Genomic DNA, 114,465 nt, shown 5'->3' with positions numbered 1-114,465 from the left:
TAGGTCTGTACGGCGGTCGCAGCGTTCGCGCGAGTGCGCGGGCCGGACCGGTTGAAGAGTGACGGAGTTCGATACACGGTCGGCTCTGCGTCGCTTCAGGTAGCGGAAATCGGAAATTTTACTGGCAGGTTTAAAAGCGGGCTCGGGGAATTACCTGCGGGTCGGGTTATCCAAAACGAAGGAATGCGGGTGTCGGGAATGGATGAAGTGGCAATAGGCTAGTTAATATGAATCGACTCCTTTTTATTGGTCAGGGCCGAAGCGGTGTCATTCCACTGGGAGGTCTCCCGGGCCTTCTCAGCGTGCGCACTGGCAAGGTCGACAATTGGTCACACGTCCGGCTCCGAGCCGTCACGAATCGGCGGACGCCTCCGCACCGGCGGCCAGTTCGGTGAGCACGGCGGTGAGCAGGCGTGCCGCAGCCGCCTTGTCCAGCGGGTGGTTCCCGTTGCCGCACTTGGGTGATTGGACGCAGGATGGGCAGCCCGCCGCGCAGCCGCACGACTCGATCGCCGACAGGGTCGCCGTAAGCCACTGCCGCAGTTGGGCGAACCCGCGTTCGGCGAATCCCGCCCCGCCGGCGTGGCCGTCGTAGACGAAGACGGTGGGCAGTCCGGTGTCTGGATGCTCGGCGGTGGATACACCGCCGATGTCCCACCGATCGCAGGTCGCTACCAGGGGCAACAGGCCGATCGCCGCGTGCTCGGCCGCGTGCAGCGCTCCCGGGACGTCCTGGGGTTCGATCCCCGCCAGTGCCAACAACTCCGGTGTCACCGTGTACATGACCGCCTTGGTCGGCAAGGTCTGCGGCGGCAGGTCGAGCTCGACCAGGTCGAGCACCTCGCCGGTGATCAGCGTGCGCAGGTAACCGATCACCTGGCTGGTGACCCGCACCCGGGCAAGGCCGGCCGTCACGTGACCGTAGGCGCGATGCTCGGTCACCGTGTCGATGACGATCGAGGTCACCTGACGCGCGCTGGTGGTCCACCCGGGCTCGGCCGCGTGCACGAAGGCAACGCCGTCATCGAGATCCAGTTCGTCGACCACATAGGTCTCGCCTTGGTGCAGGTGCACGGCGCCGGGGTGCAACGTGGCCGGGGCCCGCCCCGCATCGGCGGTGCCGAGCAGCCTGCCGGTCTCGTCGTCCACGATGGCCACCGGTGCGCCGATCCCACCCCGGACGTCCACCGCGTCGTGCGGCTGTGTCTCCGCGGTCACGTACCAGCGGGCGCGATCTCCGGTTCCACGCCGCCTGATCAGCCCTTTCGCGGTCAGCTCGGCCAGCACCTCACGGGCGCCGAGTTCGTTCACCTCGGCGTCGGTGAGCGGCGACTCCAGCGCCGCGCACAACAGTTGCGGACCCAGCACGTAGGGATTGCGCGGATCGGTGATGGTGGCCTCGACTGGCTTGCCGAGCAGCGCATCCGGGTGATGGACCAGGTAGGTGTCCAACGGATCGTCGCGCGCGACGAGCAGCGCCAATGAACCCTGTGTGCGTCGTCCTGCCCGCCCGGCCTGCTGCCAGAACGACGCGACCGTTCCGGGAAAACCCGAGATGACCACGGCATCCAGTCCCGCGATGTCGACGCCGAGTTCCAGGGCGCTGGTCGTCGCGGCGCCCAGCAGAGATCCGTCCGACAGAGCCGCTTCCAGGTCACGCCGATCCTCCGCGAGATAACCCGCCCGGTAGGACGCCACGCGCGCGGCGAGATCCGGATCGACCTCGCCCAACAGTCTTTTCGCGTCCAGCGCGGTCAGCTCCGCGGCCCGGCGGGAGCGCACGAAGGTCAAGGTCCGCGCGCCTTCGGCGACCAGATCCGCCATGATCCGCGCCGCCTCGGCGGTGGCGGGCCTGCGCACCGGCGCGCCGTTCTCGCCGGTCACGGCGGTGAGCAACGGCGGCTCCCAGAGGGCGATAGTCCGCGGCCCCTGCGGCGATCCGTCCCGCGTAACCGCGGTGCACGGCGCACCGATCAGGCGTGCCGCGGCGGCCGCGGGCTCGGCGGAGGTCGCCGAGCAGAGCACGAACACGGGATCGGCGCCGTATCGTGCGGCGATCCGCCGCAGCCTGCGCAACACCAGTGCGACGTGCGAACCGAAAACACCGCGATAGGCGTGGCATTCGTCGACCACCACGTACCGCAGCTTGCGCAGCACCCGCGCCCAACGCTGGTGTGATCGCAGAATGCCCAGGTGGAGCATGTCCGGATTGGTGAAGACCCAGCGCGCGTTGGCGCGTACCCACTGCCGGATCTCGGCTGGCGTATCGCCGTCGTAAGTGGCCGGATGGATATCGCGCAACGGGCCTTCGTGGGTGAGCGCGCCGAGCGCGCGTAGCTGATCAGCGCCGAGCGCCTTCGTCGGCGACAGATACAACGCGGTGGCCGTCGAATCCGCCTGCAGCGTCGTGAGCACTGGAAGTTGATAGCCGAGCGATTTGCCCGAGGCGGTTCCGGTGCTGACGACGACGTGCCGTCCTCGGAAGGCCTCCTCCGCGGTCTCCACCTGATGGCGCCACGGCGCCGCGATGCCCGTCTCGCGCAAGGCCGCAATCACTTCCGGCGACGCCCACGCGGGCCAGGCCGAGTGCTGGGCGGCCCGCGCGGGCAACTCGGCCACATGCGTCAGCCGGGGGTCTCGGTCGGGCCCTCCGGCCAGGACACGATTCAGCAACGATGTCCCGTAGGCGAGTTCGGTTCCTGGCCGCCCGCGCCGCGCCGAATCCCGCGGATTCACGAGCCGAACCCCGCAACACGCTCGGGAAGTGTGAAACGTGTGTGTCCGGGAAGCTCGACCTGCCATTTCGATACCCAATAGCGACCTGGGTCACAGCTTCTTTGCTGAACGTCGACTCGGTTATCACTAGGCAAACGAACCGCAAGTCCGGATTCCGCCATTGTGTCCCTCACCTGCGCATTCGCAAGATCAACTTTTTTGCAAATTGTCGGTAACTCGACTGTTGAATTGCCCGAAGACATGGTTCACTGGTTCCTGGTCGCAAGCTTCTGTGTTCGAGGGACGGATCCAAAGTCCAAACCGTCAGCAGGATCGATGTTGCGAACGGTGTGCTTGGTGCTTTCCTTGCAGGGGGAACCAACAGTACAACGGTCGGAACGGACCCGGTGGACGAACCCAGTTGTCCGCCGTTCCGGTAAGAAAAGAGAAGGAACAGAATGGCACAGGGAACTGTGAAGTGGTTCAACGCGGAGAAGGGGTTCGGCTTCATCGCGCCGGAGGACGGCTCCGCTGACGTCTTCGTCCACTACTCCGAGATTCAGGGTTCGGGTTTCCGGACCCTCGAGGAGAACCAGAAGGTCGAGTTCGAGGTCGGCCAGGGCACCAAGGGCCCGCAGGCCACCGGAGTGCGTGCGCTCAGCTGAGCGGCGCGAGGATCCACAGCTCGTCCCTCACCACCGGAAACGGGGTGAGGGACGAGCTATATCTGGGGGTGTCACGGCCCGCGTGAGCCGGCGGAACGGTCCGCCGAGTATGCCGCGGCGCAGGTGTGGCGAAACGGCAGGGCATACTGATTCGAACTGACGGGCGTACGCTCGGTGGTTCGAGTCGCAAGCACTCGACCACACGCGGTGTCACGGTATAAACGTGTCTGGTGCGATGTTGAGCCGTCGCAGCCGCTCACCCCAGCCGCGCGCAGCTGGAAACGACGCAGCGCGGGTCGATCAGGAAAGGTGTATTCGCCGGTGGCAACACGAGACCTCGGTACCGCCGACCAGGGCCGTCCCCTGCGTCGTCTCGTGATCGTCGAGTCCCCGACCAAGGCCCGCAAGATCGCGCCGTACCTCGGTCGTAACTACACGGTCGAGGCGTCGGTCGGGCATATCCGGGATCTGCCGCGCGGTGCGGCCGATGTCCCGGCCAAGTACAAGGGCCAATCCTGGGCACGTCTCGGCGTGGATGTGGACAACGACTTCGAACCCATCTATGTCGTGAGCCCGGACAAGAAGGCCAAGGTCACCGAGCTCAAGAGTCTGCTGAAGGACGCCGACGAGCTCTACCTGGCCACCGACCCCGACCGCGAGGGCGAGGCGATCGCCTGGCACCTGCTGGAGACGCTCAAACCCAAGGTGCCGGTCCGGCGGATGGTGTTCCACGAGATCACCGAGCCCGCCATCCAGGCCGCCGCCGCGGATACCCGCGACCTCGACAACGATCTGGTGGACGCCCAGGAGACTCGCCGCATCCTGGACCGGCTCTACGGCTACGAGGTCAGTCCCGTGCTGTGGAAGAAGGTCATGCCGCGGCTGTCGGCCGGCCGTGTGCAGTCGGTGGCCACCCGGGTGATCGTGCAGCGCGAACGCGAGCGGATGTCGTTCCGTTCGGCCGAGTACTGGGACATCGCCGCCAAGCTCGACGCGGGCGACGGCGAGACGACCGATGCCACCAACCCGAGAACCTTCGGTGCGCGGCTGGTCACTGTCGACGGCGCGCGGGTCGCCACCGGACGCGATTTCGGATCGGATGGACGGCTGAAGTCCACCAACGGTGTCGTCGTGCTGGATGAAGGCTATGCGCGGCGACTGGCCGAGGCGCTGGACGGCGCGGATCTTGTGGTCTCCTCGGCGGAGGCCAAGCCGTACACCCGCAAGCCCTACCCGCCGTTCATGACCTCGACCTTGCAGCAGGAAGCGGGGCGCAAACTCCGTTTCACCTCCGAGCGGACCATGCGGGTCGCGCAGCGACTGTACGAGAACGGCTACATCACCTATATGCGCACCGACTCGACGACGCTGTCGGAGTCGGCCATCGCGGCGGCGCGTGCGCAGGCGACCCAGCTCTACGGCTCGCAGTACGTGCACCCGACCGCCCGGCAATACAACCGCAAGGTGAAGAACGCGCAGGAGGCACACGAGGCAATCCGTCCGGCGGGCGACACCTTCGCCACGCCCGGCCAACTGCACGCGCGGTTGGACAACGACGAATTCCGCCTCTACGAACTCATCTGGCAGCGCACCGTCGCCTCCCAGATGGCCGACGCCAGGGGCACCACGCTGACACTGCGTATCACCGGCGTCGCGGGCACCGGCGAGGAATGCGTGTTCTCCGCGTCCGGCCGCACCATCACGTTCCCCGGCTTCCTGAAGGCCTATGTGGAGAGCGTCGACGAGGAGGCCGGCGGCCAGTCCGACGACGCCGAGTCCAGGCTGCCCGCGCTCGAGGAGGGCCAGGCGGTCACCGCGGTCGAGCTGAATCCCGATGGGCACAGCACGAACCCGCCCGCGCGCTACACCGAGGCGTCGCTGATCAAGACGCTCGAAGAGCTCGGCATCGGCCGTCCGTCGACGTATTCGTCGATCATCAAGACGATCCTCGACCGTGGCTACGTCTACAAGCGTGGCAGCGCGCTGGTGCCGTCGTGGGTGGCGTTCGCCGTGATCGGCCTGCTGGAGGAGCATTTCGGCCGACTGGTCGATTTCGACTTCACCGCCGCCATGGAGGACGACCTCGACGCTATCGCCGGAGGACGTGAGCAGCGCGGAAACTGGTTGTCCAGCTTCTACTTCGGTGGCGATCACGGCGTGGAAGGCTCGGTCGCGCGGTCCGGCGGTCTGAAGAAGATGGTGGGGGAACGGCTCGACGACATCGACGCCCGTGAAATCAACTCCATCAAACTGTTCACCGATGCCGCCGGGCGAGACGTCGTCGTCCGGGTCGGCAAGTACGGGCCGTATCTGGAGCGAATGGTCACCGATCCCGATGACCCCGAAGGCAATGCGGTGTCACAGCGGGCCAACCTTCCGGACGATCTTCCGCCGGACGAGCTGACCCCCGAGGTCGCCGAAAAGCTGTTCGCGACCCCGCAAGAAGGCCGTTCGCTCGGCGTCGATCCCGAGTCGGGGCATGAAATCGTCGCCAAGGAAGGACGTTTCGGTCCGTACGTCACCGAGGTCCTGCCCGAACCGCAGGTCGAGGAGGGACAGGAGCCCGCCAAGAAGACCGCGAAGAAGGCCGCGGCGCCCAAGCCGCGCACCGGTTCGCTGTTCAAGTCCATGGACCTGGCCACCATCACGCTCGACGACGCGCTGAAGTTGCTGTCGCTGCCGCGCGTCGTGGGCACCGACCCGGCCAGCGGCGAGGAGATCACCGCGCAGAACGGACGTTACGGGCCGTACCTGAAGAAGGGCACCGACTCGCGTTCGCTGAGCAGCGAGGACCAGATCTTCACCGTCACACTGGAAGAGGCGCTGAAGATCTACGCCGAGCCGAAGCGCCGTGGACGGCAGGCAGCGAGCGCCGCTCCGCTGCGGGAACTCGGAAACGACTCGGCTACCGGCAAGCCGATGGTGATCAAGGACGGCCGCTTCGGCCCGTACGTCACCGATGGCGAGACCAACGCGACGCTGCGCAAGGGCGACGAGATCGAATCGATCACCCCGGAGCGGGCCATGGAACTGCTCGCCGACCGGCGGGCGCGCGGACCGGTGAAGAAGACCGCCAAGAAGGCCGCGGCGAAGAAGGCGCCCGCCAAGAAGACCGCCGCGAAGAAGACCGCCGCCAAGAAGGCGACCACCACCAAGACGGTGGCCAAGAAGACCACGGCGCAGAAGGCGGCGGCGAAGAAGACCGGCGTCGGGAAGTCGTGAGTTCCCGGCTCGCGGTCGTCGGCTGAGCGCCGGCCGGGAGCTGTCGGTGGCGGCGGCTAGGGTGGACGCCGTGGCGGGAGTCTTCGATCGGTTGGTCGGCCAGGAGGCGGTCGAGTCCGAGTTGACGGCTGCCGCCGTCGCGGCCCGCGGGGGAGTGGTCGGGGGCGCGATGACGCATTCGTGGTTGTTCACCGGCCCGCCCGGGTCGGGCAGATCCGTCGCCGCGCTGTGCTTCGCCGCGGCGCTGCAATGCACCGACCCCGCGACGCCCGGGTGCGGCAGGTGCCATGCCTGCACCACGACCATGGCGGGCACGCACGGCGACGTTCGCCGGGTGGTGCCGGAGGGGCTGAGCATCAGCACGAAGGAGATGCGCGAGATCGTTCAGGTGGCCTCGCGCAGGCCGAGCACGGGGCGCTGGCAGGTGGTCGTCATCGAGGACGCCGACCGCTTGACCGAGGCGGCGGGCAACGTGCTGCTCAAGGTCGTCGAGGAGCCGCCGCACCGGACGGTGTTCCTGCTCTGCGCACCGTCGGTGGATCCCGAGGACATCTCGATCACGCTGCGCTCCCGATGCAGGCACGTGCACCTGGTGACGCCATCGGTGGCCGCCATCGCGCGGGTGTTGCGCGAACGCGACAACCTCGACGAGAAGACCGCGACGTGGGCCGCGTCCATCAGCGGCGGACATGTCGGCCGGGCCCGCAGGCTCGCCACCGACGAGCAGGCGCGCGCCCGCCGGCAGCGCGCTCTGGCCTTGGTCGCGGCGGTCGGCAAGCCCGGCGCGGCTTACGGCGCCGCCGACGAGCTGGTGCGCGCGGCCGACGACGAGGCCAAGCAGATGAGCGCCGCCCGCGACGAATGCGAGCGCGAGGAACTCGCGACCGCGCTGGGCGCGGGCGGCACCGGCAAGGGCGCGGCGAGCGCCACCCGCGGTTCCGCGGGCGTGCTCAAGGACCTCGAGCGGCGGCAGAAGTCGCGCGCGACCCGAACTGGCCGCGACGCTCTCGACCGCGCCCTGATCGACGTCGCGGGCGTCTACCGAGACGCGCTCGCCGTCCGGTTCGGCGCCACCCGGCTCGGCTCGGGCATCGCGCTCACCCACCCCGACCTTGCCGACGAGATCCACGATCTGGCCGACCGCATGCCCCCGGAGGGCCTGCTGAAGTCCATCGAGGCCGTACTCGCCTGCCGCACCGCACTCGACCTGAATGTCAAACCCCGTTTCGCCCTCGCCGCCATGGCCGCCGCCCTCATCGCGGCCCGCGCACAGTGACCGTGACCACCCGTTTTCGCGATCCGTGCCGTGAGACGATAGACTTCCCTGGCCGAAAGGCACGCCGCCTTAGCTCAGTCGGTAGAGCGCTTCACTCGTAATGAAAAGGTCGGGGGTTCGATTCCCCCAGGCGGCTCCACAAAGAAGGTCCCTGACATGCGGAAACGTATGCGGGGGCCTTTTTGCCGGTCGAACAAAGATTCGGTGTGTCACCACTATGACACCACTCGTCGTGCTCGACACTTCTGGCGGGCCGAAGGTGTGTTCGAGTGACTGCACCGAGAATGGTCCACTCGGGTCCGTGTGGGAGAGGGCCCGGGGAGAGTCTGACCGCGTACCTCGGCCATGCGTTCGGCGCGGCATCTCGCCATAGCTGATTTGGTGCGCGGATGGGCGCAGTGCTGGTGACTGATCCGACTGTTGAGCAGCTGCTTGACGACTTCGGCGGGCGACATGCCCAGATCCGCATGTGCAGTCTCTTCGGAGTCGGCGTCTTGGAAAGCCGTGATGATGCGCTTGAGCGGGTCCTGTTCCACACCGCCCTTGAACCGGCGACCCGGCTTGATGTTCTCGCTCGTCATGCGCGCATCGTAAGAATGTGGGTTTGACCGGCGGAGATGCTGCGCTGAGTGCGTCTCTGAGCGTCTGGTGATGACGCTCGCGACAGTGTGTGTCAGTACGAACGTGCGGGCGTGTACGGACGAACTTAGACGCTCTTGCGGGTCCTCGGGATGAACGCGGTCACGTTGTCGGCGCTCGTTTGGGCTACATCCTCGAACATGGACACGTAGACCTCCATTGTGAGCTTCATGTCGGCGTGCCCCAAGGTCTCTTGAACGGTCTTCGGATCAGAGCCCGACGCGATCATGAGCGACCCTGCGGTGTGGCGAACGTCATGCAGCCGGATCGGAGGCAGATCCGCAGCGGCCACAAGGCGTTTGAACTGCTTGCTGAAGTGGTTCGGGTCGATGTCGCGCCCATCCTCGCGGGTGAAGATGCGGTCGGTCTTGGTGTACGCCTCGCCCCACTCCAGCCGTTCGCGTTTCTGCGCAGCGCGGTACGCCTTCAGGAGTGAGACGTTCTCGGTGCCAAGGGCTACGGTGCGGTCACCTGCCTCGGACTTAGGCGTGTCCTCGATGACGCCAGTTGGGCTGTGCACAAGTTGATGTTCGATGGTGATTGTCCCGTGGTCCCAGTCGACATCACCCCACCGCAGGCCGAGCACTTCGCCGCGACGCAAGCCACGGGTACCCAAGATGTGCCACAGGGCGTAGAGCCGGTCGCTTTCGACGGCATCGAGGAATGCGCCCAGGTGATCAGCACGCCAGACCATGACAGTGGAGGGTGTGGGCGCTTCGCGTCGTGCCTGCTTCGGTGTGCGGCCTTCCTCGATGAGCTTGGCTATGGCGTCACGCCAGGTCTTTTCGCGTGCCTTGGTCCATACCTGGGCTTTGGGCGGCTTGCCCGATGGGAGCTTGACGAGCTTCGCGACGTTCACCGTGACCAGACCCTCACGCAGGGCATCGCTCAGGCAGCTACGGAGCATGGCGCGCATTCGTTGCATGGCAGACGGGCCAGTGACGCGAGCCTTGATCTTGCCCCGTCGGATTTCTTCGTTGCGCTCCTCGATGTGCTCGAAAGCTGCGGTCAGGTGATGAACCCGAAGGTCGTCCAGCTTCACGCGCCCGATGTACAGCCCCCAGCGCTTCGAGTACCGGGTGTAATGGTCGTGGGTGTTGCCCTTCAGTTCGTGCGCCTTGCCCTTGAGCCAGGTCTCCATATACTCGGCGACGGTGACGCGGACTGAGATGTCCACACCCCGCGCGGCTTTCGCTTTCAGTGTGTCGAGGGCATCCACGGCGTCTTGCTTCGACTCGAACCCGAACTGTGTGCGCTGACGGCGCTTACCCGTGGCGTCGGTGATTCCGATGATGTAGCCCCATGTGCCGTGTGTGGGCGACCATCCACCGCCAGCCCGTTTAAGCTTTGGGCAGTCCTTACCCAGCTGACGACGAATGCCGTCCTCATCGACGTAGGTGCAGCCGCAGCGCTTGGTGATCGTTCCTTGTGCCATCGTTCGGGCCTTTCTTGGTGGAGAAATGCGACGAGCCCCACGCATCGCGCAGGGCCCATCGGGGATTGGTGAGTGTGGAGTCAGACGTCGATACCGCGCTGGGCGAGCCAATCCGCGTAGCTGTTCCAGGTGCCGCCCAACGGCAACTGATTGAGCGATTCGATTTCGTCGTCTATGACCATGAATGAGACGCATGGCTGGCCGTTCGCATCGCGTCCAGTGGGGTCTGTCGTGGCCAGGTTCCTTGCGTCCCACAGGTCAATGTCCTCACCGGACAAGATCGCTTCGTTCGTGACCGCGAAGTCCATCCTGGTAGGCGGGTCGAAGTCGTTATATCCCCACTCGCTCAGGTCGAGGACGCCGACGATCTGATACCGCTCTGATGCTCGCGAGTCAGTGTTTCGCCACAGGACGCGCTTCCATGCGGCAAGGCTCAACCACTCACGGAACAATCGGTAAGCCTCTGGCTGTGCATCAAGGCAGGCGTTGCAGTAGTAGCCCGCGATCTGGTCATCGGGCACGTCCTTATTGCAGGTCAGGCAGCAATTCTTGAGGCGATCGAACATGCTCTGTAGCGCTTCTTCGGTCAAGGGCATTGTCGTTGTCCTTCAGTCGATTTCAGGTGTTTAGGAGGCGCGTAGAACGCCTGGTGGGATGCGGTACGTGTGATTGCCCGGTGTAGTCACTCACCGCCCTTCTGCATGTGCTCACGAACCTCACGCAACAACCGCTTGGTCATGCCAGCGCGCAAGGTGCGCAGCGCTTTCGGGTCACTCGGGGGTGTAGACAACAGGCGCTCGTCGCGCTCCTTCGTGGCTGTATGACCCCAAAGTTGTTGCGCGACGTCCATAACCGTTTCGAGGTCCACACCCAACCGATCGGCGATCCTGTCAGAAACGCGATCGTGATCTAACGGGCGTCGAGCTGAAGAAACGCGCCAGGCGACTTGCTCGGGCGTGTGGGGTGAGGGGCAATGAGCAAGGCGGAAAGTACGGCGACGGCGAATTGCTCCGACTTATCGGAACGTTCAACACCAAGGCCGAGGCTCGAACTCAGGTTACGCTGCGCAGGGCTGGGCGGTCACGTCGTCGTCCGACGAGCGTCGAGTGGTTCGACAGCTTGGTCGGCTGGGCGTTCGATGACGTGCCTGACGAACCGTCGCGCGGGGTACGTGGCGATGCGACAGCGCTAGTCGCTCGTGAGGTCTCCAAGGACCGCCAAGGGCGCGAGATTCGGTCCATGCTGGACGAGCCCGACCCTGGGGACGGGACAGGTCGACACAAGCTCACGAAGAAGCTCGTGCGGCTGTGCAACGAGAAGGGTCTGACGCAGGCCGAAGCTCTGTGGGTTCTCGAACAGCACGAGCCGTCAGTGGCCAAGTTCGGCTATGACCGACTGCCTGAGCAGGTCGTTGTGTGCTGGGACGGCGACACCAGACCGCCGGCCAAGCCCAGGAGGAAGACCTCCGTCCCACATCCCGCAGATGGACTGCCCGAAGGTGGAGCCGCCGAGTACGACCCGGACAAGTCGCTGGGCGAAATGCTCAGCGCACTTGGTGCGCGAGACATAGACGATCTAATGGCCGAGGAATTCGCGGAGCTGAAATGGCTTCTGGATGAACTCATTCCCGAGGGGCTGACCCTCATTGTGGCGGCTCCAAAGGTTGGTAAGTCGTACCTCGTTATCAACGTTGTAGTAGCTCTCGCATGGTCTCTAGGGAAGGCATTGGGTGGGATGGTCGTGGGCGAATGCGGCGCGCTCATCATCAGCGTGGACGATCCTTCCCCGCGTCGTATGCAGAAGCGCCTCAACGAGGTTACGGAAGCAATGGAACTCGACTTTGGTGACCGTCAGCACCCGGTGATGATTGTTGGGGAATGGCCCGAAATCGGAGACGGGGGGATCGAACTTCTCGATTTGTACTTGACCGAGAACCCGGACTGTAAATTCGTCGCTATTGACACCCTGGATCAGATCCGTCCTGCGTCGTCCCGCAGCAGTGAGCCCGGCAAGTTGGACCAGGAGGTTATGAAACAGCTCAAGAAACTCAGTGACAAGCACCATGCCGCTATCGTGGTTATCCATCACGACCGCAAGAATAAGGACTCGCTTGACTGGATGGATGGCGTTTCAGGACATCGAAAGATCGTCGGTGGCGCGGACACTGTGTTGTTCCTCGATAAGAAGCGCGGGACAAACCAGGTCAAGTGCTATATCACGGGCCGAGATGTCGAGGAGCGGGAAGAACGGTTCGAGATCGTATTTCCATTATGGCGCCACGAAGCGTTGGCTGAAATCGGGGACGAGAAATCGGTCGATGACTACGTGATGGAATTCATGCAGACGAATCGGGCTGGCGGGCTAGCGTCAGATATCGTTCGAGAATATCCACACCTGAAAGTCGGCACCGTTCGTGCATCGTTGTCTCGATTGAAAGATGCTAAGCGACTCGTTCAGCCGGGTGGAAATCGCAAGCCCTATTGCTTGCCGTTGATCTGACTCGCGCATGCCGGTACCGGCGCACACCGGCGCACACCGGCGGGCATAATGCCCGCTCGCGCACGTACGTACGTAACGGAGGTTTGTAACTATGTGTTTATGTAACTATGAGGCTGCGGGGCTTATCGCATCATCGTTGCATAGTTACACGGTTATTCACACCGGCGCGCAGACTGCGCCGGAGCGCGTACACGGACCGGCGCGTATGCGAGGAAGGTGTTAGTTCCGAATCTGAGAAAGTGAAACTGAGAAAGCGAACACTCACAGTTCGCGGGGTCCCTGTGTGCGTGAGAAAGGAAAAGACAATGCCGATAGTTCAGCTGGACCCGACGCCGGTCTATAAGCGACACAACTGTGAGAGGAAGCACCGCACCACTCGGACATTCATGAAGTGTGCAATCCGTCGGGCAGCTTGGGTGTGGGGTGAAGGTCCGTACGCGCTCATCGCCTGGTGTGGAGTCCCCACGGTAATGCTGCACGAGACTCGCGAGAGGGCTGAATGGTCGTTGGAACAGATCGACCGCTACTACTGCGGTCATCTGTGCAAAGGCAACCACAAAATAGTTCGGGTGAAGCTCGACTGATCGCCGAAGGACATGCACAACTTCATATCCAATCAGGTGAGCAGGGCTCGTGTGCAGATAGTTCGGTGTATGTCACCGCTGTGCACGGGCCTCTTGCTATAAGCGAGAGCGTTGGACTGAATGCTTCGCATTCTGCGCGAGTGGGGGCGGTTCATGTGCGTACGTGCGAGGAAGACACGCTGATGTCTTGAACATGCGCGAACGTGTGATTTATCGCGAGAGTGTATGAAAGTCGCTGTACGGATCTTCTAGCGTCCTGTATCGCTGCCTGGTTTACGCGCCATGCACTGCGAACGCAATTCAGGTAGTGGGGAAAGTTATTCGGGCAACAGGTATGGCTGTGTCGCGTCTACGTGCGAGTGAGCAAAACTCGCGGGTTCGGATTCGAATATCTTTTTGCATATCATGCCGACAATGGCGCAAATGACCGCCGCGTCATTCGGAGGAAACCCGGAAAGGGAAGCCAATGGGCTACCGTGCATTTCGAGACAATCGGCCCGATATCTACGGAAGCGTAGACGGGATGGCTGGCCTCGCGGAAGAGGTTACCTATCGAATTCCAGGGGTTCCGCATGAGTTCGTGGCTCACCCGGACGAATTGTGCCAGGACTGCTCGATGCCCGTGCTCACGATGAAGGACCGGACATCGGGCAAAGTGCGTTGGGTATGGCATGACGAGATGTGCCCTACGGCGCGAGAGGAGTCAAAGATAAAGCCGCGAGTGCTCAATCGTCAGAGGTAAGAATGGCCTACATGCCGCGATAGCGGGTGTGGGCAAAGGATCGACTGATATCCGCTGATAGCGCTATCGCCGCAATGGCAAGGCGCGTAAGCGGGTCAGGAGTCCGTGAACTAAGTCGAGAATAAGAACCTAGGAATGGGGAAAGAAATGGCAGAAATAGATATCGCCGCGCTCATGCAGCAGGCGATTACCGCGAAGGCTCCCGAGGAGTACGACAGTATTCGGAGTCAGATCGACGCTGCACTGAGCGATGACGAAGCCACCGTGCAGGCTGCGCGGGACGCGATCACCGCAGTGTCCGGCACCACCGACGAACGACTGCTCGCGGAACAAACCTTCGGGCGGGTGTGGACGAACATTCACGGCCAACTGACGTCAGCTGTCAACGCCATCGCTGCAATAGGGATTGGCGTGCAAGCTATTCAGGCGGCCGATACGGGCGTTCGTCCGTTGATGGCTCAGGAAGTCGTCACCTACTTGCAGGGTGCCTACGCGCTGACCGAGGACACCATCACTCAGCGGGTGCTCATCCCGTTGTCGCCGGATCTCGCGTCCGCGCTCGAACAGCAGGACGCGAACCAGAAGCGGGCCACCATCGCCCGGCACAACGTCGACCAGGCCCAGCAGGGCACCGGTCACTACGTCCCCGAAGGGAGTTACTGACATGTCACTACTCGAAGAACTGAAGGCCCGCGTCATTGGGGGCGAGAAGGTCACCCCAAAGCAGTATGCCGAGGCTCAGGCCGCCGATGAGCTGGCCGGGCTTCAGAAGTTGTCCGACGAGCGCGAGGCCAAGGAGAAGGCAGCCGCCGAGCACGCGGCCGCCGTTGCCAAGTTCAAGGCCGAGGACTACGAGGAGTTCATGGCTACTGACTTCGAACCGCTGCGCGAGGCGTACGCGAACCTGGTCGTTGCGGTCGCTGACCTTCACACCCTCGTACAGGAACACCTCAATAAGCAATCCCAGATCAAGGCAAGGGCTGCCAGGCTAGGGCTGCACAACCATCCCCGGACAGGAGCGCCGCAGTCCCACCACGCGCCCGTTCCTGAAGACGCGGAGCGGTGGCGGAAGCAGTACGTGAGCGGGGAGGACTACATCCAACTCGCGGTGGAGGAAGGCAAGCGCGGATTCGTGCCCAGCCGGGGCAAGGCTGGCTCTCACGTGTTCCACACGGCCGAGCGTAAGGAAGAGCTTCGTTCGCTGAATGAGCCCAAGGTCAACCTGAAGCAACTCGGTATCGAGATGCGCGACCGGATGCTGAACGAGGCGCTTTCGGACGACTGAGAGACCCGGAGTGCTTGTGCCCCCGGGCACTCCGCCCATAGCCCCGTGACGGGAATCTCCCCATTCCACCGTCACGGGGCTTCGCCGTATCTATAGGAGGAACAGATATGGAAGTCATTGCCGACCGCCGCGCGAAAGCCCTTGCCATGCGCGAAAGCGGAGTGAGTGTGAACGATATACGAGATACGTTGGGCTTCAAGGACTCTAGGGCCACGCGTAGCGCGATACGCAAGGCACGCGCAGATATCGGGCAACCGAAGCCGGAGGGTCGTCCCCGTAAACCTCGTGATGACGACGGGTTGCCAGTAGACATTCTGACGTCTCGTGATCGTCATGTGCATCGAATGATCGCGCAACATGCGCGGAGGCGTCACGAGCGTCTTGAGGGCCTGCTACGAGCGTCCGGGTTGCACGTGTCGCAAATGACTGCCGCGCAACTCGGTTCGCGTGTCTGGTCGTTGGAGCAGTACGACGGCTGAACACAGTCCACGCATACCGTGACCAACGTGCGGTGTGGGACCACTCATCTGATCAGTCATCAGAACGCAGGTCGGCCATAGCTGCGGTGATCATGGCCCGTGCATCCTGCCCGTGGACGGCTTGATCCTTAAGCCGGTGAAATGCCCTCTCGTACAACGCAATCTCGCTGGGCTGAGTGATGGTCAGCTCGGCGGAGATGGTCTCGACCTGCACCATGCGGGAGTCGAACATGATGAAGTTGTTTACCGGCGTCCGGTAGTCGGCACCTGTCGGCAGGATGCCCAGCACAACACGAGGCAGAGACATCGCTGTGAGCAATCGGTCCATCTGCTCTAGCATCAAATCCGCGGTGCCAACGCGGGTGTGGAGAACCTGTTCCGCGAGGATGAAGTAGAAGCGGTGGTTGCCTCGGTACAGGACCTGTTGACGTTCGAGACGTGCGCCAAGGCTGGATTCGATGTCGCTCTCCGGCTCGTCGTAGAAGTCGAGCACCATGCGAAGAATCGCCTCAGCGTAGGGCGGGGTCTGCAACAGGCCCGGCACCACGACAGGCTCATACCACCGCATGAGGTTGGTCTTGGCCTCGGTAGTTACGGATTGCTTCTGCCTGTGTGGCAAACGCATTCGTCGCCATTCGAGATATGAGGCTTCGACATTGCGCAGGTTGGCTACGAGGTCGGGTAACTGGTCGTCGGTGCGGGTGTGGATGCACCAAGCCCGAAGGTCTGCGTCGGTCGGCGACTGCTTTCCGTACTCGATTCGCGAGACCTTGGAACTGTGCCAACCGGCAAGCTCGGAGAGTCGCCTGCCGGTCAGCCCAGCGTCCTTGCGGAGGTTGCGCAGGCGCTCACCGAACGCCTCGCGGGCCTCTTTCGCGGTAGTAGTCACGCCTTGACGTATTCAGCGTGGGGGACGGCTTTGTCCCACACCCGATTCCACGCTGCTCGCGCATGTTCGACAATCACCGGGTCGTGGGTGATCGCCCAGCCGGCATACCGCCCTGACGGCTCGAAGACGGTGAACGCAAGCGCTCGGTCGTCGAGGAGCCAGAAGTCATCAGTGGTCAGCTCGGTTGGGTCGATCTGGCGGCGGGGCAGATACCGGATTTCTTCGCCCGCAGCAATATTGCGGTTCGCCACGACCATGGACCACCGCACATAGTCAGTGTGTGGTTCAGTGACGACGCGGGCACGGCGCACGAGACGCCCAGTGCTCGTGACTTCGTGAATCAAGCCGTCCCACTCGTCACACCATGCGTAATCGTCCGGCTCGCCGTCGAGGAACTTACGGAACGGCTCGGCTTCCTCCGGTGTGCTGTACGAGTCTTGCAGTTCCAGGTGGTAGGCGCTGTGCTCGCAGGCGCGGAGGAGGTTGTCGATTTCCTCACCTTGAAGGAATTGCATCGGGTCGGATCTCCTGTGCGATGGGAACTTCTACGCTGGTCTCGTGGTCAGGGGTGTTCATCTGGGCGAGCGCATCGGCGTCGGTGACTAGCTGCCCGCTGAGGATGAAGGTCCCGTGTCCGGTGTCGTGCAGAAGGGAGCCCAGGCACGTGCCACGCTCAAGGAACGCGAGTAGCGGGTGTGGAATCTCCACTTGGTCATCGTGTCCGGGCACCTTCCAACCTTGCACGACGTAAGTCCGTCTGTCCGTGAGGAACAGGGTTGGACTGCCACCGTGGTTCGTGTTCTTGCCGAGGAACCTTAAGAGCATGGGTATGCCTCCCGTTGGAGCGTTGCGCCTGTTTGCGCACACCCATAAATCGTCGGATTCCAGGTGCAACCAGTCAACAAAAACCATCTGATCGCGCAAACTCTAACAAACTCGTTCAGGTTTGCGCGCTCAGGTTCTTAGGTTCGACTGCAACGGGTCGGGTGAGCTTGACGTCTGTCGTTCACCCGGCTCGGAACCAATCGTTCGCCGAAAGGTTCTGGCGTGCAAGACAATCAGTGCCACGTGCGCATCGTGTTCGGGTCTCTGGTGTTCGACTTCTGCGCAGCGAGGCAAGCGGCGATTCTGTACGCGAAGGACGTAGGGGAATGGCTCGGCGTTCCCGTGCTGATAGACGATGAAGTCCACGAAGACCTGCCGCCTCTGCCTTGTGAGCGGCTATGGTCGTGATCGTCTTCAGCGTCGCCGTAGTCGCGGCATTTGTACTCGGCTTCATGCTGGGCCGTCGTCGGCACCCTCCCGGACGGCACAGCTTCGAATATCTCTCCACACCTGCCGAAACCACGCTCGAACTTCCGCCGGTCAGATCCCGCTCGGCGTGGCCGGAGCGTCCCGTAACGAACAAGAGGAGACCATGATCCGCCGACCTGTGCTTGCCGCATTCGCCATCGCGTTGACCGGATGCGCCGCACCCACCACGACGACGACCCAACTCCCGACCGGGACGCAACGGCCCGCTGTCACCACACCGGCCCCTCGGCCGACCACCACGCTCGCCAATGCGCCCATCCCGACCGGATGCCAACCGGCCCCCTCTGGTGTGGTGGCGACGATCTCAGCTGCGTTCTCGGACCCGTCGAACACGCTGGCCGATACGTTCGCGGTCAGTGCCCCGGGTGGACTCGTGTACGTCGGTGCGAACATCATGCAGGGCACGACGAAGGTATCCAGCGCCGACGTATGGGTCACTCAGCGCGGATCGGTGTATTCGCTGTCGGGTGATGCCCGGCGACGGACCACCCTGCCGGATGGCCGAAAGGTGTTGAACGCCAGCGCCGGTGATGACTTCGGCACGCAGGTTCAGGACTGTGTCACCACCACCGAACGCGCCCGTAACCGATCCGGGGGACGTTGACCCACCACACCCCATGCGAACAGAGCCGCCTAGTTTCGATGCTGGGCGGCTCTCGCCGTTTCAGGTGCAGGTGTGGGCATGAGATCGCGCTTGACCTGCCGGTGATCAGTGATGCGCGACGCACGACGTGATGCCCTACCGTATCCGTCCCTGATTCGTCTCCAGAGAGACCGACACGTGTTCGCTCGAGTGATCCCGCATGGTGACGATTAGTCAGGACAGTACGGACATGCTCAGGGCGAGTGTTGGTGTCGGTGGTCGTCGCTACGATGTTGCCCAGCCGAAACAAGGAGGTGGGCCGTGACTGTTCGGCCTGGTAGCCACGTCTGGGAACGCACGGACAACGAGGGTTGGTGCAACTACCGGCAAGTTCACTCAACCGAGGAAATCTATCAGGAGGTCGGACGTGGTCACGAGACGCTGAGCATCATGCAGTCCGATCTTGAGCGGGGCGCGGGGTACTGGCTGGAGGAGGGCGAGCACAAGTTCTTGGTCGAGAAGGTCATCTTCGACATTGACAATCCCGACGCGCCGGTTCGTGTCATCTCGCATGAGCGCCCACCGTTCGGTGAGTGGCAGATAGTCGAGTAGCGCGTCCACCACAAAGCCCCGGCACATGGCCAGGGCTGAGAGGTTCGTCGGGCTACTCGGTGTCGGGTGTGGGTTCCTCAGTCTGCTTGGCGGCTTCCGCCTTGGCAGCCTTCGCGGCTTCGCGGTCCTTGAGCCACTTGGCGAAGCGGGTTTTCATCGGGCCAACGTCCTTGGCGGTGAAGCTGTATCGCGAACCGGCACCCACGGCTTCGTAGTCATCCGAAGCACGCAGGAACACCCGCAGCGTCTTCGGGTCGGTGCCCAGCGCTTCGGCGACCTGCTTGGTTGACAGGGTCTCGGCGGGCTTCGTGGTGGTCTTCTTCGCGGCGGGCGTAGTCATCGTGGTCTCCTTCGTCGGTGTCGCCTTGGTGGCGTGCGACAGCAACGTAAGAGAGGTCAGGCGCTGGTCCGAACAGGTGACGATGGACTCCGTGGCAAGTTGTGACCTTCGCGCCGACGACGGGCGGTGTGGACGTAGGAGTGTGTCACGCAGTGTGACACCGAATGTCGTATGACGACGAATGACGTTCGGATACGAAAAGCCGCTCTCACCTGGGCAGAAGCGTTACGGGGAGGTACGGCGAATGACGTTCGAGGACGCTACTCGGCTATCTCGTAATGAAAAGGTCGGGGGTTCGATTCCCCCAGGCGGCTCCATCTACCAGCGGAATCTCAGATGTTTGCGGGCCGTAATCAGGCCCGATGACACGGAAACGACACGGTTTAGCTTGCGTGTCGGTCCAGAATGGCCGTGAAGTCCGGCGCTTCGTGTGGCTTGTCGATGTAGTGCTTACGGCCGTCGCGCCATCGTCTGCATGGCCCAGTTGGCTTGCTGGTCCCGCTGCGCTGTGCTCATTCGCAATCAATGTCGCGACCGACTTGCGGGACGTCTTCGGCGTGACCCAAGCGAAGTTGGTCCCGCGCGCTTCGCGCCAGGTGCGCCGGAAGTTGTGCGGGTCGTAGATGTCGCCGTTCCGGTTCGGGAACACCAGATCGAGCTTGTTCGGCGTCGCATCGAGCTTGCGGCGCATGAGTGCGTCCACAGCGAACTTCGGCAGTGCGATGGACCGGTATCCGGCATCGGTCTTGGTCCACTCCTGACGGATCAGGCCCCTTGCCTTCTCCTGTTGTACCGCGTGCTGACCGAGGCGAAGTGAGGCCACGGCCGATGCGAGCTCGGCATCGGCCGTGGCCCCGGCTCCCGACTGCTTCGCTCTCAGTTCGGGTCGATCCAGCTAGGAAATCGCCGTGTCACCCGCTGTTCGGCCGAAACAGCAGTACCGGACGTCCATCGCGAACCTGCGCTGGTCCAGGCTTCGGAGAGGACGCCTATCCACTCGCCGTCAGCGTCGAGCAGGCAGCTCTCCGATGCGCGACCAGAGCAGATTGCTTCTACCACCTCGAGCGCGGGAACGGGACGGCTTTCGCCCTCGAAGACATAGTCGATCACGAGGTTGAAGCACCAGCCCGTCTCCACTCGCGCTGCTTCGTCATCGAAACGGCTGACTCGAATACTGCCAGCCTGGCTGCCGGGAACCTGTGCGCGCGCGGAAAGTACTACTACGCTCTCGTACAGGTAGGTTTCGGCCTCAAATCTCACTGCAAGATCGCATAGCTGGTTCTACAGGTCATCTACGACATCACTTACAGGTGGATCTGAACGTCACTGGTGATATGAAGCTGTTGGTACAGGCGAATTTTGACGTCACATGGTCGGGATGGTGAAAGGTTGCGCCGCAACGTTTTGTGTGCTCCGTCCGAGGCGGGTGCCAGACGGTGCGAGCGGCGTTGCCGGGTAGGGTACGGCTGTGCTCGATTGGGATCACAACGCCTATTACCACCGGCTGCTGCTCCGCCGGATGCCGCAGCACTGCCGACGGGTGCTGGATGTCGGCTGTGGTGCCGGAGCGTTCGCGGCTCGACTTGCCCAACGGGCTGAACAGGTCGACGCCGTCGATCGCTCCGCGGAGATGATCGAGGAGGCGAAGCGCCGCACCCCCAACAACGTGAACTGCGTTCTCGCTGATGTGCTGACCGACTCGCTGCCGGGCAAGGATTACGACGCGGTCTTCTCGATCACTGCACTGCACCACATGCCGTTGCAGGATGCACTGGCGGTACTCGCGGCTGCGCTGCGGCCTGGCGGGGTCCTTGCTGCCATTGCTCTGCCTCGACCGGACCTGCGCCGGGAACTGCCTGTTGAGATCGTCGCGGCAGTTGGTTCCCGCCTGCTTGGTGTGGTGTTCCTGTCGAGAAGGTTGTTGGGAAGCAAAGGCGGGTTCGCGAAGGACTCCACCGGCTCGATCATGCCCGTCGTCATGGATCCGCCGCTGACCACCCGAGAGGTCGCGCACCAGGCCGCCGCGGTACTGCCTGGCGTGCGGGTGCGACGACTCCTGTTCTGGCGTTACCTTCTGGTCTGGCAGAAGCCGAACAGCCCAGGCATGTGAGAAGCGGGTATTCCGGCCGTCTACCTGCTGGGTGCTGGGTAACATCCTGCTGTTGATCGCCGGCACCATCGGCCTGGCCACTGAACATCGCTGGTGATCCGAAGATGTTGGTACAGACGAATTTCGACGTCACCTGGCCGTGATGGTGGTAGGTTGCGCCGCAACGTTCTGTGTGCTCTGTCCGAGGGGCCGGAACCTGTCTCGTAGGAGCCGTCGTTGCCGCCGCCGCGTCAGTCCAAGGTGGAGCTGTATGCCGCCATCCGGCGAGACTCGCGGGCCGGGGTGTCGGGCCGGGATCTGCAGCGTAAGTGCAATGTCGGGTACCAGACGGTGCGGGCGGCTTTGCGGTCTGCATGGCCGGCCGAGCGGAAGAAGTATCTGCTCGCGCTGAGCCGCCACAATGTCGCGGCCGGTGAGGACATCCGCTATCTGGTACGGCGGGACGCCGATCCGTCCGACTCGGCCACCGAGGATTTCTGGTTGTTCGATGAGCGGGCGGTGGCGTTCTCCCTGTTCGATGCGCGCGGGTTCTGGGTTGGGGCGGCACTGACCGACGAACCCGTGATCGTCGCGCACGCGCACGCGGTCGCGATCCGTGACCGGGTGTGGTCGGCGGCAATTCCGTTCGAGGAGTATGCGAACCGATGAGCGGGGCAGCGCGGGCGAAAGTAGCTCTCGGGGCGCGGCTCCGAGAACTGCGCAAAGATGCTGGGCTGGACGGACGGCAATTGTCCACCGCCGCCGGGTGGCACTGGTCTAAGACATCCCGCATCGAGCACGGCAAGCAGATGCAGCCACGCCGTCTACGGCGACGCCGCCCGCGCGCTCATCGCATTGGCGCTGGAGGCCCGCAGCGGGTAGGCGTTCCGCGATACCTACCGGGCGGGTAGAGTGGTCCGACATCGAACGGCTAAGGCACGCGAAACATGCTGTATCGCAATGACTCCCGTCGATAGCGGAGCGCCTCGACCGTGGGACCGGGGGCGCTTTCCAGGTCGCGCCACATATTCACCGTGCCGAGAGTGAAAGGCAAGCCCCGCCCGAGCTGTGCCTGCTGCCGTCTCATTCCGGGTGGCCGGCATGCTTGGCTCGCATCGCGGCGAGCTCGGCTTCTCGACGGGCGGCCCGCCGCGCCCGGGTCGCCTGCGTCCGTTGAGGTTGCGGTTCCGGCGGTGGCATACGCCGGACACGTTGCGGCGATCCCTCTACCTCGCTCAGGTCGATCGTCCGGACGAAATTCACGAGCATGGTGACGGGCAGAATGAATGCCGCCCAGAACATTCGGTACGTTCCGCCGTGGAAGCCGAACGTGAGATATCCGGCATAGCCGAGAAATACACCGCCGGCCACGCCGTTCAAAACGCGGTGGCGCGTGGGCAGCTCGCGGGCGATCAGGGAAAGCGTGATCAGCACGATGCCGCTGATCGCGAGCAAGACAACATATGAAGCGAACATCGAAACCTTCGGAAACGACGGGACCGGAGCCGCACTCTGGGGATGCCCCGGCGAATGGGCCCGGCATCCCCGAGCCGTGCTCAGCCCGCGTTATTGGTGCACGCCACCTGGAGGATCTGGGCCTGCTTCGGGGCGGCGCTGAGCGACGACACCGGCGGGCCGAACGCGTCGAGCGCGGACCGCTCGGCTTCCGCTCGTGTCGCCGCGGCCCGGCCGACCAGCGCGCCACTGCGATAGGCGATGGCCCCGCATCCGTCGACGAATCGCACGTGAATACGGCATTTCGCGGTGGTGCAATGCTGTAACACCGACGCGTCGGCTTGTTCCCAACTGGGATAGTCGACAGCCCACACCGCGTGGATGTAATCTCCGACGACTTCCGCTCCGAGCGAACCGTAGTACCGGCCATCCGGTCCCGGCTCAGCCGAAGCAACGCCCGCACCGACAGGTATCAGTATGGCCGCCATCGAGGCGACCATACCGAAGACAGCCTTGCGCGACAGTGACATATGAACTTCTCCCACTAGAACCCGAGCACTGAAATCGACTCGGACAGGAGATCATCGCTGATTTCGCGCTGTACGCCAAATCGCGACGGCTGATTGCCTTGCGCCGGAACCGCCGTCAAATCGATGAGCGTCTGCCCGAAAATTGCGTGGCCTTGGGCATCCCGCGGCTGCACATCGCCATCCGCGGATCGATTCTCCAGAGGTGAAAACGCAAAACAGCGGAAACTTCCCGCCACCGACACCGCATATAGACCCGACTCGGCCCGCCGCGCCTTGGCGGATCACCTTGCACCGCAGCGCTGCTGATGCGAGTCCGCGTTCTATCGGGCGTGGCCGCTCGGCGATCGAAGGATGGAGCTGCAGGAACGTCTCGGCCCAGGCGCTGACCCGGTCCGCCACGGTGATTCTGTTCGCGGCGAACCGGGTGCCGTCGGCAACAATTCAGTGCCCGACCTGGGCGTAGGCCCCGCCGGTCACCTCGTCGCGTCAGTCGGTGAAGTAGGGGTAGAAGTTTCCCCGGAAACCCCTGCTGCCTCGGTGATTCGCTCGATGGTCACCTCGTCGATGCCGATCCTCGCGACGACGATGGGCAAGCCGTCGATGAGCAGACGCATCCGCTCCATCCCCACATCCTGACGGAGGTGCGGCCGGCGAGTGGGCCGCACTGCCAGCGCTATCGAACGGTGGCGTCGTATACAACGCGGCCGAATGCGTAGGTGCGCAGAACTGCCGTCTCGTGCAGCCGGTTCGGCGGGGTGGCGAACAGATCGCGGTCGAGGACGGCGATGTCGGCGGAGAACCCTGCCTTGATCCGGCCGGTGACGTCCCCGAGTCCCATGGCCTGGGCCGGAGCCGTGGTGAACGCGGTCAGCGCCTGCTCGACGGACACCGCTTCGCTTTCGCCGAGCACGCCTTCGATGGCCGGATCGGGATTGCGCCTGGTGACCATCGCTTCCAGGCCCGGCCAGGGGTTCGGCGAGGGGCTCGCGCACGGCCAGTCCGATCCGGCGGCGACCAGCGCTCCGGTCTCGAGGAGGGTTCGCAGTGGCGAACTCGCCTCGATGATGGGTGCGGGTACCTGGGCCCTCATCGACTCGATCATCACGTTCGGGTACCACAGGTGGGGTGAAACGTCGGCGACGACGTTCAGCTCGGCGAAGCGGGGAATGTCGGCGGGATCGGGATAGACGACGTGGGCGACCTGCAGAATGGGGCCGTCGCCGCGCTGAGCGCGGGCCTTCTCGGCCGCGTCGAGCACCTGCCGGATCGCGGCGTCACCGGTCGCATGGAACTTGCCGTTCAGGCCGCGCTCGTACAGTGCGGCGACCTGCTGCTCGAGATCCTCGTCGGTCCAGTACGGCTCGCCCCGGAAGTCCGGATCGTCGTGGCTGTGATTACAGATGTACGGGGTCAGCATGGACGCGGTGCGGGTCATCGGGACACCGTCCATGATGACCTTGACGAAAGTGTGCCGGACCCGGTCGCTCTCGTACCCGGAGACGGCCTCGATGAGCTCGTCCCCGGTGGCGCCCTCTTCGAGGAAGGGACGCACCGGAGTGGACGCGACGATCTTCAGATGCAGTTCGCCCGCCTGATCGAGATCCACCATCGCCTGCCAGAGGTCGGCCATCGTCGCCGCTTCCTGGACCGAGGTGATGCCCAGCGCGAACAGCGTCTGCTGCGCGGCGCGCAGCGCGGTCCGCTTGCGCGCCGCGGGGTCGTCCAGCGAGGCCGCGAATGCCGCCTCGCCGAGCGTGGAGGCCATCTCGTACAGCACGCCGGTCAGGCGTCCGTCGCCGTCGCGAACGAACTGGCCGCCCTCGGGGTCGGGGGAGGTGTCGTCGACGCCGAGGATCCGGAAGACGGCGGAGTTCACCCAGCGGTTGTGCATGGTGTCGTCGCGCAGCATCACCGGCCGTCCGCCCGCGGCCTCGTCCAGGCGCGCGCGGTACTCGGCGGAGGTGATGATCCGATCCATCACGGTACTGCCGACGATGCCGCCGACGATCCACTCGTCGTCGTCGAGTTCCCGTCCCCACGCTTCGACCTTGGCGAAGATCGTGTCGAGATCGTCCGAGGGCAGCAGCGGAAGCTCGATCGTCTGGGTGCCACCCAATCCGAGGTGGATGTGGCCGTCGCTGAGCCCGGGCACGGCGAATGCCCCGTGCAGATCGTGGATCTCGGTGTCGTCTCCCGCGAGTGCGATGATGTCGGCGTGGTCGCCGACGGCGAGGAACCGTCCGTCGCGCACGGCGGCCGCCTCCGCCCAGGGCCGGTCGGGATCCTGGGTCCACAGCCGGGCGCCGGTGATGATCAACTCGGCGGTGCGATTGTCCGTCATGAACAGTGTCCTTTCGCTGTGCGCCGCCACCGGTCGGTGGCGGCTTTCGGTATGGACGGGTCTGTCAGCAGCGAGTGCGGGCCGCGGTCGTCAGGCGCGGCAGCCGGACAGCACCGGGGGGACGCCGAACCCGGCCTGGAAGGCCCGACTGAAGTGCGCCGGATCGGCGAAGCCGTGCACGGCCCCGATGGTGCCGGCGCGTCGGTGTGCCGGCCGGAGCTCCGCTCCAGCCGCCGCGCCCGGATGCTGTGTCCCGCGTGCGCTGCCGCGGGGCGTGCGGTGCACCGACTGCGCGGTACTGCCGATCTCCAGCGCATGCGTGGCTGCGTCGGTGACATCCGTGACGAAGCCGTGGAACCGAGCGCGGGAGGGGCAGCATGTTTCGAGCCGTACGGCAGCTCGTGCCGACGCGGAGTGAAGTGGGTGTAGGAGAACCGGGGCGCGGCCCCGGTGGTCGCCGCTGTCCCCTCGTGCCGGTCACCGATCATGATCGACCGCACCCCCCGGGCCGCGCGGCTCAGTCCAGCGCGGGGGCGGCCGGAACGGTCCGGCGCGCGATCGCCGCCGCACGCCGGACGACGATCGGTGCGATCTCCTCGGCGATGAAGGCCGCGGTCTCGGTCTCGGGCCGGGTCGCGGCCCAGCCCAGGTAAGTGAATCCGCGGGCGGTGATGAACAGCTCGAGCAGATCCTCCTCGGCGCGATCCAACGGCCGATGCGCCCGGTAGCCGCGCAGCAAGGCGGCCCTGAACGCCTCGTACCGCTGGTCGGCGAGGTAAAAGAACAGTGCGGTGGCCAGGTCGAACAGGAACCAGCCCGCGCCGAAGTCGTCGAAGTCGATGATGACGAGCCCATCCTCGGACGTCAGCAGGTTCTCCGGGGTGAAGTCGGCGTGGATCAGCCCGTACACCGTCGGCGAGGTGCCGTAGTCGCGCAGGGTCTCCAGCATCGCTTCGCGGGCCTGCCCGAGCGTTTCGCGATCCTCCTCGGACAGTCCCGGCGCCGCCAGCGGGTCGCCCCAGAGCGCGTCCGCGCCGATCATCCCCTCGGCATCCCACGGGCTGCGCGGGAAGTCGCCGGAGGTCGACAGCCGCTGGGACGCGGCGTGCATCCGGGCCGCGAGGGCGCCCATCTGTTCGAAATCGGCCTCGGTCAGTGGGCTGGTGCCGGCGAACGCCGCTTCCGAGCTGCCCAGCGGCTGGGCGGCCGACACCCAGCGCTGAGCGTCGACGACGACCTGCAATCCGTTGTGCTCGATCAGGACGGTGTGGGCACCGGCGGGGGTGCGTACCAGTTCGACCACCGGCAGGCCCTCGTCGGCCAACGCGGCGATGAATCGGGATTCCGCCGCGATCTCCTCGAGCGAGCGGTACCCGGGGCGATGCAGTCGCAGTGCGATCGGGCCGGACGGGTCGTCGACCCGGAAGACGCAGTTCTCGCGGAGTTTGACGAATGCGAGCGGCGCTCGGTGGTCGAAGTCGAAATGAGGGAGGGCGAGCTTCGCGACGTCGTGCGAGTTCTCTTCCGTGAGCACTGCGTTCATCCTTCGGAATCATGGGCCGGACCAACATGCACACCCGGTGAGGGGGTGGCCGTTTCGACGGTAGAGGCCGCGGGTTTCAGCAAATATTCCTACTGTTTCGTTTCTGTGAACTACGTGTCTAAATTGCTTACGAATAGTTCAGTCTGTGGGATATTAGCGAATCGAGCAGCCTTCCGGAGGGAGTTCGAGAACTTCTCCTCCTGCCACCGAGCGCCTCGATGCCGTCCGCCAGAGTCGGCAGCGGCGGCGCGCGGATCGGCACGGCTCGCTCACGAAAGAAGCCGTGAGATGAGCAGACCGCTCGTTGTTTTCAGGAGGCACCGTTGCCCGATCATCCGAACTTCACGATCGACCACGTCACCAGCGCGGACGGCACCCGGATCGGCTACCGCACCATCGGGTCCGGCCGGCCGCTGGTCGTCGTTCCGGGGTCGTTGAGCGACGGCGAGGAGTTCGAGCCCTTGGCCCACGAGCTGGCCTCGGAGTTCGCTCTCGTTATCGTCGACCCGCGCGGCCGGCCACTGTCGGACCCGATCGGCGACGGCTACTCCCTCGATCGCGCTGTCGAGGACTACCAGGCCGTGCTGGCGGCCGTGGGTGAACCGGCGATCCTGTTCGGCCATTCCTACGGCGCCGCCGTGTCGCTGCACGTCGCACTGGCCGCGGCCGGCTTGCGCGGGGTGATCGTGTATGAACCGCCGCTGCCGCTGACCGGTCCGGTTGCCGCCCGGAAGGACGAGTACGCCCGGCTGATCGACGAGGGCGACATCGACGAAGCACTGGCCTTCGGCTTCCTGAACTTCGTCGGCGGCACTCCCGAACAGCTCGCGGAATTCCGCGTCACCCCCGCTTGGCAGGGGATGCTCGGCATTGTGCCGTCTTGGCTCCCCGAGCTGCGGACCATCGACAGCATGCCGCTGGGTGTCGAGCGGTTCGCCGCGATCTCGGCCCCGCTGCTCGGAATCCGGGGCGGACAGAGCGCGCCGCATCTGCGGGAGTCCACCGAAGCGGTCGTCGGCGTGGTTCCCGACGCCACCCTGATCGATGTGCCGCATGTCGAGCACTCGGGCCATCTCTCCGACCCGGCGGCCATCGCCGCCGTGGTCCGCGAGTGGTCCGCTCAGCTGGGCCGCTGACAAGTAGCTGACAAGTGATGGAGAGAACAATTAACGACTTCGACCCGTTCTCGCTGCTGCGGCTGCCCGAACGCGACACCATCCTGCGGGTGGACGGAGCGACGATCTACACCGGTGATCCCGACCGTCCCGTCCTGACCGACGCCTCACTGCTCGCCCGAGAGGGGCGGATCGAAGTGGTCGGCAGCCGCTCGGAGGCCGACACCGCCGAGCAGAATCTGGGGCTGCCCGCCGAGACCCGGATCCGCCGGATCGACGCCAGGGACTGCTTCGTGATGCCGGGCCTGGTGAACAATCACTGGCACACCATTTCGATCCTGCGCGCGCTGACCGACTGCCACGGTGTCGACGACCGCTTCGATCCGCCGTCCACCTGGGCGCACGGCGGCGACGTCAAAGCCCTGCTCGCGGAGTTCGGTGGGTTGGCGCAGGTCGCCGCCGCGCTGCCGGAACCGGTCGCCGCGATCGCGGCGGTGCAGAGCCTGGTCTGGCAGTTGCGGTCGGGCACGACCACGGTCGGCGACCTCGGATCCTTCGGTTCGGCCGAGACCTTGCTGGGAGCGGCACAGGCGACCGGCATCCGCGCGGTCATCTCGCAGATGATGATCGACGGTACGTCCGTCGACGGCACCTTCGTGCGGGTGCAGGACACCGATGCCCGACTGGCCGAGCTCGCCGAGGCGATGGATCTGGCGAATGCCGCGCCCTCCGATCGGGTGCGGGCGATGCCCAACGTGTTCTGGTCGCTGCTGGCCAGTGACGAACTTCTCCAGGGCGCGGCCGACTTGAGTGCCCGGCACGGCACCCCGGTGGGCGCGCACCTCTCGGGCGTGGCGAACGAGGAAGCGTTCAGCGAAACGGTGTTCGGCGTCCGGAGCGCTGCTCGCTTCGAGAAGGCCGGGCTGATCGGCCCGCAGCTGATCGCCGCCCACACGGCCTTCCTCTCGCAGGAGGAGCTCACCCGCTTCATCGCGGCGGGCGTGCACCTCACCCATGCGCCGAACCGCTACGGAACCACCGGCGAGGGCGTGATCACCACGTCCAAGCAGATCGTCGACCTGCTCCGGGGCGGGGCCGCGGTCGGGCTGAGTACCGATGCCGATGATCTGGCCCGCGGCGGAATGCCCGAAGCGATGCGCGCGGCCTGGCTGTCGTACAACGAGGCGGCCGCCGACGGCGCGCTGGTGACCCCGATCTCCGTGCTGGGTATGGCAACTCGGGCGGGAGCGCGGTCACTGGGGTGGGATGACGAGATCGGTACCCTCGCGCCCGGCTACCGGGCCGACTTCTCGATCGTTCCCGCCCGCGACTGGCGATACCTCGGCAGCAGTCGCCCGCTGTCGGTGTTCCTCAGCAACGGCGGCAGCAACGACATCGACACCGTGGTCGTCGACGGTCGGGTGCTGATCGACGGTGGTCAACTGACGTTCGTCGACGAAGAGGAACTCGGCAGACACTACTGGGAGGCGAGCAAGCAGTTCGCGTCCGTCATCGGCGCGGCGGCCGCTGCCGCAGGCTGAACGGTACGGCTGTAACCAACCGAAAGAGGCACCTGCCCCCGGGTGCTGTCCGCATAGCGGATGGCAGCCGGCGGGCAGGTGCCTCGTTTCATGTTCACCGGCAATCCGCGCAGGTGGCCGAATCGACGTGTGTTTAGGTGCTGTGGGCGGCGCAGCCGAGGTCACCGCGGTCGTGCCGGATCCCGCGGCTACGGGGAGAGCGGCAAACCGGCGAGCACGCACGGGGTGAGCGGGCGGCAGCCGGACGGCGCCGTCGATTCGACGGAATCGACGGCGCTCAGCGGGTGCGGCTGTGTTTCCGCGAGCCGGGGGTGTCCGGCGGTGTCCCGGTTACCGCGGCTCGGCGGCCGCTTTGCCGGTCTCGGCCACGGGAGGCTCGGTCACGGGCGGCTCGCTGACCGGGGATTCGCTGACGGGGGATTCGCTGACCGGGGATTCGGACGCGCTCGGGGGCTGCCCGATCATCTCCAGGTTCCCGTGCAGGTTGTCGTAGATGTGCGGGCGGCGCATCCGCAGCCACTGGGCGGTCACCAGCCCACCGATGACGCAGACGATCAGGAGCACGGGCAGCATCCCGATAACGGGATTCTCCGAGCCCGCGAGAATCTCGAAATTGCTCACCGCCAGGCCGACGATGGCGGCCAGGCCCAGGAAGCCCGCCGCGGGTGCGAGGATGGCCCGGAACAGCCGCGGGTCGCGCGCCCGCACGAAGTACACGGTGATCGCCACCGCGGCGAGCGCCTGCAGGGTCAGGATGGCCAGCGTGCCGAAGCCCGTCATCGACGCGGTCAGGGCCGCGATCGGGTCCAGGCCGAGCAGGTAGTAGACGAAGGCGACGACGATCGCGAAGGCGAGCTGGGCCAAGCTCGCGTTCTGGGGGCAGCCGTTCACCCGGCGGGTGCGGGCGAGCAGGCCGGGAAGCAGTCCGACCCGGCCGTGCGAGTAGATGTAGCGCGCGGCGGAGTTGTGCAGGGCCAGGAGCGCGGCGAACAAGGAGACGAGCAGCAGGACCATCATCACCTTGGTCAGGAAGCTCCCCAGATACTGCTCGGATAACGTGAAGACCAGGTCACCGGTCGAGAGATGTTCCACCGCGGCGTCCTTCGCCGAGGCGACGCCCAGTGCGCTGACGATCGCCCAGGTGGTGACGGCGGCGAAGATGCCGATGAACGTGATGGCGATGTAGGTCGCGCGGGGAATGGTCCGGTGCGGGTCTCGCGCCTCTTCGCTGAACAGCCCGGTCGCCTCGAACCCGACGAAAGTGTTGGCCGCGAACAGCAGGGCGATGCCGAGCGAACCCGAGCCGACGATGCCGGGCGTGAAGGATGCCAGCGAGTAGCCGGTGCTCAGCAGGATCCGGATATCGAGCAGGAGCAGGATGCTGACCTCGAGGACGAGGCAGATCCCGAGCAGCGTCGCGCTGAATCCGATTCCCCGGCGCGCGAACAGGAAGATCATCACCACGCCGATCGCGGACCAGACCATCCACGACAGTTTCAGTCCGGTCAGGTCGCCGACGATCGTGGCGGTGAAGAATCCGGCCGTCCCGACGGCGCCGGCCACGAAGCAGTTGTAGCCGACCATCGCGATGAAGCCGGCCACGATACCGGCGGGGCGCCCGAGGCCTTTCACCACGACGGTGTAGAAGCCGCCCGCGCTCACGACCTTCTTCGACATCTGCGCGTATCCCACGGCGAACAGCAGCAGGACCCCGGTGGTGATGATGAATGCCGCGGGCATCCCACCGCCGTTCCCCAGCGCGATACCCAGGGTGGCGATGACGATGATGCCGGTCAACGGCGCGACGGCGGCCAGAACGAGGAACACGACGCCGCCGACGCCGAGCGAATCGGTCGACAGTTTCGTGTGTTCCGGCGACGCCGGAATAGGAGTGCTTCCCATGGGTGGGGCCTTTCTCTGCCGACCGGGAACGTCACGACGTGCGGACGCGCTTTCGTGGCCGGTGGATGTGCTGACGGCGGGGAGGGACGCCGTGGTGGATCTGCCGCGTCGGCTGCGGATTGCGTGGCCGACGGAGCTCGAGAAGGGAGAGGGGAGGGGAGGGGAACGTTCGAGTTCGGTTGCCGCGCGGGTGCTACGGCTGCGGCCCCTCGTGGTCGGCGCGGGATGCGCCGCAGGGTGATCGGGTGTTCGTGCGTGTCTGCGACACCGCATTCAGGATGGTTGGCACGCCATACATAATCCGTACTGACCGACAGATTTGTGAACGTTTTCGTAAAGAATTTACCTCGAGTGTTCAACGGTAACTACCGCGTAACGTCGGGGCCGAGCGGGATCGCTCCGCATCGATCGAGGTGCGGGGGACGACAACAGCCACCAGCTGTGGACCGACGACTACTTGGCCGCATTCGCACAACCAGTAGGGCCGCACCGGCCACTCGCGATCGACGGCTCGCCGCTCGCTACCCATCCGTCCACGTCACTCGGAGCCGGCCCAGGATCCCCAGACGACAATGCGGCAGTAGTCTTTCGACCGCAACCACACCCGGGTGATCGCCGCGGACCTTCCGATGCTCGCCGCTGCGCAGCGCGTACGCGGATCGACTGACCCGACAAGGTGGACGAAGTCGCCGGGGTCTATCTCCGCACTGCGGTCCAGTTCTACGAGGCCCCGGAGTCCGGCACCCCTGTGTAGTCGGGCAGTTCGACGCCGTTGATCGCACGGTCGATCAGATCGGTGAACCATTCGCTGTCGAAATCGGTGCTCGGCTCGGCGTCCGGGCCGGGGACGTCGCGGCTGCGCACATGCAACCGGCCGATCTCCTGGTTGGCTTCGACGAACGAGCGCATCCGCCGCTCGTAGCCGGCGAAACCGGCGTCCGGGTCCCACCCGGCGGCAGCCAGCTCCCCGGCCAGTAGGTAGGCGCCGACCAGCGCCAGCCCGGTGCCCTGCCCGGACATCGGTGACGAGCTGAACGCCGCGTCCCCCAGCAGCCCCACCCGCCCGTTCGACCAGCGGTCCATCACCACCTGGGCGACCTGGTCGAGGTAGAAGTCCGGGGTGTCGTCCAGGTGCGCGAGGATGCGCGGGGTCAACCAGCCCAGGCCGGCCATCCGCTCACGCAGCAGGCGCTTCTGGGCCGCGACGTCGCGGTAGTCGACTTCGAGGTCGGCAGCGGGGAAGGAGAACATGGCAATCGCCCGGCCGGCGTCCTGGATGGGCCGCAGGCCGGCGGAGCGCCCGGACTCCTGGTAGTCGATCAGCCAGCGGTCCAGTCCGAACTCATTGGGCACACTGTAGAAGGCCAGCACGAGCCCGAGATGGCGGACGAACCGTTCCCGTGGCCCGAAGACCATCGCCCGCAGCGCCGAGTGCAGCCCGTCCGCCCCGACCACCAGATCGAAGTGCCGCCGGTCGCCGCCCGCGAAGGCCACGTCGACCCCGTCGGCGTCCTGGGTGAGCTCGGCGATCCGGTCGCCGAAGATGTACTCCACACCGTCGCGGGTGTCGTCGTACAGCACTCGGGACAGGTCTCCGCGCAGGATCTCGATCTCCGAGATGTACCCGTCGCCGCCGTTGTCGTCCGCGCGGTAGGTCTCCAGCACGTTCCCGTCCGCGTCCACGGTGTATGCGCCGGCGGTCTCGGTGCGGGCCGCGCGCACCGCCGCGTCCAGCCCCATGCGCCGGATGACCTCTTTGGCCACCCCGCGCGCGTCCACCGCCTGCCCACCCGGACGCAGCTCGGGGGCCCGCTCCACCACGGTCACCTCGGCCCCCCGCCGGCGCAGCCAGTGGGCCAACGCGGGCCCCGCGATGCTCGCCCCCGCCACCAAAACCCGCATACCGCTCATCGCGCCACCCGCGCACTCGTCCGAACCGTCTTGCTCCTGCTCGGGGCGTCGACGCACATGATCACGTCCCGAATTCCTTTGCCCGCGTCAGCGCTTTCGCCGTCGAGCGGCTCGTAAAAGCCCAGGGTCGACTTCCGCATCCCAGTTCCTCCGTGTGTTTTCCTGCGCTGGAACGGCCCCGCGCAGGCCCACCATTGTCGGTGTATCCAGAGGTATCGACGACGGACCCACACAGAATTCATCGGTGCGGCCGATATCTGATCGGTTCGGACACGAGAGTGTGCCCAGCCCTTGCTGTCGATCGTCACCGGGTTCGCAAGTCGGTGGCAAGTCGTGGTCAATGCCCGTGCCGGAGAGTGCGTTCCATGACTAGGACTGAAGTACTGCTCGCGGCCGATCGAGACATCCGGTGGCGGGCCTACGCGCTGATCGCCGGGGGTGTGCTGTTCGCGGTGGGCAATGCGCTGCACCCGTTGGAACATTCCGAAGCCGCCGAACTGGCGAGCACCTGGGCGGCTGCCCACATGACCTTCACCGTCGGTGCGGTGCTGCTGGCGGCCGGGCTCGGGGTGGTGACCTCGAGTTGGACCGGCACCGCCGACCAGCGAGCGTCAACCGCCGACCGCGGTGTGCCGGAACGCGTCGGATCGGGTGTCGCCGGCCCGCCGTCGAACGAGCGCGGCGGGATCGCGAAGGTCGCTACCGCTGCCGGGGTCCTGCTGTATCTCGGTCTGATCCTGGCCATTCCGATCGGCGCGTACCACGAAATCTACGTGGCCCCGCAGTTGTCGCACGACGCGCAGCATCGAATCGAGGACGCCGCGCTGCCGGTGACCGGTCCGCTCGCCGCCGCCTTCCTGTTGGGGGCGTTGTCGATCGCGGTCTGCGCCCTGATCGCGCCGCGTCCGCGCATGGGCCGGGCCGCCGGAGCCCTGATCGTCCTCGCGGTCTTGGCCATGGCCGCGGCGCAAGGTCTGCCCGGTGCGGAGGGCCTGTGGATCATTCCCGGCACGGTCGTGGTGGGCCTGGTCCTCGCCGCGGCCGGAGTGCGCGCCCTGCGTGAGTGAACGTCGCTGACCACGGTGCATCGGACCCGGTCCGCGTCGTTTCAGCTTTGGCCACGTGCGATGCGGTCACCGGTCCGTCGGTCGCGCTGTCCGCCGAGGGTAGCTGCCCCGGATCGGTGGGTGTCGCGCCCGGTCGGGACTTAGGCTGGAGCAATGCGATCCGGCCGTGGAGTTACCGAACCGGTTGTCGCAGGCGATGTACCCCCCGTGGTGACTGTGGACGTACTCGGCGCTCTGCGTGTGACGGTGGATGGCCGCCCGGCGGCCTTGCGCGGGCCCATGCAGGGCGCGGTGCTGGCGCGGCTGGTCGTGGCCGCCGGCGCGGTGGTGTCGGCCGATCGGTTGATCGAGGATCTGTGGCAGGGGGAACCGCCGCCCAAAGCCTCCGGCGCCCTGCAAGCCCATATCTCCTACCTCCGCCGCGCCCTCGAACCCCACCGCCCGCCCCGCGCCCCCGCCCGCGTGGTGGTATCCCAAGCCCCCGGCTACGCCCTGCGTGCTGAACCCACCGCCGTGGACGCGTGGCATTTCGAGCGTCTGCTCGCCACCGCCGCCACCCGATCCGATCTCTCGATCCGCTACCGATCCCTGGGCACCGCGCTATCCCTTTGGCGCGGCCCCGCCCTGGCCGCCTACGCCGACGCAGACTGGGCCGCACCGGAAATCGCCCGCCTCACCGATCTGCGCTGGACCGCGATGGAACAGTGCGCCGACGCCGCCCTGCGCCTGGACCGTCCCGCCGAGGCCGCCACCACGCTGCACCGCCTCGTCGACGACCATCCCGAACGCGAAACCGCCGCCCGCCTGCTGGCGCTGGCCCTTTACCGCCTGGGCCGCCCCCTCGAAGCTCTCGCCACCCTCCGCCGCGTCCGCAACCACCTCGCCACCGAATTCGGCGTCGAATCCAGTCCGCCCCTGCGCGATCTGGAATCCGCCATCCTCACCCACGACCCGGCCTTGACCTTCGCGCCCGACGTCGGATCGGCCCGGCAGTCGGCCGAGATTCCCCGGATCGGTGACCATCTCGAAGCTGACGGCACCGATTCGACTACCAGGCATCTCGATTCGTCTGCGCCTCGACCGGATTCGGCACCGCTGCGCACGATGCCGCAGGTCGTCGGCTACACCGAGCAGCGAGCCGCACTGCTGACAGCGGCGCGGGAGGCGTCGGCGGGGCGGGCGCGACTGGTGTGGATCGAGGGTGAAGCCGGTGCCGGGAAATCGACGCTGGTCGCAGCAGTTGCCGCGGAGTTGACCGGGCTCGGCTGGAACGTGGTCACCGGTCGATGCCCGGAGGTGGACGGCGCGCCCGCGGCATGGGCCTGGCGGCAGGCGCACGCGGAATTGGGCACTGTCGCAGCGCAATCCGATGGTTCGTTCGAGAAGTCGCGAGCGGAGGAGTCCGGAGCCGCGTGGGTGCCGCCGGTCGCCGAGGCGGCCGTGTCGACGGCGGCGGTGGCTTCAGGACGGACGCCGGAGGCGGAAGCAGGTTCGCCCACGGCGGTCGGGACCGAACCGCCGCGGATGTCGAAGGCTGTGGCGGATACGTCAGCCGCGGTGCGCACCGCGGCGCTGCGGATTTCGCCCGGGGCAGAGGGGGATTCCACCCCATTCGAGTTGGCGCGGGCCGTGGCGCGGCGGTGTGTGGGGGTGGGGCCGCTGCTGGTTGTGCTGGAGGACGCTCATCGGGCGGATGGGGCGACCTTGCAGATTCTGCGGCAGGTGGTGGCGTGGACGGCGGCGGAGCCGGTGTTGTTCGCGGTGACGCTGCGCGGGTCGGAGGCAGGGGACGAGGTGCGGGCCACGTCGGCGGCGCTGGCGGCGGTGACGGCGGGACGGTTGGAACTCGGCGGGTTGGACGCGGCGGCGGTGCGGATGTTGCTGGTGACGGCCGGTGTCACCGGAATCGACGACGGCACTGTGGAATTGGTGCGTGAGCGGACGGGGGGTAATCCGCTTTTCGTGGCCGAGTTGGCGAAACTCGCTGCGGTGGAGGGCAATCTGCTGGCGGTGCCGGCGGGAGTGCGGGATGTGCTGCACCGCCGGATCGCCCGATTGCCCGCCGAGGCGGCGCGACTGCTGCGGCTGCTGTCGGTCTGGGGTGACGAGGCGGATATCGATTCGCTGCTGCGACTGGCGGGTGAGAGCGAGGAGACGCTGATCGATCTGGTCGATACGGCCGTGGTCGCGGGGCTGCTGCGGCTCGACGGAACCGATGGGCGAATCCGCTTCGGACATGCCTTGACTCGTGACGCCGTGTACGACGGAATACCCGTGCTACGCCGCGCCCGCATGCATTGGACGGCTCTCGCGGTGGCCGAGCGCGCACCCGCACCCGACCTGGACGTCCTGGCCCACCACGCCCTCATCGGCGCGTCCGCGGGCACTGCCGAACAGGCGCTCGCGCATGTGCTCGCGGCGGCCCGGCACCGCACCGCGCGCCGCGCGTTCGCCGAATCCGAACCGCTCTGGCGCGCCGTACTGGACCTGCACAGCCTGGCCGGTCACCCGGACGACGGCACCGATCGCGATACCGGCATCGCCATCCTGGAAGCCCGCTGCGCCCGCGTCGCCGCTCTCGCTTACGGCGGAAACGACGCCGCCGCCCGCCTGGTGCGAGCGCAGGCCCTCGATCTCGCCGAACAGTTGGCAGCCCCGTCCGGCCCTCCCCAGCGCGCTTGGAGTTCCAGTGCCGCGGCGGACCCGGTCGCGTTCGCACTCGGGTGCTGGCGCGCACCCCTGATCTGGGCGACGCGGGACAAGCGGTTGCCGGATGAGCGCATGATCGGTGCGTTGCGGTTCGCGCTGGATCGTCCGTTGGCGGTGGCGGATCGGGTGCGATTGCTGGTGACGCTGGTTTTCGAGGTGGAAGGCGACGACGATCCGCTGGCTTTCGCGGCGTCGGCGGAGGCGGTGGCGCTGGCGCGGGAGTTCGGTGATGCCGAATTGCTCTGTGCCGCGGTGAATGCTCGGGCCTTCCTGGCCTTGGGACCGGATCTGTGGGTGGAGCGCGCTTCGTTGGCGGCCGAGTTGCTCACGGTGTCCACGGCGGCGGGGCTGGTGGAGTTCCAGGCGGTCGCGCATTTCCTCGGTTGTCTGATCGCGTCCAGCGCCAATGATCTGGTGACGGCGCGCGCGGAGGCCGAACGGGGATTGGAGTGCGCGACCGGTGGGCAACTGCGCCAGATGCTGACCGTGCTGTCGACGTTCTCGGCGGTGCTGTCGGTCCTGCGTGGCGATCTGGCCGCCGCCGAGCGCATCTACGCCGAATGCAGTGCGGCGATGGTCGCCTCCGGCACCGCGAACGGCGCCGAACTGTTGATCGTTTCCGACATGGTGGTGGGTTGGGCGCGCGGGGACCTGTCGGCGCTGGTGGAGCCGATGTCCCTGGTGTATGCGGTCGCGCCCGAGGCCATGGTGTTCCCGTATGTGCTGGCGCTGTGGGATGCGGGTGAGATCGACAGGGCCCGTGAGGTCTTCCTTCGGGCCGCGCCGATCAAGCGGGACCACTACTGGTCGGTCATGGTGGTTTTCCGCGCTCGGGCCGCAATCCGGTTGAACGATTCCGCAGCCATGACCGAGTGCTACCGCGACATGCTGTCGCGCGCGGGCACCATGGCGGGCCTGGATACCGGTTCGGTGGTCTACGGCCCCATGGACACGGTGCTCGCCGAACTCGCCGACGCGCTCGGCGACCCGGCCGCGGCCGCAGAACACCGCGCCCACGCCGCCGCGCTGTCCGCTCGCATCACCGCTCAGCTGAACGAACTTCCGGATTGATCGGCGACGACGCCGGTTCGCGGCGTCTGGAATCCCTCGTCATCGAACTGCTCGGCCGCAACGGCTGATCAGCATCGAAGACCCGCGTCGAATTCGAGAAATGTCGCGCGGTCACTCCCCGTTGATGAGCCGTTCGCGGCGGCGATGGACCCGCCCGAACCAGCGCAGCATGAGTTTCAGTACCAGCCCACCTTCGGCGCTGACACGTTCCCATTCCTCCGGCGTGCACATCCCGAACATGCGGGGCAGTTCGAAACTCATCGTCGCGCCCCGGCGGGCGGCGGCTTCGACTCGACCCCATTGGTCGGCGCCGAGCTGGGTGGTAATGACCGGGAAGATCGTCGCCTCCTCATCGCTGATGTGTTCGGTGAGCAGCGCGTGCAGGTGTCCGAGGCCGGTGGTGAGTTCGGCTGCCGAGCCGGGCGCGGAACGGGCGAAGGCGCGGGCGGTGGCGCGCAGCCGGTCCAGAAGCGGGTCGAGCTGGGCGTGGTCGTCTTCGAGTTCACGGAGGTCGACGGTGCTGTCGGCGGTGTCGCGCAGCAGTGGCCACAGCACCGTGTCCTCGATGTCGTGGTGATGGTGGATGCTGTCGCAGAGCAGCAGCAGGTATTCGGTGACGGCTGCGGCACGGGTGGGTGGGCAGGCGGTGCGCTCGGCCGCGATGTCGGCGGTGATGCTGGTGAGGCGGGCGGTGTCGGCGAGCATGGCGCGATGGGCCAAGCGCATACCGAGCAGGTCGGGCACGGTGGTGTGGGTCGGCATACCGGACACAGTGCATGGGGTGGCTTGCACCCTACTTACGAGTGACTGAAGGAGTCGATATCGGGATTGCACTGCGGAGCGGGGGGCGGTCCGTGGCCCCCCGCCGTCCCACGGTGCAGGCCATGCTCGACGTGCCGGTTCTCCGAGCTGCCGGCCGTCTTTCGGCTGAGTGTGCTTCACGCGCACGACTACCGTGCCATCCATGGACGCACAGGCCGCAGATAACCCGTCTCGCCGCCGCGCGTTCAAGATAGCCGCGTGGGTTATCTGTGTGGTGGCGGTTCTGTGGGGGTATCCGAGTGTGGCTCACACCGGAGAACGAGGCGTACGCCTACCTCGACAAGGTCACTGTGGCGCAACTCCTGCCACCGAGCTCGCCCAGCCCTTCGCGGGTGAATCTGGTGCCCGGCGAACGTAATTATGTCTCCGTCCAGGTCGCTGAGGGAAGATGGAGCGATGAATGTGGGCTGGCGATCAACCATGAGATCGAAACCCCTTACTACGAAGACAAATTGACCGCAGCTCAGATCGCCGGCATAAAAGACGGCTCCGTGTACGCGCTCCTGATCGTCGCCGCCTGCGGAAAAGGGTGACGCCGGACGATCACAACGACCGGCGGGTTCGGCGTCGACATCGAAGGCATGGCATCAGGTGCCGATCCAACCGCTCGAGCGTGCGTGAATCCACCGGACGGGGTCTTCGCGGTGTCGGAAACCGCCGTATTCCGTGCCCCGACGGGCATCCCCGGTCCCACCCCGCGACAGTGGGTACGTGCGACACGAGCGAACACACCCAGCACCACCGGCCAGCGACGTAGGCGAGGTGGTTATCGACGCAGTGGCCTCCACTGCCAGGTTGACCGCAGCCCTGCGCGCCGCCGAGTCGGCCCGCCCCGACCGGCTGTTCCACGATCCGTTCGCCGCTCGGTTGGCGGGTGCGGCAGGCGAGGAACTGATCGACCAGCTCGGCATGCGCGACAGTCCGATCATTCCGGTGCGTACCAGATACTTCGACGACGCTGTCGCCGAAGCCGTGGGCTGCGGCATCCGGCAGTTTGTTGTCGTCGCGGCCGGTATGGATACCCGCGCATACCGGCTCGACCTACCCGACGACACTGTGCTATTCGAACTCGATCGGCCGAATCTCTTGCGCCTCAAACACGAATTGCTCGGCGCGGCACTACCGCGCGGCACCCGGCAACCCATCGGCGTCGATCTCGCGACAGACTTCACCATCCCATTGGTGCACGCCGGATTCCGGGCCGACCAGCGTACGTGCTGGCTGGTCGAAGGGCTCACCCCATACCTCACCGAATCCGACGTACGCCGGATGCTCGACCGAATCACGAGCCAGTCCGCCACCGGAAGTCATCTGCTCATCGACTTCGTCGGCACCTCCCTGCTCGAATCCGAGGCGATGAGACCCATGCTCGACAGCCTGGCCGGACGCGGCATGAGGTGGCAGTACGGGACCGAAGAGCCGGAAACCCTGCTCGAGAGCCGGGGCTGGCGAGCCACCGCGACTCGAATCGGAACGGCCGGAACCGATCTGGGGCGCTGGCCGTTCCCGGACGCTCCCCGCGGCACCGCAGGGGTCCCGCAGGGCTATCTCGTCCACGCCACCGTATAGCGGGTAGGCGGCTGTGACCGCATGCTGCGGCTGCGGAAATACCGCCGATCGAACCTCTCCGTGCCGCGTCATCCGAGTGCGCACCGCCGAGTTCTGTCCGACGGAGTGCGTGCAGACCCCTGGTTTCGCTTTCCGCGTCGATCGACCGATATATGAATGCGGTGAGGTTGCTGGGGTATGGCGTGTAGGTCGCCACTTCGGTCGCAGCTTCGGAAAGATGAGGAGTTATCTGCGTACATGGCCCCTCCTCAGAGGTAAACTCCGGTTTGCTCCTTAGTGTCTAGAAGGTGAACACAACGGAGGAATAATGAAAATTACCGATGGCTTGGTGGACGTGATCGCTCGGACGGCCGATGCGACGACGGCGGCGGCCGGGGCGGTGGGCGGCGCTGCTGTGGAAGGCGTGGTCGGCGGTGTCCGTGGGGTGGCAGCCGGCGTGAAGAGCGGGTTGGGCAGCGGCAGCCACTCGACGCCGGCCGCGGTGTTGACGTTGACCGCGATCGGCGCCACGGGCCTGGTGGACTGGCCCGTGCTGTTGGGCGTCGGTGGCGCTGCCCTGGTGGTGCAGCGGCTCGGACAGCGATCGGGCAGGCTACCGGCGCCCACCGCCGAGGATCAGCAAGGACTTGCCGAGCCGTCGCCGGAAGGCGATCGAACGGCACGCGAAGAGGACGAGGGCGCGGTTCCCACGCCCAAGAACGCTGCCCGGGCTCAGCGCACGCCGAGCAAGCGATAGCTCCCGACGTGGACCTGGGTCAGCTCATACGGACTGTCTCGTCAGTGCCGTCGCGCGCCGTGGACGCAGGTGTGCGGTCGGCTGTGGTCGTCGCGGGGGCGGGGGTGGAACTGGTCAGCGTGCCGGTGGCCCCGATGCTCGAGCGTTCGGTGGCCGAGGCCGTCGCCGCCGCGGCGTCGGAATTGCTCGGTGGTGGTCCGGGCCGGAGACGTTGGTGCGGCCGTCGTCGCTGCTGGATCGAGGTGCGCGGCCTGGGCGGTCGGGAGCCGAGCGACGGGCTCGGGCCCGCGGTGCTCGCCGCCGTGCGTTCACATCCTGGTGTGACCTCGGCGACACTGAACTATCCGCTGTCGAGGGTCATCGTCGGGGTGGACGACCCGGCTAGTGTCGACGAGTTGTGTGAAGTGGTGGCCGCTGCCGAACACCGGCATCGGTCCGGCTCGGGTGACCGGCCGGTCGACCTGCCCGCCGACGGTATCGTGCTGGCCGGTAGCGCGGTGTCGGCGGCGGTGAGCGCCGTGGGTCTGGGTGCGGCGCTGGCCGGTCGGGTGGGCGGTTGGCGACGGCTGCCTGCCGGTCTCAACGCGATTGTCGCGCTCGTGGATTACCAGCCGCGGCTGCGTCGCGCGGTCGAGCAGCGCCTCGGCGCCGGCGCCGCGGATACCGCGATCGCGCTCGCCGCCGCTGCCACCTACACCCTCACCCAGCAACCGGCTTCGCTGGGCGTCGAGGTGTTCATCCACCTCGCGAAAGCGGCCGAGGCCCGCGCAGCGGCCGCGGTCTGGCGACGTCGCGAACCACGTCTCGCGCCGCATGCGGAGTGTGTCGCCAATGTCCGGCCCGGCGCGCGGCCGGTGCCGCTGCCGCCAGGGCCGGTCGAACGTTACGGGGATCGCAGCGCAGCGGCGCAGGGCGCCGCCGCACCGGCGATCGGCGTTGTGACCTCTGATCTCGCCGGCGCCGCTACCGCGGTCACAGTCGCCGCGCCGAAAGCGGCCCGCATCGGCCGAGAGTCGTTCGCCGCGACACTCGCGCGCGGCCTGGCCGACCGGCACGGTGTGCTGACTGTGCGACCGCGGGCGTTCCGGCGCCTGGACCGAGTCGATGCCGTGGTGGTCGATCCTCGGGTATTGGGTAGCGAGGAATTGCAGGTCGCGCGCATTCGCGAGGTGCCAGAGCACGAGCGGGCGGCGGTGTGGCAGTGGGCACAGGACCAACTGGACCGCGGAGCGTGGCAGCCCGGGTGGCAGCCGGTCGCGCGGACGGTGTCCGGCAATGGCACGGGCGGCGCGGTGCTGGTGCGGTACGCGCATCACCGGCTGGCGGGCGCGGTGCTGCGCGAAGCGCGGCGCAGTCACGCGGAGGTGGTGTCGGTCGACGTCGACACGCTCGATGACCTGCGTTCGTCGTTCGACGACCTGGACCCGGTGTATGGGTCGGTCGATGAAGCGCTCATCGGCGCGGTGCACCGCTTGCAGCGCCAGGGTCGCACGGTGGCGGTGGTGTCGGGTGCCGCGGCGCAGGCACTGGCTGATGCCGACGTCGCGATCGGTGTCACCGCGGGCGGGCCGCCGCCGTGGCACGCCGACCTGCTCGTGGACGACCTGGACAGCGTGTGGCGGATGGTGCACGCGTTGTCGGCGGCCCGGCGCGCCAGCGAACGCGGCGTCGAAATCGCCACCGGCGCTTCCCTGCTGGGTGCGCTGCTGATGATTCCCGGGGTGCGCGGCCGGGGCTCGGGTCCGGTCAGCGCCGGAGCCGCCGCCGGTGCCTGGACCGGATATCGGCTGGCCCGCGCGGCACTCGCGAGCCCGCTGCCTGCCGCGGTGAGCGGGCACGAGTGGCACGCCATGTCCGTCGAGCAGGTGCGTCGTGCGCTGCCACCGCCGCCCGAGGAAGCAGACAAACGATCGCGGCCGGCGTCCACCGCCCATCCCGCGCGCTCGGTCCTCGAGCCGATGCGTCGGGCGGTGTGGGATTTCGCCCATGCGATGCGCGTGGAACTATCCGACCCGTTGGTTCCGGTGCTGGCGGTGGGATCGGCGGCCAGCGCGGTGCTGGGCTCGCCGGTCGACGCGATCCTGGTCGGGTCGGTGCTGGCCGGGAACGCGGCCTTGGCGGCGGCCCAGCGGATCCGGTCCGAACGGCTGCTGCGGCGATTGCTGGCCACTCAGGACCCACCGGCCCGTACCCTGATCGGCGCTGGTCGCTATGTGATGGTCGATGCCGCCGAGTTGCGCCCCGGTGATGTCATCGAGGTACGGTCCGGTGAAGTGGTGCCCGCCGATGGACGGCTCACCCACGCGCTCGACGTGGAAGTCGACGAGTCGTCCTTGACCGGGGAGTCGCTGCCCGTGTCCAAGCAGACCGACGCCACACCGGCCGCGCCTGTTGCCGAACGCGCCTGCATGCTGTACGCCACCACGACTGTGGTCGCGGGCACCGCGGTCGCGATCGTCACGGATGCCGGCGAGCAGACCCACGCCCGCCGCGCTACCGCCATCGCGCACGACGAGAGCTCCACGGTCGGCCTGCAGAGCCAGCTGAAGGATCTGACCAGCAAGGCCTGGCCGTTCAGCCTGCTCGGCGGCGGATTGGTCACCGCGCTCGGGCTGTTGCGGCACACCGGTCTGCGCCAAGCCGTCAGCAGCGGCGTCGCCGTCGCCGTCGCCGCCGTCCCGGAGGGACTGCCACTGGTCGCGACACTGGCTCAGCAGGCCTCGGCGCGGCGACTGACCCAGGCGGGTGCGCTGGTGCGCAGCCCGCGGTCGGTCGAGGCACTCGGCCGCGTCGACGTGGTGTGCTTCGACAAAACCGGGACGCTCAGTGAGAACCGACTGCGGGTGACCGCGGTGCACGCCGCGACCGGAACTTCCGACGACGATGTGCTCACCCACGCCGTGCGGGCCACACCCCCAGCCAACGGCGAGGCGCATGAGCATGCCACCGACCGCGCGGTCGCCGATGCCGGGCGAGACCTCGACTGCGGCGAGCCGACCGCCTATCTGTCGTTCCGATCGGGTCGTCCGTTCTCGGCGTCCGTGCACGGGACGCGGTTGTATATCAAGGGGGCGCCGGAGGCGGTGCTGGCCGCATGCGCGGATGCCGACGAGGCGGCGCAGCGGCAGGTGGGCAAGATGGCCGCCGCGGGGCTGCGGGTGATCGCCGTCGCCACCCGGCGGCTGTCGGCAACGCAGGCCCGATCGGTTCGTGACGACGCCGACGCCTTCGCCGAGTTGTGCGGTGCCGGGCTGCGGTTTTCCGGGTTGCTGGGTTTGTCGGACACCCCGCGCTCGGACGCGGCCCAGGTGCTGGCCGAGCTGGCCGACCGTGGCATCGGGGTGCGGTTGATCACCGGTGACCACCCGGTGACGGCCACCGCGATCGCCGCCGAAGCGGGCCTGCCCGTCACCGACGATCAGGTCATCAGCGGCCCCGAATGGGAAGCGCTGTCCCGGCATGAACAGCAGCGGGCAGTGCAGAACCGGCGGGTATTCGCCCGAATGTCGCCCGAACACAAGGTCCAGGTCGTCGAAACGATCCAGCGGCTGGGGCACGTGTGCGCGATGGTCGGTGACGGCTCCAACGACGCCGCGGCCATCCGCGCCGCGACCGTCGGTATCGGCGTGGCCGCGCACGGCAGCGACCCCGCCCGCACCGCCGCGGACGTCATGCTGCTCGACGGCCGGATTTGTGCCCTGCTGGACGCGCTCGACGAAGGCAGGCAACTGTGGCGGCGGGTGCAGTCGGCGGTGGCCGTACTGCTCGGCGGCAACGCAGGCGAAGTGGCCTTCGCCATCGCGGGCACCGCGCTCACCGGCCGGGCGCCGCTGAACGCCCGCCAATTGCTGCTGGTCAACATCCTCACCGACGCGCTGCCTGCCGCCGCCCTCGCCGTCAGCCCGCCGAGTGCCGCGCTGTGCTACTCCGGCCGCGGGCCCGAACGGCCCGCGTTGTGGCGGACGGTTGCCGTGCGCGGTGCGACGACCGCCTCCGCCGCCATGGCCGCATGGGTGTTGGCGAGGCTGACGGGCCGGCGGCGGCGCGCGTCGACGGTGGCGCTGGTGGCGCTGGTCGCGACCCAGTTGGGGCAGACACTCATCGACTCGCACAGCCCGCTGGTGGTCGCCACCGCGGCCGGCTCACTGCTGACGCTCGGCGCACTGATCAGCACGCCGGGAGTGAGTCAACTGCTCGGCAGCACACCCCTGGGTCCGATCGGCTGGTTGCAGGCGTTGTCGACGGCCGCCGTCGCGACCGCCGTCGCCGCCGTCGCTCCCCGGATACTCGCCAGGGTCGAGGAACAGCGGGATGATCAGTCGATGATCTCGATGACCCCGAAGCGCCACAGCACCGCGTACAACTCACGCAGCGGCACCGCGAGCACCTGGGTCAACGCACCCGTCAATGAATCGGGGCTCGCACCCGCACCAGCACTCATCACACTGGACACCTTGCGGATGCCAGACGTCGAATACTCGAACACACCATGACAGAAAGCCAAAACATGGCCGAAAAATCACCCACCAGCCACCAAAACGCCGTCGACCGCGTGCTGGCCGCCCAAGGTTTCGCCGTCGACCTGCCGAGACTCGGCCGAGTCCGCATTCCCCGGCCCGAGCAGTTGGCGTACTACGGTGCCCTCGGCGCCCTGGCCGCCGCCGAGATCATCGAATGGCCGGTCGCGGTCGTCCTCGCGACCGGCCACTGGCTGCTGCAAAATCAGCACAACCGCGTCGCCCACCAAATCGGCGAAGCCCTCGAAGAGGCCTAGACCAGGACCTTGCGGCTGAAGCTGCGGCATCTCCGGCGAACGGTCGACGGCACGGCTCGCTCGAGTCGGCGCGCGTGCGGGCGCGAGACCTATGTCGAACTGTGGCGCGTGCGACGAACCATCGGGGTCAGTGCGTACCGGGCCGCATTGTGTCGGCGGTGCTCGCGGCGACGGTGAGTGGGTCCGTCAGCGGTCGGCCCAGCAGTCGCGCGAGGTCAGGGTTGGTGTTGTCGAGAAACCCGTGGCGCACGCCGGTGGCGATCGACGCGAGCATCGGCGGCTGGAACGGCAGGAGGGCGGCGTCGGCGAGTAGGCGGGCGCGGTACTCGTCCAGCCCGATAGTGTGGTGCGCGACTCCGAGACGCTCGGCGATGTCGGTGGCGGTGAACGGGTCCCCCACCAGATCGTAGGTTTTCGCGGTGTGCGCGGTTGGCTTGCTTGCGACGACTGCGGCAACAGCGGCCAGGTCGTCCCGCGCTACCGCGGAGAGCGCACCGTCTCCGAAGGCCGACTCCAGGCCGCGAGGAGTCCAGGTCAGCAGGGCGCCGAAGAGTTCGGCGTAGAGCCCGTTGCGCAGTATTGTCCACGGGATTGCGCTGGCCTTGATCATTCGCTCGGTGGCCCGGTGGGCGAGCGCGAACCCGAGGTGGTCGCCGACGCCGGTCAGGCTGGTGTAGACCACATGGCCGACGCCGTCGCGGACCGCGCCGTCGAGGACCCTCTGGTGGCGGGCGATGACGTGGTCGTCCTCCGCATATCCGGCAGAGACGACGACCAGGGTCGAAATACCGGTGAAATCGACGGTGTCGGGGTTGTCGAAGTCGAGGTGGCGCTGCCCTTCGGTGGGCGTTCGGCTGCCTCCCACGGCGAGGATCCTGCGCTCGGCCAACTTCTTTAGCGTGAGGGAGGCCAGCTGCCCATTCGCGCCCGTGACCATGATCATTGCGGTTGTGTCTCCTACCGTGGTTCTCTTCGGTAACTACGGTAGAGATCCTGAACCGGCTATGTCCGGCTCACAAGGAGGCAGTCTCGTGTCACTGACGCACACCGAGGTAACCACTGGAGCCGCCCAGCTCGACCCGTGCGGCAAGATCGATCACCCCGACTGCGGGATCCGGGATGTCCTCGACCGGGTCGGCGACAAGTGGTCTGTGCTCGTGATCGTCGAACTCGCCAACGGGCCCCGGCGGTTCCGGCAACTCCAGCGTGCGATCGACGGGATCTCCCAGCGCATGCTGACCCTCACTGTGCGCCGGTTGGAACGAGACGGCTTGGTGCTTCGCACCGTGTATCCGACCGTGCCCGCCCAGGTCGACTACCGCCTCACCTCGACCGGCACGAGCCTCACGCACCTGGTCAAAGCACTCGCCGACTGGTCACTCGAACACCGAGCCGGCATCGCCGCCGCCCGACTCGCCTACGACACCGCCCACCCCGCCAACGAGATCCGCTGACGATCGAACGTCACCTCGGGCACCACCCGTGGTCTCGTCGTGTTCAGGCGATCAGCTCGGCGGGCATGGAACGGTAGGCGTGCAGGTTTCGGAGGGGGTGGGGGATCGGCGGGCCGTCCAGGCGCAGATTCGGGTACCGCTCGAAGAGAGTTCGCAGCGCGACGGTGCCCTCCAGCCGGGCCAGCCTGGCTCCGAGGCAGCCGTGTATTCCGCTGCTGAACGCGAGATGTTCCGGGGCGTTTGCCCTGGTCACATCGAATCGTTGGGGCTCGGGGAACACCGAGGGGTCGTTGTTGGCGCCCGCCAACGACAGCAGGACCAGGGAACCCGATTTGATGTGCTGATCATCGATGTCGACGTCACTGTTCGCGACTCGGCCGGTCATCCGCACGGGACCGTCGTAGCGCAGGATTTCCTCGACCGCGTTCGGCCACAGCTCCGGCTGCGCGGCCAGCAGTTCCAGCTGGTCCGGATGGCTGGTCAATAGGACGATTCCGTTGCCGAGCATGTTCACCGTCGTCAAGAATCCGGCGTCCAGTAGCAGGGCCGCGTTGGCCACCTGCTCGCGCCGGGTGAGTTCGCCACCTGTCACCAGCATGCCGAGTACATCGTTGTTCGGTTCTGCGGTGAGCCCGTCGAAGTAGTGGTCGAAGTACTGCTTGACCTCCACCAGGTCTTCCATGGCGTGGCGGTAGGTGGTCCAGGCCAGGCCTCTTTCGAGCAATGGCGCGCCGGTGTCTCCCCATTTCAGCAGGGTCGCGTGCATGTCGGCGGGCAACCCGAGAATCTCGGCGATGATCGTGACCGGCAGTTGTGCGGAGAAGTCGTTGATCAGATCTGGGCGAGACTTCGATTCCAGGCGGTGGAGCAAGTCCTTGGTCACTTCGGTAATTCGCTCCTCCAGCGTGGCGATCGCCTTCGGGCCGAATGCCTGTCGGACCGAGCGCCGGTACCGGGTGTGATCCGGCGGATCGGTCACCAGCATGGAGGGCGGTTCCCCGATATTGGGAAGTCCCAGATCCGTTTTGGTCATCATCCAGCGGACCGGCTTCGGCAGTGCTGGATGGTTGGGGGTGACCACACCGAAGCGCCGGTCTCGGAGGATGAGCCGGCACAGTTCGTAGTCCGCCGTCACATGTACGCCCGACATACTGGGAATCCGCCCCCGCCGCCGGATCTCCTCGATGTACGGCGAGGAGCCGAGCAAGCGATCCTGGCCGACGGCGATTTGCCCGAGCGGGTCGCCCCGATGCGCCGACCACCGGAGATAGGTCCGTAGCAGGCCATGAGTGAGCAGCCACCGAATCCACGCGCGAGTCGACATCGACACCTCCCTCACTCCCGACCCACTGCTCATAATAGAGAGTAGCTACGGCGTAGCGCTGCTATTGATCCTGTCGGCATTTGCCCCCGTGAGCCGGTGGTTGACCGGGCCAGAAAGGCAGTAACGATGGTTGTCACGTTTGGTTGCTGGAGGTGACGGAGCGGCGGTCGGATCGGGCGAAGGGCACGATGGACCGGCGTGGGTTCGTCAAGGGCGCCGCGACGGTGCTGGGTCTGGCGGGTGCGAGTACGGCCGCGTCTACGGCATGGGCCGACAACGTCGATGCCAGCCCGAGGACGTCGATGTACCGCATGCTGGTGCCGGAGATCTTCGCGCCGCTGCCGGATCCAGCCGATCATGTGCCCGCGATCGTCATCGGATCGGGGTTCGGGGCGTCGGTCACCGCGCTGCGCCTGTCGCAGTCCGGGATCGAGGTCGCGGTGCTCGAGCGCGGGTCCCGATGGCCGAATGATCCATGGCGTGACATCTTCGCCACCGACACCATTCCGGATGGCCGCGGCTTCTGGCACCGCACCACCTTCACCGGGGTGAACCGGATCCCGCTGGCGATCGACCCGTTCGGCGGGGTCCTCGATGTCACGAGTTATCCGGGCATCGACGTGTGGCGCGGTGCGTGTGTGGGCGGCGGCTCGGTGGTGTTCACCGGGGTGATGATCGAACCGGAGCAGCGGTTCTTCGAGCAGGTGTTCCGTGGCGTGGTCGACTATCGCGAGATGCATGACGTCTACTACCCCAAAGTCCGGAACATGTTGAGGCCCAGTGTGATACCGGACGACATCTACAACTCTTTCGCGTTCGCGCACTCGCGGGCCTGGGACGAACAGGTCCGTACGGCCGGCTATCCGCCGCAGCGCATCGACGGCACCTGGAATTGGGATGTCGTTCGCGCCGAGCTAGCCGGGCGATCGAGGCCGTCGGCGACGGTCGGCTGCTCGAATCTCGGCAATTCCAACGGCGCGAAGTTCGATCTGAACCAGAACTATCTGCGCTATGCCGAGGACACCGGCCGTGCCCGGATCTATCCCGGGCATCGCGTGGATGCCATCGCCGAGGAACCCGCGGCGTCGGGTCGCTATACCGTTGCCGTGACCAAACTGGCCCCGACCGGTGAGGTGCTCCGCACCCGGACGCTGACCTGCGACATGCTGTTCCTGGCCGCGGGCTCGATCGGCACCACCGAGCTGCTGGTGCGTGCACGGGCAACCGGCGCGCTGGCGAACCTGAACGAGCACATCGGCGAAGGCTGGGGCAGCAACGGCGATGTCGCCCTGGCACGGCCGCTCAGCACGTTCGAGGTGGGCACGCAGGGCACGCCGTCCGCGAGCCGGATCCTGGACGAGGCGGGCGTACCCGTGTCGCTGGAGAGCTGGTTCATCCCCGGCACGACGCCGTTCGACGTCACCCTGCTCGCATCGCTGGGCATCGTGCTGGACGACACCCGTGGCCGGTTCGTCTACGACCCGGCCGACGGGCGCGTGGAGCTGCAATGGCCGGCAGGCGGCGCCGCGGGCTATCTCGAGCGTGCCCGGGAAGTGAACGACAACGCGGCCTGCAACTGTCGGCCCATCTCTCGGCCGGCCGTGGACGCGGACGCCTCGTTCACCTCCCATCCGTTGGGCGGCGCGGTGATCGGACTCGCGACAGACGGATACGGCCGGGTGCGTGGTCATCGAAACCTGTACGTCATGGACGGGGCGGCAGTGCCCGGTAGCACCGGAACGGTGAACCCCTCATTGACCATCAGCGCGCTGGCCGAGCGCAATATCGAACAGATCGTTCGAGAGCTGTGAACGGGACTGCGGCCACGCACCGTGGGCGGTCGCTCGCCGAACGGCTGGCGATCCGGCTGCTGTACCCGACGTTCCGGCCCACCGAGGAATCATTGCGGGCGGCTGTCGCAGGCAAGGTGGTGCTGGTGACCGGGGCCTCGCACGGTATCGGCAAGGCCAGTGCGCGGAAGTTGGCCGCGGCGGGGGCGGTGGTGGCGCTGGTGGCCCGGTCCCGTCCTGAACTGGAACAGCTGGCCGCCGATATCGCCGCCGCCGGCGGCACCGCCCACGCGTACCCGACCGACCTGACCGACATGGCGGCCGTCGACCTGCTCGGCCGGACGCTGCTGGCCGACTACGGGCACATCGACGTCGTGATCAACAACGCGGGAAAGTCGATCCGGCGGCCCATCGCCGAGTCCTACGACCGCTTCCACGATTTCACCCGCACCATCGATATCAACTATCTCGGCCCGGTGCGGCTGCTGCTCGCGCTGTTACCGCCCATGCGTGCACGCAAGCAGGGGCATATCGTGAACGTCTCCACCTGGGGTGTGCTCATGCCGCCGAGCCCGCGCTGGTCGGCCTACCTCGCCTCGAAAGCGGCCTTCGATGTCTGGCTGCGCAGCGTGGCCGTCGAAATCGCCTGCGATGATGTCACCACCACCTCGGTCTATATGCCACTGGTCCACACCAGAATGAGCGCTCCCACCGACTTCAGCCGCATCCCCGGGTTGACCGTCGACGAAGCCTCCGACCTCATCGCGCACGCCGTCACCGCCAAACCCCACGACATCGCCCCCTGGTGGACGGTCCGGGTTCAAGCCTGGTCCGCAGTCCACCGTGACCAAGCCCGGCACTTCCTGGAACGCAGATTCCGCCGCTGATCCACCAGGACCGGGCGTGCGGGCTCGACCTCCAGCCGCTGAGACGCGTCCGGCCCGCCGCAGCCGGGCTGACGCGGCCACCGCGCGATCCTCGAGCACGGCGCGGGCCATGGCTCGGCGGGCGCGCACCGCCATGACAGAATGACGGGCCAGTCATCACAGATCAAAGGAGTTTCTCGGGTGGAACTGCCCGTCGAACTCGTCGAGGCACTCGATCGAGCATGCGCGGGCGTTCCCCAGCGGCAGCTCGCCACCTCGGTCGACCGGCTGATCTCGCGCTACCGGGACCCGCGCCCGGCAGCGACGCCGATCCTCGCTTCGACCGCCGACGTCACCGCCTACGCCGCTTATCGCATGCCCGCGACGTGGGCGGCCGTGCGTAGTGCGCTCGAGCGGTTCGCCGAGCAGGCGCCCGGCTTTCAGCCCACGACAATGCTCGACGTCGGCGGGGGCACCGGCGCGGCGTTGTGGGCAGCGGCCGGACTGTTCCCCTCGTTGGCCGAGGTGACCGTGCTCGATCAGGTGGACGAAGCGCTGCGACTGGGGCGCGGGCTCGCGGCCGGCGCGACCGCCGCGGCGCTGCGCTCCGCCGTGTGGCGGCGGACCTCGTTCGCCGCTCGGGAAGCATTCGGCCCAGCGGACCTCGTCACGATCTCCTATGTGCTGAGCGAGCTTTCCGAGGCCGACCAGGCCGACCTGGTGGCTCGGTCGGCCGAGGGGGCGGACGTGGTGACCGTGATCGAGCCGGGAACTCCGGACGGCCACCGCAGAATCCTCGCCGCTCGTGAGGTCTTGATCGGTGCGGATATGACTGTGGTGGCACCCTGTCCGCATCAGCGCGTGTGTCCGCTGGCCGAGGGAACGGACTGGTGCCATTTCAGCACGCGAATCAACCGGACCTCGCTGCACCGGCGCTTGAAGGGCGGCGAACTCGGTCACGAAGACGAGAAATTCTCCTATGTGGTCGCGTCCAGGACCGCATACGCCCCCGCGCCGGGTCGAATCCTGCGTCATCCGCTCAAACGCAAGGGGCTGGTCACGCTGCAAGTCTGCACGGGCGACGACGGGATGCGGCAAGACCTCGTCTCGAAGCGGCAGGGTGAGGCGTACCGCGGGGCGAGGGATGTGGAATGGGGCGACGTCTGGCCACCATCGCGCCGTGCGGCGGAGTGATCGCCGCTGCCCGCTGTTGCGAGCACTACGTCACGACGAAGACTCCCTTTCCGGGGACGTGGGGGGAGTCCGTCGCGATCAGAACTTCCACCCGGCCCAACCCGGAGGGAATGGACAGCGGCACCCACGAGTCCGCGACGTTCTCATCGGCCGGTGTGCTGTCCTCGACCCGGATCGGGGGCAGAGTGCCGAACACTCCGGTGTCGGAATTTCGCCAGGAAACCGTCACTTCGACGCCGCAGGAGCCGCCGGGCCGGTCGGGTGCGTAGACGAACTCCGGGCGGATCCACAGCGTCGGGGTACCGGAGTAGTTGCGATCGGGGTCGTAGTAGGCGGCGATCATGCCGATGCCCGCGCCGCCGCCGTCGCAGAGCGTTCGTGCCGGGGGAACCCCGAGGGGAAGCGCGGATACCGCCGGGGCGGTCGCACCGAGTGCGCCCATGGCCAGGGACAGGACCGCCACACCATGCCGGACATTCACCACTGCTCCCTTCGTCGGACCCGAAATGTCTGTCAGCTGTGTCGACATGAGTTCGCCGAATGTTAACGGGAGCGGGTGATTGCCGCGAAAACGATGCTCCTCGACCGGGCGCCGTCAACCGGGCCGGGAGAACGTTCCCGGGTCAGCCGGTGGCCGCGGAGCGCAGGTGGGCGCGCTCGGCGATGGCGGCCAATTCCGCGTTGAAGCGGTCGGCGGCTTCGATATTGCCCAGGTGGCCCGTGGGCCAGACGTGGTAGGCGGCCAAGTGACCGGTTCCCGCGAGAGCGTCGGCGATGCGCCGCGACATGCGCTCGGGCAGCAAGCGGTCGTGGGCGCCCGCGATCACCGTGGTGGGCACCGTGAGGGAGGCGGCGGCTTCGGCGAGATCCATGTCGGCGAGGGCGGCGGCGTGCCTGCCGCGGGTGAGCGGTCGGCACGAGCGCACGATGCCCAGTGCGAACTCCACCTCATCCGGGGTCGCATGCGGGGTCATCACGCGTGCCTTGAGCAGCGCGCCGGCCGGCCAGCCGCCCGGCAGCGGGACCGGGGCGGTGAGCAGCGTCTCGGCGATGATCATGGGCATCCGCACAGTGGCGCCGAGCACGGTGACCGGGCGGTCGGCCAGCGTCAACGGCTTGTTCAGCAGCGGAAGCAGATCGGTGTCGTAGCGAATGTTGCCCGACGTAGTGTTCAACAGGACGGCCGCGGCGGCCTGCTTGCGGACCTGCTCCGGATAGCGAGCCGCCCACGCCTGCACGGTGATACCGCCCATGCTGTGGCCGACCAGCACGGCCCGCTGTCCGGGGCGCAGTGTGGCGTTCAGAACGACCGATAGATCGTCGGCCAGTGACTCTTTGCTGGGGACGGACGTGCCGGATTCGCTCGCGCCGTGTCCACGCTGGTCGTAGCAGACCACGCGATACCGGTCGGCGAACGCGTTGATCTGCGGGTTCCAGTACTCGATGCTGCAACTCCAGCCGTGGATCAGGACGATCACATCGCCCTCGGCCGGGCCGTAGGCGTGTACTCGCAGCCGAGCGCCGTCTGTGGTGGTGACCGGAATGACCGCGTGGCGGGCGGTCGGCGCGTTCAACGACGCGGTCCGGAAGGTGCGCGACCGCAGTCCGGCACGGTAATCGGCGGTGAGCGCACCGTTGCACGCGTCCACCAGCGTCCTCATCGACTTCGCCAGCATCAGGCACTCCTTTGTGTCCACCGTCACCGTACAGTGCAAGCTGCGCTGCTTGCTAGTGTTAGCGCCGTACGACGGCATCCCTGGTGTATATCGGGGAGTACCCCCGGATTCGATACGGTAAAGATCATTTCGAAAGAAAAAAATCACGCGCGCTTCATTTCGGTCGCAGCGGCGTAGCGGCGGAGGTCGCCGCCCGGTTACGGTTGACCCGTGGACATCGCGCATCCTGCCTCCGGCCCTCTGGCGGACCCGGGAACCGAGCCGAAGACCGGGTGGCGCGGGGCGGCAATTCCGCTGCTGGTGGCGGGTGCCGGCGTGGGCGTCGGCGTGCTGCTGCACCTGCGCGACCCGCACGTCGAGGGCTCCTACGGCATCTGCCCGGTCTACGCGCTGACCGGCTGGTACTGCCCCGGCTGCGGCGGAATGCGCGCCGTGCACAATCTCACCGACGGGCATGTCCTGGATGCCCTGCACAGCAACTTGCTCGCGCTTCCGCTGGTTCTCGCGTTCGCGGTGTGGGTGCTGGACTGGACGGTTCGAGCGTGGCGCGGCCAGAAGATGCGGCTGCCGTCGATCAGCCGGACCACCATGTGGACATTCTTCGCGGTGCTGGCGATCTACACGGTCGTCCGCAACACACCCTGGGGAACCCTGTTCACACCGGTGTAACACGCGGGTGTGCGGGCAGCCCTCAGGTATGAACGATTCGCTGAAGATCCGGGTCCAACAGAAATTGCTGCGCCAGCTCATCGAGGACCCGCGGGACACCGAGCACGACGACCCCCGGCAGATCGCCCTGGAGACCGACCTGGACGCGCTGGCCAACGTGCCGGAGGACGATCCGCTGGTCGAGGAACTCGCCGCGCGTTATCTGGTGTTCTGATCAGGCCATCGATGCGCCGCCGTAGGGCGGCAGCTGTGGTAATCGTTCGGCGAGCAGCCAGCTGTCCCACAGCGGGCGCAACGACACCAGGCTGTAGTGCCCGGCCAGGTCGGTGAATTCCTCGGTGGTCACCGACGCGTGGCGGTAGCGAATGGTCCATTCCCGCAACAGGTCGAAGAAGGTCGAGTCGCCGAGTTCCAGGCGCAGAGCGTGCAGGGTGAGCGCACCCCGTTTGTAGACGCGATCGTCGAACATGCGCTGCGGTCCCGGATCGCCGATGACGATGTCCTGGGGCTCGCGGGCCAGGTTGTGCCGCGCGGCGCGGGCCAGCTGATCGGCGGTGGGTCCGCCCGCGGCCTCCGACCAGATCCATTCCGCGTAACAGGCGAAGCCTTCGTGCAGCCAGATGTCGCGCCACTGCCGGATGGTCAGGCTGTTGCCGAACCACTGGTGCGCCAGCTCGTGCGCGACCAGCCGTTCCGCGCCACGGCGTCCGTCGCAGTGGTTGGCGCCGAAGATGGAGATACCCTGCGCCTCGATCGGGATCTCCAGTTCGTCGTCGGTGACGACGACGGTGTAGTCCGCGAACGGGTAGGGGCCGAATTTCTCGCTGAAGACCTCGAGCATCCTCGGCTGCCGAGCGAAATCGTGATCGAAGTTGGCGCGCAACCGCGGCGGCAGGATCGCGTGCATCGGCACCAGGGAGTGCGAAGAACCGATGCGGTGCTTGCGGTAGTGACCGATCTGGATGGTGGCCAGGTAGCTCGACATCGGCTCGGCTTGTTCGTACACCCACGTGGTCTGACTGGACTTGGTCTGCTTGCGCAGCAGGGTTCCGTTGGCCACCGCGTAGTAGGGCGAATCGGTGGTGATCGAAATCCGGTAGCTGGCTTTGGAACTCGGATGGTCGTCACAGGGGAACCAGGACGCCGCGCCGTTGGGCTGGCTGGCCACGATCGCGCCTTCGGTCAGCTCTTCCCACCCGACCTCGCCCCACGGCCCGCGCACCGGTTTCGGGCTACCGCCGTACTGCACCACCAGCGCGAGCACGCCGCCCGCCGGAATCCGCTGTTGCGGCGTGACGACCAACTTGCCGTGCTGGTGGCCGAATTTCGCGGCCTTGATCCCGTTGACGGAAACCTTCGACACGCTCAGCGCCTGGCCGAGGTCGAGCGCGAACCGGGTGCGCGGCTCGGTGGCCACCGCGGTGATCGCGGCGCGCCCGGTGAGCCGGTTGGCCGACACCCGGTAGGCCAATTCCAGCTCGTACCGGGAGACCCGATACCCCCGGTTGCCGTTCTGCGGGAGGTACTCGTCGATGGGGGCTTCGTAGAACTTGCCCGCCATCAGCGCACCCCGGGGTCGCCCGTGAACCAGGGCGCGATCGGGTTGCCCCACCAGCGCGTCGAGGCGGGCACGGCGTCACCGCGCATGACCAGGGACGCCGGGCCGATGGTCGCGCCGGCGCCGAGCGTCGAGGCGGGCAGCGCCACGCAGTGCGGACCGAGGGTGGCGCCCGCACCGAGGGTGACGGTGTCCATGGCCATGATCCGGTCGTGGAACAGGTGGGTCTGCACCACACAGCCGCGTTCCACGGTCGCGCCGTCGCCGAGAGTCACCAGGTCCGCCTCCGGTAGCCAGTAGGACTCGCACCATACCCCGCGCCCGATGTCGGCGCCGAGGCCGCGAAGCCAGAGGTTCAGTACGGGCGTACCGGTCGCCGCGCGCGCGAACCACGGCGCGGCAACCGTCTCCACGAAGGTGTCGGAGACCTCGTTGCGCCACACGAACGAACTCCACAGCGGATGCTCCTCGGCGCCGATCCGCCCCACGAGCAACCATTTGGCCGCTACCGAACTCGTCCCCGCGACCGCGCCCGCCCCCAGCAGCACCAGCCCGCTGAGCAGCCCGGCGGCCAGGTAGCCGAAAGTCTGCGCGAGCCACGCGAGGGTGCCCAGCACGCCGAGCCCGATCGCGAAGGTCACCAGAACCGGAATCAAGCGGCAGGTCTCCACGACACCGCGGGCGACGCGCAGGCGGGCGGGCGGATCGAAAGTGCGCGCCGTGTCGGCGTTCTCCGCGGCGCGGCGCAGCCGGACCGGCGGGCTGCCCAGCCAGGACGAGCCCGGTTTCGCCTTGGACGGCGCTGCCGACAGCACCGCGACCAGCCCGTTCTTCGGGACCCGTCGTCCGGGGGCGGTCATGCCGGAGTTGCCGAGAAAGGCGCGCTTGCCGACCTTGGCCGCACCGATGTGCAGCCAGCCGCCGCCGAGTTCGTAACCGGCGATCATGGTGTCGTCGGCGAGGAACGCGCCGTCGGCGACGGTGGTGAACTTCGGCAGCAGCAGCACCGTGGACGCCTCGACGCTCTTGCCCACCTTCGCGCCGAGCAAGCGCAGCCACAGCGGGGTGAGCAGGCTGGCGTACAGGGGGAACAGGAAGGTGCGCGCGGAATCCAGCAGACGCTCCGTGGCCCATGCCTGCCAGCCGACCCGGCTGCGCACCGGGTGGTAGCCCTCGGTCAGGCCGATGCTCAGCAGCCGGACCGCGACGATGGTCGTCGCGGCGTAGACGCCGAGGCTGAGCAGGGTCGCGAAGGGCAGTACCGCGAACGCGCGCGCGACGCCGCCCGCGAGTGTGCGGGTGTCGCGAATACCCCAAGCGAGGAACGCGCCACCGGCGCCGATGCCGAGAATCGGCATGGCGGCCAACGCGATCGATGTGATGCCGAAGACGCCGACCCAGCGCCGGGCTCGATCAGGCGTGTGCGCGGGCCAGCGGTGCTGGGCCTTGCCCACCTTCACCGCGGGCGAACCGGCCCACTCCTGTTCCGCCTTCACCTTGCCCGCTACCGCGGAGCCCGGCGCCACCTCGGCGTTCTTACCGATTTTCGTGCCCGGCAGCAAGATCGAGCGCGAGCCGACCACCGCGCCGGGGCCGACGGTGATCGGGCCGAGGTGCACCACGTCACCGTCGATCCAGTAGCCGGACAGGTCGACCTCCGGCTCGACGCTGCAACCGTCGCCGAGTTCGAGCATGCCCGTCACCGGCGGCAGGCTGTGCAGGTCGACACCCTTGCCGATCTTCGCGCCGAGCGCGCGGGCGAACGGCACCATCCACGGGGCGCCGGACAGGTTCTCCGCGCCGCTGGCCTCGGAGAGGCGGACGGCCGCCCACAACCGCAGATGCACCGAGCCGCCACGTGGATAGCGCCCGGGCCGGACGCCGCGCAGCAGCAGCCGCGCCCCGGACACGCAGATCGCCATCCGGCCGAGCGGCGAGATGAACAGCACGAACGCGACGAGCGTCCACCACCAGGACAGTTGCGGCAGCCAGGGCAGCGAGCCGGACCAAGCCGCGATATTGCCGACGATCGCCAGCCAGGTGAGCCACTGCAATCCCGTGAGGGTGGTCAGCGGGACGGTGGCCAGCAGTTGCGCGGCTTGCGCGAGCGGTGGCGTCGGGCGCACCGTTCGGTCGGCGACGGCCACAGCGGGCGTGGTCCGCTCCAGCAGTTCGGCGAGCGCGCCGAGGCGGGGATGGTCGTAGACGTCCGCGACGGCGATCTGCGGATACCGTTCGCGCAGGGCGGTGACCAGCTGCGCCGCCGCGAGCGAGCCGCCGCCCAGGTCGAAGAAGTCCGCGTCGAGATCGCCGACCTCCGCGCCGAGGATGGCATCCCACAGTCCGGCTATCCACAGGGCCGTGCCGGTCAGCTCGTTGTCGTCGTCGTCCTCGGCGGCGGTGGGCAGCGGCCAGGGCAGCGCGTCGCGGTCGACCTTGCCGGAGGTGCGGGTGGGCAGTTCGTCGACCACGGCGAGCCGGGGCACCAGCGGCGCCGGAAGCTGTCCGGCGAGGATGGCGCGCGCGGCCTTGGCATCGAAGTCCGGTCCGGGCCCGGTCAGATACCCGACCAGAAGCTTGTTGCCCGCCTTGGTGGTCCGGATGGCCGCCGCGGCGCCGGTGACTCCCGGCAGGTGTTGCAGAGCGTTATCGATCTCGCCGAGTTCGATGCGCCGCCCGCCCAGCTTGATCTGATCGTCGGCGCGGCCGAGGAACACCAGACCGGTGCTGTCGTTGCGCACCAGGTCGCCGCTGCGGTAGGCGCGTTCCCAGCCGACGGAGGCCAGCGGCGCGTACTTCTCGGCGTCCTTGACCGGGTCGAGATAGCGGGCGAGTCCGACGCCGCCGATCACCAATTCGCCGGATTCCCCTTCGGCCACCGGGTTGCCCGCCGCATCGACGACGACCAGATCCCAGCCGTTGAGCGGCAACCCGATTCGGATCGGCCACTGGCCGTCCAATCGCGCGGCGCAGGCGACGACGGTGGCTTCGGTGGGTCCGTAGGTGTTCCACACCTCACGCGCGACGTCACCGTTGCCGGCGAGACGCTCGGCGAGTTCCGGTGGCACGGCCTCGCCGCCGAAGATGAGCAGGCGCACCGCCTCCAGCGCCTCGACCGGCCAGGTCGCCGCCAGCGTCGGGACGGTCGAGACCACGGTGATCTGCCGCCGCACCAGCCAGGGACCGAGATCCGCCCCGGTGCGCACCAACTCGCGCGGGGCGGGCACCAGGCAGGCGCCGTTGCGCCAAGCGAGCCACATCTCCTCGCAGGACGCGTCGAAGGCGACCGACAGACCGGCGAGCACCCGGTCACCGGGACCGATCGGAGCGTCCCGGAGGAACAGATCCGCTTCGGCATCGACGAAGGCGGCCGCGTTGCGGTGGGTGACCGCAACGCCTTTCGGCGTTCCGGTGGAGCCGGAGGTGAAGATGATCCAGGCGTCGTCGCCGGGAGTGGGCAGGGTGGACCAGATCTGTTCGCGCTGCCGCTCCGCCGCGCGGATGCCCGCGGCGGTGGTCTCGATGCCCTCCGCGGTCACGATCGCGGTGACCTGCGCCTCCCCGAAGACCAGGTGGGCGCGCTCGTCCGGATCGTCGGCGTCGACCGGCACGTAAGCGGCGCCGGCGTACAGGACGGCGAGGATGGTCACGTAGAGCTCGCAGGTGCCCGACGGGATGCGCACGCCGACCCGGTCGCCCGGTCGCACACCAGCGGTGGCGAGACGCGCCATGGTCTTCTCGATCTCGACGACCAGCTCCAGATAGGACAGCGCCACTCGGCCGTCATCGATGGCGGGTGCGTCGGGATGGGCGAGCGCTGTCGCGGTCAGGATGTCGACCAGCGTCCTGGCCTCCGGTGCGCGGTCACCGCGCGACAACGGGCCCGCGGTCGCGTCGACGTCTGTCTCGAGCATGGTGCTCTGCGCACCTCCCATCGACCTGCCTCACACTTTCCTGTTGTTGTGCCATAGCTGGGTTACCAAAGGGCAAACGCCGCGATGGCCAGTTGTCCACGGTACCCGGGGTTGTCGTCGTCCGTTGTTCACCTGACCGGGTGACGGAGCGACCGGCCCCGCGCGCGTTGTTGCAGGTGGAATCGATATATGCCGTGCCGGCACGGCATTCGCAGGTCGGCGGCGCACAGCGTTATTCGCTGGAAGATCGCTGATCCGCGGATGTGATTCCGCTCATCGGTCGGTGCGGACTCCGCGACCGGCGGCTCGCGCGTTGTCGTGGGGGTGCTTGTAAAGGTGCACGCGTGGTGGTTATCTCCACGCGGTGCTCATGGGGACTCGGGGTCGAGCGTGGTTGACAGCGCCGGGGCGCTTCTGCCACTCTCGGGTCAGGTCATGAGTGCCAGCGCGAAGCCCCGGCTTGCTGGCCGGCAACCCTCCTCCGCGGTGGGGTGCTCCGGGTGACGACCCGGCCGCCGCCCGACCGGGCGCGGCAAGCGCGGACTCGACGAATCATTCGATTGCGAGTCCCTGAGCCGACGGGATTCACGTGATGACTACCACTGTCGACAACACCTGCGCCGCCCTTGCCCGGGTCTCCGGCGACGAACTGCGCGTGCCGCTGGTGCAGGGCGGAACGGCCACCTACGCCAACTTCGACTACGCGGCGAGCGCACCGGCATTGGCGCGGGTTACCGACCGGGTGCAGCAGTTGCTCCCGTTCTACGCGAGTGTGCACCGCGGCGCGGGCTACGCGTCCCGGATTTCCACGGAGTGCTACGAGGCCGCTCGCGGGTCGGTCTCCCGGTTCCTCGACGCCGCCGACGACCACGTGGTGGTGTTCACCCGCAACACCACCGACTCGCTGAACCTGCTCGCGTCCTGCGTCCCCGGCGACACTGTGGTGCTCGACATCGAGCACCACGCCAACTTCCTGCCTTGGACCAGGCAGGGCAGGCGCGTCGTGCGTTCCGCCGACACGGTCGAGGAGACCATCGGCAGGCTGGTCGCCGAACTGTGCAGCAAGCCCGCCGCGTTGCTCGCGGTGACCGGCGCGTCGAACGTCACCGGCGAGGTGCTTCCGCTGGAGCGGCTGGCCACCGTCGCGCACCAGTGCGGCGCCCGGATCCTGGTCGACGCGGCCCAGTTGGCGCCGCATCGACGAATCAGCCTGCGCACCAGCGGAATCGACTACCTCGCCCTCTCCGGTCACAAGCTCTACGCGCCGTTCGGGGCGGGTGTGCTGGTGGGCAGGCGAGATTGGCTCGACCTGGCCCGGCCCTACCTGGCGGGCGGTGGCGCGGTGCGTGAGGTGAGTGCCGACGGGGCCGAGTGGGCGCAGGCTCCGCAGCGGCACGAAGCCGGGTCGCCGAACGTGCTCGGAGCCGCCGCGCTGGCCGCCGCCTGTGACGCACTCTGTGCCATCGACGCCGAAACCCTTGCCGCGCACGAACATCGGCTCGCCGACCGCCTCCGGGACGGCTTGGCCGCGATTCCCGGTGTCCGGCTCTTGCGCATCTGGTCCGACAGTCCCGACTCCGTCGGCATCGTCGCCTTCACCGTGGACGATTTCGCCCCCGGCCAGGTCGCCGCCTATCTCTCCGCCGAACACGGCATCGGCGTGCGCGACGGACGCTTCTGCGCCCACCCCCTGCTCACCCGCCTCGGCTTGGACGGCGCACTGCGCGCGAGCATCGGCTTGGGCACCACCGCAGGCGATGTGGACCGCCTGGTCGATGCGATCGCCGGCCTCGTGGCGACGGGCCCCACCTGGGACTATGCCGCCGAGAACGGCGTATGGAACCCCATTCCGGAAACCCGCCCCTTCACCTCCACCGCCCCCACCGGCGCGGCCCCTTGCCTAGTGGGCTGACACCACGCTTATCCCTCGGTTTCATCGAAGCGGGCACTTCTGCTGCCACACGCTATAGCATCGATGCTATGGGTTGGGGTATTGTGGAGTTGGAACCGGAGGTACGCGATTGGGTGGAAAGGCTCCCCTCGGTAGCATTCGCCCGGGTGGCGTTCTATATCGAGTTGCTCGAGGACAAGGGACCGCTACTCGGCGAGCCGTATACCCGGCAGCTGGACGGTAAGCTGCGGGAACTGCGGTTCTATTTGGACAGTTTCGCGGTCCGGCTCACCTACTGGATTGCGCCCGGGCGTCGGATCGTGATGCTGACCGTATTCGTCAAGACGAGGATGCGGGAGCATGCCGAGGTCGAGCGAGCGCGGCGAGCGCTCGACCGCTGCATCGCGGAGCGGCATACGGCCGAGGAGGATGAGATCAATGGCTGAGCGTGGTGATTGGGCGGAAATCAGGAACCGCCGGATGAAGGAGCCCGGCGCCGCGGAAGCTTATGAGGCGGCTCGGTTGGCCTATGAACTGGGGCGGACAATTCGGCGGATGCGCGAGGAACGAGGCTGGAGTCAGACCGGACTGGCCGACGCCGCAGGTATGACCCAGTCCGCGGTCGCCAGGTTCGAGGCGGGTGGGACGGTGCCCAGCCTTCCTGTGCTGGAGCGGCTGGCCCATGCGCTCGACGCCGAGTTGGTGGTGCAGGTGCGGCCGCGGGTGGCGTAGCGGAATTCCGGGTCAGTCGCCGAGGGCGGTCGGCCGGTAGTAGCGCCCGTGGTAGTACAGCAGCGGTGCGGCGGACGGCTTCTCGTCGGTGTTGTCGTGGACCCGGGTGACCAATCCGACGACGAGGGTGTGGTCACCGATGGGGATCAGTTGGTGCACGGTGGCGCGCAGCCAGATGGGCGTGCCGTGCAGGACCGGTTCGCCGGTGTCGAGGGTGGTCCACAGGGATCGGTCGGTGAAACGTTCCTCCGCGGTCCGCGAGAACCGGTGGGCCAGGTGCTGCTGGTGTTCGCCGAGGAAGTGGATGACGACGGACTCGGCGTCCAGTAGGCCGGACAGGCTGGAGGAGGTGTGCGCGATGTTGAACGACACCAGCGGCGGGTCCAGCGACAGCGAGGCGAAGGACGTCGCGGTGAAGCCGACCGGCCCCTGCGGTGAATGCAGCGTGACGACGGTGACGCCGGCCGGATAGTGGCGCATGGACGCGCGATACTGCTCTGCGGTGATGCCGTTGCGATCAGTCGGAACCGGTAGTTCCGTCGCGGGCTGTGGTGCGTCGGTCACATCACGAAACTACGCCCGGTCTTTCCGCCCATGGCGGGGGCGTTTCATCGCACGACGATGAACGCGATCCGCTCGCCGGACTCGGCGGCTGTGCATCGAACTCGCGCTCGGTGGTGTCCGGCACGTTCGCGCGACGTCAGTCGACGTCGATCGGAAGGCCCGCGGTGATCCGCAGCAGCTCCCGGAACGACGTGCGGAAGATGGTGTTCGGATGCCCGCCCGCGGCCCATATCTCCCGATGGTGCGCCAGCGCGTTGTCCACCCAGGTGGGCAGGTTGGTCGGGTGGCCGACCGGCGCGACACCGCCGATGGGCTGACCGGTCACCTCGCACACCATGTCGGCGGGGGCGCTGGTCAGCGTCCCTTCCAGCCGCGCGCCGGTCTTCGCCAGGTCCACCTGGTGCGCCCCGGAGACCAGCAGCAACACTGGGTCGTCGTCCAGCAGGAACACGAGTGACTTCGTGATCGCCCCTACGTCGACGCCGAGTACCCGCGCGGCGTCGACGGCGGTATGGATCGGCTCCGGCCGAGCGACGATGAGACCGTGATGGCCCCGGGAAATGAGGGTGTCCGCGACCCGGCAGGCGACCGGTGGCAATGACGACCTGCGCATCCCACCAGGGTAGAGCGATTGCGGACTGGACGCCGGGGAAGTCGCGCAGCGGCTCAGTATTCCGGGTAACCCTCGGCCGGGCCGAGCATCCCGGCTATCCGCGTACGGGTGATCCGCGCGAGTTCGGTCACGTCGCGCGCCGAGATGGGCTCGTGCGCAACCCCTTCGAAGGCGCGGTCGACGTCGCGCTGCGACAGCGCGAGCAATTCGACGTCGGCCTTGCTCAGCAAGGCGTCCCGATCGGGATAGGGGCGGGCGTCGGCGAGTGTCGCCGCCCACGTCACGTTGCAGCAGCACTCGTACAGCGCGTGCACCGCGCGGCCGCGGGGCATTTCGTTGAAGCGGTCCAGACCGATCCCGCGATGCATCAGCACGATGTCCTCCGAAGCCGGTGAATGTGAGGTTTGCTGACCTGCTCATGATCCACTGTTCTGCCAACCGGGAACCAGTAGACCATTCCGATTTTGCACAGCTTTTACACGCTGCGAGGTTTTCCTCCGAGTCCCCATCGCCAGGGTCGGGCACGGGCGCCGCTGTGTCTCGATACGCTGTACAAATGACAGATTGGCAGGCTTTCACCGTCGAAACCAAGGATCATGTCGCGCAGGTGACGTTGATCGGCCCCGGCAAGGGCAACGCGATGGGTCCCGACTTCTGGCGTGAGCTGCCGGAAGTGTTCCAGGCACTGGACGCCGATTCCCAGGTGCGCGCCGTCGTGCTCACCGGCTCCGGTGAGCACTTCTCCTACGGCCTGGACCTGCCCGCGATGAGCGGCATGTTCGGCCCGTTGCTGGCCGATCGCGCGCAGGCCGCCCCGCGCACCGGCTTCCTCATCGACGTGCGCAAGATGCAGGCGGCGGTCACGGCCGTGGCGGACTGTCGCAAGCCGGTGATCGCGGCCGTGTCCGGCTGGTGCATCGGAGGCGGGCTCGATCTCATCGCGGCGGCCGACATCCGATACGCCAGCGCGGAGGCGAAGTTCAGTCTGCGGGAGGCGAAAGTCGCGATCGTCGCCGACATCGGCTCGCTGCAACGGCTTCCCGGCATCATCGGGGAGGGCCACCTGCGCGAACTCGCCTACACCGCCAAGGACATCGACGCCGCGCGCGCGGAGAAGATCGGCCTGGTCAACGACGTCTTCCCGGACCGAGAGGCGGCGCTGGACGCGGCGCACGCCACCGCGCGCGAGATCGCCGCGAACCCGCCGCTGGTGGTGCAGGGCGTCAAAGACGTACTGGATCAGCGGCGCACGGACGAGATCGCCGCGGGCCTGCGCTACGTCTCCGCGTGGAATGCCGCGTTTCTGCCGTCGGAGGACCTCACCGAGGCGGTCAGGGCCGTCTTCGAGAAGCGGCCTCCGGAATTCCGCGGACAGTGACACCCGGCGGCGCGCTCGCACCCGGCCGAGTGCGTCACCCGCGGAACCCAAGGGTGGGTATCGAGGGTGGGTAAGGTGATTCGCCTCAGGGTTGCATCGCCCTCACCCTAGGGGTGGCTGTGCGGGGCTCCGATCGCCCATATCGTTTGAGGCGTCAGAAATTTCCTCTCGCATTCAGGAGCAAGAACAATGCGTATCAAGTCTTTCTTCGCCGCTGGTCTGCTGGCCACCGCTGCCGTCGCCGGGGTGTCGACGGCCGCTTCGGCCTCGGCCGCACCGGTTTACCAGGAGGTCGCCTACGGCGGCACCTACGTCGGCACCTACGCCACGCTGAGCGCGTGCCGGGCCGACGGCGAGTCGCCGAGCACCGGCGGCTACTACTGGGAGTGCTTCGAGACCTGGGACGGCTACGACCTGTACATCTACTACTGAGCCACCTGTCACTGAGAAGGGGCATCCGGATTCCGGGTGTCCCTTTTCGCCTTTCGTGACCCCGGACCGCGAAGCGGGGAGTCCGTGCCTGTCGGACTCCCCGCTTTCGTTGTGCCCGAAGGGTTTCAGTGCCCGCCCTGGTCCTTCAGCCGCTGGATGGACGCCGCCACCTCGGCCTCGGCCTCGGCCCGTCCGACCCACTCCGAGCCCTTGACGAACTTGCCGGGCTCCAAATCCTTGTAGCGCTCGAAGAAGTGCTTGATCGCGGCCAACTCGAACTCCGGGACGTCCTTCAGATCCTGGATGTGGTCCCAGCGCGGATCGCCCGCGGGCACGCACAGGATCTTGTCGTCGCCGCCCGCCTCGTCGGTCATCTTGTACATGGCGACCGGCCTGGCCTCCACGATCACGCCGGGAAACACCGAATCGGGCAGCAGGACCAGCGCGTCCAGCGGGTCACCGTCCTCGCCGAGGGTGTTGTCGATGTAGCCGTAATCGGCGGGATAGACCATGGACGTGTACAGGAACCGGTCGAGCCGGACCCGGCCGGTCTCGTGATCGACCTCGTACTTGTTTCGGGAACCCTTGGGGATCTCGATCGTGACGTCGAACTCCACGCCATCTCCTTCTGCATCGGTGCCGAGTTGTGCGACTCGGCTTGTTTTCGGCGACTGCCGACTCGGCCGCTGCGGAGTGCGCCGACTCGCCAGGTTGTTCAGGGGAACGGTTGCGCAACGAGGATAGTGTGGTCGTCGGGGACATGGGTGCGGCAGGCGGCTGCTGCGGGAATCGGTCAGGAGAGCGGCGGCGACGTGTTTGGTGGCAACGAGAACATCGGTGGGCTGGCTGCCCGGCGGCGCCGCAACAGATGGCTGCTGATCTCGACGGTACTGGTCGTGTCGGTCGTCGCCGCCGCAGTGGCGCTGCTGGCGGTGCGGCCGTGGACCGAGGAGTTCCGGCACGGTGGTCTCACCATCGCCGCCCCGCCCGCGCCGGTCCGGCCGTCCGCGCAGGTCGGCCCGGCCCGGTCCACCAATTCCGCGCCGAGTCCCGCCGGGGTCGCCGCCGCGCTGGCGCCGGTGATCGCCAATCCGGACCTCGGCGCGTTCGCGGGCCAGGTGACCGACGCCGACAGCGGGACGGTGCTGTGGAGCGGCGACGCGAACCGGCCGATGATCCCCTCCTCCACCGCGAAGATCCTCACCACCGCGGCCGCCCTGCTCACGCTGCCCGCCGAGCACCGGGTGACCACGAAGGTGGTCGCGGGTGCGGCGCCGAACGAACTGGTGCTGGTCGGCGGCGGCGATCCGACGCTCACCGCGCAGCCGGACGGCAAGGGGTACTACCCGAACGGACCGCGCCTGTCCGATCTGGTCACCCAGATCAAGTCCGCGGGCCGCGCGGTGGACACCATCGTCGTCGATCTGTCCGCCTACACCGGCCCGGCCATGGCGCAAGGCTGGGACCCGGTCGACATCCCCGAGGGTTCCATCGCCCCGATCGAGCCGGTGATGATCGACGGCGGCCGGTTACAGCCGCTGGTCGAGTACTCGCCGCGCACCGCGACGCCCGCGCTGGACGCGGGACGGCGGCTGGCCACCGAACTGGGGCTCGACCCGGCGCGGGTCCGGGCGGGCGCCGCCCCTGCGGGCGCGGCCGAGGTCGCCTCGGTGCGCTCGGCGCCGCTGCGCGACCGGCTACGCGACATGATGGTCTACTCCGACAACGTGCTCGCCGAGGCGATCGGACGGGAGATCGCGACGGCCACCGGCGGCGAGGCCTCGTTCACCGGCGGGGTCACCGCGGTGCGCACGGCCCTGAGCAAGGCCGGTTTCGATCTGTCCGGCCTGGATATGCACGACAGCAGCGGGCTTTCGGTGGACGACCGGATTCCCGCGCGATTGCTCGACCGGGTGGTGGCGACCGCGGCCGCTCCCACCGCCGCCACGGCGGTGCAACCGGCGGGAACCACAGCGAAGCCCCAGAACGACCGGGTAGCGGCCACCTTGGCGCCGATGCTCGACGACCTGCCGGTCGCGGGCGCCACGGGCTCGCTGACCAGCCGCTACGTCACCCGGGATCGTCAGGCCGCGGGCTGGGTGCGAGCCAAGACCGGAACTCTGTCGGTCTCCAGCGCGTTGGTCGGATATGTGCTGGACGCCGATGGGCGGGTGCTGACCTTCGCTCTGATGTCGAATGATCGACCGCCGGAGGTCAGCAGGCCCGCGTTGGACGCGATCGCAGGCACGCTGCGAAATTGTGGATGCTCGTGACGGGTGGTTGATCATGACCCAGCAAGGTTCCGAGGCAGCCGAATTCGGCTCCGCAGACCCGGTCGAGCGGCGAAAGCTCCGCTCCGGCCTGTCCGGTGTGGTCGATTGGCGCCTGGCCGCGCGGACCGGCTCCGCTCTGGTGCCCGCGGGTCCGCGCACGTCGCGCTATTCGGCCGAGCAGGTGGTCGCCGAGCTCGCCGATGCCTCCATGCGGGCCGAGGCGCCGGTGCGCGAGGTCAGCGAATTGCTGGACGACCGGGCGGTCCCGGCGGCCAGGATCGTCGACCGGCCGGGGTGGATTTCGGCCGCCGCCGACTCGATGGCCCAGCTCACCGGGGCCGGCGAGGCGCCGGCCGACCGTAAGCTCCTCGCGGGCAAACCCGCCGGGGTGCAGGCAGGCGCCATGCTCGCCTTCCTGTCCACCGCGATCCTCGGTCAATACGACCCGTTCACGGGAGCGGATGGCACGTTACTGCTGGTCGCGCCGAACATCGTGGCGGTCGAGCGGGCGCTCGGGGTGTCGCCGAGCGATTTCCGGCTGTGGGTGTGCCTGCACGAGGTGACCCACCGGGTGCAGTTCGCCTCCGCGCCGTGGCTCGGCGAATACATGCGCGCGAACGTCGAGATCCTCGGCGAGGCCGGTGACGAGCCGATGAGCGACATGCTGTCGCGGCTGGTCGAAGAGCTGCGCGACCGCCGTCGCGGAACCGCCTCCGACGATCCGGCCGCACGCGGCGTGGTCGGCCTGCTGCGTGCCACCCAGGCGCCGCCGCAGCGTGCGGCGCTGGACCGGCTGCTGATGCTCGGCACGCTGCTGGAGGGGCACGCCGATCATGTCATGGACGCGGTCGGCCCCGCGGTCGTCCCGTCGGTCGAGCAGATCCGCACCGCGTTCGACCAGCGGCGCAGGCGTCCGACCAACCCGGTGCAGCGCCTGCTGCGTGCCCTGCTCGGCGTGGACGCGAAGGTCGCGCAGTACGTGCGCGGTAAGAAGTTCGTCGATGAGGTGATCGACACCGTCGGGATGGCGCGGTTCAACACGGTGTGGACCGAAGCCGACATGCTGCCGCGCACCGACGAGATCGAGCGTCCGCAACGCTGGATCGAGCGAGTGCTGGCCTGAGCGGGCCCGCCGATTGCGGCTCGGCGCGACTCGCCGAGCGCGATCGGCCGGTAGGCTGCGCCCATGGGGCGTGCGCCAGGAACGACACCCGGGCGCTTCGGGCCGGAGAGCGGGACATCCGGATCCGGGCGGCCGTCCGCCGCCCGGCGTTTGCCCGAGACCGCTGCCGTGCTCGCCGTCCGCAGGGCGGTGCGGGATTGGCTGAGCAGGTTCGGGCCGCACGAGTCCGAGGAGCGGGCGGTCGCGGTGGCGTTGTCCGGCGGCGCGGACTCGCTGGCCCTCACCGCGGCGGCGGTGGCCGAGACCAGCGCGGTCGATGCCCTGGTGGTCGATCATCGCCTGCAACCGGGTTCCGGCGCCGTCGCCGCCGAGGCCGCGGCACAGGCGCTCGCCCTCGGTTGCCGGTCGGCGCGGGTGCTCGCGGTCGAAGTCGGCACCGAGGGAGGTGTGGAAGCCGCCGCGCGCCGGGCGCGCTACGCCGCGCTGGACTCCGCGCGCCAGGGCCTTCCGGTGCTGCTCGGGCACACCCTCGACGACCAGGCGGAAACGGTGCTGCTCGGGCTCGCGCGTGGCTCGGGCGGCCGCTCGATCCAAGGGATGTCCGCCTGCGCCGAGCCGTGGGGGCGGCCGTTGCTCGGCGTGCGCCGGGAAACCACCAGGCGGGTATGCGCCGATCTGGGCGTGACGCCGCACGACGACCCGCACAACACGGCGCCGGAGTTCACCAGGGTCCGGCTGCGCACCGAGGCGTTGCCGCTGTTGGAGCAGATCCTCGGCGGTGGAGTGGCCCCGGCGCTGGCGCGTACGGCCGAGCAACTGCGGGAGGACGGGGCGGTTCTGGACGCGCTCGCCGCCGAGCTGCGGCACACCGCCAGTGATGGGCAGACGCTGGTGATCGAGACGCTCGCCACTGCGCCGGCGGCTCTGCGTAAACGGGCAATTCGGGCGTGGCTGCTAGAGTTCGGTGCGAAAGCCCTGACCACCAAGCATTTACAGGCAGTCGACGAACTGGTTACGGCTTGGCGCGGGCAGGGCGGCGTCGCGGTCGGTGGCGGACGGCCGGGCAGCAGGTTGGTCGCCGGGCGCGAACATGGCAGGCTGACACTGCGGCTGGGTGAGGATGGCATCGGACCGATGACGCAGACCGAACCGGCCGAACGGGCTCATCACCATGGAAGGGAACCCAGCTGACGTGTACGGGGATGACATCGCGTCTGTGCTGATCACGGCGGAACAGATCGCCGCCAAGACCCAGGAGTTGGCCGAACTCATCGCCAAGCGATATCCCCCCGACGCTCCCGAGGGCGATCTGCTGCTGGTGGGCGTGCTGAAGGGCGCGATCTTCTTCATGACCGATCTGGCCAAGGCCCTGCCGATCCCGACCCAGATGGAGTTCATGGCCGTCTCGTCCTACGGGTCGTCGACCTCGTCCTCGGGCGTGGTGCGCATCATGAAGGACCTGGACAAGGACATCGCGGGCCGCAACGTGCTGATCGTCGAGGACATCATCGACTCCGGGCTCACGTTGTCGTGGCTCAAGCGCAATCTATCCACTCGCAACCCGGCTTCGCTCGAGGTGGTCACCCTGCTACGCAAGCCCGACGCGCTACGCACGCCCGTGGAGGTCGCGCACGTCGGCTTCGACATCCCCAACGAATTCGTCGTCGGTTACGGCCTCGACTACGCGGAGCGCTACCGCGACCTGCCCTACATCGGCACCCTCAACCCCAAGGTCTACGGCGGCTGACACGTCAGCCGGGCAAGATGCCGAAAATCGTTGCCGGTGCACCGGAACCGCCGCGATAGAGCGGTCCGCCCGCCAGCACCCACGCCCCGGTCGCGGGCAGCGCGGCCAGGTTCGCCAAGCATTCCAAGCTGATCCGGTGCTCGCCGTAGAGCAGCTTCGACACCGCGTAGGTCTCGTCGGTGCCCACGTCGGGGCCGAATGTGTCGATGCCCAGCGCGCCACGGCGACCGAGCCTGCCGCTGCGCAGCAGCCATTCCACCGTCTGCACCCCGAAACCCGGTTGCCTGCCCGCTGATTCGCCCGTGCCGACGAACTCCGGCGTGCCCCACTTGGCGTCCCACCCGGTCCAGGCGACGACCGCCGCGCCGTCCGGGATCCGGCCGTGGTCGGCCTCCCACCGCTTCAGATCGTCGACCGTGACCGCGTAGTCACGATCGTTCGCGCAGCGTTGCCGCAGATCGATCTTCACCGCGGGCAGCAGCAGATCGTCGAGGTCGAGTTCGTCGGCGGCGAGCCCGTCGGCGCGGAAATGAATCGGCGCGCCCCAATGGGTTCCGGTGTGTTCGCCCTGCTGGATATAGCGCAGGAGGTAGCCGTCGTGCGCGATCGTCGCGACGATGTCGGTGCGGAATTCCGGATCGCCCGGGTACAGCGGCGTGGTGACCGGGTCGTGGACGTGCGACAGGTTCACCAGCCGCCCCGGCGGGCGCGGTGCGGTCATCGCGTCCGCTGGGGAATCGCCCTGGCCAGAGCGAGCAGATCCGCTTCCAGGAGCCGGAACAGTCGATAGGTCAGCACGAATGCCAGGATGCCACCCACGCTGAGCACGCGCACCGGAACGATCACCAGCTCCAGGTCGGCGGCCTCGACGAAGGTCGCGCTCGCCACGCCCAGCAGCGGAACCGACGCGGCCACACCGAGGTAGAAACTGCCGCGCTTGGCCAGCGCGCGGAGCTGGCGTTCGTCGTCGGGGCCGATGCCGCCGCGCACCAAGAGCTGTGGATAGATCGCGCGCACCGAGTAGACCATGATCGGAAAGAACGGATAGGCCAGCGCGATCGCCGCGCACACCACCTGCGCGGCGAAGAAGTGCAAGAAGGTGCCGCGCGGCAGGTCGACACCGGAGAAGGCCAGCCCCAGCGGCCAGATGACGCCGGCGACCAGCCAGAAGCCAAAGGGTATCCACACCGCCCAGTCGCCCATCAGCAAGGTGTCGCGGCGCGCTTTCGCGAGCGTGTGCGCGGAGTACCCGTCGCCACGGCCGAGGCGGTAGGAGATGGCGAGCGGCCGCCGGGTCATGAACAACAGCAGCAGCGCGGCGACCGGGAACGTGATGAGGTTGTTGATCAATCCGACCGCGGTGAACTTCTCCTGGTCGGCGGTCGACATCCGGTCGATGATCAGGGTCTGGTTCAGCTGAATGTTGTAGAAGCTGGCCAGCACGTTCGGCACGCCGACGCACAGCGCCGCGACCGGCAGCAGCCACCCCCGGGCACGGTGTGCGAGGCTGCCGGGTGGGGGATCGACCAGGTCGCGAGCGCGGGTATCGAGGCACAGATCGAGTTGTCCCGCGAGTTCGGCGCCGCCGCGCCAGCGCCGCTGCGGGTCCTCGTGCAGGCAGTCCAGCAGCACGCGGCGCAGCGCGGCCGGGGTGTCTTCCGGCAGGCGCGCGAGCGCGGCGTCCGAGACGCCGCCGCGGCGCACCGCGCGCATCCGCGCGTACGTCTCGGTGTCCGGACCGTCCCCGTCCAGTGGCGGATCGTCGAAGGGGGTGGCGCCCGTGAGCATTTCCCACAGCAGCACGCCGAGGGAGTAGACGTCGCTGGCGTCGCCCGGGGCGGGGGCGTCGGGATCGATGTAGCTGGTCAGCTGCTCCGGTGAACGGTAGACCAGTGCGTCGGTCGCACCGGGACCGTGCGGCGCGCGGCGGCCCGCCACCTCACCCAGGGTGAAGTCGGCGAGCTTCGGGATGCCCTCTGCGGTGAACAGCACGTTCGCCGGTTTGATGTCGTGGTGCAGCACGCCGTGGTGTGCGGCGTAGTCCAGCGCGTCGGCCAGCCGCCTGCCCACCCACGCCACGGTCTCCGGCCAGTTCAGCCGCGCGATCTCGGCGCGCACGCTGGAGTCCGACGGCCGGATCTCGCCCTTGGCCTCCATGGCGGCGTCCACCGCGCGCAGCAGCAGAGCCCCGCCGTCGGTCACGGGGCCGCGACGGCGTTGCGCGAGCAGGCCGACAGCCGTGCCGCCGGGGAGGTATTGCATGTAGACCAGACGCGGGACGGCGGCCGTCCCGGATTCCGGTGCGTGAGGCGGCCGAGCGGGCGCGGACGCGGTGTCATCCGGCGGGGCCGCGATGGTCGCGTCCGGATCGGTCGATCGCTCGGTCACCGCGTCCGGATAAGCCAGAACCGCGGCGCTGTCCCGCGGTTCGGCCGATCGTCCGGATTCGGGGTTCGGAGCGCGGCGTGGGCGGAGCGGAGCGGACACGTCGGGCTCGCTGACCACGGTCTCGTCGTCGATGTGTTCCGGTGCGGCGGTCGCCTCGTCCGCGGGCGGGTGGGTGACGGCTGGCGGGTGTCTTTCGGCGCCGTCCGGTTCGAGAACGGTGTCGTCGTCGCTTGGGTGGCCGGCCGTCCGGGGTGGCGGTGCCGCGATGGTGTCGTCGTCGCCGGAGCGGCTCGTCGGGCTGGGTGGAGCGGCCGTGGCGGTGGCGTCGAGGTCGAACCGCTCGGCTGCTGTGGTGTCGAGATCTGGGAGCGGCGCGGCGATGGTGGCGTTCGCCGCGGTGTGGCGGCCGTTCGCGGGGGGACCGGCGACGGTCAGCGGCTGTGCGGCGTCGGCGCCGAGTACTCGCTGGTCGAAGACCCGCACGATGTGGGCGTGATCGAGCTGGGCCATCGTGTGCGCCGCGCCCGCCCGGCCCGCCGAGAACCGGACGGCGACCAGCCGTTGCATCGACCGCTGCCTGGCCAGGAAGACCCGGCCGAGCAGACCGGCGCCCAAGTCGGTGAGCAGGTCGAAGTCATCGATCCGCAGGCCCGGCGCGAGGTCGGCGAGCGCGGCGAGGGCTGCGCTGGACCCGGCGTCCGAGTCGGTGGCGTCGGCGGCGAAATCGGCGAGATGTTCGCGGACCGCGCCGGCGCGGTCGGGATACTCGGCGAGAAAGTCCTCCAGCGGCAGCGGTCCACTTCGGCGGCGCGCCAGGAATTCCTCGCACAGAAGATCGACCAGCTCCGGGCTGGTCTCCACATCGGGGAATTCCTCGCGATAGTCGGCCACCCGCTTGCCGAGCCCTTCCCGCTGCCAGCGCCGCCGCAGATCCACCCGGATCAGATCGACGAGTACGCCCAAGCGGACCTGCGTGCCGTCTGGCACATAGTCACCGATCTGCGGCGGTAACCGATCACTGTGAAGACTGCGCTGCCAGTCGGCGGAGAACCGGGCGACGGCATCGGTGCGGGGCAAGCTCACGTGCTGGTCTCCAGGGCGGTCGTCGGGGTCGCTCGGGCGGTTCGGCCCTCGGCGGTATCCGATTCGGCGGAATCCGGATCGACCACCCGCTCCAGCGCCCGCAGATCCGCTTCCAGCGCACGGAAGAGCAGATAGGTGCCGACGAACGCGATTATGCCGCCCACGCACAGCAGCCGGACCGCGACGATGACCAACGGGATATCGGACGGAGGCAGGAAGGTCACACCGGTGACCGCGAGCAACGGCACCGAAGCCGCCACCGCGAGGTAGCCGTTGCAGCGCCGATCAAGGCCACGCAGCCACACCGCGTCCTCGGGACTGATGTCCCCGTGCCGGAGGAACAGGGGGTAGACGCACCGCACCATGTAGAACGTCAGCAGGAAGAAGGGGTAGGCGACCGCGATGGCGCCGCACACCACCAGCGACGAGAAGAAGTGCACCACGGCGCGGGCCGGTATATCTCCGGTGGAAACCTGTAGCGCGATCGGGAAAATCAGTCCCGCCAGCACCCACAGTGAGAATGCCACGGCCACGGCTCGGTCGCCCATCAGCAGCGCGTCGCGTCTGGCACGCCGCAGGGTTCCGGGGTCGTACCGCCGCCCTTTTCGCAGGCCGCGTGGCACGGTCAGCACGTATCGCGCCAGGTACAACACCAGCGCGATGCCGAGCGGGAAGAAGATCGCATTGACGACGCCGGTGATGATGAGGAAGGTCTGCTGGGCTTCCTCGGGCATCCTGCTGATGATCAGTTGTTCGTTGTGCTGGATGTTGTACAGCGAGGCGAGCACGTTCGGCAGCGCCATCGCCACCAGCGCTACCGGCACGATGTACGGGCGCAGCCGCCGCCGCCAGCTGTTCGGCGCTGGGTCGACCAACTCCCGCGCCCGCGCGTCCAGGCACATCTCCAGCTGCCTGGCGAGGATGGCGCCGCTGGACCAGCGGTCCGCGCGCTCGGGAGCCAGACACTTCAGCAGGATGCGGCACAACGCGGCGGGACAGTCGGCCGGAACGCGCGCCAGCGCGGCTTCGTCCACGCCTGTGCTGCGCCGCTCCAGCATGGCCTCCAGCGTGGTGTCGTCGCCCTGGTCGCCCGCGTTCGCCGTCCGGTCGTCGAACGGCTTCACGCCGGTGAGCAGTTCCCACAGCACCACGCCGAGCGAATAGATGTCGGCGCGGGTGTCCAGTTCGGCGGCGCTGCGGTCGAAGCCGGGATGGCAGGCCTCCAGCTGCTCCGGCGACATGTAGGCCAGCGACCCGCCGAAGTAGGCCACCGGGCTGGTGCCCTCCACGTTGCGGCTGAAGCTGATGTTGAAGTCCGCCAGTTTCGGGACGCCCTCGGCGGTGAGCAGGACGTTGGCGGGTTTGACGTCGCGGTGCAACACGCCGTGCGAGGAGGCGTAGTCCAGTGCTTCGGCCAGTCTGCGGCCGAGCCAGGCCACGGTCTCCGGCCAGCTCAGTGTCGCGAGTTCCGCGCGCACGCTGGAGTCGGTCGGCCGGATTTCGCCCTTCTCCTCCATGGCCGCGTCCACGGCGTCCAGCAGGAGCCGGCCGCTGCGCTCGGCGGGCGGGGTCGCGCGGACCCAGCGCAGCACGCCGAGCAGCGTGCCTCCGGGGAGGAACTGCATGTACAGCAGTCGCAGGCGGCGTGCGGCGCCCTCGTTGTCGTCGAGCAACCGCTGGTCGAACACTCGCACGATGTAGTCGTGGTCGAGCTGGGCCAGCGTCTGCGGCTCGGTGCCGTGGTCGCTGGAGATCTTCACCGCGACCAGTCGTTGCAGCGAACGCTGCCGTGCGAGGAACACCCGGGCGAACGCACCGCTGCCCAGACCGGTCAGCAGATCGAAGTCATCGATCCGCTGACCGATCTCGATCCGGTCGAGCGGGTTGGCCCCGCCCGGCCCGGTCCCGATCGTCGTGGGTACGGCGGTGGCCGTACCCGTCAGATCGGCGGCGGTCGTTCTGGTCACCTCGAAATCACGAACAGACCCAGCGGTCTGGTTCAATGCGGTGTCGTCGAGAACGGAGTCGCCGTGCGCGACGACGGTCAGGGGGGAATCCTGCGAGGTCGCGCGGCGGGTGCTCTGGTCGATCTCGTCGGCGTTCAACAACTCGCGCAGTTCCTGGGCCTGTCGCGGATATTCGCGCAGGCATTCGCGCGGATCGACCCGCTCGCCGCTCTGGCGGCGGATGACGAACTCCTCGTACACCAGGCCGGCCGGAATATCGTCGGAAGCGAGTTCGGGAAATTCCGCGCAGTAATCGGCCAAGCGCATGCGCGCGGCCGGTTCCGGCGCGGCGCCGGTGTCCTTACCGCGGCGAAGCAGCCAGCGATGACGCAAGTCGACGCGGATCAGCTCCAGTAATGCCGCACGCCGCAGGGTGCTGGCATCGGGCAGATATTCGGCGATCGCCGGTGGGCGCCGGGTGGATTCCCACGCCGCGGAGAACGCCGCCACCGCCTCGGATTCGGCACGCGACAGGTCGCCACTCCTCGGCCGGGTGGAAATACCCGTGTCGGGGTCGAACCTTCTCTCGGAGTTCGCACTCATGCTCGGACCTAGTGGCTCGGCGGACGTCGCGGAATCCGCACCGGTCGTTGTCAGATGTGCCGAAAATTTCCGCCACACCCGACTCCATCATCCCCCGCGCCGTATTCGAAATGATAACTTGCGGCTCGACAGTGGATCACCCGATTTCGACAACGACGCGACGGGGGATGACCAGCACATGTCCGACGAGGCCGCAATCATGGCGGATGGCTCGATTTCAGCGGGAAATGCCGCCGACCAAACCATCATTCCGAACGGGAAGACCGGCGAATCGATGCTCGCCCGATCGCCGGGAGCTTCCGACGCGCGGCCGGACCGCGCCGCGGAAGCCGAGTCCGCACTCGAACGCGGCCCGGCCGCGACGATCGCGGCGTGCGTGCGAGACGGCCTGCTTCATCCCGGCCAGGTGGCCGCGGATGCCGGCACGCGAATCACGGCGTCCGACCGGAAATGCGACGCTTTCAGCGTGCTGCGCGCCGAACAGGCGACGGCCGAGTCGGTCGGCTTGCTGGAACGCGACGACCTCGACGTGCTGCCCCTGGCCGGTGTGCCGGTCGTGGTCGAGCACGGCGTTCCGATCGCGGGCGAGCCGATGCCGTGGGGCCCGGTCGCCGCCACGGATCATCCGGTGGTGGCCCGGCTGCGCGCCGCGGGCGCCGTGGTCGTCGGCCTTGTCGCGTCCCCCGAGCTGAGTCGATGGGCGACGACCGGTGGCGCCGCGCGTGTCGTCCGCAATCCGTGGAATCCGGTGCGCAACGCGGGAAGCGCGGCCGGCGCCGCGGTCGCGGCCGGGCTGGTTCCGGTGGCGCACGGCTGCGACGGCCTGGGGGCGGTGCGGGTCGCGGCCGCGTGCTGTGGAGTCTTCGGGATCAAGCCGGGGCAGCACATGGTCCCCGGTGCGGGACCGTGGTCGAGCCTGGTCGAACATGGTGTCCTGGCGACATGTGTGGACGACGCCGCGCTGGCGTTGTCGGTCCTGGCGGCGCGGCCGGACCTAGCCGAGGTGGATCCACCCGGCCGACTACGCATCGGACTGGCCGTGGATCCACCTTCCCGCCTGCTGCGCGTCGACCGGCACTGGACGGCCGCGGCCCGCAGAGCGGCCTCGGCGGCCGCGGCGGCAGGCCATTCGGTGGAACCGACCGCGCTACCGTACGGAAACGCACTGCTCGCGGCCTCGCTACGCTGGCTGGCCCTGGGTGCCCGCGACGCCTCGGCGCTACCCGAGCCCGGCCGGCTATCGGCCAGAGCCCGGCACCGCCTGGCGCTGGGCCGGACGGTGTATCGGTTACGGCTGGCGCGTCCCGCCCAGATCGACCGGGTGGAGGCGCGACTACTGGAGTTCTTCGAGCGTTACGACGTGGTGATCACTCCCACTCTGGCCGCTCCGCCGCCGACGGCGCGGGCCTGGCATTTCCACAATCGGCCGGCCACTCTGTTCACCAGCGCGCGGTTCGCCCCCTTCACTCCGCTGTGGAATCTGGTCGGCTGGCCCGCCGCCTCGATTCCGATGGGCATCGACCGGCTGTCGGGTACGCCGGTGGCCGCTCAGCTCGCGGGACCTCCCGGCAGCGAATCCACCTTGCTACGACTGGCCGCGCAATTGGAGACCCGCCGTCCGTGGCAGCGCACCGCCACCGAGGCCCCGCCGGGCCGGTTCAGACGCTGACCGGCGACTGCTGCGCGGCGAACCCGCCCTCGACAGCGCGTCCGGCGAACTCCAGGATGGTCGGCCGGTTGTCGTCGGCCCGCCAGGCTACGGCGAGTTCGCAGGGCGCGAGCCCCGACACCGGGCGCGCGGTCAACCCGGGCCAGCGATACATCGGCACGTTGTTCTCGGCGAGCAGGCACACGCCCAGGCCGAGGCTCACCGCTTCCAGCTTGTCCTCGGCGGTCGCGGCTTCGGCGCCGATCTTGGGCGGACGTCCGCCGCGTCCGTCGTTGCCGAGCCAGAAATCGCGCACCGCACCGGCCTCGGTGGGCAGCGCGACGAACGGTTCGTCGAGCAGATCGGCGAATTCGATGGTCTCCGAAATCGCCAGCGGGTGGGTCTCCGGAAGCAGCACCCAGCGCGGCTCGGTGCGCAGCACCTGCCACCGGTAGCGGCTCTGGTCCGGCAGCGGCAGCCAGACCAGCGCGAGATCGGCCTGCCGCCCCGCGAGCCCGCTGGAGGGATCGGTCCAGGAGGCCGCGTGCAGGGCGAGACGATGTCCGCTCGCGCTCTCCAGATCGCTGAGCAGACCGCGTCCGAGGGTGGATTGGATGCCGACGCGCAGCACCTCGCCCGCCTCTTGCAGCGAGATGTGGGTGACTTCCCACAGCTCCAGGATCTTGCGGGCACCTTCGAGTAGTTCCTTGCCCGCGACGGTCAGCGCGACACTGCGCTGGTTGCGGTCGAACAGGACCACGTCGAGCTGACGTTCCAGCTGACGGATCTGACGCGACAGGGTGGGTTGAGCGATGTGCAGCCGCTGAGCGGCGTTGGTGAAATGCAGTTCCTCAGCGACGGCGACGAAATACCGCAGGTCGCGCAAATGCGGGTCCATAGCCCCTTGCTATCAGAATCAGTCCGGAATTTCCAGCCATATCAGGCCGAAAAGTTCGGATACGGGCACCGAAACGGTCGACAGGTTTGTTAGGGACAGCATATTGCCTGCGATGGTGCCGCGCACCAGGCGGTTGGCGAATTCTCGGCATGCTCTGGGCGTCTACCGTCCCGTTCGCTGATCTGGGCGCTTGACCAGCATGAATGACAGTCGGTCGGACGTGTTCGGGGCGGATTGTCGACACCTTCGTGGCCGCCGAGCCTGGCTGAAAATTTGCCCACAACGGGCTATGTGATGCGGGCGACATCTGTCGTGATTTTGATCACAGAACTGTTCACTATGGCGCTCGTTGTGTGTCCCCACGCACACAGCGCGGCGCCGCGGCCGAGACGAATCCCGCCCCGGCGGCCTCGTTCGCCGCGCCGCTCACCTGCCGCGAGCGCGCTCTTCGTAGGCCTTGCGCTTCTCGGTGTCGACGTCGTCGAGGAAGACGTGAGCGGACCCGAGCGCCCGGCCGATGCTGTCCCCGAGCGCTTCCGGCAGCAGACCGACGAACTGGGAGATGAACCCGGCCACCGCGGTCACCCTGACCTTCGACTTCGGCGCGACGATCAGCTTCGTGACGGCGTCGGCGATCTCCTCCGGCTCGGCGGCCCGGATCAGTTTGAGCGCGGTGATGCCGGATCCGAGTTCGGTGTTGGTCAGTGTGGGCAGCACCGAGGAGAACCGCAGGCCGGTGCCGCGGTACTCCTCCCGCAGGGTGTCGGTGAACCCGAGCACCGCGTGCTTGCTGGCGTTGTAGGTGGCCAGGCCCGGGATGTGGGTTTCGCCGGCCAGCGAGGCGATGTTGATGATGTGCCCGCTGCCGCGCGGCAGCATCCGGCGCAGCGCCAGCTTGGAGCCGAGGATCACGCCGTAGACATTGATGTCCAGGATCCGGCGGGTCAGCGGGTCCGGCTCGTCCACCACCTTGCCGGTCGGCATGATGCCCGCGTTGTTGATCAGCACGTCGATCGGGCCGAGGGTGCGCTCCACCTCGTCGAGGAAGCCGTCGAACGAGTCGTGATCGGTCACATCGAGCTTGCCGGCGAGCTCGAAGCCGCGTGCCGTGCCCGACTCCGCGACCGTGGTTTCGTCGATGTCGCCGATCGCGATCTGCGCGCCGAGGGCCTGCAAGGCGGTCGCGGTGGCGAGCCCGATGCCGCGGGCACCACCGGTGATGACGGCGACTTTGCCGCGGATCTGGTTCGCCTCGGTCACTTGTCGTCCCCTTTCAGCTTCAGCAGGGCAGGCAGGTCGAGGCGGCGCAGGCCCCGGGCGCCGGCAGCCCGCATGGCGCCGAGCGCGAACAGCAGCTTCGGCATCGAGTACGGGTACCAGAACAGTTCCTTCCGCAGAGTTGGCAGCATCGGCGCGGTGATCGCCTGCTGACGGCAGTACTTGCGCACGCCGTGCGCGCCGCCCCAGCGGGCGCCGACGCCGGACAGCCCCCAGCCGCCCATGGGCAACGCGTAGCTGAACAGGTTGGCGAAGACGTCGTTGATGTTGACCGCGCCCACGTTCAGCTGCCGGGCGATTCGCTCGCCCCGCGCTTTGTCACCGGTCCACACCGAGGCGGACAGGCCGTAGACGGAGTCGTTGGCCAGCCGGATCGCCTCGGACTCGTCGGCGACCTTCATCACCGGCAGCGTCGGACCGAAGGTCTCCTCGGTGACACAGGACATGCTGTGGTCGACGTCGACCAGCACGGTCGGCTCGAAGGCGGTGCCGAATCCGGCCCGCTTGCCCCCGGTGCGGACCTTGGCGCCCGCCGCGACGGCCTCGTCGACGTGGCGCTGCACGATGGCGACTTGGTTCTCGTTGGCCAGCGCTCCCACGTCGTGTTTCGATTCGCGTCCGTCAAGGCCTTGGCGCAGCGCCTCGACGTCGGCGGTGAGCTTGGCGACGAACTCGTCGTACACCGGCGCTTCGACGTACACCCGCTCCACCGAGATGCAGACCTGGCCGGAGTTGAACATGCCGCCGAAGGCGATGCCGTGCGCGGCACGATCCAGATCGGCGTCGGCCAGCACGATGGCCGGGTCCTTACCACCGAGTTCCAGGCTGTAGGGCACCATTCGTTCCACACACGCGGCGGCGATCTTGCGGCCGGTCGTGGTGGAGCCGGTGAACTGGATGTAGTCGGCGTTGCCCACCACGGCGGCTCCGGTCGCGCCCGCGCCGGTGACGACCGAGAAGACCGGCGGCGCGCCGATCTCGGTCCAGCCTCTGGCCAGTTCGATCGCCGAGAGCGGGGTCACTTCCGACGGCTTGAGGATGACGGCCGCCCCCGCGGCCAGCGCGGGGAACACGTCCATCACCGGCATGGCCAGTGGGAAGTTCCACGGCGTGATGACGCCGACCACCGGATAGGGACGGTAGACGGTGGTCAGTCGCTTGACCCGGGCCAGCGGGCTGTGCGGCGACGGATGGTCGTCGGCGAGGAACGCGGCCGCGCGGCGGGCGTAGTAGCCGATCAGATCGGTCGCGAAACCCGGATCGATGAGGGCGTCCACCCGGGGCTTGGCGGTCTCCGACTGCAGCACGGTGGCCAGCCGGTCGGTGTTGTCGATCAACCAGTCCTGGAACTTCAACAGCCAGACTTTGCGTCCGCCGGGGCCGATCGCCTCCCATTCCGGCTGGTACAGCCGCAGTTCGCGGACCTTGGCCGCGACCGCGTCCGCGGTCTCGTCCGGCACCGTGCCGACGACCTCGCCCGTGCCGGGATTGCGCACCTCGATGACGGCGGGGCCGTCGGTCTTCGCGGTTGTTTCGCGTGCCTGCGTCTTCTCGGTCGCGGGCGCTGGTTCGGTGTTGGTCACGGCTGCTCTCCCACTGACGTCGTGCTGAACGGCGGTCTGCTTGCTGCTGTGCTACTTACTCCTGTGATACAAGCCACTGAACTATGATCGTGACACAATACGAACGGACTTTCTCGGCCCGAATTGTCAAGGGAAACAGACAATTTTGTTTCCATTGAACAAGAAATGGTTACGGCATTCGCCAGAGCCCGCCGGTGCGAACGCGGAGGCCACCGGACTGCTGGATCGGGTCGCGGCGCGGCTGGCCTCGGCTCTGGGCGGCACGCGCGTGCTCACCGTTGCTTCCGGGGCCGGCGCCATGTGGGCGTGGGCCGGTTCGGAGGACGGGGAACACGGCGCCGAACTCGCGGTGCCGGGTGATGTGGAGCGGCTGGCCGCGGCGCGGATCGAGGCGCCGGTGCGGGTGGCGTTCGGTGTGCCCGCCGCAGGAATCGCCGGTTTTCGTCGCAGTCACCGCGAGGCGGTCGCCGAGCGCGCACCGGCGGGCGGGCGGCGGGTCACCGGGTATCGCACGGTGGAGATCGCCTATCTGGCCGGCGCGGACGAAGCGCCATGCGAGGGCTGGTCGAGCGGGAACTGGGCGCGCTGGCGTCCCGGGACGCGCACGCCGTTCGGTTACGCGAGACACTGCACGCCTATCTGCGCAACCAACCGCAACCAACCGCAACCAACCGCAACCAACGCAGCCCGGAGGCCACGGCGAAGATCCTCGGGGTACACAAGAACACGGTCCGCTACCGCGTGCAGCGGATCGCCCGCCCTGAACGCCTATTCTCCCGCCGCGGCCTCGCGTGCGGCGATGCGGCGCAGCGGCGGCTCGGTGGTCGGCGCCACCCTGCGGTCGGGTAACTCGGCGAGCAAGGTGGTGGTCGCCTTTGCGATGGCCGCGACGGCCTTGTCGACGGCCGGTTTGGTGGTCGAGCTCAGGCCGGACACGCCACCGACCTTGCGCACGTACTGCAGTGCGGCGGCATAGATTTCCTGCTCGGTTGCGGCAGGTTCCAGACCACGCAGGACGGTGATGTTTCTACACATGCGAGCACACTAGCTCCAGATCAGACAGGCGTCAGCGCAAGGAGCAACCCGGCCGAAATCGAATCGCCCCGAAGCGGACATTTGTGCCCATCCGGGAATATCGAGCGTCCGCCGTGCGGGATGGGGAACAATCTATGGCATGTCTTCGCGCGGTGTACCCACCTTGACGACCTTTCCGTACGCGGAGCTGGACGAGCGGGAGGAAGACCATTGGTCCGGCGCCGCGGTATCCGACGACGAACTGCGAGCTCTGGCCCTCGGCGCGTTCTATTCGGCGCGCTGGGACGCCTTCCACGACGCGCTACTGCTCGGCCCGGAACGCGCGCATCCGTTGGGGGACCGGCGCGAGCTGGCCATCGACACGCTCACCGGCGCGTGGGGCATCACCGACGGCACCGAGGCGCAGGCGTCGATGGAGCAGTTGCTGGAAGGCATGCACGCGCCGCTCTACGCGCTGGTGCACCCGCTGGTGACGGCTTCGATCAACGCCAGCGAACGCGATCGTTTCGGTGAGCGTGCCGACCGGCACCGGGCGTTCCTGCGGCAGGTCGGCGCGTTCCGCGGGATGGACAATCCCGAGGCGCTGGTCCGCGACTACGACATCTGGTCGCAGGCGATCAAGATCGGATTCACCGACCATCTGGCCCGGCCGCTGCCCAGCGACATCCACGCCTGGGATCTGGCCAGGGTGGTCGCGGTGGCCAGGATGGCCTACACCGCCGGATACGTCGACGCCGACCTCGCCTGGAGCTATCTGGCACGCGCCCTGCCGCTGGCGCAGAGCAAGTACCGTAACTGGCGCCAGTTCGGCGACGCCTACCTCACCGGCTGGACCTACTGGCAGGCCTGCGAGGACTTGGCCGAGCTGAAGAACGGCGGCGTCGACCGCCGCAAGGAACTGCTGCGGCTGTGGCTGCGCCCCACCAGCCCGTGGCGGCGGGTCGCGCTGAACTCAGCTCCCGTCCGGGAGTGAGCGCAGGATCCCCCGGCCGTAACGCTGGAACTGCGCGTCGTCGACCATGCCGAGGGAGTGCCGCTCGACCAGCAGCTCCCACTCCGAATACAACTGCGCCACGCCCGGATCCGTGGATCCCGTGGCGCCGTCGGCGGATTCCCGGCGCACCGCGAAGTTCACCGCGCAGATGACCCGTTCGGTGTCGGCGCGGTCGGCGCCGGCGAAATACAGCGTCCGGCTGCCGTCGTGCACTTCTATGCCGGCGGCCCCGCGCCCCGGCCCGATTTCGCCGCGACCCGCGACCGGCGAATCGGTGACGCGCGCCCACAAGACCACGGGAATCGGAAGTTCGTAGGCGTATCGGCTGTCGCCGCAGGCGACGAACAGCAGCCGCGTCGTCGTCGCGGCGAGCAGGCCGGTGCCGTCGCCCGCCGGAGGGCGCGCGACCGCGACGGCGGTCTCCAAGACGTACTCCTCCGGCGTCACGTAACGATGCAGAGCCGCTATCGCCTGCTTCGCCTCGCGGCGCGGTGACATCCTGCGCGTCGCCCGTTCCACGTCCGCGCGGGTGGGACCGCCGCGGCCCCAGGTCGGGGCGGGCGGGCGCAGGTCCGGCGCCGCCACGTCGATGCGCTGGGTGGCCAGGATCTGCGCGTTGATGCGGTTGACGATCTCGGTGGCCGCTGGAACGTCGTGCTCGGCGATGATGACCGGAAGGGGGGTGCGGTCCGCGGGCACGCCGGTGAGCACGGGCGTGGGATAGCGCAGATAGATCTCGATGACGACCGCGTCGTCCGCACGCCGGTTCAGCCGGACCTTCAGCAGGTCGGAGACCGGGACATCGAGCACGCGCTCGCCGTCGGATCCGGGTCGCAAGACGATCAACCTGCCGCGGCCGTGACGCAGTATCGCTGTGGGTGTCCGTAACTCGACTATGTCCATACCCCCTGCGCTCGTGTCTGATGCGCGGCGCTCCCGGGGCCCTTCGTGGTGTGCGAGCTACCGCCTGGGTGGCCCGTCGCTCGCGCCGCGATGTTGTGTCGTCGCTCACGATAGGCCGAACATGCCATGATTGTTGCCACTTGGAGGAAGCCGAACCGGAGACATCGGGAACCACCGTCGGTCTCCGGCCGTTTACCTCTTTAACTGCACCTGCAGCCGAACTGTGCGATGTATTGAGTAGACCGTACGCGGTAACGTGGCTTGTCCGCATCCGAACCCCCGCGGAACCGGACGCGCCAGACGCATCGCTAGGCAAGAACCGGAGACACCGGAAAGGACTGGCCGCCCCGGCCGACGCTCTATGAACCGCAAGACAGTGTTTCGCACCCTGGCCATAGTCTCGGGCATCTTGCTCGTGATCTATGCGTTCAGCTACTTCGGCAACGACACGCGGGGCTGGAAGAGCGTCGATACCTCGGTTGCCCTGAGCCAGCTCGAGAACAAGGGCAACGTCCAGAACGTCCAGATCGATGATCGCGAGCAGCAGCTGCGCATCGAGCTGAAGAACGGCAGCGACGCCACCGGCGGACAGAACAAGATCATCACGAAGTATCCGGGCGGCAGCGAGACCTCCGCCCAGATCTTCTCGGCCGTGAAGAACTCCGGCGCCCCCTACAACACCGTGGTCAAGCAGGACAGCTGGTTCACCCAGATCCTGCTGTTCGTGCTGCCCACGATCATCCTGCTCGGCTTGTTCATCTTCGTGATGGCCAGGATGCAGGGCGGCGGTCGCGGCGGCATGATGGGCTTCGGCAAGTCGAAGGCCAAACAGCTGTCCAAGGACATGCCCAAGACCACGTTCGCCGACGTGGCCGGAGCCGACGAGGCGGTCGAGGAACTCTACGAGATCAAGGACTTCCTGCAGAATCCGGTCCGCTACCAGGCCCTCGGCGCCAAGATCCCCAAGGGCGTCCTGCTCTACGGCCCGCCCGGCACCGGTAAGACCCTGCTGGCGCGTGCCGTCGCGGGCGAGGCCGGTGTGCCGTTCTTCACCATCTCCGGTTCGGACTTCGTGGAGATGTTCGTCGGCGTCGGCGCTTCTCGCGTGCGCGACCTGTTCGAGCAGGCCAAGCAGAACAGCCCCTGCATCATCTTCGTCGACGAGATCGACGCGGTCGGCCGCCAGCGCGGCGCGGGCCTCGGCGGCGGTCACGACGAGCGCGAGCAGACCCTCAACCAGTTGCTGGTGGAGATGGACGGCTTCGGCGACCGCACCGGCATCATCCTGATCGCCGCGACCAACCGCCCCGACATCCTCGACCCGGCGCTGCTGCGTCCCGGCCGGTTCGACCGGCAGATCCCGGTCGGCAACCCGGACCTGGCCGGTCGCCGCGCCATCTTGCGCGTGCACTCGCAGGGCAAGCCGATCTCCCCGGACGCCGATCTGGACGGCTTGGCCAAGCGCACCGTCGGGATGTCCGGCGCGGACCTCGCCAATGTGATCAACGAGGCCGCGTTGCTCACCGCCCGGGAGAACGGCGCGGTGATCACCGGCGAATCGTTGGAGGAGTCCGTCGACCGCGTGATCGGCGGTCCGCGCCGCAAGAGCCGGATCATCAGCGAGCACGAGAAGAAGATCACCGCGTATCACGAAGGCGGCCACACCCTGGCCGCCTGGGCGATGCCGGATATCGAGCCGGTCTACAAGGTCACCATCCTGGCACGCGGTCGCACCGGCGGCCACGCCATGACGGTGCCCGAGGACGACAAGGGCCTGATGACACGCTCGGAGATGATCGCCCGCCTGGTCATGGCGATGGGCGGCCGTGCGGCCGAGGAACTGGTGTTCCACGAGCCGACCACCGGCGCCTCCTCCGACATCGACCAGGCCACCAAGATCGCGCGCGCGATGGTCACCGAGTACGGCATGAGCGCGCGGCTCGGCGCGGTCCGCTACGGACAGGAGCAGGGTGACCCGTTCCTCGGCCGCTCGATGGGCATGGGTTCGGAGTACTCGCACGAGGTGGCGGGCGCGATCGACGTAGAGGTGCGCAACCTGATCGAGGCCGCGCACACCGAGGCGTGGGCCATCCTGAATGAGTACCGCGACGTGCTCGACGACCTGGCCACCGCGCTGCTGGAGCGGGAGACGCTGCACCGCAAGGATCTCGAGCAGATCCTCGCCTCGGTGCAGAAGCGCCCGCGGATCACCGCCTTCAACGATTTCGGCGAGCGGGTCCCCTCGGACAAGCCGCCGGTGAAGACCCCGGGTGAGCTGGCCGCCGAGCGCGGCGAGTCGTGGCCGCCGGAACCGGTGGCGCAGCCGGTGGCCGCGGCCGCGCAGCGTGAGCCGCAGCCCGCCAACGGATATCCGCCGCACGAAAGCGGGTACGGCGCTCCGCCGCAGTACGCCCGCCCGTCCGCGCCCGGTTACCCACTGCCGCAGGCGCCCGCTCCGGCCTATCCGCGCCAGGGCACGCACGGTTCGCGGCCGGATTACGGCGCTCCGGCGGGCTGGTCGGCTCCCGGCTGGCCGCCGCGCGACGAGCCGCAGCAGGGTCAGCCCGGCTGGGGTGACCCGCAGCAGCCGCGGCACGGCTACCCGCAGTGGGGTCCGCAGGGTTCGCCCGAAGGCGGCTACGACCGTGATGGGTACGGCGACCGCGGCGGTTACGACGAACCGCGCCGGACGAGTCCGAACGGCGAGGGCGACGGTGATTGGGATGGACCGAACGGTCGTCACTGACCAGTGACGATTAGGCTCGACCATCTGGGGTGCCGAGAGATTGCCGGTACCCGGGGAGTTTGGAGGTGTCCTCGATTGTCGGCCAACGAGTATGGCGGTGGTCACACCCTCGCCGAAGTGGATAGCGCGGAACGCGACGGTGTCGACATCGGAGTGCCGGAACCTGGCCTCGTGGCACTGGAAACGGGCAGATCGTTCGATCAGGCGCGAGCCGAAGCGGCGGTACGGGAGTTGCTGATCGCGGTCGGTGAGGACCCGGACCGGCCCGGACTGCTCGATACGCCCGCGCGGGTCGCGCGCGCCTACCGGGAGACCTTCGCCGGGCTCTACGTGGAACCGGACTCGGTGCTCAACACCACGTTCGACGAGGGCCATCAAGAACTCGTGCTGGTCAGGGACATCCCGATGTACTCCACCTGTGAGCACCACCTGGTGTCCTTCCACGGTGTCGCCCATGTCGGTTACATCCCGGGCCCGCACGGCCGGGTCACCGGCCTGTCCAAGCTCGCCCGTCTGGTCGACCTGTACGCCAAGCGTCCACAGGTGCAGGAGCGGCTGACCAGCCAGATCGCCGACGCGGTGATGCGCAAACTGGACCCGCGCGGCGCGATCGTCGTGGTCGAGGCCGAGCATCTGTGCATGGCGATGCGCGGTATCCGCAAGCCGGGCGCGAGCACGACCACCTCCGCGTTGCGCGGACTGCTGCAGTCCAACGCCGCCTCGCGCGCCGAGGCGCTCGATCTGATCCTGCGGAAGTGAGCGGGCCCGCGGTGTCCGAACCGGGACGCTTCGAAAGCCTCGGCGCCCGCGACGGGCGCTCCTGCGTGGTGATGGGTGTGGTGAACGTCACCAGCGATTCCTTCTCCGACGGCGGGCGATACCTCGATCCCGAACTGGCCATCGCGCACGGCGTTCGGCTGTACACCGCGGGCGCGGACATCATCGACGTCGGCGGCGAGTCGACCAGGCCCGGCGCGGTCCGCATCGACGCGGCGACCGAGACCGCACGGGTGACACCGGTCATCCGCGGACTGGTCGCGGCGGGCGTGCCGACCAGCGTGGACACCATGCGCGCCGCCGTCGCCGCGGCCGCGATCGAAGCCGGGGTGTCGGTGGTGAACGACGTCTCCGGCGGCCGTGCCGATGCCGACATGGTGCACGTGGTGGCTTCCGCGCGGGTTCCGTGGATCCTCATGCACTGGCGGGCGGGCGCCGACTACCGGCACACCGGGCCGGCGGACCACTACGACGACGTGGTCGCGGAGGTGCTGAGCGAACTGACCGCGCAGGTGGACTCGGCCGTCGCCGCCGGCGTCGAGCCGTCCCGGCTGATCCTCGATCCCGGCTTGGGCTTCGCGAAGAACGCCGAGCACAACTGGGCCCTGCTCGGCGCGCTGCCGGAATTGGTCGCGCACGGGCTGCCGGTCCTGATCGGTGCGTCCCGCAAACGATTTCTCGGATCGCTGCTCGCCGACGCGGCGGGACTGCGTCCACCGGACGGGCGGGAGACGGCCACCGCGACGATTTCGGCGCTGGCCGCACTGCACGGTGCGTGGGGCGTGCGGGTGCACGACGTACGCGCCTCGTTGGACGCCATCGCGGTGACCGACGCGTGGCAGGATGCCGCACGACAGCGCGCCGTACCGCACGACCCCGCCCGATCGAGTGCGCAAGGAGCTCAACGATGAGCCGGTCTCCGGTCCACGCCGAAGACGATGCACCGCCGCGTGATCCGGCCATTCGGCGCGGCGCCGATCGCATCGAGTTGCGCGGCCTGTGCGCCTACGGACACCACGGCGTGTTCGAGCACGAGCGCCGCGACGGCCAGGAGTTCCTGGTCGACCTGACGGTCTGGGTCGACTTCGACGTGGCCGCGGCGTCCGACGATCTGGCGGCCACCGTGGATTACGGGGCGCTGGCCGAGCGCGCGGTGCGCATAGTCCAGGGCCCGCCGCGCAATCTCATCGAAACGGTGGTGTCGGAGATCGCCGACGACGTGATGACCGATCCCCGGATCAGGTCGGTCGAGGTGGTGTTGCACAAGCCGTCCGCGCCGATCCCGCACACCTTCGCCGATGTGCGGGTGATCACCTCACGTCACCGGGGGGAGCCCGCCGAATGAGCGAGCGGAACTGCGGCGCGGCCTTTCTCACCGTGCCGGGTGCCGCGGAGGCGCGCCGATGACCCGTGCCGTGTTGTCCATCGGCTCGAATCTGGGTGACCGGCTCGCGCATCTGCGCAGTGTCCTGGACGGGTTCGGCCATCGCGTACTGGCGGTCTCCGCCGTGTACTCCACCCCGCCCTGGGGCGGCGTCCCGCAAGGGGACTATCTCAATGCCGTTGTGCTGGTGGAAGATCCGGCCTTCGGCTGCGTCGACTGGCTGCGTCGCGGACAGGAGTTGGAGCAGGCCGCGGGACGGGTTCGTGAAGTGCGCTGGGGCGCACGCACACTGGACGTGGACGTGGTCTGGTGCGCCGAACTGCGCGGCGGTGAGCCGGTCGCGTGCCGTAGCACCGACCCGGATCTGATCCTGCCGCACCCGCAGGCGCACCGCCGCGCCTTCGTGCTGGTGCCGTGGCTGGACGTGGCCCCGGACGCGGTGCTGGAGGTCGACGGCGCACCGTACGCCGTCGCGGATCTGGTGGCCCGGCTCGATCCGGCCGAGCGCGCCGGGGTGCGTCGCACCGAGTTCTCGTTGACGGGCGCGCCGTCGTGAAACTGAAGCCGACTCGCATTCTCGACCTCGTGGCGAACGTACTGATCGCCGCGATCGTCGCGTGGATCGCCACCCGGGTGGCCTATGACAGCTTTCCGCCGATCTCGATCTTCGCGGGCGCCTCGCTGTACCCGGTGGCCGGGATCGAGGCGGTGCTCGCCTTCGTCATCCGGGCTCGGGTCAACGACCACGAGATCGGCGACGGACGTCACCAGTTGCATCCGATCACCGCGGCTCGTGCCGTCGCGCTGGCCAAGGCGTCGGCGCAGGTCGGTTCGATCGCCGCCGGTATCTGGCTGGGTTTCCTGTGCTGGGTCTTCCCGCAGCGCGGCGCGCTGGGCGCGGCCGCGGCCGACAGTCCCGGTGCGATCGTCGGGATGCTGGCGGGGGTCGCATTGGTTGCTGCGGCCCTCTGGCTGGAGTATTGCTGCCGGGCCCCCGAGGACCCCACCGACGATGCGGCAACTACATAGCTAGTGGAACGACGGAATCACAAAACGGAATCTGGGCGCGGCCGGAGCAATTGGCTACCCTGGCTGGCATGGTTTCACCCTCCCGTAGCAGCACTTCCCGGGGACGGCGGGACGACGCGGGAAAATACTTCGTCGGCGTCCTGATCGTGCTCGGTCTGGTTGCCAGTGTTTTCCTGATCTTCAGCAACAGCGTCGAGTTCGTACGGGTAGGTCTGGTCGCGGCGCTGTGGGCCGCGGCGATCGGGGCTCTGGCTGCGACGAAGTACCGCAAAGAGGCGACGATCGACAAGGCGAAGGTCCGCGATCTGCAGACCGTCTACCAGTTACAGCTGGAGCGGGAGGTCACCGCGCGACGCGAGTACGAGCTCGGCGTGGAGACGCGGGTACGCGAGGAAGTGGGCGCCGACGCGGCCGAACTCGCGGCCCTGCGCGCGGAGCTCACCGTGCTGCGGCAGAGCCTGCAGCGGCTGTTCGACGGCGATCTGCCGATGGACCGCCCCGCGTTGCGCGCCGAGGCGACCAGGATCCAGGAGCTGACCAGCTCCGGCACCGAATCGGGGAACAATAGCTCCGCGAATGCCAGGATGTGGTCGGTGCTCGCCGACCAGCAACCGCATAGCAATATGACGCCGATCTTCGAGCCCGACCACCCCGAGCCACCGGTTTTCGCCAGCCCCTTCGACGATCCGGTCACCGCGGAGACCGCGGTGGTCTCCGTCGACGACGACGAGCAGACCGAGGCGGAACCGGCGCGCCACGCCGAGCCGCGTGGCTGGTCGGACGCCTTCACCGAGACGGTGGACGAGCCGCCGACCCAGCCCGCCGCGCGGCCCCGGCCCACACCGGAACCGGCTCCCACGCCGGCGTCCGCGCCCACCATGGGCATACCGAGCGCGCGCAGGCGTCGCCGGGCCGAGAGCGACGACGAGACGCCGTCGCGCCGTCTCTCGGTCGCGGAAATCATGGCCAACCTGCAATCCGAGGAGCGCGAACGCCGGTGATCGGGGCCGGGCCGCGGCCCCGTACTGCGGCCTAGATCACGCGCACACCCGGTGGCGGCAGCGAAGAACCGGTGGATATCCTCGTGGCGTACCGTCCGGTACCCGCATGGCGGGACTGGAACGACATCGAGAGGACAACGTTGACCTCGAGAAGCGTGAATTCCGACAACGCTGCTTCGGGCTACGACCCCGCGCCCGCACGCCTGACGGTGGGAATCGTCTCGGCGGGACGCGTGGGTTCGGCATTGGGCGTCGCACTCGAGCGCGCCGGACACGTGGTGTTCGGCGTCTGCGCGATCTCCGACGCGTCGGTTCGCCGTGCCCGCACCCGGCTGCCCGACTCGGAGATCCTGCCGATCGAACAGGTGGCCGCCCGCAGCGAGCTGCTGGTGCTGGCCGTGCCCGACACCGAGCTTCCCGGCCTGGTTCGGGGGCTGGCCGGCGCGGAAGTCGTCCGGCCCGGCACCATCGTCGCCCACACCTCGGGCGCGAACGGTGTCGGCGTGCTCGCACCGCTGGCCGAGATCGGCGCACTCCCGCTGGCCATGCATCCGGCCATGACCTTCACCGGGCACGAGGAGGACGTGGCCCGCCTCGGCAACGCGTGCTTCGGCATCACCGCCGCCGACGAGGTCGGCTATGCCATCGCGCAGTCGCTGGTCATCGAAATGGGCGCCGAGCCGGTCCGGGTCACGGAGGAGAACCGGCCGCTGTACCACGCGGCGCTCGCGCACGGCAGCAATCACCTGGTCACGGTGATCGTCGACGCGGTGGCCGCGTTGCGCGCCGCCTTGGCCGGCCGCGGACTGCTGGGCCAGCAGCTGGTCGACGAGCAGCCCAACGGCCTGGCCGAGCGGCTGCTCGCGCCCCTGGCGTCGGCGGCGCTGGACAACGCGTTGCGCCGCGGTCAGTCCGCGCTGACCGGCCCGGTCGCCCGTGGTGACGCCGACGCGGTGGCGGCGCATCTGACCGCGCTGGCGTCGGTCGATGCCCGGCTGGCCGAGGCGTATCGCGCGCTGTCGCTGCGCACCGCGGAACGCGCGGGCACCGCTCCCGCTGTCATCGAACTGCTGGAAGGACGCTGATGTTTGACCCGAAATTGCGCGGCGCTTACCGGCCCGGCGCGCTGACCGTGCACCACGATCCCGCTGTGCTCGGCGCGGTGTCCGCCGCGCTGCGCGGCGTCGGCCGTACCGTCGCGCTGGTGCCGACCATGGGCGCGCTGCACGAGGGGCACTTGGCGATCGTGCGGCTGGCCAAGCGGACCAACCAGGTGGTCATCGTCTCGATCTTCGTCAACCCGCTGCAGTTCGGGGCGAACGAGGACCTGGACAAGTACCCGCGCACGCTGGACGCCGACGTCGAATTGTTGCGTGCGGAGGGCGTCGAGCTGGTATTCGCCCCCAGCGTGTCCGACATGTATCCGGACGGCCCGCGCACCACGGTGCACCCCGGCCCGCTCGGCGCGGAACTGGAAGGGGCCAGCCGCCCGACCCACTTCGCGGGAATGCTCACCGTGGTGGCCAAGTTGTTGCAGATCGCGCGGCCGACCGAGGCGTTCTTCGGCGAGAAGGACTACCAGCAGCTCACCTTGATCCGGCAGATGGTCCGCGACCTGAATTTCGATGTGAAGATCACCCCGGTGGTCACCGTCCGTGAGCCGGACGGCTTGGCCCTGTCCTCGCGCAACCGCTATCTCGACCCGGTGCAGCGCGAATCGGCGCTCGCCTTGTCGGCCGCCCTGTCGGCGGGCAAGCACGCCGGTGGCCTCGGCGGCGGCGCTGTGCTCGCGGCCGCGCGCCAGGTGCTCGACGCCGCGCCCGGCGTGGACGTCGACTACCTGGAGCTGCGCTCGGCCACCCTGGGCCCGGCCCCGGTCACCGGCAAGGCCAGATTGCTGATCGCGGCCCGGGTCGGCGCCACCCGGCTCATCGACAACATCGCCGTCACGCTCGGCGCTCCGATCGACGGCCATCCCAACGTTTCGGATTCGCGGCCCGCCGTGGACCACCAGCCCGTCGCGGCGGCGTCGAATCCCGCCCCGCTTCCGCCCGCGAACTAGAAAGGGTCGCCGCAATGCTGCGCACCATGATGAAGTCGAAGATCCACCGTGCCACCGTCACGCATGCCGACCTGCACTATGTCGGCTCGGTCACCGTGGACCAGGATCTGCTCGACGCCGCCGACCTGCTGGAAGGTGAGCAGGTCTGCATCGTCGACATCGACAACGGCGCCCGCCTGGAGACCTACGTGATCGCCGGTGAGCGGGGTTCGGGGGTGATCGGGATCAACGGCGCCGCGGCTCACCTGGTGCATCCCGGCGATCTCGTGATCCTGATCGCCTACGGCCAGCTGAACGAGCAGGAACTCGCGGAATACGACCCCAAGGTCGTGTTCGTCGACGAGCGCAACCGCCCGGTCGAACTCGGTTCGGACCCGGCGCACGCGCCGGAAGGCTCCGGCCTGACCTCGCCGCGCTCGCTGTCATTCGTCTGAACAGCGGCGATCCGGACATGTTGCTGACCATCGATGTCCGCAATACGAGCATCGAACTCGGCTTGTTCTCCGGTTCCGGAGCACATTCCGATCTGGTGCGCCACTGGCGGATGCACACCGATCCGTTGCTGACCGCCGACGAATTCGCCATGCAGGTGCGCGGGTTGGTCGGCGCGCAACTCGACGAGGTGATCGGCGTCTCGGCGCTCTCGACGGTGCCGCCCGTGCTACGCGAACTGCGCGACATGCTCGGCCGATACTGGGGGCATGTTCCGCATGTGCTGGTGGAACCCGGTGTACGCACGGGGATTCCGCTGCTGGTGGACAATCCGAAAGAAGTCGGCGCCGACCGCATCGTCAATTGTCTGGCCGCTTACCAGCGGTATTCCGGGCCCGCGATCGTCGTCGATTTCGGCACGGCGATCTGTGTCGATCTGGTGTCGAAGAAGGGCGAGTTCCTCGGCGGGATCATCGCGCCCGGTGTGGAGATCTCCACCGAAGCCCTGGTGGAACGCAGTGCGCTGCGGCGGGCGGAGCTGACCAGGCCACGGTCGGTGCTGGGGAAGAACAGCATGGAATGCATGCAATCGGGCGCGGTATTCGGTTTCGCCGGACTGGTGGACGGCCTGATCGATCGGATTCGCGACGAGTTCGACGCCTTTGCCGGCGACGATGTCGCGGTGGTGGCGACCGGCGCGACCGCACCGCTGATCGTCCCGGAATCCGAGACGATCGACAACCACGATCCGCATCTCACGTTGACCGGCCTGCGGCTTGTATACGAACGCAACCAGCGGCGCAAGGGAAATGTCTGATATGCGCGGTGTCGGATTTGTCGCAGGCCGGGACTTGTCGATACCGCGTCGCATGCTGTTAAACTCCTTCTCGTGACTTTCTACGTGAGCACCCAGGAGTGTTGTCGAGGCTGACTTGCCTCGACCGATCGAGGCTGACATCCCGCCCTCGACCGTTACCTTCCTCCTGGAGATTCGCTCATGCGTTCCTCTGTTCTTTCCCTTTCTTCCGCGCGTACCGCGCTGTCGGCTACTCCGCCGCTGGAACGCTCGGTGGCACCCGCCCTGCCCACCCGCCTGCGCCCGGCCGATCTGCTGCGACTGACCGACGAAGGCGCCGAGGACGTGCTCGCCGGGCGCTATGACCACCTGCTTCCCGCTGGTGGGAACTGGCCGCACGACGAGCGCTGGGCGACCAGGCTGCTCGCCGATGACGAGGTGGACGTCTGGCTGATCAGCTGGACGCCGGACAAGTCGACCGAGTTGCACGACCATGCCGGGTCGCTCGGCGCGCTCACCGTGCTCAGCGGCGCGCTCTCCGAATACCGTTGGAACGGAACGGAATTGCGTTGCCGCACGCTGGTGGCGGGTGACCAGGCCTCGTTCCCGATCGGGTGGGTGCACGACGTGATGCGGGCGCCCGCCGCCGTGCCGGGCGCCGTCGAATCCGCGGGCCCGCTCGATCCGACGCTCAGCGTGCACGCTTATTCCCCGCCGCTCACCGCCATGTCCTATTACGAGGTGACCGGCCACGGCACCCTGCGGCGCACTCGAACCGTCCTCACCGACCAGCCCGAAGGTGATATGTGATGACCCGTTTGACCATCGATCAGATGCTCGAGAACGCACGGGCCCAACTCGACCGGATCTACGCCTTCGAATTGCCGGAAGCCATCGAGCGCGGCGCCATTCTGGTGGATATCCGCCCCCAGGCGCAACGGGGACGTGAGGGCACCTTGCCCGGCGCGTTGGTGATCGAGCGCAATGTCCTGGAATGGCGGCTGGACCCCACCAGTTCGGCCCGCTTGGCGCTGGCCGCCGATCACGACGTGGAATGGATCGTCGTCTGCTCCGAGGGCTTTACCTCCAGCTTGGCCGCCGCGGCGCTACAGCAACTCGGGCTGCACCGGGCGACCGATCTGGTGGGCGGCTACCAGGCGTTGAAGGCGGCCGGGCTGTTGAACGTCGCCGTCGGGGCGCCGCACTTCGTGCGCGAGACGGCGGCGCTCGCCTCGCTATAATTCCCCGCCGACACTTCCATCTCGAAATAGCCGGACACGCAGGTGTTTTCGCACACACCATGATGCGCACCGGCTATTTCGCGTCTCCGGGGCGCGGGCCGGGACGCCCCGGGTGGGGCGCTGTATCGATACCGTTTCGTGACTCCCCGTCGGAGTCCGGGCGGCGTGCAAAACGATTTCCGGTGCACGCTAGGGTTGTTCGATGTGAGCACCCCGAACTCTGCATCTTCCAGCGCATCGACATCGGATTCGCGGCCCGCCCTGGCGCCTGCCGCCGACGATGCTCCGGAGCAGATACGGATTCGCCGGGAGAAGCGGGAGCGGCTGCTCGCGGCCGGTGGCGACGCGTATCCCGTCGTCGTGCCGCGCACGCATACCCTGGCGGAAATTCGGGCCGCATATCCGGACCTTGCCGCCGACACCGCCACCGGGCAAGAGGTCGGCGTAGCCGGGCGCGTCATATTCCTGCGTAATACCGGCAAGTTGTGTTTCGCGACACTGCAGGAAGGTGACGGCACCAAGCTGCAGGCGATGATCAGTCTGAACGGGGTCGGCGCGGACGCGCTGGCCGCCTGGAAGGCGGACGTCGACCTCGGTGACTTCGTTTTCGCGCACGGTGAAGTCATCTCCTCGCGAACCGGGGAACTGAGCGTCATGGCCGATTCCTGGTTCATGGCGGCGAAGGCCCTGCGGCCGCTGCCGGTGGCGCACAAGGAGATGAACGAGGAGTCGCGGGTCCGGCAGCGTTATGTCGACCTGATCGTGCGCCCTGAGGCCAGGGAGATGGCCCGTACCCGCATCGCCGTGGTGCGCGCGCTGCGCAACGCGCTCGAGCGCAGGGGCTTCCTCGAGGTGGAGACGCCGATGTTGCAGACGCTGCACGGCGGCGCCGCGGCCCGGCCCTTCGTCACCCATTCCAATGCCCTCGACATGGACCTCTTCTTGCGCATCGCGCCCGAGTTGTTCCTGAAGCGCTGCGTGGTGGGCGGCTTGGAGCGGGTCTTCGAGATCAACCGGAACTTCCGGAACGAGGGAGCGGACTCCACCCATTCGCCCGAGTTCGCGATGCTCGAGACGTACCAGGCCTACGGCACCTATGACGATTCGGCGGTGATGATCCGGGAATTGGTGCAGGAAGTGGCGCAGGAGGCGTTCGGCACGCAGGTGGTGACTCTGGCCGACGGCACCGAATACGATCTGCGCGGCGAGTGGGCCACCGTCGAGATGTACCCTTCGCTGTCCGATGCGCTGGGTGTGCAGGTCACTCCGGAAACTTCGGTCGCCGAATTGCGCGCACTCGCGGATCGGGTCGGTCTGGAAATTCCGGAGGGCAAGGGCTACGGTCACGGGAAACTGGTCGAGGAACTCTGGGAACACCAGTATGGCGAGAAGCTGTACGCACCGACTTTCGTGCGCGACTTCCCGGTGGAAACCTCCCCGTTGACCAGGCAGCATCGCAGCACCGCCGGCGTCACCGAGAAGTGGGACCTCTATGTGCGCGGCTTCGAGTTGGCCACGGGCTATTCGGAGTTGGTCGACCCGGTGATCCAGCGGGAGCGGTTCGTAGACCAGGCCCGGTTGGCCGCGCAGGGTGACGACGAGGCTATGGTGCTGGACGAGGACTTCCTCGCCGCGATGGAGCACGGCATGCCGCCGACGACCGGAACGGGTATGGGAATCGATCGGTTGTTGATGGCGCTCACGGGTTTGGGAATCCGAGAAACGATACTGTTCCCAATTGTGCGTCCGGTCACCAGGTGACCACTGGATTGCAAAGCAGCGGCTCCGTCTTGGAATTTCCGGAATTCGAGGTATTCTTGCCTCGGGTAATCGGCCTAGTATGCGGGTCGCACGATTTCGAGAGGACGTTCATCTCATGGCAAAGAAGGTCACCGTTAGCCTGATCGACGATGTCGACGGTGAGTCCATCGCAGACGAGACCATCGAGTTTGCGATCGACGGTGTGTCGTACGAGATCGATCTGTCGTCGGCAAATGCGGCGAAGCTGCGCGACGGTTTGGAAGAGTGGGTTTCGAATGCGCGCCGGGTCAGCGGTCGGCGCCGGGTCAAGGCCGCCGCGGCTGCCACGGGCGCTCCGAAGAGCCGCGTCTCGATCGATCGGGAACAAAGCGCCGCAATTCGTGAGTGGGCGCGCCGTAATGGGCACAAGGTGTCCGCGCGGGGCCGCATCTCCGCCGACATCACCGACGCGTACAACAAGGCCGCGAAGGGATAGTTCTTTTTTTCGGGCCGCCGTCCCGGCGAATCGTGCGACGTCGGGCGGCGGTCTTGTTTGTGATCGGGCTTCGATAGCGCAGCGAGACCGGATCGCATGGTGGCCGGTCACAGCGGATGAATCGATCTTGCTCGTGGTACCCGTACGCGGCACCATGGAAACGTGCGACGGTCACTGGCGGTATGGAGAGGTGAGGTATCGGCGCAGTGACAGGATTCGTCGGATCATTCTTGCGGTTCACCGATGACGCCGGTCGGCAGCAGGAGTTCACGCTCACACCCGATCGCGGACGCGTCACGATCGGCCGCTCCCCGCATGCCGATCTCGCCCTGAGCTGGGACGCCGAGGTTTCCCGGCTGCACGCGGCGGTCGAATATCTGGGTGCGCACTGGACCATCGTGGACGATGGCCTCTCCCGCAACGGTACTTTCGTCAACGGAGACCGGCTGGTGGGCCGCCGCAGATTGATGGCAGGCGACGTCATCCGGGTCGGCACCTCTCGGGTGTCCTTTCACGACTTCGGCGGCGTGACCGACGACATCACCCGCACCTCCACCGGCTCGATACCCACCGCTCGGTCGCTCACCGAAACGCAGCGCTCGGTCCTGATCGCGCTGTGCCGCCCGTACAAGCACGGCGCGGGTTTCGCCACGCCCGCGTCCAATCAGCAGATCGCCGAGGAACTGTTCCTCAGCGTCGACGCGATCAAGACCCATCTGCGCGCGTTGTTCGCCAAGTTCGGGGTGGAGGATCTGCCGCAGAACCAGAAGCGAGTGCGGCTGGCTGGACTGGCCATGCAGAGTGGGCTCATCTCCGACCGGGATCTGTGAGACGTCCGCCGTAGCCGGTCGCGCAGCCGGTCGCGATTCTCGGCTATGGAGCGTCAGGGCGGCGGCGGGGGAGGGCCTCCGCCGCGGCGGAGGCGCCGGGCCGGATATCCGCGGGCGGGCACCCGGCGCCGCACCCGTCGGGCGCGTCGATCTTCGGTCAGAGCTGGTTTCCGCAACGACCCGCCGGAATCTGCGCCGTCTGGGCCACTCCGTGCGGTAGCTTCCCCGCAAGACGAGTCCGGACCGGGAGGCTATCGTGCGGCGTGTCCCAGGCTTTTCGTTGTTCATCGTTCTGTTCGCCGCGGTGTGCGCCACCGCGGGCGCGGCACACGCGCAGGATCGATATCCGGTCGAGTTCAACTTCTTCGCGGGTGTTCCCGCCGAGATATCCCATCCGGGCGGTTCGCTGCCCGGCACCAACGACTGGTCCTGCCGGCCGAACTCCGAGCATCCGAACCCCGTGGTCCTCGTACACGGCACGGGTGGTGGCGCGCAGACGAATTGGGGCGTGTATGCGCCGTTGCTGGCCAACGAGGGCTACTGCGTCTACGCGGCCACGTTCGGCGCCTACGACCTGCCGTGGCCCGCGTCGGCCATCGGGGGCATGCTCCCGATCGAACAGAGCTCCGACCAGCTCGCCGGTTTCGTGGACCGGGTACGCGCCGCGACCGGCGCGCGCAAGGTCGATCTCGTCGGCCATTCCCAGGGCAACTTCATCGGCAACTACTTCGTCAAACGGCTCGGGGGCGCGGGCAAGGTGGACAAAATGGTCGCTCTGGCTCCGCCGTGGCTGGGTTCGAACGCGTACGGCATGGCGGACCTGAACGCCTTCGGCACGCACCTCGGCCTCGGACCGGTCTTCGACGCCGTGGCCGGCTCGCCGTGCAATGCCTGCCGTGAGGTACTGCAAGGGTCGGAGTTCGTGCGCGCGCTCAACGCGGACGGCGTCTATCACCCCGACGTGACCTACACCAACATCGCGACCGCCCTGGACGAGCTGGTGGTGCCCTATACCTCCGGCCTGGTCAGCGGTCCCCATGTGACCAACATCGTGGTTCAGGACGGCTGCTCGACGGACTACTCTGGGCATACGGGCATAGCGGGCAGCAAAAGGGCCGCGACGTACGTGCTCAACGCGCTCGATCCTGCTCATCAACGCCCCGTGCCCTGCGGTTTCGTCGACCCGTACACCGGGTAGGCAGCCGAGGTCGTGCGTGTGCGGCGTGCTCCGGCCGGCGGACGGTTTGTTCGCTCAGGGCAAAACCCGGCCGGAAACGAATCCCGCGCCACCCACGTTATGAGTGAATGACCGTGCTGTCGCCGGTCGGCAATAGGGTGGACCGGCGGCGGTGGCATCCCCCGCCAACTAGAGTGGAGGCGGGGGCCGCAACCCCCGGGCTTCATGGCAGGCTGACGCCCACGGTTGTTGTACACAGCACACTGCGGCGTCTGTTGCCAGAATGTCGGAGCAGGAGAGTGAGGGAGCGATGTTCGAGAGGTTCACCGACCGCGCGAGGCGTGTCGTTGTCCTGGCCCAGGAAGAGGCCCGGATGCTCAACCACAACTACATCGGCACCGAGCACATCCTGCTGGGGCTGATTCACGAGGGTGAGGGCGTCGCGGCCAAGTCGCTGGAGTCGCTCGGCATTTCGCTGGAAGGCGTGCGGAGCCAGGTGGAGGAGATCATCGGCCAGGGCCAGCAGGCCCCGTCCGGTCACATCCCGTTCACCCCGCGCGCCAAGAAGGTGCTGGAGCTGAGCCTTCGCGAAGCGCTGCAGCTCGGTCACAACTACATCGGCACCGAGCACATCCTGCTCGGCCTCATTCGTGAGGGCGAGGGCGTGGCGGCGCAGGTGCTGGTGAAGCTGGGCGCCGATCTCAACCGTGTGCGCCAGCAGGTCATCCAGTTGCTGTCCGGGTACCAGGGCAAGGAGCCGGTCGAATCCGGTTCGCGCGGTGAGGCGGGCACCCCGTCCACCTCGCTGGTGCTCGACCAGTTCGGTCGCAACCTGACCCAGGCCGCGCTCGAAGGCAAGCTGGACCCGGTCATCGGCCGCTCGAAGGAAATCGAGCGGGTCATGCAGGTGCTCAGCCGCCGTACCAAGAACAACCCGGTGCTGATCGGCGAGCCCGGCGTCGGCAAGACCGCCGTCGTCGAGGGGCTCGCGCAGGCCATCGTCAACGGCGAGGTCCCCGAGACGCTGAAGGACAAGCAGCTCTACACCCTCGACCTGGGCTCCCTGGTCGCGGGCAGCCGCTACCGCGGTGACTTCGAAGAGCGCCTGAAGAAGGTGCTCAAGGAGATCAACACCCGCGGCGACATCATCCTGTTCATCGACGAGCTGCACACGCTGGTCGGTGCGGGCGCCGCCGAGGGCGCAATCGACGCGGCCTCGATCCTGAAGCCGAAGCTGGCCCGCGGCGAGTTGCAGACCATCGGCGCGACCACCCTCGACGAGTACCGCAAGTACATCGAGAAGGACGCCGCCCTGGAGCGCCGGTTCCAGCCGGTGCAGGTGGGCGAGCCGACCGTCGAGCACACCATCAACATCCTCAAGGGTCTACGCGACCGCTACGAGGCGCACCACCGGGTCTCCATTACCGATGGCGCGCTGGTGGCCGCCGCCACCCTGGCCGACCGCTACATCAACGACCGGTTCCTGCCGGACAAGGCGATCGACCTGATCGACGAGGCGGGCGCGCGGATGCGCATCCGTCGCATGACCGCTCCGCCGGACCTGCGCGAGTTCGACGACAAGATCGCCGAGGCGCGCCGGGAGAAGGAGTCCGCGATCGACGCGCAGGACTTCGAGAAGGCCGCACGGCTGCGCGACAAGGAGAAGCAACTCGTCGCCAAGCGGGCCGAGCGGGAGAAGCAGTGGCGATCGGGTGATCTGGATGTCGTGGCCGAGGTCGACGACGAGCAGATCGCCGAGGTGCTGGCGAACTGGACCGGTATCCCGGTATTCAAGCTCACCGAGGAGGAGACCACCCGTCTGCTCCGTATGGAGGACGAGCTGCACAAGCGGATCATCGGCCAGGAGGACGCGGTCAAGGCGGTCTCCAAGGCCATCCGCCGCACTCGTGCCGGTCTGAAGGACCCGAAGCGTCCGTCCGGCTCGTTCATCTTCGCCGGCCCGTCCGGCGTCGGTAAGACCGAGCTGTCCAAGGCGCTGGCGAACTTCCTGTTCGGCGACGACGACGCGCTCATCCAGATCGACATGGGCGAGTTCCACGACCGCTTCACCGCTTCGCGGCTGTTCGGTGCCCCTCCGGGCTACGTCGGCTACGAGGAGGGCGGCCAGCTCACCGAGAAGGTGCGCCGCAAGCCGTTCTCGGTCGTGCTGTTCGACGAGATCGAGAAGGCCCACCAGGAGATCTACAACACCCTGTTGCAGGTCCTGGAGGACGGCCGCCTGACCGACGGCCAGGGCCGGACCGTGGACTTCAAGAACACGGTGCTGATCTTCACCTCGAACCTCGGCACCTCGGACATCTCGAAGGCCGTCGGGCTGGGCTTCTCGCAGTCGAACAACGAGGGCTCGAACTACGAGCGGATGAAGCTCAAGGTCAACGACGAGCTGAAGAAGCACTTCCGGCCGGAGTTCCTCAACCGCATCGACGACGTGATCGTCTTCCACCAGCTCACCAACGAGCAGATCGTGCAGATGGTGGACCTGATGATCGGCCGCGTCGCTACGCAGTTGAAGAACAAGGACATGGCGATCGAGCTCACCCCGAACGCCAAGAACCTGCTGGCCAAGCGTGGCTTCGATCCCGTGCTCGGTGCCCGGCCGCTGCGCCGCACCATCCAGCGCGAGATCGAGGACCAGCTGTCGGAGAAGATCCTCTTCGGCGAGATCGGGCCGGGCCAGAGCATCTCCGTGGATGTCGAGGGCTGGGACGGTGAGGGCTCCGGCGAGGACGCCAAGTTCACCTTCACCGGTAAGGCGAAGCTGACCAAGGCCGCGGGCGAGGAGAAGCCCGAAGTCGTGCTGACCGGTGCGACGGAAGGCTCCACCGAGGCCGCGTCGGGCGAGTAAGTCACAACCGAAAAGCCCGTGCCCACCGTGGGCACGGGCTTTTCGCATGCTGGTGTGACTTTTCGGCGGTCGTCCCCACTGCCTCGGGTCGAGTGAAAATAGTCATGATGAAAGACCGAGCCGAAAGGCAAGCCGGTGGCATCGGTCGCGCGTCGGCACTCGGAATATGCTCGGATACGGATGCCCAGAGCGTGCAAGGGACTGCCCGCAATGATTTACCGGTTATTTGCTATACGGTCGTGGGTCGGTAAATTTCAGTTCGCTGAAAAATTGCTGTCTGTTGACATTGAGGAAGATGGGCCGTGCGCCACTATGTGTCGCGCCGCGCCAGGAGGACGCATTTCGGTCTCGACTCCGGCTGTGCCCTGGTCCGGGCGACAGTGGCGGGACGAAGAACGCCCAAAAGGGAGCGGGCTGCTTGTTTGCCGGGCCGTCCGACCGCGAATCAGTGCATTCCGCGGGTTTGCTCGTTGACTGGTCGCCTTCCTGCGGTCGATATTTGAACGCGAGGCCGGGGTTGTTCGCTTCCGGTTCCTTCGCGGTGCGGCGAGGTCGTCCGGCTCTGGTGGGCAGCGATAGGCGAGCGGCGCACAGCCGGCCGGGGCGGTGCGGGGCGGTGCGGGGCCGGCCCAGGTTGCTCGGTCGATCGGCCGAATCGGCGGTTCGGTCCGGTGTGGTTCGCGACTGGGGCTCGCTCGGTCCGGTGGCGCTCGACGTGTCCGTGGCTGCCGAGCTCGATGTCCCGGCACCCTGCGGCGAAATTCGATCCCGCGGGACTCGGCGCCGGCGCGTTCGATGTAGGGCCGGTCTACTCAGTTTCTCTCGCTGTCGTGACGCTGCGTATCGGCATGCTCGTCGTCGCGGCGTCCTGGACCGGGGCTTGGGATACCGCGTTTTTCCGGCTCGGCGCTTCGGCTTTCCCGGTGCTTCGGGTCTGCACTCCCGGTGATGCCGAGCCCTCCTGGGCCGCGGCTGTCCGCATGGGTAGCCGGGCCGCTACCCGGAACCCGCCGCTGGGGCGCGGGCCCGCGGTGAGAGCGCCGCCAAGGGCATGGGTGCGCTCGCGCATGCCGATGATGCCGTTGCCGCCGCCGTTTCCGGAGCGCGATGTGGCGCTGGTCGGGCGGCTGTTGTCGACGGTGATGTCGACCGAGTCCGGGGTGTAGCGCACGGTCACCGTGGCATCGGCGCCGGGCGCGTGGCGGAGCACGTTGGTCAGCGACTCCTGGATGATTCGCGCCGCCGCCGCGTCGATGAGGCTGGGCAACTGCTGCGGGGTGCCGAGCACTCGGGTGGTGACGGTCAGTCCGGTGCTGCGCGGGCGCTGCAACAGGTCGTCCAAGTCGCCGATGCTCGGCGCCGGGGTGCGGGGGGCGGGCGGCGGCTCGGCTTCGGTCGCCGCGCCGGTCTCCTCCGCCTCAGCCGTGGGCGATTGCTCGCTGTGCGCGGCGGGTGCGCTTCCGGACCGGATCGTGTGCCGTTGCGCGTGTACCTCGGCGAGGGCGTCGCGGCTGGCGTTCTTGATCGCCGTGAGCGCTGTCTCCGCCTGTTCTGGGCGCTTGTCGAGCAGCTCCAGCGCCACCGAGGACTGCACGTTGATCATCGACAGACTGTGCGCGAGCACGTCGTGCAGTTCGCGCGCGGCGGCGAGACGTTCTTCGCCGACCCGGTGCTCACGCTGCGCTTCCTCGTCCCGCCGCGTGGCCTCGGCGAGCTGCCCGCGCGCGATGAGCAAGGCCTTGCGCTGCCGGATGCCCTCCGCCACCAGCAGCAGCACGGCCGCCCACGCCAGCAGCGCGAACACCTGCCACAGATTCGCGGGGCGGTCGAGCAGTGCGGGCAGCGGCCAGACCAGCGCCAGATACCCGACTGGGACGAGCGGGTAAGTCCACCACCGTGATCCGGTGCTCGCGGCGGTCAGAAAGGCGACCACCAGTGCGACGACGATCGGGCCGTACCCGTAGCCCCGCAGGAAGTACGCCACGCACACGGCGAGGACGACGATCAGCACGGGCAGCGGCTGCGCGCGCCGCCAGATCAGCGCCACCGGACCGGCCAGCAACAGCAGGTAATCGAGCGCGTCGAGGGAGTGCACTCCGGTCTGCCGTATGTTCGCGAAAGTGCCTCCGACCAACTGAATCGCGGCGACGACGAGCGCGACGCCCCAATCCCAGCCGACCGAACTCCGATCTGTCATCCCTGCCACCCGCACCCACGTAGCCTATGCGCCCGGTCGTGATCAGACGTCCGCATGGGAACGTATTTCGTCGCTGTCCCACGAGGGGCCCGGTTTCCATCCCTGCCTTTCCGGCTGAGAAAGCCTGTGCGCTCGCCGAATATCAGGCTCCGGGCGGTCGGAGGTCGAGGAGGCGCGTGGGCAGCGAGTACAGCTGGGGCACCTGAAAAACCGTTCTCACTCAGGGCCTTTCGTGGGCGGTGGTGAATCTCGCGGCCCTGGTGGTCGAGCTGGGGTGCACGGTATTCGGCGTCGAATCTCGGTCGCGGCGCTGATCGCGGCGTCCCGATCGCAGGCGCTCGCCCGGCCGCGCTGGATCGGTCGCTGCTCGGGAAACCTGACGGGTGTAGCCATTCTCGGTATGTGGACTCTGGCGGGTCGCCGATCGGCGCGATCGCCCGTGGGCCCACGCTCGTGGTGGGCTCGGCGGATTCGACTGCCGCGCAACGGGTTTACCGCCGCAGCGCGCGGTGCGCCGTGCGCTGCGGCAACCCGATCGGCGAACTGTTGGGCCGAGACGCGTCGGCCGGGGTAGGTTCGTGCTGAATCGTGAAACGATCATCGGCGAAAGGACCGTGATGCCCACACGTACCGCGCGTACCGCCTGGACCGGAACCCTGCAGGAGGGTTCGGGCCAGGTCGAACTGACCAGTTCGGGGGTCGGTAAGTACGACGTGTCGTTCCCCAAGCGTTCCGCCGAGGAGGCCGACGGCACCACCAGCCCGGAGGAACTGATCGCGGCCGCGCACTCCTCCTGCTACGCGATGGCGCTGTCGGCGCAGATCGGCAACGCGGGCGGCAACCCGGAGAGCCTGGACGTCACCGCCGACGTGACCCTCGGCCCCGATCCGGCGGGCGGCTTCCGGATCACCGGGATCAAGCTGACCGTCCGCGGTCGGGTCTCCGGCATCGACGCCGACGCCTTCCACGCCGCCGCCGAGGCCGCCAAGGCGGGCTGCCCCGTCAGCAAGGCCCTCGCCGGCGTCGACCACATCACCCTCGACGCCGCTCTCGCGTAGTTCGCTCGTTTCGTGCCTCGCGCCGTGGACAGGCGCGGGGCACGAGACAGCGCGGGCGGGCCCCGCACGATCGCCACGGCACCACCCGCGACCGACGCACGAACGCGACCGGTCGAGCGGGGTGGACGCGCAGCTATGCGGGCCAGAGGGAAAAGGCTGTTCCGGTCACGACCGACACCGCCTCGCTGCTTCCGGACGCGAATCACCCAGCGGTGGCGGCCGCAACCGGTACCCGAGTATCGGTGCGGGTCGCGAACTCGGTGAGCGCGGCGAAGCCGAGAGCCAGACCGGCCCACAGGGTCGCGGTCTCGGCCAGCGACGCCACCCGGAACTGCCACAGCAGAGTGGCCGGGAAATCCGAGCTCACCTCGTTCACGCCGGGTAGCAGGAGGTAGCCGAGTGCGGTGACCAGCACGAACGCGGCGACGCCACCGATCAGCCGGAACGTGGGCAGTTGCTTGCGTAGCGCAGTGAACACCGCCACCGCCGCACCGACCGCCACGACGCCGAGCGCGACCGCGGCAAGCCACAGCAGGGTGCGCTCGTCGATGGTGTCCGCGTCCCCCACCGCCGGTGGGTTGGCCGGGTACTTGAAGAACGGCACCGCGACGATCGCGGCCCACCCTGCCACACCGAGCGTCAGCGCGAGCCGTGGCCCGGACAGCGTGGTGTAGCGCCGCGCGAAGTGCGCGACCGAGGCGTAGATGGCGCCGAGCGCGAGACCGGCCAACCCGAGGGCGAGAAACTGTCCGAACTTCTGGCCGCCGCGGCTCACCAGCGGCTCTTCCTCGTCACCGTGGGAATGCCCGCCGGGCGATTCGGCGTGCTCGCCGTGCGAGTGCCCGTCTGCGGATTCGGCGTGTTCGCTGTGTGCTTTCTCGATGGCGATGGCCGCCTCCACCTTGGGTTCGCCGACGAAGTAACCGACTGTGGCGGCCAGCAGTCCGGCGATCAGACCGGCCAGCAGGCCGCGCAACAGCAGGGTTCGGAGCGGACCGATCAGTGGCACGGAAGCCCCAGCAGGTGGCGTCCGTCGTGCATCAGCTCGTGCAGGTACATCCCGCTGCGCGAGATGACGCCCTGGTCGAAACCGACCAGGTACAGCGTGAGCAGTGCGAGTAGAACGACACCGACCGTGACGAGCACGGTGGCCAGGGAATCGGTTGCCCGGCTGGGTGAATGCGCGATGGCCATTCGAGTCCTCCTTGGGATACGCGTCCCGTCGGGTGGTGGCGCGACGGTGCCGGTGTCTGGCTTTCCGGCACCGGACTCGGTGCGTGGAACACAGTGGCGCGACCGCTCCGGTATCTCACCGGAATTACCGCATCACCCTCGCGTTTGTCCTTCGAACTGTGACACCCGCGTACCCTCGGCGTCAACCGGGTCCGGCACGGGCGAACCACGGCGTCGGGCGAGTCGCCGGGCGGGCGGACCCGCCCGGCGACTCGGGCTCGGACTCAGTTCGCGGGCTTCGCGTCCACGTCGAGCACGACCTCGAACTCGAGCAGCGAGGCACCCGTCGAGACCGGCTTCTGGCGCTCGCCCGCGTGCGCCTCGCGCGCCGGTCCGTCCCGCCAGGCCGCGAAGGACTCTTCCGAATCCCATTGGGTGACTACGAAGTACCGCTTCTCCCCGGCCACCGGCCGCAGGAGCTGGAAGCCGAGGAAACCTGGGGAGTTCTCGACCGCGTGCGCACGGTGGGCGAACCGCTTCTCCAACTCGGGACCCGCGCCCTCGGGAACCTCGATCGCGTTGATCTTCACAACAGCCATGTATCCAAGCTAGCCGCTGTCGCCGAGCAGATGCTCGGGGCCTCGTATTCCTCGTATTGTCGAACCGATGTTGCACGACGAAGGCGGAGCCGGCGCGCCGATCCTGCTGTTGCACGGGCTGATGGGCAGCGCGCGCACCTGGCGCGATCAACTGGACTGGTTGCGCGAGCACGGCCACGTCTACACCTACGACGCCGCCGGGCACGGCAGGCCGGCACCCGAGGTACTGACGACCGAGGCTTTCGTCGCGGACCTCCTCGCGGGCACCGCCGCGATCGAAGAGCCGATGGTGGTGATCGGGCATTCGATGGGGGCGCTACACGGCTGGGTGTTCGCCGCGAACCACCCAGACCGGGTACGGGCGCTGGTGATCGAGGACATCGCGCCGGATTTCACCGGCCGCACCGCCGCGCACTGGGCAGCGATGATCGAAGCGTGGCCGCAGCCGTTCCCGGACGACGAAGCCGTGCTGTCCTTCTTCGGGCCGGTCGCCGGACGTTACTTCCTGAACTCTTTCGAGCGCGGGCCGCAGGGATACCGGCTGCACGGCTCGGTCAGCACCTTCCGCGATATCTCCGAGGAGTGGGGGACGCGGGATTTCTGGCAGCACTGGCATGCGGTGCGGGCGCCGGCCCTGCTGCTGGAAGGCGAGCACAGCATCACACCGCCTGGACAGATGCGGCAGATGGCGGACGCCCATCCGGGCGCCGACTACGTTTTGGTGCCCGGTGCGGGCCACCTCGTGCACGACGACCAACCGGAGCGCTACCGAGCGGAGGTCGAGCGCTTCCTACGGCGGGTGCTGGGCAGCTAGAGCAGCTAGGGCAGCAGGGCCGCCTCGGTCAGCCGCCGGCCCCGCCCTCGCCCGCCAGAGCGAACAACCCGTCGGGCGTCTGTTCGATCAAGCCGTCCACCAGCAATGAGTCCAACGCGCGGTCGCGCTGGCCCGGGTCGCGAGTCCAAGCCAGGTCCAGGCGCACCCGCTCCACCGGACCGCTGGCGGCACGCAGGACATCCAACAGCCGACCACGCGCCTGGCGGTCGGTGCCCTCGAATTTCTGGGTGCGGCGAACAATCTCGCTCACCGGCCGTCCGGCGGTGACCCACGCGCAGCTCGGCAGCGGGCAGCGCGAGCAATCGGGAGTGCGGGCGGTACACACGGTCGCACCGAGCTCCATGAGCGCGGCGGAGAACACCGCGGCGCGATCGACCTGCGGCGGCAGCAGCGCTTCGGTGTCGAGGAGGTCCCGCGACGACGGGTTGCCGGCTTCCGCGCGCCCGTGCACTGCTCTGGCAACTACCCGGCGGACGTTCGTGTCCACTACCGGAACCCGTTGTCCGTAGGCGAAACAGGCGACGGCACGCGCGGTGTACGCGCCGATGCCCGGCAAGCCGAGCAGTACCTCCACCTCCGCGGGCACCTCGTCACCGTGCTCGGTCGCCAGCACCCTGGCGCACTCGTGCAGCCGCAGCGCGCGGCGCGGATACCCGAGCTTGCCCCAGGCACGCAGCACTTCCCCTTGCGACGAGGCGGCCATCGCCGAAGGCACCGGCCAGCGCGCCACCCATTCCCGCCAGATCGGCTCGACCCGCACGACCGGAGTTTGCTGCAGCATGATCTCGCTCATCAGGATCTGCCACGCGGTGACGCCGGGGCGGCGCCACGGCAGATCGCGCGCGGTCTCCGCGTACCAGTCCAGCAACGTGCCGGCGTCGATGCCGTTCGCTGCGCCGTTCCACACTGTTCTCACCATCCCAGTCCTACTGCCGCCAGGCGATATTTGCCCGTTCGTAACCGACCGAACTCGCTGGTAACGCGACCGTCCTGCACAATGGTCGGTATGCCGGATTCCAACCCGATCAGTGCCTGGAAGTCCTTGCGTGAAGGCAACGAGCGTTTTGTCAGCGGCGCGCTGCTGCATCCTAGCCAGGGCGCCGCGGACCGGGCCAAGCTCGTCAGCGGCCAGCACCCGCACGCGATCCTGTTCGGTTGCGGTGACTCCCGGGTCGCCGCCGAGTTGATCTTCGACCAGGGCCTCGGTGACATGTTCGTGGTGCGTACCGCGGGCCATGTGGTCGACAGCTCGGTGCTCGGCTCGATCGAGTACGGGGTGCAGGTGCTCAACGTGCCGCTCATCGTAGTGCTCGGGCACGACAGCTGCGGAGCCGTGAAGGCCACCATCGACGCGCTCGACGGCGGCGAGGTGCCCGGCGGGTTCATCCGCAGCGTGGTCGAGCGGGTCGCGCCGTCCATTCTGATCGGGCGGCGCGAAGGCCTGGCTACCGTCGACGAGATGGAGGCCAGGCATGTGGTGGAGACCAGCCGCCTGCTCATGCAGCGCTCGATGATCATCTCGCAGCGGGTCGCGACCGGTGAGTGCGCCATCGCCTGCGTGACCTACAAGCTCGCCGAGGGCAAGGTGCAGTTGCACCGGGTCGTCGGCAACATCGGCGAAGTGGTCTGAGCCGCGGCGCGACCCTGGACGGGCCGGCGTGCCGGCGGAATGTACTCGCCGCCTGCGGGCGCGGGCGGCCGACACGCCGTGCCCCTGAGACGATGCGCCCGACGGTGCCCTTACCGTTGAGGCGTGCTGGAACCGAATGGACCGCTGCCACCGGAGATCTATTGGCGTCGACGCGTGTTCGCCATCGGAATCCTGGTGGTCGCCCTGGCGCTGGTGATCTGGGTCGTGCTCGCGGTCGTACGCGGCGGTGACTCGCCCGGTGACGCCGCTGCCGCCGGGACCAGCTCGGTCGTGACCAAGTCCGCCGACGCGGCGGCCAAGCCGTCGGGCGAGTCCGGCGCGCCGAAGTCCTCCGCGGCGGCTACCAGCGTCGCGGCCGGCCCGTGCCCGGACCAATCGCTGGCGATCAAGGTGACCGTCGAGCAGCCCACCTACAAGACGGGCGAGCAGCCGGTGTTCGGGATCGTCATCACCAACATCTCCGCGGTGGCGTGCACCCGCGATATGGGCTCCGGCCTGCAACAGGTGTCGGTGCACACGCTCGACGGCCAGCGGCGCCTGTGGTCGAGCACCGACTGCTATCCGGACGGTCAGCCCGACGTCCGCACGATGAGCCGCGGTGAGCAGGCGGCGTTCACGGTGACCTGGTCGGGCACTACGTCCCAGCCCGGCTGCGCGGGCGAACGCGTCCAAGTCCCACCGGGCGCCTACAGCGTGGTGGCGCAATTGGGTTCGGTACGCAGCATGGCCGAGCCGTTCAATATCGCTTGAGCTGTGCTGGACCGGCCGCGCCTTGGCGCGGCGTGTTCGCGGCCCTCTGGTGGCTCGAAAGACGTAGGTGCGGTGCGCTGGGCGCGTGGGTCGGTAGATGCCGACACGAAGTCCAACTTTGCGCGAGGGTTGATCGAGTCAGCCGGCGGCTTCTTCGGGTGCGGCGCGTAGTTTGCGCAGGCCCGCTATGCGGATGGCGGAGCGGAGGTCGGTGACCTCGTGGATCTTCATGGTGCTTTTCACCGGGGCGAGGCCGGGGGGTACCAGGGCGGTGGTGAAGCCGAGGCGTTCGGCTTCGGCCAATCTGCGGTTCAGGCCGGTCACTTTCCGGACCTCACCGGCGAGTCCGACCTCGCCGAGGATCACCCAGCCCGGGGGGATCGCAACGTCGGACTCGGCGCTTGCGATGGCGAGCGCGATGGCCAGGTCGGCGGACGGCTCGACCAGGCGCATGCCGCCGACCGTCGCGGCGTACACGTCGCTCTTGCCGAGGAACACCCGGCCTCGGCTCTGCAGGACGGCCAGCACCATGGCGACTCGGTTGTAGTCCAGGCCGCTCACCGCGCGGCGCGGCTGCGGAATCTCGGTCTTCACGGTCAGGCCCTGTACCTCGCCGACCAGGGGACGCTTGCCGTCCATCGCGACGGTCACCGCCGTGCCCGGCACCGAATCCGTCCGGTGGTGCAGGAACAGGCCGGACGGGTCGTCGACGCAGGCGATGCCGTCCTCGTGTAACTCGAAGCAGCCCACCTCGTCGGCGCTGCCGAAGCGGTTCTTGATGCCGCGCACCATGCGCAGCGTGGAATTCTTGTCGCCTTCGAACTGCAGGACCACGTCGACGAGGTGCTCGAGCGTGCGCGGGCCCGCGACGTTGCCGTCCTTGGTGACGTGCCCGACCAGCAGCACCGCGATCCCGCTCGCCTTGGCCAGCGAGGTCAGGGCGGCGGTCACCTCGCGTACCTGGGTGACGCCGCCGATCACGCCGTCCACCTCCGGGGCGAGCATGGTCTGCACCGAGTCGACCACCAGCAGCGTCGGCCGCACCTGCTCGACGTGTCCGAGCACGATCGACAGATCCGATTCCGACGCCAGATAGACCCGGTCGTGGACCGCGCCGGTGCGATCGGCCCGCAGCCGGACCTGCCCCGCCGACTCCTCCGCGGTGACATACAGCGACTTCTCGTCGCGCTGAGCCGCCCAGCGATGCGCCACTTCGAGCAGCAGGGTCGACTTGCCCACCCCAGGCTCACCGGACAGCAGCACCACCGAGCCGGGCACCACGCCGCCGCCGAGCACTCGGTCCAGCTCGGTGACACCCGTCGGCCGCGCTCGGGTGACCTTGGAGTCGATCTGCGAAATCGGCGCGGCCGCGGTACTCGGCAACATCGCCCTGCGCCCCGGAGAACCGACCGCGCCCGCCCCGGCGACTACCTCGTCGACGGTGCCCCAGGCCCCGCATTCGGGGCACTTGCCCACCCATTTGGCGACTTCGTGCGAACAGGCGGAGCAGCGGAAGGTCGGCTTGGTCTTGGCCACAGGGGCACCATAGCTGTGTTCAATTTCCAGCGCCTGCGGCGCTGGGTGTTCGCGGCCCTGTTGTGGCGGGCGGGCCCG

General features: G+C 67.8%; 104 protein-coding genes, 1 tRNA gene, 2 pseudogenes and 1 riboswitch (1 of these 108 only partly in view). Of the genes and pseudogenes, 67 read left to right on the top strand and 40 right to left on the bottom strand.

Translation table 11 applies throughout. The features are described 5' to 3' along the window. Positions 1-62 carry the end of an Rv3654c family TadE-like protein gene (locus ACT89H_RS24410; RefSeq protein ID WP_445110980.1) on the top strand. The gene continues 310 nt to the left of window position 1, outside the view, so the window shows 62 of its 372 coding nt (coding positions 311-372); its start codon lies beyond the left edge, outside the window; its stop codon occupies positions 60-62. Positions 63-351: 289 nt separating this feature from the next. Here ACT89H_RS24410 and ACT89H_RS24405 read toward each other — a convergent pair whose 3' ends face one another. Next, the gene (locus ACT89H_RS24405; RefSeq protein WP_445111054.1) at positions 352-2,673 is read right to left on the bottom strand and encodes a DEAD/DEAH box helicase; all 2,322 of its coding nucleotides are present in this window, start codon (positions 2,671-2,673) and stop codon (positions 352-354) included. A gap of 500 nt (positions 2,674-3,173) precedes the next feature. On the opposite strand from ACT89H_RS24405, the gene ACT89H_RS24400 reads away from it, so the two are divergent. The 5 genes from ACT89H_RS24400 (at position 3,174) to ACT89H_RS24380 (ending at position 8,486) form a co-directional block, all read left to right on the top strand. Further along, entirely contained in the window at positions 3,174-3,380 is a 207-nt protein-coding gene (locus ACT89H_RS24400) for a cold-shock protein (RefSeq protein WP_011206895.1), read from the top strand. A gap of 321 nt (positions 3,381-3,701) precedes the next feature. Then, positions 3,702-6,602 (top strand): type I DNA topoisomerase, encoded by a 2,901-nt coding sequence (gene topA, locus ACT89H_RS24395; protein ID WP_445110979.1) that lies wholly within the window; start codon positions 3,702-3,704, stop codon positions 6,600-6,602. Between the two features lie 70 nt (positions 6,603-6,672). Continuing rightward, a complete protein-coding gene (locus tag ACT89H_RS24390) occupies positions 6,673-7,878 on the top strand; it encodes a DNA polymerase III subunit delta' (protein ID WP_445111053.1) in 1,206 nt (401 codons plus the stop codon). A gap of 63 nt (positions 7,879-7,941) precedes the next feature. After that, positions 7,942-8,017 (top strand) — tRNA-Thr (locus ACT89H_RS24385). 250 nt (positions 8,018-8,267) lie between these two features. Further along, positions 8,268-8,486: a hypothetical protein gene (locus ACT89H_RS24380; protein WP_445110978.1), complete on the top strand. Its 219-nt coding sequence runs from the start codon at positions 8,268-8,270 to the stop codon at positions 8,484-8,486. 98 nt (positions 8,487-8,584) lie between these two features. Here the strand turns inward: ACT89H_RS24380 and ACT89H_RS24375 are convergent, their stop codons facing one another. After that, positions 8,585-9,952, bottom strand: a complete 1,368-nt coding sequence (locus ACT89H_RS24375; RefSeq protein ID WP_445110977.1) for a site-specific integrase — start codon at positions 9,950-9,952, stop codon at positions 8,585-8,587. Between the two features lie 80 nt (positions 9,953-10,032). Further along, complete coding sequence (locus ACT89H_RS24370) at positions 10,033-10,548, bottom strand: hypothetical protein (protein WP_445110976.1); 516 nt, start codon at positions 10,546-10,548, stop codon at positions 10,033-10,035. 367 nt (positions 10,549-10,915) lie between these two features. Between ACT89H_RS24370 and ACT89H_RS24365 the strand changes: the two genes are divergently transcribed. From ACT89H_RS24365 to ACT89H_RS24350, 4 genes are all read left to right on the top strand, one after another. Beyond that, positions 10,916-12,451 (top strand): AAA family ATPase, encoded by a 1,536-nt coding sequence (locus ACT89H_RS24365; RefSeq protein WP_445110975.1) that lies wholly within the window; start codon positions 10,916-10,918, stop codon positions 12,449-12,451. Positions 12,452-13,912: 1,461 nt separating this feature from the next. After that, complete coding sequence (locus ACT89H_RS24360) at positions 13,913-14,440, top strand: hypothetical protein (protein WP_445110974.1); 528 nt, start codon at positions 13,913-13,915, stop codon at positions 14,438-14,440. Between the two features lies 1 nt (position 14,441). Then, positions 14,442-15,062 carry a hypothetical protein gene (locus ACT89H_RS24355; RefSeq protein WP_445110973.1) on the top strand — a complete coding sequence of 207 codons (621 nt, stop codon included), beginning with the start codon at positions 14,442-14,444 and terminating at the stop codon, positions 15,060-15,062. 107 nt (positions 15,063-15,169) lie between these two features. Beyond that, on the top strand, positions 15,170-15,541 hold the full coding sequence (locus ACT89H_RS24350; protein ID WP_445110972.1) for a hypothetical protein: 372 nt from the start codon (positions 15,170-15,172) through the stop codon (positions 15,539-15,541). A 52-nt stretch (positions 15,542-15,593) separates the two neighbouring features. On the opposite strand, the gene ACT89H_RS24345 is transcribed toward ACT89H_RS24350, so the two are convergent. After that, positions 15,594-16,430: a helix-turn-helix domain-containing protein gene (locus tag ACT89H_RS24345; RefSeq protein WP_445110971.1), complete on the bottom strand. Its 837-nt coding sequence runs from the start codon at positions 16,428-16,430 to the stop codon at positions 15,594-15,596. Continuing rightward, complete coding sequence (locus ACT89H_RS24340) at positions 16,427-16,945, bottom strand: DUF6879 family protein (protein WP_445110970.1); 519 nt, start codon at positions 16,943-16,945, stop codon at positions 16,427-16,429. The genes ACT89H_RS24345 and ACT89H_RS24340 overlap by 4 nt, the downstream gene beginning before the upstream one ends. Before the next feature lie 532 nt (positions 16,946-17,477). Here ACT89H_RS24340 and ACT89H_RS24335 point away from each other — a divergent pair. The 3 genes from ACT89H_RS24335 to ACT89H_RS24325 all read left to right on the top strand — a co-directional run bounded on the left by ACT89H_RS24335 (position 17,478) and on the right by ACT89H_RS24325 (position 18,939). Then, a complete protein-coding gene (locus ACT89H_RS24335) occupies positions 17,478-17,663 on the top strand; it encodes a hypothetical protein (protein ID WP_445110969.1) in 186 nt (61 codons plus the stop codon). Positions 17,664-17,847: 184 nt separating this feature from the next. Further along, positions 17,848-18,348, top strand: a complete 501-nt coding sequence (locus ACT89H_RS24330; protein ID WP_445110968.1) for a hypothetical protein — start codon at positions 17,848-17,850, stop codon at positions 18,346-18,348. 429 nt (positions 18,349-18,777) lie between these two features. Then, positions 18,778-18,939, top strand: a complete 162-nt coding sequence (locus tag ACT89H_RS24325) for a hypothetical protein (protein ID WP_445110967.1) — start codon at positions 18,778-18,780, stop codon at positions 18,937-18,939. A 52-nt stretch (positions 18,940-18,991) separates the two neighbouring features. On the opposite strand, the gene ACT89H_RS24320 is transcribed toward ACT89H_RS24325, so the two are convergent. The 3 genes from ACT89H_RS24320 to ACT89H_RS24310 form a co-directional block, all read right to left on the bottom strand. After that, a complete protein-coding gene (locus tag ACT89H_RS24320; RefSeq protein WP_445110966.1) occupies positions 18,992-19,279 on the bottom strand; it encodes a hypothetical protein in 288 nt (95 codons plus the stop codon). A 268-nt stretch (positions 19,280-19,547) separates the two neighbouring features. Beyond that, positions 19,548-20,102, bottom strand: coding sequence for a site-specific integrase (locus ACT89H_RS24315; RefSeq protein WP_445110965.1), 555 nt, complete (start codon positions 20,100-20,102; stop codon positions 19,548-19,550). 53 nt (positions 20,103-20,155) lie between these two features. Beyond that, positions 20,156-20,539, bottom strand: a complete 384-nt coding sequence (locus ACT89H_RS24310; protein ID WP_445110964.1) for a hypothetical protein — start codon at positions 20,537-20,539, stop codon at positions 20,156-20,158. 208 nt (positions 20,540-20,747) lie between these two features. Between ACT89H_RS24310 and ACT89H_RS24305 the strand changes: the two genes are divergently transcribed. From ACT89H_RS24305 to ACT89H_RS24295, 3 genes are all read left to right on the top strand, one after another. Further along, positions 20,748-21,389: a class I SAM-dependent methyltransferase gene (locus tag ACT89H_RS24305; protein ID WP_445110963.1), complete on the top strand. Its 642-nt coding sequence runs from the start codon at positions 20,748-20,750 to the stop codon at positions 21,387-21,389. A 216-nt stretch (positions 21,390-21,605) separates the two neighbouring features. Beyond that, complete coding sequence (locus tag ACT89H_RS24300) at positions 21,606-22,037, top strand: DUF6879 family protein (RefSeq protein WP_445110962.1); 432 nt, start codon at positions 21,606-21,608, stop codon at positions 22,035-22,037. Continuing rightward, a complete protein-coding gene (locus ACT89H_RS24295; protein WP_445110961.1) occupies positions 22,034-22,279 on the top strand; it encodes a helix-turn-helix domain-containing protein in 246 nt (81 codons plus the stop codon). The genes ACT89H_RS24300 and ACT89H_RS24295 overlap by 4 nt, the downstream gene beginning before the upstream one ends. 172 nt (positions 22,280-22,451) lie before the next feature. Here the strand turns inward: ACT89H_RS24295 and ACT89H_RS24290 are convergent, their stop codons facing one another. Continuing rightward, positions 22,452-22,823 (bottom strand): hypothetical protein, encoded by a 372-nt coding sequence (locus ACT89H_RS24290; RefSeq protein ID WP_445110960.1) that lies wholly within the window; start codon positions 22,821-22,823, stop codon positions 22,452-22,454. Between the two features lie 101 nt (positions 22,824-22,924). Beyond that, entirely contained in the window at positions 22,925-23,311 is a 387-nt protein-coding gene (locus ACT89H_RS24285; RefSeq protein WP_445110959.1) for a DUF4189 domain-containing protein, read from the bottom strand. 393 nt (positions 23,312-23,704) lie between these two features. Here ACT89H_RS24285 and ACT89H_RS24280 point away from each other — a divergent pair, with 393 nt between their 5' ends. Then, a complete protein-coding gene (locus ACT89H_RS24280; RefSeq protein ID WP_445110958.1) occupies positions 23,705-23,989 on the top strand; it encodes a hypothetical protein in 285 nt (94 codons plus the stop codon). Positions 23,990-24,026: 37 nt separating this feature from the next. Here ACT89H_RS24280 and ACT89H_RS24275 read toward each other — a convergent pair whose 3' ends face one another. Both ACT89H_RS24275 and ACT89H_RS24270 read right to left on the bottom strand, forming a co-directional pair. Further along, entirely contained in the window at positions 24,027-25,694 is a 1,668-nt protein-coding gene (locus ACT89H_RS24275) for an amidohydrolase (protein ID WP_445110957.1), read from the bottom strand. A gap of 517 nt (positions 25,695-26,211) precedes the next feature. After that, positions 26,212-27,237, bottom strand: a complete 1,026-nt coding sequence (locus ACT89H_RS24270; protein ID WP_445110956.1) for a phosphotransferase enzyme family protein — start codon at positions 27,235-27,237, stop codon at positions 26,212-26,214. A 323-nt stretch (positions 27,238-27,560) separates the two neighbouring features. Between ACT89H_RS24270 and ACT89H_RS24265 the strand changes: the two genes are divergently transcribed. Together ACT89H_RS24265 and ACT89H_RS24260 are read left to right on the top strand one after the other, a co-directional pair. Further along, positions 27,561-28,373: an alpha/beta fold hydrolase gene (locus tag ACT89H_RS24265; RefSeq protein ID WP_445110955.1), complete on the top strand. Its 813-nt coding sequence runs from the start codon at positions 27,561-27,563 to the stop codon at positions 28,371-28,373. 17 nt (positions 28,374-28,390) lie between these two features. Next, a complete protein-coding gene (locus tag ACT89H_RS24260) occupies positions 28,391-29,893 on the top strand; it encodes an amidohydrolase family protein (protein ID WP_445110954.1) in 1,503 nt (500 codons plus the stop codon). A 330-nt stretch (positions 29,894-30,223) separates the two neighbouring features. On the opposite strand, the gene ACT89H_RS24255 is transcribed toward ACT89H_RS24260, so the two are convergent. Then, the gene (locus ACT89H_RS24255) at positions 30,224-31,795 is read right to left on the bottom strand and encodes an APC family permease (RefSeq protein ID WP_445110953.1); all 1,572 of its coding nucleotides are present in this window, start codon (positions 31,793-31,795) and stop codon (positions 30,224-30,226) included. Positions 31,796-32,515: 720 nt separating this feature from the next. Continuing rightward, positions 32,516-33,763: an FAD-dependent monooxygenase gene (locus tag ACT89H_RS24250; protein ID WP_445110952.1), complete on the bottom strand. Its 1,248-nt coding sequence runs from the start codon at positions 33,761-33,763 to the stop codon at positions 32,516-32,518. A gap of 308 nt (positions 33,764-34,071) precedes the next feature. Between ACT89H_RS24250 and ACT89H_RS24245 the strand changes: the two genes are divergently transcribed. Together ACT89H_RS24245 and ACT89H_RS24240 are read left to right on the top strand one after the other, a co-directional pair. Continuing rightward, positions 34,072-34,773: a hypothetical protein gene (locus ACT89H_RS24245; protein ID WP_445110951.1), complete on the top strand. Its 702-nt coding sequence runs from the start codon at positions 34,072-34,074 to the stop codon at positions 34,771-34,773. 207 nt (positions 34,774-34,980) lie between these two features. Further along, positions 34,981-38,553, top strand: a complete 3,573-nt coding sequence (locus ACT89H_RS24240) for an ATP-binding protein (RefSeq protein ID WP_445110950.1) — start codon at positions 34,981-34,983, stop codon at positions 38,551-38,553. Positions 38,554-38,664: 111 nt separating this feature from the next. On the opposite strand, the gene ACT89H_RS24235 is transcribed toward ACT89H_RS24240, so the two are convergent. Then, the gene (locus tag ACT89H_RS24235) at positions 38,665-39,315 is read right to left on the bottom strand and encodes a hemerythrin domain-containing protein (protein ID WP_445110949.1); all 651 of its coding nucleotides are present in this window, start codon (positions 39,313-39,315) and stop codon (positions 38,665-38,667) included. Between the two features lie 299 nt (positions 39,316-39,614). Here ACT89H_RS24235 and ACT89H_RS24230 point away from each other — a divergent pair, with 299 nt between their 5' ends. From ACT89H_RS24230 to ACT89H_RS24215, 4 genes and pseudogenes are all read left to right on the top strand, one after another. Continuing rightward, positions 39,615-39,908 carry a hypothetical protein gene (locus ACT89H_RS24230; protein ID WP_445110948.1) on the top strand — a complete coding sequence of 98 codons (294 nt, stop codon included), beginning with the start codon at positions 39,615-39,617 and terminating at the stop codon, positions 39,906-39,908. Positions 39,909-40,170: 262 nt separating this feature from the next. Further along, on the top strand, positions 40,171-40,944 hold the full coding sequence (locus tag ACT89H_RS24225; protein WP_445110947.1) for a class I SAM-dependent methyltransferase: 774 nt from the start codon (positions 40,171-40,173) through the stop codon (positions 40,942-40,944). A gap of 307 nt (positions 40,945-41,251) precedes the next feature. Then, positions 41,252-41,680 (top strand): hypothetical protein, encoded by a 429-nt coding sequence (locus ACT89H_RS24220; RefSeq protein ID WP_445110946.1) that lies wholly within the window; start codon positions 41,252-41,254, stop codon positions 41,678-41,680. Positions 41,681-41,814: 134 nt separating this feature from the next. Further along, positions 41,815-45,969 (top strand): annotated as a pseudogene (locus ACT89H_RS24215) (cation-translocating P-type ATPase); the annotation flags it as partial. A 26-nt stretch (positions 45,970-45,995) separates the two neighbouring features. Here the strand turns inward: ACT89H_RS24215 and ACT89H_RS24210 are convergent. Further along, positions 45,996-46,121 carry an Rv1535 domain-containing protein gene (locus ACT89H_RS24210; RefSeq protein WP_445111052.1) on the bottom strand — a complete coding sequence of 42 codons (126 nt, stop codon included), beginning with the start codon at positions 46,119-46,121 and terminating at the stop codon, positions 45,996-45,998. 66 nt (positions 46,122-46,187) lie between these two features. Between ACT89H_RS24210 and ACT89H_RS24205 the strand changes: the two genes are divergently transcribed. Then, positions 46,188-46,454 (top strand): hypothetical protein, encoded by a 267-nt coding sequence (locus ACT89H_RS24205; RefSeq protein ID WP_445111051.1) that lies wholly within the window; start codon positions 46,188-46,190, stop codon positions 46,452-46,454. 127 nt (positions 46,455-46,581) lie between these two features. Here ACT89H_RS24205 and ACT89H_RS24200 read toward each other — a convergent pair whose 3' ends face one another. Continuing rightward, complete coding sequence (locus ACT89H_RS24200) at positions 46,582-47,397, bottom strand: NAD(P)H-binding protein (protein ID WP_445110945.1); 816 nt, start codon at positions 47,395-47,397, stop codon at positions 46,582-46,584. 88 nt (positions 47,398-47,485) lie between these two features. On the opposite strand from ACT89H_RS24200, the gene ACT89H_RS24195 reads away from it, so the two are divergent. Continuing rightward, a complete protein-coding gene (locus ACT89H_RS24195; protein WP_445110944.1) occupies positions 47,486-47,908 on the top strand; it encodes a winged helix-turn-helix transcriptional regulator in 423 nt (140 codons plus the stop codon). A 43-nt stretch (positions 47,909-47,951) separates the two neighbouring features. On the opposite strand, the gene ACT89H_RS24190 is transcribed toward ACT89H_RS24195, so the two are convergent. Continuing rightward, entirely contained in the window at positions 47,952-49,232 is a 1,281-nt protein-coding gene (locus ACT89H_RS24190) for a cytochrome P450 (RefSeq protein WP_445110943.1), read from the bottom strand. 188 nt (positions 49,233-49,420) lie between these two features. Here ACT89H_RS24190 and ACT89H_RS24185 point away from each other — a divergent pair, with 188 nt between their 5' ends. The 3 genes from ACT89H_RS24185 to ACT89H_RS24175 all read left to right on the top strand — a co-directional run bounded on the left by ACT89H_RS24185 (position 49,421) and on the right by ACT89H_RS24175 (position 53,082). Next, a complete protein-coding gene (locus ACT89H_RS24185) occupies positions 49,421-51,043 on the top strand; it encodes a GMC oxidoreductase (RefSeq protein ID WP_445111050.1) in 1,623 nt (540 codons plus the stop codon). Next, complete coding sequence (locus ACT89H_RS24180; protein WP_445110942.1) at positions 51,040-51,909, top strand: SDR family NAD(P)-dependent oxidoreductase; 870 nt, start codon at positions 51,040-51,042, stop codon at positions 51,907-51,909. Before ACT89H_RS24185 ends, ACT89H_RS24180 begins: the two co-directional genes overlap by 4 nt. A 180-nt stretch (positions 51,910-52,089) precedes the next feature. Further along, the gene (locus ACT89H_RS24175; RefSeq protein WP_445110941.1) at positions 52,090-53,082 is read left to right on the top strand and encodes a small ribosomal subunit Rsm22 family protein; all 993 of its coding nucleotides are present in this window, start codon (positions 52,090-52,092) and stop codon (positions 53,080-53,082) included. Positions 53,083-53,107: 25 nt separating this feature from the next. Here the strand turns inward: ACT89H_RS24175 and ACT89H_RS24170 are convergent, their stop codons facing one another. Further along, on the bottom strand, positions 53,108-53,563 hold the full coding sequence (locus tag ACT89H_RS24170; RefSeq protein WP_445110940.1) for a hypothetical protein: 456 nt from the start codon (positions 53,561-53,563) through the stop codon (positions 53,108-53,110). Between the two features lie 142 nt (positions 53,564-53,705). After that, on the bottom strand, positions 53,706-54,758 hold the full coding sequence (locus ACT89H_RS24165) for an alpha/beta fold hydrolase (protein ID WP_445110939.1): 1,053 nt from the start codon (positions 54,756-54,758) through the stop codon (positions 53,706-53,708). 210 nt (positions 54,759-54,968) lie between these two features. Between ACT89H_RS24165 and ACT89H_RS24160 the strand changes: the two genes are divergently transcribed. After that, complete coding sequence (locus ACT89H_RS24160) at positions 54,969-55,427, top strand: DUF2752 domain-containing protein (RefSeq protein WP_445110938.1); 459 nt, start codon at positions 54,969-54,971, stop codon at positions 55,425-55,427. A gap of 28 nt (positions 55,428-55,455) precedes the next feature. Further along, a complete protein-coding gene (locus ACT89H_RS24155; protein WP_445110937.1) occupies positions 55,456-55,641 on the top strand; it encodes a hypothetical protein in 186 nt (61 codons plus the stop codon). Here ACT89H_RS24155 and ACT89H_RS24150 read toward each other — a convergent pair whose 3' ends face one another. Then, a complete protein-coding gene (locus tag ACT89H_RS24150; protein WP_445110936.1) occupies positions 55,642-56,988 on the bottom strand; it encodes a M1 family metallopeptidase in 1,347 nt (448 codons plus the stop codon). After that, on the bottom strand, positions 56,988-60,899 hold the full coding sequence (locus tag ACT89H_RS24145; protein WP_445110935.1) for a Pls/PosA family non-ribosomal peptide synthetase: 3,912 nt from the start codon (positions 60,897-60,899) through the stop codon (positions 56,988-56,990). The genes ACT89H_RS24150 and ACT89H_RS24145 overlap by 1 nt, the downstream gene beginning before the upstream one ends. Positions 60,900-61,330: 431 nt before the next feature. Next, positions 61,331-61,444, top strand: a riboswitch (SAM riboswitch). A gap of 47 nt (positions 61,445-61,491) precedes the next feature. Between ACT89H_RS24145 and ACT89H_RS24140 the strand changes: the two genes are divergently transcribed. The 3 genes from ACT89H_RS24140 to ACT89H_RS24130 all read left to right on the top strand — a co-directional run bounded on the left by ACT89H_RS24140 (position 61,492) and on the right by ACT89H_RS24130 (position 63,522). After that, positions 61,492-62,811, top strand: coding sequence for an aminotransferase class V-fold PLP-dependent enzyme (locus ACT89H_RS24140; RefSeq protein WP_445110934.1), 1,320 nt, complete (start codon positions 61,492-61,494; stop codon positions 62,809-62,811). Between the two features lie 68 nt (positions 62,812-62,879). Continuing rightward, positions 62,880-63,236, top strand: coding sequence for a type II toxin-antitoxin system RelE/ParE family toxin (locus ACT89H_RS24135; RefSeq protein ID WP_445110933.1), 357 nt, complete (start codon positions 62,880-62,882; stop codon positions 63,234-63,236). Continuing rightward, on the top strand, positions 63,151-63,522 hold the full coding sequence (locus ACT89H_RS24130; RefSeq protein WP_445110932.1) for a helix-turn-helix domain-containing protein: 372 nt from the start codon (positions 63,151-63,153) through the stop codon (positions 63,520-63,522). Before ACT89H_RS24135 ends, ACT89H_RS24130 begins: the two co-directional genes overlap by 86 nt. A gap of 12 nt (positions 63,523-63,534) precedes the next feature. Here ACT89H_RS24130 and ACT89H_RS24125 read toward each other — a convergent pair whose 3' ends face one another. From ACT89H_RS24125 to ACT89H_RS24115, 3 genes are all read right to left on the bottom strand, one after another. Beyond that, positions 63,535-64,002, bottom strand: coding sequence for a flavin reductase family protein (locus tag ACT89H_RS24125; RefSeq protein WP_445111049.1), 468 nt, complete (start codon positions 64,000-64,002; stop codon positions 63,535-63,537). 220 nt (positions 64,003-64,222) lie between these two features. After that, a complete protein-coding gene (locus ACT89H_RS24120) occupies positions 64,223-64,699 on the bottom strand; it encodes a YbaK/EbsC family protein (protein WP_445110931.1) in 477 nt (158 codons plus the stop codon). 53 nt (positions 64,700-64,752) lie between these two features. Further along, entirely contained in the window at positions 64,753-65,067 is a 315-nt protein-coding gene (locus tag ACT89H_RS24115) for a 2-oxo-4-hydroxy-4-carboxy-5-ureidoimidazoline decarboxylase (protein WP_445111048.1), read from the bottom strand. Positions 65,068-65,255: 188 nt separating this feature from the next. Here ACT89H_RS24115 and ACT89H_RS24110 point away from each other — a divergent pair, with 188 nt between their 5' ends. Further along, complete coding sequence (locus ACT89H_RS24110; RefSeq protein ID WP_445110930.1) at positions 65,256-66,077, top strand: crotonase/enoyl-CoA hydratase family protein; 822 nt, start codon at positions 65,256-65,258, stop codon at positions 66,075-66,077. A gap of 189 nt (positions 66,078-66,266) precedes the next feature. Further along, entirely contained in the window at positions 66,267-66,509 is a 243-nt protein-coding gene (locus tag ACT89H_RS24105; RefSeq protein ID WP_445110929.1) for a hypothetical protein, read from the top strand. Between the two features lie 125 nt (positions 66,510-66,634). Here the strand turns inward: ACT89H_RS24105 and ACT89H_RS24100 are convergent, their stop codons facing one another. Further along, positions 66,635-67,126 carry an inorganic diphosphatase gene (locus tag ACT89H_RS24100; RefSeq protein WP_445110928.1) on the bottom strand — a complete coding sequence of 164 codons (492 nt, stop codon included), beginning with the start codon at positions 67,124-67,126 and terminating at the stop codon, positions 66,635-66,637. A 216-nt stretch (positions 67,127-67,342) separates the two neighbouring features. Here ACT89H_RS24100 and dacB point away from each other — a divergent pair, with 216 nt between their 5' ends. From dacB to hpt, 4 genes are all read left to right on the top strand, one after another. Beyond that, entirely contained in the window at positions 67,343-68,782 is a 1,440-nt protein-coding gene (dacB, locus tag ACT89H_RS24095; protein WP_445111047.1) for a D-alanyl-D-alanine carboxypeptidase/D-alanyl-D-alanine endopeptidase, read from the top strand. Between the two features lie 13 nt (positions 68,783-68,795). After that, complete coding sequence (locus tag ACT89H_RS24090) at positions 68,796-69,905, top strand: zinc-dependent metalloprotease (protein ID WP_445110927.1); 1,110 nt, start codon at positions 68,796-68,798, stop codon at positions 69,903-69,905. A 63-nt stretch (positions 69,906-69,968) separates the two neighbouring features. Next, positions 69,969-71,096, top strand: coding sequence for a tRNA lysidine(34) synthetase TilS (gene tilS, locus ACT89H_RS24085; RefSeq protein ID WP_445110926.1), 1,128 nt, complete (start codon positions 69,969-69,971; stop codon positions 71,094-71,096). Between the two features lies 1 nt (position 71,097). After that, the gene (gene hpt / locus ACT89H_RS24080; protein ID WP_039794624.1) at positions 71,098-71,652 is read left to right on the top strand and encodes a hypoxanthine phosphoribosyltransferase; all 555 of its coding nucleotides are present in this window, start codon (positions 71,098-71,100) and stop codon (positions 71,650-71,652) included. Positions 71,653-71,656: 4 nt separating this feature from the next. On the opposite strand, the gene ACT89H_RS24075 is transcribed toward hpt, so the two are convergent. The 3 genes from ACT89H_RS24075 to ACT89H_RS24065 are packed head-to-tail and all read right to left on the bottom strand — an operon-like array spanning position 71,657 to position 77,672. Continuing rightward, a complete protein-coding gene (locus tag ACT89H_RS24075; protein ID WP_445110925.1) occupies positions 71,657-72,373 on the bottom strand; it encodes a cyclase family protein in 717 nt (238 codons plus the stop codon). Continuing rightward, entirely contained in the window at positions 72,370-75,123 is a 2,754-nt protein-coding gene (locus ACT89H_RS24070; protein WP_445110924.1) for a protein kinase domain-containing protein, read from the bottom strand. The genes ACT89H_RS24075 and ACT89H_RS24070 overlap by 4 nt, the downstream gene beginning before the upstream one ends. After that, positions 75,120-77,672: a serine/threonine-protein kinase gene (locus tag ACT89H_RS24065; protein ID WP_445110923.1), complete on the bottom strand. Its 2,553-nt coding sequence runs from the start codon at positions 77,670-77,672 to the stop codon at positions 75,120-75,122. The genes ACT89H_RS24070 and ACT89H_RS24065 overlap by 4 nt, the downstream gene beginning before the upstream one ends. 178 nt (positions 77,673-77,850) lie before the next feature. Between ACT89H_RS24065 and ACT89H_RS24060 the strand changes: the two genes are divergently transcribed. After that, entirely contained in the window at positions 77,851-79,341 is a 1,491-nt protein-coding gene (locus tag ACT89H_RS24060; protein WP_445110922.1) for an amidase, read from the top strand. On the opposite strand, the gene ACT89H_RS24055 is transcribed toward ACT89H_RS24060, so the two are convergent. The 3 genes from ACT89H_RS24055 to ACT89H_RS24045 all read right to left on the bottom strand — a co-directional run bounded on the left by ACT89H_RS24055 (position 79,331) and on the right by ACT89H_RS24045 (position 83,079). Further along, entirely contained in the window at positions 79,331-80,218 is an 888-nt protein-coding gene (locus ACT89H_RS24055) for a LysR family transcriptional regulator (RefSeq protein WP_445110921.1), read from the bottom strand. The two genes, ACT89H_RS24060 and ACT89H_RS24055, sit on opposite strands and share 11 nt — an antisense overlap. A gap of 426 nt (positions 80,219-80,644) precedes the next feature. Next, positions 80,645-81,478 (bottom strand): SDR family oxidoreductase, encoded by an 834-nt coding sequence (locus ACT89H_RS24050; RefSeq protein WP_445110920.1) that lies wholly within the window; start codon positions 81,476-81,478, stop codon positions 80,645-80,647. After that, positions 81,475-83,079: an aldehyde dehydrogenase family protein gene (locus ACT89H_RS24045; RefSeq protein ID WP_445110919.1), complete on the bottom strand. Its 1,605-nt coding sequence runs from the start codon at positions 83,077-83,079 to the stop codon at positions 81,475-81,477. The genes ACT89H_RS24050 and ACT89H_RS24045 overlap by 4 nt, the downstream gene beginning before the upstream one ends. A 145-nt stretch (positions 83,080-83,224) precedes the next feature. Here ACT89H_RS24045 and ACT89H_RS29570 point away from each other — a divergent pair. After that, positions 83,225-83,485 (top strand): annotated as a pseudogene (locus ACT89H_RS29570) (hypothetical protein); the annotation flags it as partial. Positions 83,486-83,631: 146 nt separating this feature from the next. Further along, entirely contained in the window at positions 83,632-83,928 is a 297-nt protein-coding gene (locus ACT89H_RS24035; protein WP_445110918.1) for a helix-turn-helix domain-containing protein, read from the top strand. Here the strand turns inward: ACT89H_RS24035 and ACT89H_RS24030 are convergent. Then, positions 83,848-84,114: a DUF2277 domain-containing protein gene (locus ACT89H_RS24030; RefSeq protein ID WP_195078011.1), complete on the bottom strand. Its 267-nt coding sequence runs from the start codon at positions 84,112-84,114 to the stop codon at positions 83,848-83,850. The genes ACT89H_RS24035 and ACT89H_RS24030 overlap by 81 nt on opposite strands. 139 nt (positions 84,115-84,253) lie before the next feature. Between ACT89H_RS24030 and ACT89H_RS24025 the strand changes: the two genes are divergently transcribed. Beyond that, positions 84,254-85,087 carry a DUF1266 domain-containing protein gene (locus ACT89H_RS24025; RefSeq protein ID WP_445110917.1) on the top strand — a complete coding sequence of 278 codons (834 nt, stop codon included), beginning with the start codon at positions 84,254-84,256 and terminating at the stop codon, positions 85,085-85,087. Here ACT89H_RS24025 and ACT89H_RS24020 read toward each other — a convergent pair. Further along, positions 85,067-85,945 (bottom strand): hypothetical protein, encoded by an 879-nt coding sequence (locus ACT89H_RS24020; RefSeq protein WP_445110916.1) that lies wholly within the window; start codon positions 85,943-85,945, stop codon positions 85,067-85,069. The two genes, ACT89H_RS24025 and ACT89H_RS24020, sit on opposite strands and share 21 nt — an antisense overlap. Positions 85,946-86,372: 427 nt before the next feature. Here ACT89H_RS24020 and ftsH point away from each other — a divergent pair, with 427 nt between their 5' ends. The 18 genes from ftsH to ACT89H_RS23930 all read left to right on the top strand — a co-directional run bounded on the left by ftsH (position 86,373) and on the right by ACT89H_RS23930 (position 104,588). Next, positions 86,373-88,757 (top strand): ATP-dependent zinc metalloprotease FtsH, encoded by a 2,385-nt coding sequence (ftsH, locus tag ACT89H_RS24015; protein WP_445110915.1) that lies wholly within the window; start codon positions 86,373-86,375, stop codon positions 88,755-88,757. A 117-nt stretch (positions 88,758-88,874) separates the two neighbouring features. Next, positions 88,875-89,516 (top strand): GTP cyclohydrolase I FolE, encoded by a 642-nt coding sequence (gene folE / locus ACT89H_RS24010; RefSeq protein WP_445111046.1) that lies wholly within the window; start codon positions 88,875-88,877, stop codon positions 89,514-89,516. Between the two features lie 71 nt (positions 89,517-89,587). Further along, positions 89,588-90,445, top strand: coding sequence for a dihydropteroate synthase (folP, locus tag ACT89H_RS24005; protein ID WP_445111045.1), 858 nt, complete (start codon positions 89,588-89,590; stop codon positions 90,443-90,445). Further along, positions 90,442-90,879: a dihydroneopterin aldolase gene (folB, locus tag ACT89H_RS24000; RefSeq protein WP_445110914.1), complete on the top strand. Its 438-nt coding sequence runs from the start codon at positions 90,442-90,444 to the stop codon at positions 90,877-90,879. Before folP ends, folB begins: the two co-directional genes overlap by 4 nt. Before the next feature lie 58 nt (positions 90,880-90,937). Then, the gene (gene folK, locus ACT89H_RS23995; RefSeq protein WP_445110913.1) at positions 90,938-91,474 is read left to right on the top strand and encodes a 2-amino-4-hydroxy-6-hydroxymethyldihydropteridine diphosphokinase; all 537 of its coding nucleotides are present in this window, start codon (positions 90,938-90,940) and stop codon (positions 91,472-91,474) included. A 2-nt stretch (positions 91,475-91,476) separates the two neighbouring features. Beyond that, positions 91,477-91,947, top strand: a complete 471-nt coding sequence (locus tag ACT89H_RS23990; RefSeq protein ID WP_445111044.1) for a DUF3180 domain-containing protein — start codon at positions 91,477-91,479, stop codon at positions 91,945-91,947. 68 nt (positions 91,948-92,015) lie between these two features. Continuing rightward, the gene (locus ACT89H_RS23985) at positions 92,016-92,948 is read left to right on the top strand and encodes a DUF6779 domain-containing protein (protein WP_445110912.1); all 933 of its coding nucleotides are present in this window, start codon (positions 92,016-92,018) and stop codon (positions 92,946-92,948) included. Positions 92,949-93,088: 140 nt separating this feature from the next. Further along, complete coding sequence (locus tag ACT89H_RS23980) at positions 93,089-94,033, top strand: Rossmann-like and DUF2520 domain-containing protein (RefSeq protein ID WP_445110911.1); 945 nt, start codon at positions 93,089-93,091, stop codon at positions 94,031-94,033. After that, the gene (panC, locus tag ACT89H_RS23975) at positions 94,033-95,010 is read left to right on the top strand and encodes a pantoate--beta-alanine ligase (protein WP_445110910.1); all 978 of its coding nucleotides are present in this window, start codon (positions 94,033-94,035) and stop codon (positions 95,008-95,010) included. Before ACT89H_RS23980 ends, panC begins: the two co-directional genes overlap by 1 nt. 14 nt (positions 95,011-95,024) lie before the next feature. Further along, entirely contained in the window at positions 95,025-95,444 is a 420-nt protein-coding gene (gene panD / locus ACT89H_RS23970; RefSeq protein ID WP_063022203.1) for an aspartate 1-decarboxylase, read from the top strand. 17 nt (positions 95,445-95,461) lie between these two features. Beyond that, entirely contained in the window at positions 95,462-96,259 is a 798-nt protein-coding gene (locus ACT89H_RS23965) for a type III pantothenate kinase (RefSeq protein WP_445110909.1), read from the top strand. A gap of 180 nt (positions 96,260-96,439) precedes the next feature. After that, positions 96,440-97,048, top strand: coding sequence for a cupin domain-containing protein (locus tag ACT89H_RS23960; RefSeq protein ID WP_445110908.1), 609 nt, complete (start codon positions 96,440-96,442; stop codon positions 97,046-97,048). Positions 97,049-97,056: 8 nt separating this feature from the next. Further along, complete coding sequence (locus tag ACT89H_RS23955; protein WP_445111043.1) at positions 97,057-97,479, top strand: rhodanese-like domain-containing protein; 423 nt, start codon at positions 97,057-97,059, stop codon at positions 97,477-97,479. Positions 97,480-97,740: 261 nt separating this feature from the next. Further along, entirely contained in the window at positions 97,741-99,240 is a 1,500-nt protein-coding gene (lysS, locus tag ACT89H_RS23950) for a lysine--tRNA ligase (RefSeq protein WP_445111042.1), read from the top strand. Positions 99,241-99,355: 115 nt separating this feature from the next. Next, entirely contained in the window at positions 99,356-99,715 is a 360-nt protein-coding gene (locus tag ACT89H_RS23945) for a histone-like nucleoid-structuring protein Lsr2 (protein WP_445110907.1), read from the top strand. A 206-nt stretch (positions 99,716-99,921) separates the two neighbouring features. Further along, positions 99,922-100,545, top strand: coding sequence for an FHA domain-containing protein (locus tag ACT89H_RS23940; protein WP_445110906.1), 624 nt, complete (start codon positions 99,922-99,924; stop codon positions 100,543-100,545). 280 nt (positions 100,546-100,825) lie between these two features. Further along, the gene (locus ACT89H_RS23935; RefSeq protein ID WP_445110905.1) at positions 100,826-101,743 is read left to right on the top strand and encodes an esterase/lipase family protein; all 918 of its coding nucleotides are present in this window, start codon (positions 100,826-100,828) and stop codon (positions 101,741-101,743) included. Between the two features lie 289 nt (positions 101,744-102,032). Next, a complete protein-coding gene (locus ACT89H_RS23930) occupies positions 102,033-104,588 on the top strand; it encodes an ATP-dependent Clp protease ATP-binding subunit (protein WP_445110904.1) in 2,556 nt (851 codons plus the stop codon). Between the two features lie 808 nt (positions 104,589-105,396). Here ACT89H_RS23930 and ACT89H_RS23925 read toward each other — a convergent pair. After that, the gene (locus ACT89H_RS23925; protein WP_445110903.1) at positions 105,397-106,785 is read right to left on the bottom strand and encodes a sensor histidine kinase; all 1,389 of its coding nucleotides are present in this window, start codon (positions 106,783-106,785) and stop codon (positions 105,397-105,399) included. Positions 106,786-107,402: 617 nt separating this feature from the next. Here ACT89H_RS23925 and ACT89H_RS23920 point away from each other — a divergent pair. Beyond that, positions 107,403-107,843 carry an OsmC family peroxiredoxin gene (locus tag ACT89H_RS23920; protein WP_445110902.1) on the top strand — a complete coding sequence of 147 codons (441 nt, stop codon included), beginning with the start codon at positions 107,403-107,405 and terminating at the stop codon, positions 107,841-107,843. 202 nt (positions 107,844-108,045) lie between these two features. On the opposite strand, the gene ACT89H_RS23915 is transcribed toward ACT89H_RS23920, so the two are convergent. From ACT89H_RS23915 to mhuD, 3 genes are all read right to left on the bottom strand, one after another. Further along, the gene (locus ACT89H_RS23915; protein ID WP_445110901.1) at positions 108,046-108,852 is read right to left on the bottom strand and encodes a CbtA family protein; all 807 of its coding nucleotides are present in this window, start codon (positions 108,850-108,852) and stop codon (positions 108,046-108,048) included. Further along, the gene (locus ACT89H_RS23910; protein ID WP_039794710.1) at positions 108,843-109,037 is read right to left on the bottom strand and encodes a CbtB domain-containing protein; all 195 of its coding nucleotides are present in this window, start codon (positions 109,035-109,037) and stop codon (positions 108,843-108,845) included. The genes ACT89H_RS23915 and ACT89H_RS23910 overlap by 10 nt, the downstream gene beginning before the upstream one ends. A gap of 263 nt (positions 109,038-109,300) precedes the next feature. Beyond that, complete coding sequence (gene mhuD, locus ACT89H_RS23905; RefSeq protein WP_039794711.1) at positions 109,301-109,615, bottom strand: mycobilin-forming heme oxygenase MhuD; 315 nt, start codon at positions 109,613-109,615, stop codon at positions 109,301-109,303. A 67-nt stretch (positions 109,616-109,682) separates the two neighbouring features. On the opposite strand from mhuD, the gene ACT89H_RS23900 reads away from it, so the two are divergent. Beyond that, the gene (locus tag ACT89H_RS23900; RefSeq protein WP_445110900.1) at positions 109,683-110,429 is read left to right on the top strand and encodes an alpha/beta fold hydrolase; all 747 of its coding nucleotides are present in this window, start codon (positions 109,683-109,685) and stop codon (positions 110,427-110,429) included. A gap of 28 nt (positions 110,430-110,457) precedes the next feature. Here the strand turns inward: ACT89H_RS23900 and ACT89H_RS23895 are convergent, their stop codons facing one another. Beyond that, positions 110,458-111,369, bottom strand: a complete 912-nt coding sequence (locus tag ACT89H_RS23895) for an HhH-GPD family protein (RefSeq protein WP_445110899.1) — start codon at positions 111,367-111,369, stop codon at positions 110,458-110,460. Between the two features lie 87 nt (positions 111,370-111,456). On the opposite strand from ACT89H_RS23895, the gene ACT89H_RS23890 reads away from it, so the two are divergent. Together ACT89H_RS23890 and ACT89H_RS23885 are read left to right on the top strand one after the other, a co-directional pair. Next, positions 111,457-112,080, top strand: a complete 624-nt coding sequence (locus tag ACT89H_RS23890) for a carbonic anhydrase (protein ID WP_445110898.1) — start codon at positions 111,457-111,459, stop codon at positions 112,078-112,080. A gap of 123 nt (positions 112,081-112,203) precedes the next feature. Further along, positions 112,204-112,851, top strand: coding sequence for a hypothetical protein (locus ACT89H_RS23885; protein WP_445110897.1), 648 nt, complete (start codon positions 112,204-112,206; stop codon positions 112,849-112,851). Positions 112,852-112,989: 138 nt separating this feature from the next. On the opposite strand, the gene radA is transcribed toward ACT89H_RS23885, so the two are convergent. Next, positions 112,990-114,387 carry a DNA repair protein RadA gene (gene radA / locus ACT89H_RS23880; protein ID WP_445110896.1) on the bottom strand — a complete coding sequence of 466 codons (1,398 nt, stop codon included), beginning with the start codon at positions 114,385-114,387 and terminating at the stop codon, positions 112,990-112,992. Between the last annotated feature and the right edge of the window lie 78 nt (positions 114,388-114,465).

The organism is Nocardia aegles, assembly GCF_052545135.1.
Note: the sequence above shows the minus strand (reverse complement) of the source record. Positions and strands in the feature narration are given on the sequence as shown.

Coding starts and splice junctions, on each gene's coding strand:
- ACT89H_RS24115 (WP_445111048.1), bottom strand. CDS start 65,067: ATGCATCGCGGGATCGGTCTGGACCGCTTCAACGAAATGCCCCGCGGC.
- ACT89H_RS24035 (WP_445110918.1), top strand. CDS start 83,632: ATGCGAGGGCTGGTCGAGCGGGAACTGGGCGCGCTGGCGTCCCGGGAC.
- ACT89H_RS24380 (WP_445110978.1), top strand. CDS start 8,268: ATGGGCGCAGTGCTGGTGACTGATCCGACTGTTGAGCAGCTGCTTGAC.
- ACT89H_RS24140 (WP_445110934.1), top strand. CDS start 61,492: ATGACTACCACTGTCGACAACACCTGCGCCGCCCTTGCCCGGGTCTCC.
- ACT89H_RS24065 (WP_445110923.1), bottom strand. CDS start 77,672: ATGAGTGCGAACTCCGAGAGAAGGTTCGACCCCGACACGGGTATTTCC.
- ACT89H_RS24025 (WP_445110917.1), top strand. CDS start 84,254: ATGTCTTCGCGCGGTGTACCCACCTTGACGACCTTTCCGTACGCGGAG.
- ACT89H_RS23945 (WP_445110907.1), top strand. CDS start 99,356: ATGGCAAAGAAGGTCACCGTTAGCCTGATCGACGATGTCGACGGTGAG.
- folB (WP_445110914.1), top strand. CDS start 90,442: ATGAGCCGGTCTCCGGTCCACGCCGAAGACGATGCACCGCCGCGTGAT.
- ACT89H_RS24400 (WP_011206895.1), top strand. CDS start 3,174: ATGGCACAGGGAACTGTGAAGTGGTTCAACGCGGAGAAGGGGTTCGGC.
- ACT89H_RS23985 (WP_445110912.1), top strand. CDS start 92,016: ATGGTTTCACCCTCCCGTAGCAGCACTTCCCGGGGACGGCGGGACGAC.
- ftsH (WP_445110915.1), top strand. CDS start 86,373: ATGAACCGCAAGACAGTGTTTCGCACCCTGGCCATAGTCTCGGGCATC.
- ACT89H_RS24245 (WP_445110951.1), top strand. CDS start 34,072: ATGACTAGGACTGAAGTACTGCTCGCGGCCGATCGAGACATCCGGTGG.
- ACT89H_RS24275 (WP_445110957.1), bottom strand. CDS start 25,694: ATGACGGACAATCGCACCGCCGAGTTGATCATCACCGGCGCCCGGCTG.
- ACT89H_RS24370 (WP_445110976.1), bottom strand. CDS start 10,548: ATGCCCTTGACCGAAGAAGCGCTACAGAGCATGTTCGATCGCCTCAAG.
- ACT89H_RS24330 (WP_445110968.1), top strand. CDS start 17,848: ATGATCCGCCGACCTGTGCTTGCCGCATTCGCCATCGCGTTGACCGGA.
- ACT89H_RS24270 (WP_445110956.1), bottom strand. CDS start 27,237: ATGAACGCAGTGCTCACGGAAGAGAACTCGCACGACGTCGCGAAGCTC.
- ACT89H_RS23895 (WP_445110899.1), bottom strand. CDS start 111,369: ATGGTGAGAACAGTGTGGAACGGCGCAGCGAACGGCATCGACGCCGGC.
- ACT89H_RS24235 (WP_445110949.1), bottom strand. CDS start 39,315: ATGCCGACCCACACCACCGTGCCCGACCTGCTCGGTATGCGCTTGGCC.
- ACT89H_RS24350 (WP_445110972.1), top strand. CDS start 15,170: ATGGAAGTCATTGCCGACCGCCGCGCGAAAGCCCTTGCCATGCGCGAA.
- ACT89H_RS24060 (WP_445110922.1), top strand. CDS start 77,851: ATGTCCGACGAGGCCGCAATCATGGCGGATGGCTCGATTTCAGCGGGA.
- ACT89H_RS24155 (WP_445110937.1), top strand. CDS start 55,456: ATGAACGATTCGCTGAAGATCCGGGTCCAACAGAAATTGCTGCGCCAG.
- panC (WP_445110910.1), top strand. CDS start 94,033: ATGTTTGACCCGAAATTGCGCGGCGCTTACCGGCCCGGCGCGCTGACC.
- folP (WP_445111045.1), top strand. CDS start 89,588: ATGGGTGTGGTGAACGTCACCAGCGATTCCTTCTCCGACGGCGGGCGA.
- ACT89H_RS24185 (WP_445111050.1), top strand. CDS start 49,421: ATGGACCGGCGTGGGTTCGTCAAGGGCGCCGCGACGGTGCTGGGTCTG.
- ACT89H_RS24125 (WP_445111049.1), bottom strand. CDS start 64,002: ATGCGCCACTATCCGGCCGGCGTCACCGTCGTCACGCTGCATTCACCG.
- ACT89H_RS23910 (WP_039794710.1), bottom strand. CDS start 109,037: ATGGCCATCGCGCATTCACCCAGCCGGGCAACCGATTCCCTGGCCACC.
- ACT89H_RS24190 (WP_445110943.1), bottom strand. CDS start 49,232: ATGTCGACTCGCGCGTGGATTCGGTGGCTGCTCACTCATGGCCTGCTA.
- ACT89H_RS24030 (WP_195078011.1), bottom strand. CDS start 84,114: ATGTGTAGAAACATCACCGTCCTGCGTGGTCTGGAACCTGCCGCAACC.
- ACT89H_RS24105 (WP_445110929.1), top strand. CDS start 66,267: ATGCGTATCAAGTCTTTCTTCGCCGCTGGTCTGCTGGCCACCGCTGCC.
- ACT89H_RS23920 (WP_445110902.1), top strand. CDS start 107,403: ATGCCCACACGTACCGCGCGTACCGCCTGGACCGGAACCCTGCAGGAG.
- ACT89H_RS24255 (WP_445110953.1), bottom strand. CDS start 31,795: ATGGGAAGCACTCCTATTCCGGCGTCGCCGGAACACACGAAACTGTCG.
- ACT89H_RS24280 (WP_445110958.1), top strand. CDS start 23,705: ATGGAGCTGCAGGAACGTCTCGGCCCAGGCGCTGACCCGGTCCGCCAC.
- ACT89H_RS23965 (WP_445110909.1), top strand. CDS start 95,462: ATGTTGCTGACCATCGATGTCCGCAATACGAGCATCGAACTCGGCTTG.
- ACT89H_RS23900 (WP_445110900.1), top strand. CDS start 109,683: ATGTTGCACGACGAAGGCGGAGCCGGCGCGCCGATCCTGCTGTTGCAC.
- ACT89H_RS24150 (WP_445110936.1), bottom strand. CDS start 56,988: ATGGCGGGCAAGTTCTACGAAGCCCCCATCGACGAGTACCTCCCGCAG.
- ACT89H_RS24210 (WP_445111052.1), bottom strand. CDS start 46,121: ATGAGTGCTGGTGCGGGTGCGAGCCCCGATTCATTGACGGGTGCGTTG.
- ACT89H_RS24220 (WP_445110946.1), top strand. CDS start 41,252: ATGAAAATTACCGATGGCTTGGTGGACGTGATCGCTCGGACGGCCGAT.
- ACT89H_RS23960 (WP_445110908.1), top strand. CDS start 96,440: ATGCGTTCCTCTGTTCTTTCCCTTTCTTCCGCGCGTACCGCGCTGTCG.
- ACT89H_RS24340 (WP_445110970.1), bottom strand. CDS start 16,945: ATGCAATTCCTTCAAGGTGAGGAAATCGACAACCTCCTCCGCGCCTGC.
- ACT89H_RS24090 (WP_445110927.1), top strand. CDS start 68,796: ATGACCCAGCAAGGTTCCGAGGCAGCCGAATTCGGCTCCGCAGACCCG.
- ACT89H_RS24355 (WP_445110973.1), top strand. CDS start 14,442: ATGTCACTACTCGAAGAACTGAAGGCCCGCGTCATTGGGGGCGAGAAG.
- ACT89H_RS24320 (WP_445110966.1), bottom strand. CDS start 19,279: ATGACTACGCCCGCCGCGAAGAAGACCACCACGAAGCCCGCCGAGACC.
- ACT89H_RS24375 (WP_445110977.1), bottom strand. CDS start 9,952: ATGGCACAAGGAACGATCACCAAGCGCTGCGGCTGCACCTACGTCGAT.
- ACT89H_RS24135 (WP_445110933.1), top strand. CDS start 62,880: ATGGGTTGGGGTATTGTGGAGTTGGAACCGGAGGTACGCGATTGGGTG.
- ACT89H_RS24295 (WP_445110961.1), top strand. CDS start 22,034: ATGAGCGGGGCAGCGCGGGCGAAAGTAGCTCTCGGGGCGCGGCTCCGA.
- ACT89H_RS24325 (WP_445110967.1), top strand. CDS start 18,778: ATGCAGTCCGATCTTGAGCGGGGCGCGGGGTACTGGCTGGAGGAGGGC.
- ACT89H_RS24165 (WP_445110939.1), bottom strand. CDS start 54,758: ATGCTGGCGAAGTCGATGAGGACGCTGGTGGACGCGTGCAACGGTGCG.
- ACT89H_RS24120 (WP_445110931.1), bottom strand. CDS start 64,699: ATGCGCAGGTCGTCATTGCCACCGGTCGCCTGCCGGGTCGCGGACACC.
- panD (WP_063022203.1), top strand. CDS start 95,025: ATGCTGCGCACCATGATGAAGTCGAAGATCCACCGTGCCACCGTCACG.
- ACT89H_RS24260 (WP_445110954.1), top strand. CDS start 28,391: ATGGAGAGAACAATTAACGACTTCGACCCGTTCTCGCTGCTGCGGCTG.
- ACT89H_RS23930 (WP_445110904.1), top strand. CDS start 102,033: ATGTTCGAGAGGTTCACCGACCGCGCGAGGCGTGTCGTTGTCCTGGCC.
- mhuD (WP_039794711.1), bottom strand. CDS start 109,615: ATGGCTGTTGTGAAGATCAACGCGATCGAGGTTCCCGAGGGCGCGGGT.
- ACT89H_RS24130 (WP_445110932.1), top strand. CDS start 63,151: ATGCCGAGGTCGAGCGAGCGCGGCGAGCGCTCGACCGCTGCATCGCGG.
- ACT89H_RS24110 (WP_445110930.1), top strand. CDS start 65,256: ATGACAGATTGGCAGGCTTTCACCGTCGAAACCAAGGATCATGTCGCG.
- ACT89H_RS24055 (WP_445110921.1), bottom strand. CDS start 80,218: ATGGACCCGCATTTGCGCGACCTGCGGTATTTCGTCGCCGTCGCTGAG.
- ACT89H_RS24200 (WP_445110945.1), bottom strand. CDS start 47,397: ATGATCATGGTCACGGGCGCGAATGGGCAGCTGGCCTCCCTCACGCTA.
- ACT89H_RS23890 (WP_445110898.1), top strand. CDS start 111,457: ATGCCGGATTCCAACCCGATCAGTGCCTGGAAGTCCTTGCGTGAAGGC.
- tilS (WP_445110926.1), top strand. CDS start 69,969: ATGGGGCGTGCGCCAGGAACGACACCCGGGCGCTTCGGGCCGGAGAGC.
- ACT89H_RS23925 (WP_445110903.1), bottom strand. CDS start 106,785: ATGACAGATCGGAGTTCGGTCGGCTGGGATTGGGGCGTCGCGCTCGTC.
- ACT89H_RS24075 (WP_445110925.1), bottom strand. CDS start 72,373: ATGACCGCACCGCGCCCGCCGGGGCGGCTGGTGAACCTGTCGCACGTC.
- ACT89H_RS24360 (WP_445110974.1), top strand. CDS start 13,913: ATGGGGAAAGAAATGGCAGAAATAGATATCGCCGCGCTCATGCAGCAG.
- ACT89H_RS24285 (WP_445110959.1), bottom strand. CDS start 23,311: ATGGCGGCCATACTGATACCTGTCGGTGCGGGCGTTGCTTCGGCTGAG.
- folK (WP_445110913.1), top strand. CDS start 90,938: ATGACCCGTGCCGTGTTGTCCATCGGCTCGAATCTGGGTGACCGGCTC.
- ACT89H_RS24205 (WP_445111051.1), top strand. CDS start 46,188: ATGGCCGAAAAATCACCCACCAGCCACCAAAACGCCGTCGACCGCGTG.
- ACT89H_RS24145 (WP_445110935.1), bottom strand. CDS start 60,899: ATGCTCGAGACAGACGTCGACGCGACCGCGGGCCCGTTGTCGCGCGGT.